118 protein-coding genes, 2 pseudogenes and 1 riboswitch (2 of these 121 cut by a window edge) are annotated in these 115,343 nt (G+C 44.9%); of the genes and pseudogenes, 89 read left to right on the forward strand and 31 right to left on the reverse strand.

Features of this window, described 5'->3' with window-relative positions; all coding sequences use genetic code 11:
* From prfA to upp, 13 genes are all read left to right on the forward strand, one after another.
* A protein-coding gene (gene prfA, locus N6H06_RS01355; RefSeq protein WP_263705455.1) for a peptide chain release factor 1 crosses the window boundary here: on the forward strand, window positions 1–819 show its 3' portion. Its footprint begins 252 nt before the window's first position; the window shows 819 of its 1,071 coding nt (coding positions 253–1,071); its start codon lies off the left edge, out of view; it ends in the stop codon at window positions 817–819.
* Window positions 819–1,685, forward strand: coding sequence for a peptide chain release factor N(5)-glutamine methyltransferase (prmC, locus tag N6H06_RS01360; protein WP_062745008.1), 867 nt, complete (start codon window positions 819–821; stop codon window positions 1,683–1,685). Before prfA ends, prmC begins: the two co-directional genes overlap by 1 nt.
* Window positions 1,686–1,769: 84 nt before the next feature.
* Window positions 1,770–2,399, forward strand: coding sequence for a stage II sporulation protein R (gene spoIIR / locus N6H06_RS01365; RefSeq protein WP_062745009.1), 630 nt, complete (start codon window positions 1,770–1,772; stop codon window positions 2,397–2,399).
* Window positions 2,400–2,453: 54 nt separating this feature from the next.
* The gene (locus N6H06_RS01370) at window positions 2,454–2,903 is read left to right on the forward strand and encodes a hypothetical protein (protein ID WP_062745011.1); all 450 of its coding nucleotides are present in this window, start codon (window positions 2,454–2,456) and stop codon (window positions 2,901–2,903) included.
* Window positions 2,904–3,123: 220 nt separating this feature from the next.
* Window positions 3,124–4,152: an L-threonylcarbamoyladenylate synthase gene (locus N6H06_RS01375; protein ID WP_404830321.1), complete on the forward strand. Its 1,029-nt coding sequence runs from the start codon at window positions 3,124–3,126 to the stop codon at window positions 4,150–4,152.
* A 96-nt stretch (window positions 4,153–4,248) separates the two neighbouring features.
* On the forward strand, window positions 4,249–5,058 hold the full coding sequence (locus N6H06_RS01380; protein WP_062745013.1) for a ribonuclease E inhibitor RraB: 810 nt from the start codon (window positions 4,249–4,251) through the stop codon (window positions 5,056–5,058).
* A 132-nt stretch (window positions 5,059–5,190) separates the two neighbouring features.
* Window positions 5,191–5,733 carry a manganese efflux pump MntP gene (locus tag N6H06_RS01385; protein ID WP_062745015.1) on the forward strand — a complete coding sequence of 181 codons (543 nt, stop codon included), beginning with the start codon at window positions 5,191–5,193 and terminating at the stop codon, window positions 5,731–5,733.
* Between the two features lie 114 nt (window positions 5,734–5,847).
* Complete coding sequence (locus N6H06_RS01390; RefSeq protein ID WP_062745017.1) at window positions 5,848–6,279, forward strand: low molecular weight protein arginine phosphatase; 432 nt, start codon at window positions 5,848–5,850, stop codon at window positions 6,277–6,279.
* Between the two features lie 11 nt (window positions 6,280–6,290).
* Window positions 6,291–7,604, forward strand: coding sequence for a methyl-accepting chemotaxis protein (locus N6H06_RS01395; RefSeq protein ID WP_263705456.1), 1,314 nt, complete (start codon window positions 6,291–6,293; stop codon window positions 7,602–7,604).
* A 52-nt stretch (window positions 7,605–7,656) separates the two neighbouring features.
* Window positions 7,657–8,106 (forward strand): ribose 5-phosphate isomerase B, encoded by a 450-nt coding sequence (rpiB, locus tag N6H06_RS01400; RefSeq protein WP_263705457.1) that lies wholly within the window; start codon window positions 7,657–7,659, stop codon window positions 8,104–8,106.
* Window positions 8,103–8,648: a TIGR01440 family protein gene (locus N6H06_RS01405; protein WP_263705458.1), complete on the forward strand. Its 546-nt coding sequence runs from the start codon at window positions 8,103–8,105 to the stop codon at window positions 8,646–8,648. Before rpiB ends, N6H06_RS01405 begins: the two co-directional genes overlap by 4 nt.
* Before the next feature lie 229 nt (window positions 8,649–8,877).
* Window positions 8,878–10,131, forward strand: a complete 1,254-nt coding sequence (glyA, locus tag N6H06_RS01410) for a serine hydroxymethyltransferase (RefSeq protein WP_263705459.1) — start codon at window positions 8,878–8,880, stop codon at window positions 10,129–10,131.
* 273 nt (window positions 10,132–10,404) lie between these two features.
* Window positions 10,405–11,034, forward strand: a complete 630-nt coding sequence (upp, locus tag N6H06_RS01415; RefSeq protein WP_062745026.1) for a uracil phosphoribosyltransferase — start codon at window positions 10,405–10,407, stop codon at window positions 11,032–11,034.
* 21 nt (window positions 11,035–11,055) lie between these two features.
* Here upp and N6H06_RS01420 read toward each other — a convergent pair whose 3' ends face one another.
* Window positions 11,056–11,529, reverse strand: a complete 474-nt coding sequence (locus N6H06_RS01420) for a GNAT family N-acetyltransferase (RefSeq protein ID WP_062745028.1) — start codon at window positions 11,527–11,529, stop codon at window positions 11,056–11,058.
* A gap of 189 nt (window positions 11,530–11,718) precedes the next feature.
* Between N6H06_RS01420 and N6H06_RS01425 the strand changes: the two genes are divergently transcribed.
* From N6H06_RS01425 to N6H06_RS01555, 27 genes are all read left to right on the forward strand, one after another.
* Window positions 11,719–13,998, forward strand: coding sequence for a S8 family serine peptidase (locus tag N6H06_RS01425; protein WP_318527486.1), 2,280 nt, complete (start codon window positions 11,719–11,721; stop codon window positions 13,996–13,998).
* 355 nt (window positions 13,999–14,353) lie between these two features.
* Complete coding sequence (locus tag N6H06_RS01430) at window positions 14,354–14,578, forward strand: AtpZ/AtpI family protein (protein ID WP_062745032.1); 225 nt, start codon at window positions 14,354–14,356, stop codon at window positions 14,576–14,578.
* Window positions 14,578–14,976: an ATP synthase subunit I gene (locus N6H06_RS01435; protein ID WP_062745034.1), complete on the forward strand. Its 399-nt coding sequence runs from the start codon at window positions 14,578–14,580 to the stop codon at window positions 14,974–14,976. The genes N6H06_RS01430 and N6H06_RS01435 overlap by 1 nt, the downstream gene beginning before the upstream one ends.
* Before the next feature lie 6 nt (window positions 14,977–14,982).
* A complete protein-coding gene (gene atpB / locus N6H06_RS01440) occupies window positions 14,983–15,699 on the forward strand; it encodes a F0F1 ATP synthase subunit A (RefSeq protein ID WP_082808164.1) in 717 nt (238 codons plus the stop codon).
* A gap of 72 nt (window positions 15,700–15,771) precedes the next feature.
* Window positions 15,772–15,987 carry a F0F1 ATP synthase subunit C gene (gene atpE / locus N6H06_RS01445; RefSeq protein ID WP_011248690.1) on the forward strand — a complete coding sequence of 72 codons (216 nt, stop codon included), beginning with the start codon at window positions 15,772–15,774 and terminating at the stop codon, window positions 15,985–15,987.
* 106 nt (window positions 15,988–16,093) lie between these two features.
* The gene (gene atpF / locus N6H06_RS01450; protein ID WP_011248689.1) at window positions 16,094–16,579 is read left to right on the forward strand and encodes a F0F1 ATP synthase subunit B; all 486 of its coding nucleotides are present in this window, start codon (window positions 16,094–16,096) and stop codon (window positions 16,577–16,579) included.
* Window positions 16,576–17,121 (forward strand): F0F1 ATP synthase subunit delta, encoded by a 546-nt coding sequence (locus N6H06_RS01455; RefSeq protein ID WP_062745035.1) that lies wholly within the window; start codon window positions 16,576–16,578, stop codon window positions 17,119–17,121. Before atpF ends, N6H06_RS01455 begins: the two co-directional genes overlap by 4 nt.
* Window positions 17,122–17,155: 34 nt before the next feature.
* Complete coding sequence (gene atpA / locus N6H06_RS01460) at window positions 17,156–18,670, forward strand: F0F1 ATP synthase subunit alpha (RefSeq protein WP_062745037.1); 1,515 nt, start codon at window positions 17,156–17,158, stop codon at window positions 18,668–18,670.
* Window positions 18,671–18,703: 33 nt separating this feature from the next.
* Entirely contained in the window at window positions 18,704–19,570 is an 867-nt protein-coding gene (gene atpG / locus N6H06_RS01465) for an ATP synthase F1 subunit gamma (RefSeq protein WP_062745038.1), read from the forward strand.
* 31 nt (window positions 19,571–19,601) lie between these two features.
* Complete coding sequence (gene atpD, locus N6H06_RS01470) at window positions 19,602–21,014, forward strand: F0F1 ATP synthase subunit beta (protein WP_062745040.1); 1,413 nt, start codon at window positions 19,602–19,604, stop codon at window positions 21,012–21,014.
* A gap of 68 nt (window positions 21,015–21,082) precedes the next feature.
* Window positions 21,083–21,484: a F0F1 ATP synthase subunit epsilon gene (locus tag N6H06_RS01475; protein WP_062745042.1), complete on the forward strand. Its 402-nt coding sequence runs from the start codon at window positions 21,083–21,085 to the stop codon at window positions 21,482–21,484.
* Window positions 21,485–21,807: 323 nt separating this feature from the next.
* Window positions 21,808–22,041, forward strand: coding sequence for a DUF1146 family protein (locus N6H06_RS01480; RefSeq protein WP_062745044.1), 234 nt, complete (start codon window positions 21,808–21,810; stop codon window positions 22,039–22,041).
* Between the two features lie 90 nt (window positions 22,042–22,131).
* Window positions 22,132–22,890, forward strand: coding sequence for a YwmB family TATA-box binding protein (locus N6H06_RS01485; RefSeq protein WP_263705460.1), 759 nt, complete (start codon window positions 22,132–22,134; stop codon window positions 22,888–22,890).
* Window positions 22,891–22,931: 41 nt separating this feature from the next.
* Window positions 22,932–24,230, forward strand: coding sequence for a UDP-N-acetylglucosamine 1-carboxyvinyltransferase (gene murA, locus N6H06_RS01490; protein ID WP_011248681.1), 1,299 nt, complete (start codon window positions 22,932–22,934; stop codon window positions 24,228–24,230).
* A gap of 166 nt (window positions 24,231–24,396) precedes the next feature.
* Window positions 24,397–25,437: a stage II sporulation protein D gene (spoIID, locus tag N6H06_RS01495; protein WP_062745047.1), complete on the forward strand. Its 1,041-nt coding sequence runs from the start codon at window positions 24,397–24,399 to the stop codon at window positions 25,435–25,437.
* A 178-nt stretch (window positions 25,438–25,615) separates the two neighbouring features.
* A complete protein-coding gene (locus tag N6H06_RS01500; protein WP_062745048.1) occupies window positions 25,616–26,476 on the forward strand; it encodes a M23 family metallopeptidase in 861 nt (286 codons plus the stop codon).
* Between the two features lie 289 nt (window positions 26,477–26,765).
* A riboswitch (guanidine-I (ykkC/yxkD leader) is annotated at window positions 26,766–26,862 on the forward strand.
* 52 nt (window positions 26,863–26,914) lie between these two features.
* A complete protein-coding gene (locus N6H06_RS01505; protein WP_062745049.1) occupies window positions 26,915–27,262 on the forward strand; it encodes a DMT family transporter in 348 nt (115 codons plus the stop codon).
* Window position 27,263: 1 nt separating this feature from the next.
* Entirely contained in the window at window positions 27,264–27,578 is a 315-nt protein-coding gene (locus N6H06_RS01510) for a DMT family transporter (RefSeq protein ID WP_212954569.1), read from the forward strand.
* 205 nt (window positions 27,579–27,783) lie between these two features.
* On the forward strand, window positions 27,784–28,071 hold the full coding sequence (gene spoIIID, locus N6H06_RS01515; protein WP_011248676.1) for a sporulation transcriptional regulator SpoIIID: 288 nt from the start codon (window positions 27,784–27,786) through the stop codon (window positions 28,069–28,071).
* A 168-nt stretch (window positions 28,072–28,239) separates the two neighbouring features.
* Window positions 28,240–29,244, forward strand: coding sequence for a rod shape-determining protein (gene mreB, locus N6H06_RS01520; protein ID WP_062745051.1), 1,005 nt, complete (start codon window positions 28,240–28,242; stop codon window positions 29,242–29,244).
* 12 nt (window positions 29,245–29,256) lie between these two features.
* The gene (locus N6H06_RS01525; RefSeq protein WP_062745052.1) at window positions 29,257–30,054 is read left to right on the forward strand and encodes a flagellar hook-basal body protein; all 798 of its coding nucleotides are present in this window, start codon (window positions 29,257–29,259) and stop codon (window positions 30,052–30,054) included.
* A gap of 13 nt (window positions 30,055–30,067) precedes the next feature.
* Window positions 30,068–30,856 (forward strand): flagellar hook-basal body protein, encoded by a 789-nt coding sequence (locus N6H06_RS01530; RefSeq protein WP_062745054.1) that lies wholly within the window; start codon window positions 30,068–30,070, stop codon window positions 30,854–30,856.
* 21 nt (window positions 30,857–30,877) lie between these two features.
* A complete protein-coding gene (locus N6H06_RS01535) occupies window positions 30,878–31,240 on the forward strand; it encodes a DNA-directed RNA polymerase subunit beta (RefSeq protein ID WP_062745056.1) in 363 nt (120 codons plus the stop codon).
* Window positions 31,241–31,315: 75 nt separating this feature from the next.
* The gene (locus N6H06_RS01540; protein WP_082808241.1) at window positions 31,316–32,830 is read left to right on the forward strand and encodes a spore germination protein; all 1,515 of its coding nucleotides are present in this window, start codon (window positions 31,316–31,318) and stop codon (window positions 32,828–32,830) included.
* A gap of 15 nt (window positions 32,831–32,845) precedes the next feature.
* On the forward strand, window positions 32,846–33,946 hold the full coding sequence (locus N6H06_RS01545) for a GerAB/ArcD/ProY family transporter (protein ID WP_062745058.1): 1,101 nt from the start codon (window positions 32,846–32,848) through the stop codon (window positions 33,944–33,946).
* Window positions 33,939–35,015 (forward strand): Ger(x)C family spore germination protein, encoded by a 1,077-nt coding sequence (locus N6H06_RS01550; RefSeq protein WP_212954567.1) that lies wholly within the window; start codon window positions 33,939–33,941, stop codon window positions 35,013–35,015. Before N6H06_RS01545 ends, N6H06_RS01550 begins: the two co-directional genes overlap by 8 nt.
* Window positions 35,016–35,125: 110 nt before the next feature.
* Window positions 35,126–35,749, forward strand: a complete 624-nt coding sequence (locus tag N6H06_RS01555; protein ID WP_263705461.1) for an FMN-dependent NADH-azoreductase — start codon at window positions 35,126–35,128, stop codon at window positions 35,747–35,749.
* 71 nt (window positions 35,750–35,820) lie between these two features.
* On the opposite strand, the gene N6H06_RS01560 is transcribed toward N6H06_RS01555, so the two are convergent.
* Window positions 35,821–36,579, reverse strand: coding sequence for an alpha/beta hydrolase (locus N6H06_RS01560; protein ID WP_263705462.1), 759 nt, complete (start codon window positions 36,577–36,579; stop codon window positions 35,821–35,823).
* Window positions 36,580–36,703: 124 nt separating this feature from the next.
* On the opposite strand from N6H06_RS01560, the gene fabZ reads away from it, so the two are divergent.
* From fabZ to N6H06_RS01575, 3 genes are all read left to right on the forward strand, one after another.
* Window positions 36,704–37,132 carry a 3-hydroxyacyl-ACP dehydratase FabZ gene (fabZ, locus tag N6H06_RS01565; RefSeq protein WP_062745067.1) on the forward strand — a complete coding sequence of 143 codons (429 nt, stop codon included), beginning with the start codon at window positions 36,704–36,706 and terminating at the stop codon, window positions 37,130–37,132.
* 174 nt (window positions 37,133–37,306) lie between these two features.
* A complete protein-coding gene (locus tag N6H06_RS01570) occupies window positions 37,307–39,973 on the forward strand; it encodes a YhgE/Pip domain-containing protein (RefSeq protein WP_263705463.1) in 2,667 nt (888 codons plus the stop codon).
* Between the two features lie 110 nt (window positions 39,974–40,083).
* A complete protein-coding gene (locus tag N6H06_RS01575) occupies window positions 40,084–40,635 on the forward strand; it encodes a GNAT family N-acetyltransferase (RefSeq protein ID WP_263705464.1) in 552 nt (183 codons plus the stop codon).
* Between the two features lie 130 nt (window positions 40,636–40,765).
* Here N6H06_RS01575 and N6H06_RS01580 read toward each other — a convergent pair whose 3' ends face one another.
* Both N6H06_RS01580 and N6H06_RS01585 read right to left on the reverse strand, forming a co-directional pair.
* The gene (locus tag N6H06_RS01580) at window positions 40,766–41,257 is read right to left on the reverse strand and encodes a DinB family protein (RefSeq protein WP_062745072.1); all 492 of its coding nucleotides are present in this window, start codon (window positions 41,255–41,257) and stop codon (window positions 40,766–40,768) included.
* 79 nt (window positions 41,258–41,336) lie between these two features.
* Window positions 41,337–42,149, reverse strand: coding sequence for an arylamine N-acetyltransferase (locus N6H06_RS01585; protein ID WP_263705465.1), 813 nt, complete (start codon window positions 42,147–42,149; stop codon window positions 41,337–41,339).
* A 326-nt stretch (window positions 42,150–42,475) separates the two neighbouring features.
* On the opposite strand from N6H06_RS01585, the gene N6H06_RS01590 reads away from it, so the two are divergent.
* Together N6H06_RS01590 and N6H06_RS01595 are read left to right on the forward strand one after the other, a co-directional pair.
* Window positions 42,476–43,726, forward strand: a complete 1,251-nt coding sequence (locus tag N6H06_RS01590) for a C40 family peptidase (RefSeq protein ID WP_062745075.1) — start codon at window positions 42,476–42,478, stop codon at window positions 43,724–43,726.
* Window positions 43,727–43,873: 147 nt separating this feature from the next.
* Window positions 43,874–45,118 (forward strand): DNA polymerase IV, encoded by a 1,245-nt coding sequence (locus tag N6H06_RS01595; protein ID WP_062745077.1) that lies wholly within the window; start codon window positions 43,874–43,876, stop codon window positions 45,116–45,118.
* Between the two features lie 56 nt (window positions 45,119–45,174).
* Here the strand turns inward: N6H06_RS01595 and N6H06_RS01600 are convergent, their stop codons facing one another.
* The 4 genes from N6H06_RS01600 to galE form a co-directional block, all read right to left on the reverse strand.
* Window positions 45,175–46,401 (reverse strand): hypothetical protein, encoded by a 1,227-nt coding sequence (locus N6H06_RS01600; RefSeq protein ID WP_263705466.1) that lies wholly within the window; start codon window positions 46,399–46,401, stop codon window positions 45,175–45,177.
* Window positions 46,402–46,472: 71 nt separating this feature from the next.
* Window positions 46,473–46,745: a GNAT family N-acetyltransferase gene (locus N6H06_RS01605; protein ID WP_062745080.1), complete on the reverse strand. Its 273-nt coding sequence runs from the start codon at window positions 46,743–46,745 to the stop codon at window positions 46,473–46,475.
* A gap of 22 nt (window positions 46,746–46,767) precedes the next feature.
* Window positions 46,768–47,685, reverse strand: a complete 918-nt coding sequence (locus tag N6H06_RS01610; protein WP_263705467.1) for an LCP family glycopolymer transferase — start codon at window positions 47,683–47,685, stop codon at window positions 46,768–46,770.
* A gap of 330 nt (window positions 47,686–48,015) precedes the next feature.
* Window positions 48,016–49,032, reverse strand: coding sequence for a UDP-glucose 4-epimerase GalE (galE, locus tag N6H06_RS01615; RefSeq protein WP_062745085.1), 1,017 nt, complete (start codon window positions 49,030–49,032; stop codon window positions 48,016–48,018).
* A 145-nt stretch (window positions 49,033–49,177) separates the two neighbouring features.
* Here galE and N6H06_RS01620 point away from each other — a divergent pair, with 145 nt between their 5' ends.
* The 7 genes from N6H06_RS01620 (at window position 49,178) to N6H06_RS01650 (ending at window position 56,978) form a co-directional block, all read left to right on the forward strand.
* A complete protein-coding gene (locus N6H06_RS01620; protein WP_263705468.1) occupies window positions 49,178–50,437 on the forward strand; it encodes an FtsW/RodA/SpoVE family cell cycle protein in 1,260 nt (419 codons plus the stop codon).
* Between the two features lie 351 nt (window positions 50,438–50,788).
* Complete coding sequence (locus N6H06_RS01625; protein ID WP_062745088.1) at window positions 50,789–51,091, forward strand: PTS sugar transporter subunit IIB; 303 nt, start codon at window positions 50,789–50,791, stop codon at window positions 51,089–51,091.
* A gap of 14 nt (window positions 51,092–51,105) precedes the next feature.
* The gene (locus tag N6H06_RS01630) at window positions 51,106–52,353 is read left to right on the forward strand and encodes a PTS sugar transporter subunit IIC (RefSeq protein WP_263705469.1); all 1,248 of its coding nucleotides are present in this window, start codon (window positions 51,106–51,108) and stop codon (window positions 52,351–52,353) included.
* Window positions 52,334–52,675, forward strand: a complete 342-nt coding sequence (locus tag N6H06_RS01635; RefSeq protein ID WP_263705470.1) for a PTS lactose/cellobiose transporter subunit IIA — start codon at window positions 52,334–52,336, stop codon at window positions 52,673–52,675. Before N6H06_RS01630 ends, N6H06_RS01635 begins: the two co-directional genes overlap by 20 nt.
* 11 nt (window positions 52,676–52,686) lie before the next feature.
* Complete coding sequence (locus N6H06_RS01640) at window positions 52,687–54,108, forward strand: glycoside hydrolase family 1 protein (RefSeq protein WP_263705471.1); 1,422 nt, start codon at window positions 52,687–52,689, stop codon at window positions 54,106–54,108.
* A 70-nt stretch (window positions 54,109–54,178) separates the two neighbouring features.
* Window positions 54,179–56,098 (forward strand): BglG family transcription antiterminator, encoded by a 1,920-nt coding sequence (locus tag N6H06_RS01645; RefSeq protein WP_212954561.1) that lies wholly within the window; start codon window positions 54,179–54,181, stop codon window positions 56,096–56,098.
* A gap of 409 nt (window positions 56,099–56,507) precedes the next feature.
* Entirely contained in the window at window positions 56,508–56,978 is a 471-nt protein-coding gene (locus N6H06_RS01650) for a nucleoside deaminase (protein ID WP_062745095.1), read from the forward strand.
* Window positions 56,979–57,183: 205 nt separating this feature from the next.
* Here N6H06_RS01650 and N6H06_RS23130 read toward each other — a convergent pair.
* From N6H06_RS23130 to N6H06_RS01660, 3 genes and pseudogenes are all read right to left on the reverse strand, one after another.
* Window positions 57,184–57,393 (reverse strand): annotated as a pseudogene (locus N6H06_RS23130) (DUF4937 domain-containing protein); the annotation flags it as partial.
* A 417-nt stretch (window positions 57,394–57,810) separates the two neighbouring features.
* Window positions 57,811–58,299 (reverse strand): tetratricopeptide repeat protein, encoded by a 489-nt coding sequence (locus N6H06_RS01655; RefSeq protein ID WP_212954559.1) that lies wholly within the window; start codon window positions 58,297–58,299, stop codon window positions 57,811–57,813.
* 30 nt (window positions 58,300–58,329) lie between these two features.
* Window positions 58,330–59,253 carry an LCP family glycopolymer transferase gene (locus tag N6H06_RS01660; RefSeq protein ID WP_263705472.1) on the reverse strand — a complete coding sequence of 308 codons (924 nt, stop codon included), beginning with the start codon at window positions 59,251–59,253 and terminating at the stop codon, window positions 58,330–58,332.
* Window positions 59,254–59,550: 297 nt separating this feature from the next.
* Here N6H06_RS01660 and N6H06_RS01665 point away from each other — a divergent pair, with 297 nt between their 5' ends.
* The 3 genes from N6H06_RS01665 to N6H06_RS01675 all read left to right on the forward strand — a co-directional run bounded on the left by N6H06_RS01665 (window position 59,551) and on the right by N6H06_RS01675 (window position 61,804).
* A complete protein-coding gene (locus tag N6H06_RS01665) occupies window positions 59,551–60,252 on the forward strand; it encodes a YveK family protein (RefSeq protein ID WP_062745101.1) in 702 nt (233 codons plus the stop codon).
* A 21-nt stretch (window positions 60,253–60,273) separates the two neighbouring features.
* On the forward strand, window positions 60,274–60,969 hold the full coding sequence (locus N6H06_RS01670) for a CpsD/CapB family tyrosine-protein kinase (RefSeq protein ID WP_062745102.1): 696 nt from the start codon (window positions 60,274–60,276) through the stop codon (window positions 60,967–60,969).
* Window positions 60,970–61,033: 64 nt separating this feature from the next.
* Window positions 61,034–61,804, forward strand: coding sequence for a tyrosine-protein phosphatase (locus tag N6H06_RS01675; protein ID WP_062745104.1), 771 nt, complete (start codon window positions 61,034–61,036; stop codon window positions 61,802–61,804).
* Window positions 61,805–62,115: 311 nt separating this feature from the next.
* On the opposite strand, the gene N6H06_RS01680 is transcribed toward N6H06_RS01675, so the two are convergent.
* From N6H06_RS01680 to N6H06_RS01700, 5 genes are all read right to left on the reverse strand, one after another.
* Window positions 62,116–62,565, reverse strand: coding sequence for a hypothetical protein (locus N6H06_RS01680; protein WP_062745105.1), 450 nt, complete (start codon window positions 62,563–62,565; stop codon window positions 62,116–62,118).
* Window positions 62,566–63,360 (reverse strand): DUF3100 domain-containing protein, encoded by a 795-nt coding sequence (locus N6H06_RS01685; protein ID WP_062745107.1) that lies wholly within the window; start codon window positions 63,358–63,360, stop codon window positions 62,566–62,568.
* A gap of 100 nt (window positions 63,361–63,460) precedes the next feature.
* Window positions 63,461–64,312: an NAD(P)-dependent oxidoreductase gene (locus N6H06_RS01690; RefSeq protein ID WP_263705473.1), complete on the reverse strand. Its 852-nt coding sequence runs from the start codon at window positions 64,310–64,312 to the stop codon at window positions 63,461–63,463.
* 9 nt (window positions 64,313–64,321) lie between these two features.
* Complete coding sequence (locus tag N6H06_RS01695) at window positions 64,322–65,770, reverse strand: aldehyde dehydrogenase family protein (RefSeq protein ID WP_263705474.1); 1,449 nt, start codon at window positions 65,768–65,770, stop codon at window positions 64,322–64,324.
* Window positions 65,771–65,844: 74 nt separating this feature from the next.
* Complete coding sequence (locus N6H06_RS01700; RefSeq protein ID WP_263705475.1) at window positions 65,845–67,368, reverse strand: helix-turn-helix domain-containing protein; 1,524 nt, start codon at window positions 67,366–67,368, stop codon at window positions 65,845–65,847.
* Between the two features lie 237 nt (window positions 67,369–67,605).
* Here N6H06_RS01700 and N6H06_RS01705 point away from each other — a divergent pair.
* From N6H06_RS01705 to N6H06_RS01730, 6 genes and pseudogenes are all read left to right on the forward strand, one after another.
* Window positions 67,606–68,360 (forward strand): annotated as a pseudogene (locus tag N6H06_RS01705) (response regulator aspartate phosphatase).
* Window positions 68,361–68,553: 193 nt separating this feature from the next.
* On the forward strand, window positions 68,554–68,718 hold the full coding sequence (locus N6H06_RS01710) for a hypothetical protein (protein ID WP_263705476.1): 165 nt from the start codon (window positions 68,554–68,556) through the stop codon (window positions 68,716–68,718).
* Complete coding sequence (locus tag N6H06_RS01715; RefSeq protein WP_263705477.1) at window positions 68,715–68,840, forward strand: hypothetical protein; 126 nt, start codon at window positions 68,715–68,717, stop codon at window positions 68,838–68,840. The genes N6H06_RS01710 and N6H06_RS01715 overlap by 4 nt, the downstream gene beginning before the upstream one ends.
* 215 nt (window positions 68,841–69,055) lie before the next feature.
* A complete protein-coding gene (locus tag N6H06_RS01720) occupies window positions 69,056–69,484 on the forward strand; it encodes an Rrf2 family transcriptional regulator (RefSeq protein ID WP_263705478.1) in 429 nt (142 codons plus the stop codon).
* 62 nt (window positions 69,485–69,546) lie between these two features.
* Complete coding sequence (locus tag N6H06_RS01725) at window positions 69,547–70,188, forward strand: NAD(P)-dependent oxidoreductase (RefSeq protein WP_212954554.1); 642 nt, start codon at window positions 69,547–69,549, stop codon at window positions 70,186–70,188.
* Window positions 70,189–70,244: 56 nt separating this feature from the next.
* The gene (locus N6H06_RS01730) at window positions 70,245–70,661 is read left to right on the forward strand and encodes a gamma-glutamylcyclotransferase family protein (protein ID WP_062745134.1); all 417 of its coding nucleotides are present in this window, start codon (window positions 70,245–70,247) and stop codon (window positions 70,659–70,661) included.
* Window positions 70,662–70,801: 140 nt separating this feature from the next.
* On the opposite strand, the gene N6H06_RS01735 is transcribed toward N6H06_RS01730, so the two are convergent.
* The 7 genes from N6H06_RS01735 to N6H06_RS01765 form a co-directional block, all read right to left on the reverse strand.
* The gene (locus tag N6H06_RS01735; RefSeq protein WP_263705865.1) at window positions 70,802–72,142 is read right to left on the reverse strand and encodes an aminotransferase; all 1,341 of its coding nucleotides are present in this window, start codon (window positions 72,140–72,142) and stop codon (window positions 70,802–70,804) included.
* A gap of 8 nt (window positions 72,143–72,150) precedes the next feature.
* Window positions 72,151–73,395 carry a Zn-dependent hydrolase gene (locus N6H06_RS01740; protein WP_263705479.1) on the reverse strand — a complete coding sequence of 415 codons (1,245 nt, stop codon included), beginning with the start codon at window positions 73,393–73,395 and terminating at the stop codon, window positions 72,151–72,153.
* Window positions 73,382–73,630: a hypothetical protein gene (locus N6H06_RS01745; protein WP_062745138.1), complete on the reverse strand. Its 249-nt coding sequence runs from the start codon at window positions 73,628–73,630 to the stop codon at window positions 73,382–73,384. The genes N6H06_RS01740 and N6H06_RS01745 overlap by 14 nt, the downstream gene beginning before the upstream one ends.
* Before the next feature lie 67 nt (window positions 73,631–73,697).
* The gene (gene hydA / locus N6H06_RS01750) at window positions 73,698–75,113 is read right to left on the reverse strand and encodes a dihydropyrimidinase (protein WP_263705480.1); all 1,416 of its coding nucleotides are present in this window, start codon (window positions 75,111–75,113) and stop codon (window positions 73,698–73,700) included.
* Window positions 75,114–75,150: 37 nt separating this feature from the next.
* Window positions 75,151–76,410, reverse strand: coding sequence for an NAD-dependent dihydropyrimidine dehydrogenase subunit PreA (preA, locus tag N6H06_RS01755; protein ID WP_212954550.1), 1,260 nt, complete (start codon window positions 76,408–76,410; stop codon window positions 75,151–75,153).
* An 11-nt stretch (window positions 76,411–76,421) separates the two neighbouring features.
* On the reverse strand, window positions 76,422–77,768 hold the full coding sequence (locus tag N6H06_RS01760) for an NAD(P)-dependent oxidoreductase (protein ID WP_212954549.1): 1,347 nt from the start codon (window positions 77,766–77,768) through the stop codon (window positions 76,422–76,424).
* Window positions 77,769–78,243: 475 nt separating this feature from the next.
* A complete protein-coding gene (locus N6H06_RS01765; RefSeq protein ID WP_062745143.1) occupies window positions 78,244–79,044 on the reverse strand; it encodes a DeoR/GlpR family DNA-binding transcription regulator in 801 nt (266 codons plus the stop codon).
* Between the two features lie 159 nt (window positions 79,045–79,203).
* On the opposite strand from N6H06_RS01765, the gene N6H06_RS01770 reads away from it, so the two are divergent.
* The 11 genes from N6H06_RS01770 to N6H06_RS01820 all read left to right on the forward strand — a co-directional run bounded on the left by N6H06_RS01770 (window position 79,204) and on the right by N6H06_RS01820 (window position 88,072).
* The gene (locus N6H06_RS01770; RefSeq protein WP_062745144.1) at window positions 79,204–80,073 is read left to right on the forward strand and encodes a ketose-bisphosphate aldolase; all 870 of its coding nucleotides are present in this window, start codon (window positions 79,204–79,206) and stop codon (window positions 80,071–80,073) included.
* Between the two features lie 30 nt (window positions 80,074–80,103).
* Complete coding sequence (locus N6H06_RS01775) at window positions 80,104–80,544, forward strand: PTS sugar transporter subunit IIA (protein ID WP_062745146.1); 441 nt, start codon at window positions 80,104–80,106, stop codon at window positions 80,542–80,544.
* A gap of 26 nt (window positions 80,545–80,570) precedes the next feature.
* On the forward strand, window positions 80,571–80,894 hold the full coding sequence (locus tag N6H06_RS01780) for a PTS fructose transporter subunit IIB (RefSeq protein ID WP_062746544.1): 324 nt from the start codon (window positions 80,571–80,573) through the stop codon (window positions 80,892–80,894).
* The gene (locus N6H06_RS01785) at window positions 80,894–82,003 is read left to right on the forward strand and encodes a PTS fructose transporter subunit IIC (protein ID WP_062745147.1); all 1,110 of its coding nucleotides are present in this window, start codon (window positions 80,894–80,896) and stop codon (window positions 82,001–82,003) included. The genes N6H06_RS01780 and N6H06_RS01785 overlap by 1 nt, the downstream gene beginning before the upstream one ends.
* 15 nt (window positions 82,004–82,018) lie before the next feature.
* Window positions 82,019–82,564 carry a D-lyxose/D-mannose family sugar isomerase gene (locus tag N6H06_RS01790; RefSeq protein WP_062745149.1) on the forward strand — a complete coding sequence of 182 codons (546 nt, stop codon included), beginning with the start codon at window positions 82,019–82,021 and terminating at the stop codon, window positions 82,562–82,564.
* A 69-nt stretch (window positions 82,565–82,633) separates the two neighbouring features.
* Window positions 82,634–83,641, forward strand: a complete 1,008-nt coding sequence (locus N6H06_RS01795) for a dihydroxyacetone kinase subunit DhaK (RefSeq protein ID WP_263705481.1) — start codon at window positions 82,634–82,636, stop codon at window positions 83,639–83,641.
* Window positions 83,641–84,282, forward strand: a complete 642-nt coding sequence (gene dhaL, locus N6H06_RS01800; RefSeq protein WP_263705482.1) for a dihydroxyacetone kinase subunit DhaL — start codon at window positions 83,641–83,643, stop codon at window positions 84,280–84,282. The genes N6H06_RS01795 and dhaL overlap by 1 nt, the downstream gene beginning before the upstream one ends.
* The gene (locus N6H06_RS01805) at window positions 84,279–84,734 is read left to right on the forward strand and encodes an RpiB/LacA/LacB family sugar-phosphate isomerase (RefSeq protein WP_062745153.1); all 456 of its coding nucleotides are present in this window, start codon (window positions 84,279–84,281) and stop codon (window positions 84,732–84,734) included. Before dhaL ends, N6H06_RS01805 begins: the two co-directional genes overlap by 4 nt.
* Before the next feature lies 1 nt (window position 84,735).
* Window positions 84,736–85,512, forward strand: a complete 777-nt coding sequence (gene tpiA, locus N6H06_RS01810) for a triose-phosphate isomerase (RefSeq protein WP_263705483.1) — start codon at window positions 84,736–84,738, stop codon at window positions 85,510–85,512.
* A gap of 321 nt (window positions 85,513–85,833) precedes the next feature.
* A complete protein-coding gene (locus tag N6H06_RS01815; protein ID WP_212954546.1) occupies window positions 85,834–86,346 on the forward strand; it encodes a hypothetical protein in 513 nt (170 codons plus the stop codon).
* An 880-nt stretch (window positions 86,347–87,226) separates the two neighbouring features.
* The gene (locus N6H06_RS01820) at window positions 87,227–88,072 is read left to right on the forward strand and encodes an AraC family transcriptional regulator (RefSeq protein WP_062745159.1); all 846 of its coding nucleotides are present in this window, start codon (window positions 87,227–87,229) and stop codon (window positions 88,070–88,072) included.
* Between the two features lie 287 nt (window positions 88,073–88,359).
* On the opposite strand, the gene N6H06_RS23135 is transcribed toward N6H06_RS01820, so the two are convergent.
* Both N6H06_RS23135 and uvrA read right to left on the reverse strand, forming a co-directional pair.
* Window positions 88,360–88,446: a putative holin-like toxin gene (locus N6H06_RS23135; RefSeq protein WP_220557514.1), complete on the reverse strand. Its 87-nt coding sequence runs from the start codon at window positions 88,444–88,446 to the stop codon at window positions 88,360–88,362.
* A gap of 262 nt (window positions 88,447–88,708) precedes the next feature.
* Window positions 88,709–91,156 carry an excinuclease ABC subunit UvrA gene (gene uvrA / locus N6H06_RS01825; RefSeq protein WP_062745160.1) on the reverse strand — a complete coding sequence of 816 codons (2,448 nt, stop codon included), beginning with the start codon at window positions 91,154–91,156 and terminating at the stop codon, window positions 88,709–88,711.
* 214 nt (window positions 91,157–91,370) lie between these two features.
* Between uvrA and N6H06_RS01830 the strand changes: the two genes are divergently transcribed.
* Window positions 91,371–92,102, forward strand: coding sequence for a MerR family transcriptional regulator (locus N6H06_RS01830; RefSeq protein ID WP_062745161.1), 732 nt, complete (start codon window positions 91,371–91,373; stop codon window positions 92,100–92,102).
* 180 nt (window positions 92,103–92,282) lie between these two features.
* On the opposite strand, the gene N6H06_RS01835 is transcribed toward N6H06_RS01830, so the two are convergent.
* From N6H06_RS01835 to N6H06_RS01845, 3 genes are read right to left on the reverse strand one after another with little or no spacing between them, the layout of a single operon-like run.
* A complete protein-coding gene (locus tag N6H06_RS01835) occupies window positions 92,283–93,149 on the reverse strand; it encodes a carbohydrate ABC transporter permease (protein ID WP_062745172.1) in 867 nt (288 codons plus the stop codon).
* A 17-nt stretch (window positions 93,150–93,166) separates the two neighbouring features.
* Window positions 93,167–94,105, reverse strand: coding sequence for a carbohydrate ABC transporter permease (locus tag N6H06_RS01840; protein WP_263705484.1), 939 nt, complete (start codon window positions 94,103–94,105; stop codon window positions 93,167–93,169).
* Between the two features lie 12 nt (window positions 94,106–94,117).
* Entirely contained in the window at window positions 94,118–95,446 is a 1,329-nt protein-coding gene (locus N6H06_RS01845) for an ABC transporter substrate-binding protein (protein WP_263705485.1), read from the reverse strand.
* Between the two features lie 271 nt (window positions 95,447–95,717).
* Between N6H06_RS01845 and pxpB the strand changes: the two genes are divergently transcribed.
* The 6 genes from pxpB to N6H06_RS01875 all read left to right on the forward strand — a co-directional run bounded on the left by pxpB (window position 95,718) and on the right by N6H06_RS01875 (window position 101,570).
* A complete protein-coding gene (gene pxpB, locus N6H06_RS01850) occupies window positions 95,718–96,443 on the forward strand; it encodes a 5-oxoprolinase subunit PxpB (RefSeq protein ID WP_062745175.1) in 726 nt (241 codons plus the stop codon).
* Window positions 96,440–97,465, forward strand: coding sequence for a 5-oxoprolinase subunit C family protein (locus N6H06_RS01855; protein ID WP_263705486.1), 1,026 nt, complete (start codon window positions 96,440–96,442; stop codon window positions 97,463–97,465). Before pxpB ends, N6H06_RS01855 begins: the two co-directional genes overlap by 4 nt.
* A 125-nt stretch (window positions 97,466–97,590) precedes the next feature.
* Window positions 97,591–98,802, forward strand: a complete 1,212-nt coding sequence (locus N6H06_RS01860; protein ID WP_263705487.1) for an NRAMP family divalent metal transporter — start codon at window positions 97,591–97,593, stop codon at window positions 98,800–98,802.
* 13 nt (window positions 98,803–98,815) lie between these two features.
* Entirely contained in the window at window positions 98,816–99,577 is a 762-nt protein-coding gene (locus N6H06_RS01865) for a LamB/YcsF family protein (protein ID WP_212954541.1), read from the forward strand.
* Window positions 99,578–100,146: 569 nt separating this feature from the next.
* Window positions 100,147–100,407 carry a hypothetical protein gene (locus tag N6H06_RS01870; RefSeq protein WP_263705488.1) on the forward strand — a complete coding sequence of 87 codons (261 nt, stop codon included), beginning with the start codon at window positions 100,147–100,149 and terminating at the stop codon, window positions 100,405–100,407.
* Between the two features lie 44 nt (window positions 100,408–100,451).
* Window positions 100,452–101,570, forward strand: a complete 1,119-nt coding sequence (locus N6H06_RS01875) for an NAD(P)/FAD-dependent oxidoreductase (protein WP_062745184.1) — start codon at window positions 100,452–100,454, stop codon at window positions 101,568–101,570.
* On the opposite strand, the gene N6H06_RS01880 is transcribed toward N6H06_RS01875, so the two are convergent.
* On the reverse strand, window positions 101,567–101,935 hold the full coding sequence (locus tag N6H06_RS01880; protein ID WP_062745185.1) for a MerR family transcriptional regulator: 369 nt from the start codon (window positions 101,933–101,935) through the stop codon (window positions 101,567–101,569). The two genes, N6H06_RS01875 and N6H06_RS01880, sit on opposite strands and share 4 nt — an antisense overlap.
* 107 nt (window positions 101,936–102,042) lie before the next feature.
* Here N6H06_RS01880 and N6H06_RS01885 point away from each other — a divergent pair, with 107 nt between their 5' ends.
* Entirely contained in the window at window positions 102,043–102,681 is a 639-nt protein-coding gene (locus N6H06_RS01885; RefSeq protein ID WP_212954540.1) for a nitroreductase family protein, read from the forward strand.
* An 86-nt stretch (window positions 102,682–102,767) separates the two neighbouring features.
* Here the strand turns inward: N6H06_RS01885 and N6H06_RS01890 are convergent, their stop codons facing one another.
* On the reverse strand, window positions 102,768–103,595 hold the full coding sequence (locus N6H06_RS01890; protein WP_263705489.1) for a MurR/RpiR family transcriptional regulator: 828 nt from the start codon (window positions 103,593–103,595) through the stop codon (window positions 102,768–102,770).
* A gap of 168 nt (window positions 103,596–103,763) precedes the next feature.
* On the opposite strand from N6H06_RS01890, the gene N6H06_RS01895 reads away from it, so the two are divergent.
* The 9 genes from N6H06_RS01895 to N6H06_RS01935 all read left to right on the forward strand — a co-directional run bounded on the left by N6H06_RS01895 (window position 103,764) and on the right by N6H06_RS01935 (window position 114,912).
* Window positions 103,764–104,537 (forward strand): PHP domain-containing protein, encoded by a 774-nt coding sequence (locus N6H06_RS01895; RefSeq protein ID WP_062745190.1) that lies wholly within the window; start codon window positions 103,764–103,766, stop codon window positions 104,535–104,537.
* A gap of 13 nt (window positions 104,538–104,550) precedes the next feature.
* The gene (locus tag N6H06_RS01900; protein ID WP_062745193.1) at window positions 104,551–105,729 is read left to right on the forward strand and encodes an ABC transporter substrate-binding protein; all 1,179 of its coding nucleotides are present in this window, start codon (window positions 104,551–104,553) and stop codon (window positions 105,727–105,729) included.
* 16 nt (window positions 105,730–105,745) lie between these two features.
* Entirely contained in the window at window positions 105,746–107,548 is a 1,803-nt protein-coding gene (locus N6H06_RS01905) for an ABC transporter permease (RefSeq protein ID WP_062745195.1), read from the forward strand.
* 3 nt (window positions 107,549–107,551) lie between these two features.
* Window positions 107,552–108,694, forward strand: a complete 1,143-nt coding sequence (locus N6H06_RS01910; protein WP_263705490.1) for an ABC transporter ATP-binding protein — start codon at window positions 107,552–107,554, stop codon at window positions 108,692–108,694.
* Window positions 108,687–109,469: an HAD family hydrolase gene (locus N6H06_RS01915; protein ID WP_263705491.1), complete on the forward strand. Its 783-nt coding sequence runs from the start codon at window positions 108,687–108,689 to the stop codon at window positions 109,467–109,469. Before N6H06_RS01910 ends, N6H06_RS01915 begins: the two co-directional genes overlap by 8 nt.
* Before the next feature lie 356 nt (window positions 109,470–109,825).
* Window positions 109,826–110,833, forward strand: coding sequence for a LacI family DNA-binding transcriptional regulator (locus N6H06_RS01920; protein WP_062745200.1), 1,008 nt, complete (start codon window positions 109,826–109,828; stop codon window positions 110,831–110,833).
* Window positions 110,834–110,951: 118 nt separating this feature from the next.
* A complete protein-coding gene (locus N6H06_RS01925) occupies window positions 110,952–112,448 on the forward strand; it encodes a glycoside hydrolase family 32 protein (protein WP_263705492.1) in 1,497 nt (498 codons plus the stop codon).
* Window position 112,449: 1 nt separating this feature from the next.
* Window positions 112,450–113,853, forward strand: coding sequence for a sucrose-specific PTS transporter subunit IIBC (locus N6H06_RS01930; protein ID WP_404830322.1), 1,404 nt, complete (start codon window positions 112,450–112,452; stop codon window positions 113,851–113,853).
* Between the two features lie 126 nt (window positions 113,854–113,979).
* Window positions 113,980–114,912: an ArsR/SmtB family transcription factor gene (locus N6H06_RS01935; protein ID WP_318527489.1), complete on the forward strand. Its 933-nt coding sequence runs from the start codon at window positions 113,980–113,982 to the stop codon at window positions 114,910–114,912.
* A gap of 173 nt (window positions 114,913–115,085) precedes the next feature.
* On the opposite strand, the gene N6H06_RS01940 is transcribed toward N6H06_RS01935, so the two are convergent.
* Window positions 115,086–115,343, reverse strand: partial view of a 3-ketoacyl-ACP reductase gene (locus N6H06_RS01940; RefSeq protein ID WP_263705493.1) — the 3' end only. The gene runs 459 nt beyond the window's last position; 258 of the gene's 717 nt are visible here — the last part of the coding sequence; the start codon falls outside the window, past its right edge; it ends in the stop codon at window positions 115,086–115,088.

A 115,343-nucleotide genomic window follows, 5' to 3' on the forward strand; every position in this document is an offset into this window, starting at 1 on the left:
AGCGAGCGAAAGGCCGAATTGGAAGAACGCCTGAAGATTTTATTGTTGCCAAAAGACCCGAATGATGACAAAAACGTAATCGTCGAAATTCGCGGGGCTGCTGGCGGCGATGAGGCACAGCTTTTTGCGGCTGACCTTTACAAAATGTACCACCGCTATGCAGAAATGCAAGGCTGGAAAACGGAAGTCATTGAAGCCCACGCGACTGAGCTAGGCGGCTACAAAGAAATTATCTTTATGGTCAATGGCAGCGGCGCTTATTCAAAGCTTAAATACGAAAATGGCGCCCATCGCGTACAACGGGTGCCGCAAACGGAATCAGGCGGCCGCATCCATACATCGACGGCAACAGTGGCCGTGCTGCCAGAGGCAGAAGAAGTGGAAATTGACATTCACGAAAAAGATATTCGCGTTGATACATTTGCATCGAGCGGTCCAGGAGGGCAAAGTGTCAACACGACAATGTCTGCCGTTCGGTTAACCCATTTGCCGACAAATACAGTTGTTTCATGCCAAGATGAAAAATCGCAAATTAAAAACAAAGAAAAAGCGATGAAAGTCCTCCGCGCCCGTATTTTTGACAAAGTTCAGCAAGAAGCACAAGCAGAATACGCTGAGTCCCGCAAACTTGCCGTCGGTACAGGCGACCGCTCAGAGCGGATCCGTACGTATAATTTTCCTCAAAGCCGCGTAACGGACCACCGCATCGGTTTAACGCTGCAGAAACTTGAGCAAGTTTTGCAAGGCAAGCTTGATGAAATCATAGATGCTCTTGTAGTTGCCGAGCAATCAGAAGCAATGAAAAAGGCAGAGGAATAATGGCGATTACGATTCACGAAGCTCTTCGCTGGGCTTCGTCTTTTTTGCAGGAAAACGGAGTTGAACCTACAGCAGGGGAATGGCTGTTGCGGCACCATGGGAAAATGGAACGGGCCAAACTATTGGCAAGTTTAAGAGACCCCCTTCCAGAACCAGTTTGGCAAGCATTTAAACAAGATGTGGCCGTCATTGCTTCAGGGGTTCCTGTCCAGCACGTAATCGGCTACGAACAATTTTATGGGCGGACGTTTCTCGTGAATGGCGACGTCCTTATTCCCCGTCCAGAAACAGAAGAGCTTGTCGCGCTCGTGCTTAATAAATTAAAGCCTGGTCCCAAAGCCATCCTTGATGTCGGCACGGGCAGTGGGGCGATTGCGCTTACGTTGAAGCTAGAGCGACCCGATTGCCATGTAACCGCGACTGATATTTCCGAGAAAGCGTTAGATGTTGCCCGGGAAAATGCCCAGCGATTCGGTGCCGAGATAACGTTTGCCAAAGGCGATTTACTAGCGCCAGTAGCAGGAGCGGTGTTTGATGTCATTGTGTCCAATCCGCCCTACATTCCTTATCGTGATCGGGACAGCCTTGCGGTCCATGTGCGTGAGTTCGAACCGGAAATGGCACTGTTTGCTGAAGAAGATGGGCTAATGTTTTATCGGCGGCTGGCGGAAGAAGTGCCCGCTTGCATCCATCCGCGCTCATTGGTCGCAGTCGAAATTGGCGCTGGCCAAGGCGAAGCAGTTCAAGCGTTGTTTGCTGCCGCGTTTCCCTTTGCTGACATAAACATTGTCTATGACATAAACGGGAAAGACCGGATTGTGTTTGTTTCTGGCAATCTGGGACGGCAAGGCCACAATGTCGATTAGCGATCTTCTGTTTTTGTCGAATGATTTTTTGTTTAAAACGGCCTTTTCCTGACCAACATTGGTAAGGAAAGGGCGGTGCAATCAATGAAACCAAGAGCTATTATGTATCTATTAATCTCTTTATTTGTAGGTTTAATGAGTTGGGAAGCACAGAATGCACAGGCGGAAGGCGCCTACCATGGACAAGTTTCAGCGGATGATGCTATCCGCTTACGGATATTAGCCAATAGCGACTCGATTGCCGATCAAGCACTAAAACGGGAAATTCGTGACGAAGTAAATGCCGCTATTGGGGAATGGATCGGGGAAATGGCAACGATGGAGGAAGCTGCTGCTGAAATTGCTTTACGTGTTCCTGAGCTTGAAGCGATCGTAGCAGATCAGCTAGCAGCAAAAGGCGTCGACCAAGACTATTCCGTTGCGTTTGATAAAGAGGTTGCCTTTCCAACGAAGTTGTACGGAAACATGGTATACCCTGCCGGATTGTACCACGCTGTCCTTATTACGTTAGGGGAAGGCCAAGGTGAAAATTGGTGGTGTGTGCTGTTTCCGCCATTATGCTTTTTAGACATGGACAACGGCGAAGCGACCAATACAGCGGCAGAAGATAACAATAGCGACCAAGACAACGGCACCGAGGAAGCTGACGAAGTGGAAACATCGTTTTTCTTTGTAGAATGGTTTGAATCGATCTGGGATCGGTTATTTGCCTAATAGGCATATTTGTACAAGCCCTCTCATAGGATGAAGTAAAAGGAGGGGGCGGAGATGGCTTTTACCGTTCGAAAAATGGAAGAAACAGACCTGCTAGCTGTTCAGGCATTATTTGCCCGGATGCAAACAAAACAACCAGTCACGTTAGAAGACCCATTAATTGTCGTAGAAAATGACGCAGGCGAATTGATTGCAACAGTGGGCCTGGAAAAAGCCAACATCTACGGTTTGCTCCGGACAATGGTCATGGACAGCGCAAAAATGAGTTCAAGTGCGTTGGTTGAATTTATCCAAATGGCGCTAGCCTATGCGCAAACAGAAGGAGTAGAAACCGTGTTTGCTGCCAGTCAAGGCAACGCCACATTATTTGAACTGCTCGGCTTTAAGCGTCAAGAAACCGATGCCATCCCAAATGAAATAAAGGAAATTGAGCACTATCAAACGGTAGTGGAACAGGATGGCGTTTCCATTTGGGCTTATTTTTGTTCGCCTTTTTCTTCCTAACTGTGGATTTGTGGATAATGATTGTGAATAGTTGAGTCAAAGAAAACAAAAATAGCGATCTATTAACTTATGAACAGGTTATCCACAGGTGTGGGTAACCTGTTTTCAACGGCTGGCATTCTGTTTTGATAAATGAGACTTTAAGTGATAACCATTGACATAAAAGGATTTTTTCGATTTGATTAATGTGGATGGAAAAGCGAGAGGAAGGCGAACACGAGTGAATTATAAACAGACGAAACAATGGATTGTGGATAAGGAATATGACTCTGCCGAACAAACCGAGATGATTCAAGAAGCAGCTCTGTGGATAAAACAAAATAAGCTGATTGCTTTCCCAACTGAAACGGTCTATGGGCTTGGCGCCAATGCCCTCTCATACGAGGCGGTCGCACAAATATTCGCAGCAAAAGGGCGCCCTAGCGATAATCCACTGATTGTCCATATTGGCGACAACAGCCAGTTGGACAAGCTGGTAAAATCGATTCCGGCAAACGCCAGCAAACTCATGGCAGCTTTTTGGCCAGGAGCGTTAACATTGATTTTAGAGGCCAAAGAAGCCATTGCTGAAAATGTAACAGCCGGACTATCAACTGTCGGTGTTCGCATGCCTTCCCATCCCGTAGCTTTAAAGTTGTTACAGGAATGTGGGCTGCCCGTTGCAGCTCCGAGCGCAAATGTGTCTGGGCGTCCTTCACCGACAACGGCGGCCCATGTGATCGCCGATTTAGACGGCAAAATCGACGGAATCGTCGATGGTGGAGCAACGGGCATTGGCCTTGAGTCAACTGTGCTGGATGTATCGAAACCGACACCCATGCTTTACCGACCAGGCGGGGTTTCTGTTGAAGAAATTGAAGCGGTTATTGGTAAGATCGACATTGATCCGGCCTTGGGGACGACGCACAGTGCTCCAAAATCGCCGGGGATGAAATATACCCATTATGCACCAAATGCAGAAGTAACACTTGTTGACAGTGATGACACACTCCATCATTTAGTGGCAGAAGCAAGAAAAGAAGGGCGAAAAGTCGCTGTGTTCGCAACGACAGGAACGACCGATTATAAAGCGGATATTGTTCGCCGAGGTGAGTCGCTTGAGCATGTCGCCCATATTTTGTATGGCGTTCTTCGCGACTTTGACCAGCAAGGAGCAGAAGTCATTTATGTGAAAACTGTTCCTACTGAGGGAGTCGGCCGTGCCATTATGAACAGGCTCGAAAAAGCAGCAGGCGGCAAAAGGGTGTAGCGTTTATGTGTTGAAATGCCTTTGTCGGCGAAATAGACTGTTGGCTGACCACCGCTTATGGTATGATCAGGAAAAGCGTGAGTACGGAGGGGAAAGATGGCAAGGTTTGAGGCAAAGATGAACTACTCTACGTTTGTAGAGAAAGAAACAGACGTAATATACGGGACGATACAAGTAAAGCTTGCCCGTGAGGAATGGGACGTTCCTTATTATATTGTATCGGATGACGTATTTGCCCATGAACGAAGAGAGTTTGACGGGCGAGGCGAATTACAAGAGATTCTAGATATGATTTCGTTTTTTTATAACGAGACAGATGCAGAGCTCGAGAGCGTCGTGATTTTGAAGCCGTTTCCTGAAGCGGTTGCATCCATGGAGGCATTTTCAGATTGGCTTGAAGAGTGGCAGCGCTATTTCCACTTAAGCGGCTTGAAAGATGTAGGCTATATTCATGATGTGGCTCGTCCCGATGCTGACGTGATCGCTCAGATCTTGGAAGACCATGGCTTTGAAAAAGAACTTCTGTCTGATGACGAAAGCAGAGCCTTTTATTTTTACTCGACAGCATTGCCTGTCCCTGTTGACTTCCCTAATGACGAGGAAGGCATCGTTTTACAACAGTTAAAAAATGCTGGCTGCGATTTGGAGAAGCCACGGGAAGTGGAATTCATGCTTTTAATTGAAAACAAACGAATGGCGAAGAAAGCAGCGAGGCTAGTGAGCCAACACGGATTTGAAATAAGCCTCCATGAAGAAGAACAAGGCTACGCCCTTTCCTGCACATTAGAAATGGTGCTTACATACAAAGCCGTTAAAGCGAAATTAAAGGAACTCGAAGACTTGACAACGGAGTTCGGCGCTATTTTGGATGGCTGGAGCGCCATGACCGATGAAACAGAAGAATAGATGAAAGCCTGTCGCTTATGGCGGCAGGCTTTTTTCCTGCTCCTTTTTGGACAACCGCTTTCGGCTTGTCTAAATTTTCGCGGACGTGCATATGTTCAAATAGCATGTTTTTTGCGAAAGAGGGGATAAACAATGCACGAGTTTGTGACGATATGTATAATGGCGGCAGCTTTAGGGATGGATGCCTTTTCAGTGGCGCTCGGAATGGGCATGTTGAAGTTGTCAGGTAAGCAAATTTTTCGAATCGGCCTGACAATAGGTTTATTTCATGTGGCCATGCCCCTTGCTGGAATGACTGTCGGACAATGGCTTTCAGGCCATTTTGATGTCATTGCGACTTATATTGGTGGAGGCTTGCTATTGGTGATTGGCGTACAAATGGCGCTAAACGCCTTTTCTGATCATGAAGCTGACGGAATGAAGCCCACTGGTTGGGGGTTGCTCCTATTTGCTGTCGGCGTCAGCCTTGACAGCTTTTCAGCCGGACTGTCATTCGGCATTCTTGGCACAGAAATGTATTTGACAGTCGGAATGATCGGGGCGATGAGCATGGTGATGTCATGGATTGGCTTGATCATTGGCTCTCATTTTCAAAAGTTTTTAGGTGTATATGGCGAGCTGCTAGGCGGCCTTGTGTTGATTGGCTTTGGCTTAAAGATTATGCTTCCCCTCTGATGCCAAGCGAACGGGCCATCTCGATGTTTCCATAGCATAATGGTTGGGCTCGTTTAACCCTCCAAAGCAGATATGGTAGACTAAAACAAACGACTTTGGGAGGAAAAACGACGAATGAAAAAACGTGTATTGTTTGTATGCACTGGGAATACATGCCGCTCGCCGCTTGCGGAAGCGTTTTTAAGAAAAGAAGGGAATGGCGCCTACGAAGTACGCTCTGCTGGCCTTTTTGCTCATGCAGGAAGCGGGCTTTCGAGCGGCTCTCAATATGTGCTTGAAAAAGAAGGCTTGTTGTACAAGCATGAAGCCAAGCAAGTGACAGCAGAATTGATTGATTGGGCGGATATCGTGTTGGTGATGTCACAAAGCCATAAAGCGCAGATCGAAAGCATGTACGAACAGGTAGAGGTTCAGACGCTGAAAGAGGCTGCTGGCGAAACAGGCGACATTTCCGATCCATTTGGTGGCTCTACGGAAACGTATGACATAACTGCCGCAGAAATTAAAGCGGCCGTATTAAAATTTATTGAAAAAAACGAAGCATAGAGGGTGACGATGTGGAAGGGAACGGTGTCGGCAGAACATATAAATTCAGCATTCGCAAAAAGTTAGTAGTAGGGGTCAGCGCAGTAGCCGTTGTGACATTTGCCTGCAGCGCGTTTATTTTATATTTCCTTGCTGATTATCTCGCCCAGGCGATGTCCATTGACCCCCGGTTGGTGATACCGTTAACTTTATTTGTCGGTGTCATTTGGAGCGCGATTTTTGGCTATTTGCTTGCCCCCTTGATTACAAAACCTTTAAGCGAATTGGAACGAGCTGTCACACAAGCAGCTGCTGGTTCTGTCAATACATCAGTAAAACTTTCCAGATCAGATGACGAACTACGGGCTTTAGGGATTGCCTGCAATGATATGCTTGCCAGCTTAAGGCAAATGACTTCGGACATTGAGACGAACTTTGTCGAAACCGATAAGCGTGTCAAACAACTTGCTGATGCTACTGAACGATCTTCGAGCCAAGGTGAACAAATTGGTTTGACAATGGCAGAGATCGCTAGTGGCGCTGAAGCCTCTGCAAAGGCGATTCAGGAAACAGCAGCCTCCTTGGAAGATACGACGCGTATGGCGACGGAAATGAAAGCAAAAGCAGACTCCTCTAAAGGTCAGGCAGAAGATATGGTCGCGACTCTCGAAGAAAGCCGTCAACGGACAAATGCGCTCGTGAACGGAGTGGGCGAGCTATCAAAAAAGCAAGAGGCGTCTTTGCATTCTGTTCGCCGTTTGGAACAGCAAGCGGCAGAAGTGGAAACAATCGCTAGTTTCGTTGGCTCGATCGCGAAACAAACGAATTTGCTTGCTTTAAATGCGTCGATAGAGGCATCAAGAGCGGGCGAACATGGCAAAGGCTTTGCCGTAGTGGCTAACGAAGTGCGAAACCTGGCAGATGAGTGCGCCCGTGCTGTCGCTTCTATAGGGGAATTAATTGCTGCCATCCAAGAAGAAATGCAGCAGACTGTGGCCGATATTGAAGCGCAAGCAGCGGTTGCCCAGAAGCAGAGGGAGGAAAGCGAACAGACCACTACAGCAATTGCCAAAATGGAAGCGTCTGTGAAACGTGTGGCAGCATTGGTTGGCGAAGTGTCGGCATTGTCAGACAAGCAGCAACAATCGATTAAGGAAAGCTCATTAAAAACACAGGAAGTGGCAGCAATTGCAGAAGAAACATCTGCCGGAGCAGAGGAAGTCGCTGCGATGACAGAGGAACAAAGCCAAGCTTTAGAGGATGCGGCAAGGCTATCCTTTGACTTAGCGAATCAAGCCAAGCAATTGAAGACAACGATTGAAAAGTTTACAATAGAATCAACCTAGTAAAAGCGTCGATAGGGGACGCTTTTTTTTAAACGAAAAGGAGTGTCCAATAATGAAGATTGCGATTGCTTCAGACCACGGCGGAACCAGGCTCCGCGCAGAAATTACAGCGATGTTAGAGGAAATGGGGCTTTCCTATAAAGACTTTGGCTGCGATTGTGAAGGCTCTGTCGACTACCCTGATTATGCCCTTCCTGTCGCAGAAAAAGTGGCGCAAGGAGAGTTTGACCGGGGCATTTTAATTTGCGGGACAGGCATCGGCATGTCGATTGCTGCCAATAAAGTAAAAGGGATCCGCTGTGCCCTTGTTCATGACACGTTTAGCGCCAAAGCGACAAGGCAGCATAACGATACAAATATGATTGCATTAGGAGAGCGAGTTATAGGCCCCGGACTTGCCGTCGAAATTGTGCGAACATGGCTGGGGGAAGCGTTTGAAGGCGGACGCCACCAGACGAGAATTGGCAAAATTGCTGCTTATGAAGAGAAGGCAGGCTTATGACGGCACTAAAAACGCGCTTGATCGACTTGCTTAGCGAATTTATGAATGAAGCGCCTAATTTGGCGGGGAAACTTTTTGTAGTTGGCGCATCGACAAGTGAAGTGGGAGGCGGACGGATCGGAAAACAAGGTTCAGAAGAGATTGCCGCCGAACTACATGACGCTTTCGTTCACTTTAGTAAGGAAACAGGGGTCCATCTGCTTTTTCAATGCTGTGAACATTTAAACCGTGCTTTAGTGGTAGAGCGTGCCATTGCTGATGCCTTTCGGTTCACAGAAGTAGCGGCTGTACCTGTACCTCGGGCTGGCGGTGCTATGGCTGCGTACGCCTATAAGCATATGCAAAACCCTGTTCTAGTTGAACAAGCTGACTGCGACGCTGGGATTGACATTGGCGATACGTTTATCGGCATGCATTTAAAGCCGGTCGCTGTACCTGTGCGCGTTTCAGCAAATTCATTAGGCAGCGCCCACGTGACGTTTGCCTATTCTAGGCCGAAATTGATTGGCGGGGAACGGGCGCGCTATTCCCTTAATGATTAGCGCTATCACGGTTGCGGCGATCCGCTATAATGGAGCGTTGCTGCCAGTGTAAACAATGGAACGTAGATGGCAACGTCCTTTTAAATGAAAATGGATAACGGTTGAAACTGAATAAAAGAAAAAAATCGGTTATTATCTTACGGAAAAACCTATTCTTTTAGTGATATATACGATAAAATGAAAAGCAATTAGACCAAAAAACGAATGTTGTTGAGAGGGGCAGGGTATGATGGAACATTTAAAAACGCAAGATCCAGCCGTATTTGAAGCGATTCGCCAAGAACTTGGCCGGCAACGAGACAAAATTGAATTGATTGCTTCAGAGAACTTTGTCAGCGAAGCGGTTATGGAAGCACAAGGGTCGGTCTTGACGAATAAATATGCAGAAGGCTATCCTGGTCGCCGTTATTATGGTGGCTGCGAGTATGTCGATATTGCTGAAGACGTCGCGCGCGACAGAGCGAAAAAACTTTTTGGCGCCGCATATGTTAATGTTCAGCCGCATTCTGGCGCACAAGCAAACATGGGCGTTTATTTTACTATTCTTGAACATGGAGACACGGTGCTTGGCATGAACTTGTCCCATGGCGGCCATTTAACGCACGGCAGCCCAGTCAATTTTAGTGGCATCCAATACCGTTTTGTGGAATACGGCGTCCGTGAAGATGACCAGCGCATCGATTATGAAGCTGTTAGAGAAGCAGCCAAGACGCATCAGCCTAAATTAATTGTAGCCGGAGCGAGTGCTTACCCCCGTGAAATCGACTTTAAAAAATTCCGGGAAATTGCTGATGAAGTTGGCGCTTATCTTATGGTAGACATGGCCCATATTGCCGGTCTTGTAGCTGCAGGCTTGCATCAAAACCCTGTGCCACATGCCCATTTTGTCACAACAACGACTCATAAAACGTTGCGTGGCCCACGGGGCGGCATGATTTTGTGCAATGAGGAAACGGCGGAGGAATTTGGGAAAAAGCTCGATAAATCGATCTTTCCAGGCATTCAAGGCGGCCCGCTTATGCACGTGATCGCTGCAAAAGCGGTTGCCTTCGGAGAAGCATTGACAGATGAATTTAAAACGTATGCTAAGCACATCATTGCCAATGCAAAGCGCCTTGGCGAAAAGTTACAAGCCGAAGGCGTGGACATCGTTTCCGGTGGTACGGATAACCATTTGCTGTTACTTGATTTGCGTTCCTTGCAATTGACTGGCAAAGTCGCTGAAAAAGCGTTGGACGCTATTGGCATTACAACCAATAAAAATGCGATTCCATTTGATCCTGAAAAGCCATTTGTAACGAGTGGCATTCGAATTGGCACTGCAGCCGTTACATCTCGTGGCTTAGGGGAAAACGAAATGGATGAAATTGGCGAACTCATTGCGATGACGCTCAAAAACATCGATAATGAAGAAGCGCTAAACAGCGTCCGTTCACGTGTTGCCGCATTGACAAAAACATTCCCGATGTACCCAAATTTGTAAATTGAAGCAGCCTTCTTGTACAAGAAGGCTGCAGACCGTAGACAAACGCGCGCATACGTCGTCGTTTGTCTCGGTCATATCCTCATGAACCCCCGTTCTATTCGCATCTTCCCTCGCCTGCACTCCTAGTCTGTCAAACGTTTTCTATCAGTCTGTTGATTTTGTTGGCAAATCGTGTGTTTTTGAAGTTTCACTTGAAGGAGAAAGGGGTCTTCATGTAAAATCAATCAGAGTGTGTCGAAAAATGGCGATATAGGAAAAGGAGTGTAAGAGATGGGAAAAGTGCATGTTTTGGATCACCCGCTGATTCAGCATAAGCTATCTTATATTCGTGATAAGCATACAGGTACAAAAGAATTCCGCGAGCTCGTTGATGAAGTTGCGGCCTTAATGGCGTTTGAAGTGACTCGTGATCTGCCTTTGGAGGCTGCAGAAATCGAAACACCTGTCGGTCCAGCTAAAGTACAAAAGCTGGCAGGGAAAAAATTAGGTTTGGTTCCGATTTTGCGCGCAGGTATTGGCATGTCAGAAGGGATTTTGCGTATGATTCCTGCTGCTCGTGTTGGCCATGTCGGCTTGTATCGTGATCCTGAAACGCTAAAGCCCCATGAGTACTACGTGAAGCTACCGAATGATGTTGAAGAGCGGGAATTGCTTGTCATCGATCCAATGTTGGCAACAGGTGGCTCTGTCGTCGAAGCAATCAATAGTTTGAAAAAGCGCGGTGCAAAAAGCATGCGTCTCATTTGCCTTGTAGCTGCTCCTGAAGGTGTCGCTTACGTACAAAAGGAACATCCTGATGTCGACATTTACTTAGCTGCCCTTGATGAAAAACTAAATGAAAAAGGCTACATTGTGCCAGGACTTGGCGATGCTGGCGATCGGTTGTTTGGAACAAAATAACGAACGAGTAGTCGCTCACATTCATGCATGGCGGGAATGTGGGCGCTCCTTTGTAGAAAAGTCGATTTCATAGCAAGGAAAGCCTTGTCCCTCTTGGTGGACAGGTTGATAGCCGAGCCTTTCATAAAAGGCGGACGCGCTGAAAGAAGCATGCCATTGCAGCCAAGTAGCATGGCGTATGTGCGACCATCGAAGAACGCCTTTAAATAGTTGCCGTCCTGCGCCTTTTGACCTGTGTTCAGGAAGGACATACAATTCATGAAGGCGGCATAGCTTCGTACCGGTACGTAAATGCACGCCAAAATCTTGTGCCCACACGTAGCCGATTAACTCGTCTTTTTCTTCGGCGACGGCAATATAATGGTGTGAATCGTTGGAGTATCGCTTAAACCGGTGCTCTAAATTATGTTTGTCGTCAGGGCTTCCTTGTTCCATCATTAGTTTGCATAAGGATGGTCCATCGTGTTGGACCGATTCGCGAATGAGCATGTTCATTTGCGCTCCCTCCAAATTCAATTATCCACATAACCCTCAGAATTACCCACAGCAATCATTAGTTATCAACAGAAAAACATGATTTTATCCACAGTTATAAACATTCTATGCACAAAAATCGCTTTCCTGCATAGTGCGCCGTTTCTGTACACATACTACACGTTACGACACGCAGTAGGGGAGATCATAATGAAACGAGTGCAAGCTTGCATACTGCTGGTTTTATTAGGTTGTTCAGGACTTATTCCGCACATGGCGGCTGCCGAGACTTATCCTGTTACGCCAAGGGCGACGGAAACAGTGTCCGACGAGCAGCAAAGCGGCAGGCGAGTCGTCATTGTATCGGCGAAAGGGAATGTTGACAACGCAGTAGAACAAGTAAAGGATGCGGTTCCTTCAGCCAAAATTAGGCATGTCTTTAAAATTGTTTACGGAGGATTTTCGCTAGATTTATTAGAAGAAGACATCAATGTTTTAAAAAAATTAGACGGTATTGCCCGTGTTGATGATATTGCTATTTACCAGCCAAGCCTTGAAGGCAGTATTTCATTTGTAGGCGCAGGGAAAAGCGAAAAGCGCCACGTGGGGCCAGGAGGGGAAGCATTGACTGGCAAAGGCGTCAAAGTCGGCGTTATTGATACAGGAGTGGATTATGAACATCCTGATTTGCGCGCCAATGTGAAAGGTGGTTACGATGTTATCGATGAGGATGAAGACCCAATGGAAACAAAAGCGGACCAAGGAGAGCCGACTTTCCATGGAACGCACGTTGCTGGCGTCATTGCTGCCAATGGCCGCATAAAAGGAGTTGCCCCTGAAGCAGAAATTTATGCTTACCGCGCTCTTGGACCAGGCGGGCAAGGGACGACTGAGCAAGTTTTGGAAGCGATTGAAAAAGCGGTTGCCGATGGGGTGGACGTTTTAAATTTATCACTTGGAAATACGGTGAATGGACCTGATTGGCCAACTAGCCTTGCTTTGGATCGTGCAGTTGACAAAGGCGTAGTCGCTGTGACTTCAAGTGGCAACAGCGGACCGAATATGTGGACTGTCGGTTCACCTGGGACTTCGGCGAAAGCGATCTCTGTTGGCGCATCTCTTCCGCCAGTGGAAATTCCTTATATGACATTGACAAATGAAAAGGAGCACCGGCTTGAATTGACGCCACTCGTTGGCGCAAGACCGTGGAAGCTTAAGCGCGACATTCCTATTGTCGAAGCGGGACACGGGCTAGTATCTGATTATAAGGGCATTGATGCAAAAGGAAAGCTCGTCTTAGTGAAAAGGGGTCGCTCTACTTTTGCTGAAAAAATGGAGACTGCACGAAAGGCGGGCGCAACTGGGATTTTAATTTACAATAATTTAAAAGGAAATTTTGCAGGGGGCGTTATACAGCCAGTTGATTTAATCGGGGCAAGCCTAAGCAAAGAAGACGGCGAATGGCTGCTTGAACAACTTGCCCATTCAAAAAAAGAATTGTCCGTGCGTACTGGCTATGAACAAAAGCAAGACTTGCTGGCGTCGTTTAGTTCGAGAGGGCCAGTTACTGAAACATGGGAAGTGAAACCAGATCTAGTTGCTCCAGGAGTGGCAATCCAGAGTACCGTGCCAAAAGGTTATTTAGGTTTAAACGGAACGAGCATGGCAAGTCCCCATGTGACAGGCGCGGCGGCCCTTTTGATCCAACAACATCCAGACTGGAACCCTGAACAAGTAAAAGCGGCTTTAATGAACACAACGAAGCGCTTAGTCGATGAGCAGGGAAGGGAGTACATGCCCCACGAACAAGGTGCAGGAAGGCTTCAAGTAGACAAGGCGCTTGAAACGAAAACGCTTGTATACCCAAGTTCGCTTACATTCGGCACTTGGGAAAAAAAAGCCCCACGCACAAAAAGAGAGCTGACGATCACGATTGAAAACATGGAAAGCAAAGCGAGAGTGTACCATATTGCTCCGCCACTAGGAGAGTTGGATGGAATTGAATGGGAAACCCCTTTTTCGGTAACCGTTGGGCCCACTGAAAAGAAGCAAGTGACTCTTGCTGCTGACATTGATCCGGCGCTTTTGCAAGAAGGGCTCCATGCCGGCACGGTCGAAATTACAGGCGGGAGCGACACGATCAGCCTCCCATATGTGTTGTTTATGGAAGAACCGAATTACCCACGGGTGATGGCATTTCAATTTGCCCATGGCGATGCTAAAAACAGTTATTACTACGAGTACTATTTGCCAGGAGGGGCAGAGGAATCAGGGATCGCCTTGTTTGATCCTGACACGTTTGAATTTGTAGATATCCTTGTCTCCCATGAAAATTCTGAGCGTGGAATGGTGAGTGGCGAACTATCTGATTTGGATGTAGCTCCAGGCCGATACAGAGCGTTAGTGTTTGCGAAAAGTGAAGGTGTAAAAGACACAATCGAGGCTTTCATTGACGTCGGGGAGCCGCCCCTTTTCCCGATAGAAGGCTAATACACGAAAAAACCGCGATTACTGGCGGTTTTTCGTGTATTTGGACATATGTAGAGCGTTTTGTCAATTGGTCATCGCCCTTCCTTCAGACGAATTCTAGGGGGATCGGATTTTTTATATGTCGGCTAGGGCAAAAAAATGCCTCTGTTCATATGGATAGCGCTTTATTTGGGAAATCTCAAACAATACTATGACAGTTGTGTGAACAAATAGAGGCTCTTTCATAACTCTTGTGATTTCCTTGTAAAATTCGTTGACACCGGGGGGTGGCTATTGTACGATTATAAGGGTCCTCATGATAAGGGTTACATGTGCGTTATGAATGGGTTTGCAATATGCGATGGAGGTCGTATCATTGTCTAAACCAAACCGGAATCCGATGCGTGCGTTTGCGCTTGTGTCCATCATCACTTCCTACGTTGTTGGTGGTGTTGTTGGCGGGTTATTTCTTGGACTTTGGCTCGACAAATTGTTTGGGTTAGAACCCCTTTTTTTGATTATTTGCTTGTTAGCTGGCCTAGGGACTGGTACATATGGCATTTATAAAGCGGTTCAGCCATTTTTAGGAGACGATCAATAGTGCCGGAACCGAAGAACCTTTTAAAACAGCAAATGTGGCATTATTCGTGTATAGTTGGATTTATCAGTCTCATTTTCGTTATAGGTTCTATCTTTACACCACTCCAAACGATTTTCCTCGGCCTTTTACTAGGCGTCTCTGTCAGCTATTTGAATTTGTGGATCACTTACCACAACGCAAGCGTCATAGGAACGAGCGTCGCTCCGTCGAAACGACCCTTTATGGTTTTCGCGGGATTGGGATTTGTGTTTCGACTCATCTTTGCGTTCATAGCGATTTGGCTGGCTCTTCAATTTCCTGAAAACATCCATATTGTTGCGGTTGTGGTTGGGCTAGGGCTGCTATACGGTGTGATGATGGTCGACATGTTCATAAAAGCTCTCATACGAAAGAGGTGAAATAGTTTGCCGGAACATCATCAATATCAATTTGAATTCATGGGTTTGCTCTTTAATGGGACAACCATGATAACGACGACGATTGCAATGGCCATTGTTGTCATTATTACAGTCATTGGCTGTCGCAAATTGGCCATGCGTCCGACTGGGCTGCAAAATTTTATCGAGTGGGTAGTGGACTTTTGTCGTGGAATCATTAAGGCGAACATGGATTGGAAAGTGGGCGGCCGCTTTATTGTCCTCGCGTATGCGCTGCTTTTCTATGTGTTTGTTGCTAATATGATGGGCATTCCATTTGAATTAGTAACCAAAGAAGGCCATAACGTTATTTGGAAATCGCCGACGTCTGATCCGGTTCTAACACTGACAATGGCTGTCTTTATTGTCGTTTTGACCCATATTTATGGAATCATGGTGACAGGGCCGTCTACTTACGGGAAAAGTTGGTTTGCGCCAAAATGGTTTTTGTTTCCATTTAAAGTAATTGAGGAAGGGTCAAATGCATTAACTCTTGGCATGCGACTTTTTGGGAATATTTATGCGAAAGAAATTCTCATGCTTCTTCTTGTTTCGTTAGGAACGACAGCGGTTTACTGGGGGATCTTCGCTTTTGTGCCGCTCATTGTTTGGCAAGCATTCAGTATTTTTATTGGTTCATTGCAAGCGTACATTTTTGCGATGTTGGCAATGGTGTATATGTCCCACAAAGTGGAACAACATTAATATTTCGTGATTCTCGCTCAATTTCAGAGCTTAGTTACTATAAAATTTAAACCTTAAGGGAGGATTTATCTAATGACAGAATTAGCGATTGGGATTGCAGCAGGTCTTGCAGCAATCGGGGGAGCAATTGGCGTAGCCATTATCGTTAAGGCAGTAATTGAAGGAACTGCACGTCAACCAGAACAACGCGGCACGCTACAAACGCTCATGTTTATTGGTGCGCCACTTGCAGAGGCCGTTCCGATTATTGCGATCGTTATTGCGTTCTTACTATTCTTTATGGGATAACGCAAACATTTTATAGTTTGACTAGAGGGGCGACAGTGTTCTACAAAACAGAACCTCTCGCCTTTATTTATGCAAGGACGATTACTTCTGCAAAAGGGGTGTAAACATGGTCATCGAATGGGGCACAGCCCTCTACCAACTATTGGCATTCGCTGTGTTGCTTTTAATTCTTTCTAAATTTGCCCTCAAGCCGCTTCTTGGCGTTATGCAAAAACGGCAAGATATGATTAATGAGCAAATTGATTCAGCGGAACAAAATCGCAAGGAAGCTGAAAAACTGCTTGCAGAACAGCGGGAAGAAATGCAAAAGGCGCGAGTCGAAGCGCGTGAACTGATTGAAAATGCAAAAAAAGCAGGCGAACAGCAAGGGCAGGAAATGGTCCGCGCCGCCAAAGAAGAAGCACAGCGCATTCATCAGCAAGCGTTGGCGGAAATCCAAAACGAAAAAGACCAGGCTGTAGCCGCTCTTCGCGAACAGGTTGCGTCTCTCTCTGTCTTAATTGCACAGAAAGTTATTGAAAAAGAACTTGACGCAAGCGAGCAAGACCAGCTTGTCCAAGAGTATCTTAAACAAGCGAGCGAAGAGCTATGAGCAACAAGGCAGTAGCAAATCGTTACGCTGTTGCTCTTTTTGAGTTAGCGGAAGAAAAAGGGCAAACGGATGTGTTTGAACGGGAGCTTGAGCTGGTGCAAGAAGTGTTCGAAACAACACCTCAATTAGAAACGGTGTTAGCCCAACCAGGGCTCGCTGCTGATAAAAAGCAAGCGCTCCTCCGGGATGCGTTTCAGGCTCACCTAAGCCCAGCAGTGATGAATACGATCAACTTGCTAATGGAACGGGGCCGTTATACGGAAATTGTTGGTCTCGCTGGTGAATACAAACAGTTAAACGATGACAAAAAAGGAATTGCTGAAGCAACTGTTTTCTCGGTTAAGGCGCTTTCGGACAGTGAAAAGAATCAAATTGCTGCCGTGTTTGCCCCAAAAGCTGGAAAACGGGAGCTGCGGATTGTCAATGTCGTCGATTCTGCTTTAATAGGCGGATTAAAAGTTCGTGTAGGCGACCGTGTCTTTGACGGTAGCATCCAAGGGCAGCTGAGACGCCTCGAAAAGCAATTGGTAGCAGGACAATAAGAACGTTAGAAACTGTCAGTTAGGGGTGAAACGAATGGCAAGCATTAAAGCGACAGAAATTAGCTCGCTCATTAAGCAACAGATCGACCAATTTGAAACAACTGTCAATGTGCAGGACGTAGGGACTGTTATTCGCGTCGGGGATGGAATTGCCTTCGCTCACGGGCTCGACAATGTCATGGCCGGCGAGCTACTTGAGTTCTCGACTGGGGTAATGGGGATGGCCCAAAACCTGGAGGAAGACAGCGTTGGGATTATTATTTTAGGTCCGTATACCGACATTCGTGAAGGGGACGAAGTCAAACGGACTGGCCGGATTATGGAAGTACCAGTAGGAAGCGAGCTTCTTGGCCGCGTCGTCAACCCGCTTGGCCAGCCTATAGACGGCCTAGGACCAGTTCATACGAGCAAAACGCGTCCAATTGAAAGTCCAGCGCCAGGCGTCATGGCACGGAAATCGGTCCATGAACCATTGCAAACAGGGATTAAGTCGATTGACTCCATGATTCCAATTGGCCGTGGACAGCGGGAATTGATTATCGGTGACCGCCAAACAGGTAAAACAGCAATCGCCATCGATACGATCATCAACCAAAAAGACCAAGACATGATTTGTGTGTATGTAGCGATTGGCCAAAAAGAATCAACCGTTTCAGGTGTAGTTGAAACGCTTCGTCAACGGGGCGCCCTTGATTATACAATTGTCGTCTCTGCAAGTGCGTCTGACCCTGCGCCATTGCTTTTCTTGGCTCCGTATACAGGCGTATCCATGGCAGAAGAATTTATGTATAACGGCAAACATGTGCTTGTCATTTATGATGACTTGTCAAAACAAGCAGCTGCTTACCGGGAAATGTCATTGCTCCTTCGCCGCCCGCCAGGTCGTGAAGCTTTCCCAGGGGATGTTTTCTACTTGCACTCCCGCTTGTTAGAGCGTGCTGCGAAATTGAATGATGACTTAGGAGGCGGCTCGATTACGGCGCTTCCATTCATTGAAACACAAGCCGGTGATGTTTCTGCTTATATTCCAACAAACGTTATTTCGATTACAGATGGACAAGTATTCTTACAGTCCGACTTGTTCCACTCAGGGGTTCGCCCAGCAGTAAACCCAGGAATTTCTGTATCTCGTGTTGGTGGTTCAGCACAAATCAAAGCGATGAAAAAAGTAGCGGGAACGCTGCGTCTTGACTTGGCTGCATACCGGGAACTCGAGGCGTTTGCCCAATTCGGTTCTGACTTGGATGCGGCAACACAAGCGCGCTTGAACCGTGGTGAGCGCACAGTCGAATTGCTGAAGCAAGATTTGCACCAGCCGCTTCCGGTCGAAAAGCAAGTAGCGATTATTTACGCGCTGACGAAGGGCTATTTGGATGATGTGCCTGTGGCTGATTGCCGCCGGTTTGAGTCTGAACTATTCACATATCTTGAAAGCAACAACAATGAATTGCTTGAGCATATCCGCACAACGGGCAATTTGCCTGAAGAAAGCGATTTGAAAGCAGCAATCGAAGCGTTTAAGAAAGGTTTTGTCGCTTCTAACGAATAGACGATTAGTTTTGCCCAGAAAGGCGGTGAACAAATGGCTTCTTTGCGCGACATTAAAAACCGGATAAACTCCACAAAGAAAACGAGGCAAATTACAAAGGCGATGCAAATGGTTTCAGCGGCAAAGCTGAACCGCGCCCAAGAAAAAGCGCAATCGTATGAAGTGTATGCCAAAAAAATGCGCGAAGTCGTTGGCAATATTGCTCAGGCAGGCAGTGATACAAGCCATCCGATGCTTGAAGAGAGGCCTGTGAAAAAGACAGGTTATATTTTGATGACATCGGATACCGGCCTTGCAGGCGGCTATAATTCCAGCTTGCTGCGCGATATGATGAAAACCATCCATGAACGCCACGCTTCCGAAGACGAGTATGCGATTATCGTTCTTGGCCGCATCGGCCGCGACTTGCTCCGTACCCGGAAACAGCCGATTATTCAAGAGATGATTGAGGTCCCTGACCAACCTACTTTTAATGACGTAAGCGGGTTGGCCAAGTCTTCAGTTGAAATGTTTGCCGACGGTGTATTGGATGAATTGTATATTTGGTATAACCATTTTGTGTCACCGATGACGCAACGGGTTACTGAACAAAAACTGCTGCCTCTAGCTTCTGTAAATGAAGGCGACGAGAAAAGCAGCACGAGTTTATACGAATTTGAGCCGTCGGAACAACAAATTTTGGAGGCCGTTCTTCCACGTTATGCAGAAAGCTTAATTTATGGCGCTCTTCTTGACGCAAAAGCAAGTGAATTCGGCGCGAGAATGACAGCTATGAGCGCAGCTACTGATAATGCTTCTGCATTGATTGATGAATTGACGCTTTCCTACAACAGAGCGCGTCAAGCAGCAATCACACAAGAAATTACCGAAATCGTTGGCGGTGCAGCCGCACTCGAATAAAACAAATGCTTATTAGTAGGAGGGAAAACGAATGTCAACAGGCCGTATCATTCAAATTACAGGGCCCGTCGTAGACGTGAAATTCCCAAGTGGGCAGCTACCCGAAATCAATAACGCATTAACAGTCAACCAGCAAGGCGCAGCCGATGGCGCCGTTGATGTGAAAGTGACGTTAGAAGTAGCGCTTCACCTTGGGAACGATACAGTCCGCACGGTAGCAATGGGTTCAACTGACGGGCTTATGCGCGGAACAGAAGTCCTCGATACAGGCGGTCCTATCTCCGTTCCTGTTGGAGAAGAAACGCTCGGCCGCGTTTTTAATGTATTAGGTGAAGAGATTGATTTACAGGAGCCTGTGGCTGAGGGGACTCGCCGCGATCCAATCCACCGCGAGGCGCCAAGCTTTGAAGAATTGACAACGACAACTGAAATCCTTGAAACAGGCATTAAAGTCGTTGACTTGCTTGCACCATATACAAAGGGCGGAAAAGTTGGCCTATTTGGCGGCGCAGGTGTAGGGAAAACGGTCTTAATCCAAGAACTGATCAACAACGTTGCCCTTGAGCATGGCGGTATCTCTGTATTTGCCGGCGTAGGGGAACGGACGCGTGAAGGAAATGACCTTTATCATGAAATGAAAGACGCCGGCGTTATCAACAAAACGGCGATGGTTTTCGGCCAAATGAACGAGCCGCCTGGTGCCCGTATGCGTGTTGCTTTGACTGGCTTGACAATGGCCGAGTATTTTCGCGATGAACAAGGCGCAGATGTATTGTTATTCATTGACAACATCTTCCGGTTTACGCAAGCTGGTTCCGAAGTATCGGCTTTGCTTGGGCGGATGCCTTCAGCGGTAGGTTATCAGCCGACGCTTGCTACTGAAATGGGACAGCTGCAAGAGCGTATTACATCGACGAAGAAAGGTTCGGTTACATCGATTCAGGCGATTTACGTGCCTGCCGATGACTATACCGACCCAGCTCCGGCGACGACATTTGCCCACTTGGATGCAACGACAAACCTTGAACGTAAATTGACAGAACAAGGGATCTATCCAGCAGTGGACCCTCTTGCCTCAACATCACGTGCCCTTTCGCCTGAGATTGTCGGTGAAGAGCATTACAATGTTGCACGAGGCGTGCAACAAACATTGCAAAAATATCGGGAACTACAGGATATTATTGCGATCTTAGGGATGGAAGAACTGTCTGAAGAAGATAAACTGATTGTGGCCCGTGCTCGCCGGATCCAGTTCTTCCTATCGCAGAATTTCCACGTCGCTGAGCAGTTTACAGGACAGCCAGGCTCTTATGTGCCGGTTAAAGAAACAATCCAAGGCTTTAAAGACATTCTTGCAGGCAAGTACGATGACCTTCCGGAAGACGCATTCCGTCTCGTTGGCCGTATAGAAGAAGTCGTTGAAAAAGCCAAGCAAATGGCGTAAATCAATGCACAAGGAAACAGCTGTATTTGTTTCCTTGTCGCCTGATTGCCGACAGAGGAGGGGTACACGTGGCAACGATACAAGTCAGTGTCATCACGCCTGACGGGGCTGTCTATGAAGGAGATGCCGAATTGGTTGTCGTTAAGACAGCGGAAGGCGAACTTGGCATCAAAGCAAAACATATTCCGCTTGTCAGTCCGCTTGCTGTAGGCCCTGCTCGGTTCATAAAAGAAGGGAAAGAAGAACAGGTCGCTGTTTCAAGCGGATTTGTAGAAGTCAGGCCAGACCATGTCTCTATTCTGGCCGAAGCGGCCGAACGTCCCGAGCAAATTGACACCGAACGTGCCCAAAAGGCAAAAAAACGTGCCGAGCAGCGGTTAGCAAGTGAGCATGTTGACAGAAAGCGGGCGGAAGCAGCCCTTCAACGTGCGATCACAAGAATGGATGTCGCCAAACATAAAGGCGCATAAGCTGGCGAAATTGTAATCCAACGTAAAAATGTCAAAAATCCCGTAAAATCTTTTAAAGGTTGGCGGGATTTTTGACATTTTTTTAGTGAAAAACCGGTTAAAAAAGAAGGCAGAAGTGGTATGAAAACATTAATGGGGCCTCGTTCAATAATTGCGTCATTTTGTGACAAAACGTTCAAAAAATAAACTTTGTAAAATCGGTAAATCGGGACGTTAAACGCTGGCTTTTTTAGAACAAATCCGTTATGATGATTAATGGATTGCAATCGTTTGGCTTGACAAGTGCTTAACTGCAATCAATAGCAAGAAATGGGGTCATTTTTTTGACGGACGGATTAGGTTTGGGAGCATTCATACATATTGTCGTGAATCTTCTTTGTCTTGTAATCGCTTGGTGGGCTCTTGAGTCGTTTCGCTTCGATCTGTTCGTTAAAAATCCAAAAAGCAAACAAGCTGCGTTGCTTCGAGTCATGTGTGCGATTGCTCTTGGTACTTTAGTCGCTCGCTTTCTCATTGATTACTTTCAAGCAACACAACTTTTGCCCTATTTATTTTAGTGAAAAGAACCCTCATCTTTCATGTATGCATTTTCTCCAAAAGGTAAAAATGGTACTAATAAGACCATGGCGTTAAGGGAGAGAACGTACATGCAAAAGATGATCAAAGCGGGTTTTTTGGCAGTTGTGATTGGGATTTGTGGTGCAATGGTTTTTGCGCCCCCACATGAAAAAAACAAGGATCAATTGCTTTTTGCGAAAGCAGAAGCGATGCTCGAATTAGCGAAACAAGAACAATTGCATGTCATTAGTTGGCAAGTTCGAGCAAAAGGAAATGAAGAAGTCCTTCATTCTAAAGGCGAGTATGAGCAAAAGGTCGATGCCTTTGCAGCCGAGCATCCAACTTTTGAACGGCAACCTTTGGAATCAAACCGGGACAGTTGGAGTGAAGTGTTCATTCAGGATATGGGGAATGGCCTGCAAGAAGTCGTTAAGTGGCTTGCTGTAAAGGACCAAGGCCAAATTATCCTGGTGAAGTCGTACGAGCTTATAGCGAGTGCGGAAGAATCCGTTTTCGATCAAGCCTTATTAAAGGAACGCCTTAACCGTTTGGAAATGGAGTCAGCTTTGCTTTTTTACCAATTGACAGCTGAAACAACCACATTAAATGACGATTCGTTGTTCGCAACTGGCAAACGTTACACTGAGCAGCTTGGGGCAACAATCCAAGAAGTGCTGAAAGAAGAAACGTTTGTGTCTTTGTCTGCGTACAATAATGAATGGGACACTGGAATTGCTTTAGTAAACGGAAACAACATGAATGTTCAAGTTGCCTTGAGACAAAACCCAGACTTGGGCAAGCAGACAAGGGTAACTTTAGGAACGCCTATAATTACGACTGAATATTGATAATATAGAAGAGAAAAAATACTGACGCGGAGGGGAATACGTTGGAAAAAATCATTGTCCGTGGCGGCAACAAGCTGCACGGCTCCGTGAAGGTGGAAGGCGCTAAAAATGCCGTTCTGCCTGTCATCGCAGCATCGATATTAGCTGAGCGTGGTGCAAGCATCATTGAAGAAGTGCCATCACTTACAGATGTATATACAATGAAGGAAGTACTAGCGAATTTGAATGTGGGAGTCGAATATGAAAACGGCCGCTTTGCCGTTCGTGCAGACCGCCCACTAAAAACCGAAGCTCCGTTTGAATATGTGCGCAAAATGCGTGCCTCTTTCTTAGTGATGGGCCCGCTTTTGGCACGTGTAGGCCGTGCGAGAATCGCATTGCCAGGCGGTTGTGCCATCGGTTCACGTCCTATCGAACAGCATCTTAAAGGGTTTGAAGCGATGGGAGCAACGGTTGAAATCGGGAATGGCTTTATTGAAGCACGCATTGATGGAAAACTCCAAGGAACAAAGATTTATTTGGATTTCCCAAGCGTGGGGGCAACAGAGAACATCATGATGGCTGCTGTTTTGGCAGAGGGAACAACCATCATTGAAAATGTCGCAGAAGAGCCAGAAATTGTCGATTTGGCCAATTACCTTAATGCCATGGGCGCAAAGGTGCGTGGCGCAGGGACTGGCGTTATTCGCATTGACGGCGTAGACGCTCTCCAAGGGGCAGTCCACTCCGTTATACCTGATCGGATTGAAGCAGGCACCTTTATGGTTGCGGCGGCGATTACAGGAGGCAATGTGTTTGTCGAGGGAGCAATTGCTGAGCATATGCGGCCGCTTGTTGCCAAAATGCGTGAAATGGGCGTCGATATTATTGAAGAAGAAGCGGGTCTTCGGGTAATCGGTCCTGAACAGCTCAAGGCTGTTGATATTAAAACGATGCCACATCCAGGTTTTCCAACAGACATGCAAGCGCAAATGATGGCGTTGCTTCTTCGGGCAGAGGGCACGAGTGTCGTTACGGAAACTGTTTTTGAGAACCGGTTTATGCATGTAGAAGAATTCCGTCGCATGAACGGAAACATTAAAATTGAAGGTCGCTCGGCGATTGTTTCTGGGCCAACAAGTCTACAAGGTGCAGAAGTCGGAGCAACGGATTTAAGGGCTGGTGCAGCTCTTGTGCTTGCGGGACTAGTCGCTGACGGTTATACACGCGTAACGGAATTAAAGCATTTGGATCGTGGGTACGTCAATTTAACAGAGAAATTGAAAGCACTAGGCGCAGACATTGAGCGTGTTGAAGAACATCAAGAAAATGAGTCCTTGGAAGCTGCTGAACTTATCTAATCTATTTCCGGGGAAATGGTCGAATACCGTCAAAAAAGATTGTTTGTCATTATGGAGTATGTCACATTTGCTGACATACTGTGTATGGCCGACAATCTTTTTTGCATTCATTTCTGGGGCAGACGTTCATAGACTATAGTGTTGGAACAAATAATGGAGGTCTGCCATGAAACGGATAATCCTATTTGCAGCAATGCTGATCGTCATTGTGCTAATCGTTCCCACTGTAATGGTTGCACTTGTAAAAGACGGTGAAGATTTAACCGAGTCAGCTTTTGGACTAGCCCCGATTGAAAAAAAACAAGAAGCAGGACAAACAGAAGTACGCTCTGAGCAAGTTGCAGCAAAAGACACAAATGGACCTGACATTGCCGTTTATCGCTCTAACGCTGAATCGGTGGAACAAATGGCTTTGGAGGATTACGTGATCGGTGTGGTAGCGTCTGAAATGCCAGCTGACTATGAAGTGGAGGCTCTTAAGGCACAGGCGTTAGCCGCCAGGACATTTGCTGTCGCGAAAATGAAAAATAGCGACAAAGATGAGGATGTTCCACAAGGGGCACTGGTAACGGATACAGTTGCCCATCAAGTCTATCAAAGCAAAGATGAATTAAAAGAGAAATGGGAAGGTGAGTTCGACTCAAACTGGGAGAAAATCGAAACAGCAGTACGGGCCACGAGTGGGGAAATTATCACGTATGATGGTAAACCGATTACAGCCTCCTTTTTTTCCACAAGCAACGGCTTTACCGAAAATGCCGAAGATTATTGGGAACAAGAGGTGCCTTACTTAAAAAGTGTACCTAGTCCATGGGATAAGCAATCTCCTCGTTTTGCTAATGAAACAGTCATTCCTATAGGTGAATTTGAAGCTGCTTTAGGGATCACCCTTAAAAATGACGGTTCGATTGGCACGATTGCAACGAGAACAGCAGGCGGGCGAGTGGAGACTGTAACGTTTGAAAATAAAACACTGTCAGGCCGAGAAGTCCGGGAAGCACTCGAACTTGATTCATCTGACTTTTCATGGCATGTAAGCAATGGCCATGTCGTCATTCAAACGAAAGGCTGGGGACATGGTGTGGGAATGAGCCAATATGGGGCAAACGGGATGGCGCAAGAAGGAAAAACGTACAAAGACATTATCCAATATTTCTACAAAGATGTCGAAATTGAAAGCATGGACGAACTTGTCCCTACTAGCTAATACATGCAAGCCGATTGCAACACCATTCATAGAGTAGAAGCCAGCAGCCTTGTAAACAAGGGCTGCTGGCTTTTTAGGCAGCGGCGGTACGGCGCGAATATCTCTGGAAAAAATTTTTCCTCTGCCATGTATATATTTCTAGCAAAATGCTCAGAATGGTTGGCAGAGGTGATGAGAAATGAAAGAAGAAAAAAATTCTTCTAAAAAAGTCGATATCCAAAGTTTTATGCGCAAACGTTGGGTTATGCCTGCTGCTTATTTGGTTGTTGGCGCCGGTCTCTTAAGTGCTGTTTTCTTTTTGCAAAATGGGGAGGATAGCGCAGATCCGGAAGAAATGCCCGTGCAAGAGCAGGAGAATCAGCAAGATGAGCCAACTGTTCCTGTTAATGTCGGCGATGAGACACTGCACATGCCTGTGGCGAACGAATCTGAATTTGAACAAGTAGGGTTCTTCTACGATCCAGAAGCCGATGCACAAGAGCAAGAACAAGCGCTTGTATTTTATGACAATGTTTACCGTCAAAATAAAGGGATTGATTTAGCAAGCAAAGACCAAGAAACGTTCCCTGTTCAGGCGGCAATGAGTGGCTCGGTCACGAAAGCGATGAAGGACTCTGTCCTCGGTTATGTAGTTGAAATCGATCACGGCAACGGCATCACCACTCACTACTCTAGTTTAGAAGGCATTGAAGCCGAACAAGGCGCAGAAATTAGCCAAGGCGATGTAATCGGTAATGCTGGAAGCAATGTGTATGATGAGGAAGCAGGTGTGCATGTTCACTTTGAAATCCGTAAAGACGGAGTGGCCATGAACCCTTACGATGCGTTTAACAAATCACTTGAAGACATCAATGATGCGTTTCCTTTAGGCGAAAAGGATAAGAAAGGCGAAGAGAACGAAAAGCCTGATGAAAATGACAAAGCCAAGGAAAACGAAAATGATAAAGCCAAGGATAATGAAAAAGACGGCGATTCTAAGAAAGATAAAGATGAGAACGACAAGCCGGCTGAAAATAAGCCAAATGAAATCGAAGAATAAACCTTAGAGCGCCTAAAAGGTGCTCTGAGGTTGTCGACAACGTCGACAAAATCGTCCAGACTGATAGAAAACGCTTGTCAGCCGAGGCGCGGAACCGAGTGAAGATACGAATAGAACGTGGGTTCATAAGTAGATGAATGAGGTGAGCAACGAAGGATGCAAGCGTTTGTCTACAGTCTGTGAGCGCCTAAAAGGTGCTCTTTTTGTTTACTGCTTTCATGCTCCTTGATATGCAGGACTTTGTTCTTGAGAGGAAAGCCACTTCGTGCTAGACTAAAGGAAAATGATCGCACAATGCGCCTAGGGTTCCGCTTCATTTGCAAGGGCTGGTCCGAGAGGTGCACACGGCGTCTGCCGTGACACGGAGGGATAAAAGCCCGGGAGACATTCTATGAATAGCTCCTGGGCTTTTTGTGTGCGCAAGAATGGGAGGATAAAATGAGTAAACACTGGATATTCATTGTTGTGGCCGCCTGTTTTGAGATCGGCTGGGTCATCGGGCTAAAACATGCCTCAACGATTATGGAATGGAGTTTAACCGTAGTGGCGATATTTGCAAGCTTTGTCCTGCTAATTGCTGCTACAGCAAGGCTGCCTGTTGCGACCGCCTACGCCGTTTTTGTCGGGCTAGGTACGGCAGGAACCGTTATCGCCGAAACACTCCTGTTTGGAGAGCCATTCGAGTTAGTAAAGGCACTATTAATCGGTTTGCTATTAACTGGCGTCATCGGTTTAAAACTGGTAACGCCAGGGGAGAAACCTAAATCGGAAAAAGGAGTAAGTTGAGATGGCTTGGGTGTATGTGATTGTGGCTGGCTTGTTTGAGATGTTTGGTTTGGCGATGATGAACCGTTTTAAACTTGAAAAAAAGCTGTTGCCATTGGTGTTGCTTGTTATTGGTTTTTCAGCGAGTTTCGTCCTTTTGTCACTCGCAATGGAAACATTGCCTATGGGCACAGTTTATGCTGTGTGGACGGGAATAGGGGCTTTCGGGGGAGCGGCAATCGGCATGTTTGTTTATGGCGAGCCGAAAACCGCTCCAAGGATTTTTTTTATCTTCCTAATATTGGGTTCGGTTGTTGCTTTAAAAGCAGTTAGTTAATCGAACGATCAGGTAGCCTTATTATGGGGCAAACATTTTTAAGGTGCTTTCTCTTCGTACACTTCATAAAGCGTGATCGTGGAATGAAAGGAAGCAGGCCAAAGAGTCAAGAAATGAAGCTTGACCTATGAAAAGATGGTATAACGGGGACGCCTCCCTAATACACTTTACCAATCACCCATACAGAATTAGGGAGGCGAGTCGTGTGCACGATTACATCAAAGAGCGAACTATCAAGATTGGCAAGTACATTGTTGAGACGAAAAAAACGGTGCGAACCATCGCAAAGGAATTTGGCGTCTCAAAAAGTACTGTACACAAGGATCTCACCGAACGTTTGCCGGAAATCAATCCAGAGCTTGCAAATGACGTAAAGGAGATACTTGAGTACCACAAGTCCATTCGCCACTTGCGGGGCGGTGAAGCGACAAAAGTCAAGTACAAGAAGACAATTGAAGTGGGGGACCAGCCAATTGTAAAATCACGACAATAAAATTTCGACAAATTCTTCTTTTCTCCTGTGTTTATGGTACTATTTATACTAGGCATATGTGCGCGTTTCAATTAACCTATACGTTTGTTCGATACATACTTAAATCATCTAGGCGCACAACTATTCGTTATGTTTACATGTTAAGGAGAATAAGGAGGAAATCGATGTATGTTTGGCCGTGATATTGGAATTGACTTAGGGACAGCGAATGTGCTTATTTATGTGAAAGGCAGTGGCATTGTATTAGATGAGCCTTCTGTCGTTGCTCTTGATACGACAACAAACCGCGTCCTTGCTGTTGGAGAAGAAGCGTTTCGCATGGTTGGACGGACACCAGGAAACATTGTAGCCATTCGGCCGATGAAGGATGGCGTCATTGCAAACTTTGAGATGACAGAGTCAATGTTAAGGCACTTTATGGATAAAATTCAAGTAAAGGGCTTTCTTTCAAAGCCGCGCATTTTAATTTGTTGCCCTACGAATATTACGTCTGTTGAGCAAAAAGCGATTCGCCAGGCAGCGGAAAAGAGCGGCGGAAAGAATGTCTATTTGGAAGAGGAACCAAAAGTGGCGGCCATAGGAGCTGGGATGGATATTTTTCAACCGAGCGGCAATATGGTCGTCGATATAGGTGGCGGCACAACGGATGTAGCAGTGCTTTCGATGGGTGATGTTGTCACCGCCTCTTCCATTAAGGTGGCAGGGGATCGTTTTGATTCTGACATTTTATCGTACATAAAAAAAGAGTACAAACTGTTAATTGGAGAACGAACATCCGAAGAAATAAAAAAGCAAGTAGCTACTGTTTTTCCTGGTGCACGTTCGGAGGAAATGGACATCAGAGGTCGCGATATGATAAGTGGCTTGCCGCGTAACATTACGATTTCGACGAAAGAAATTGAAAAGGCACTAGTAGAGTCTGTTGAATACATTGTCCAGGCAGCTAAGCAAGTATTAGAAAAAACACCTCCAGAGCTGTCTGCCGATATAATTGATAAGGGCGTGATGTTGACAGGGGGCGGAGCGCTGTTGCATGGAATGGATACGCTGCTTGCAGAAGAATTAAAGATCCCTGTACTCATTGCAGAAGAGCCAATGCATTGTGTGGCCAGGGGAACAGGCATCATTTTAGAAAACTTGGACAAGATGTCCAGTAAAAAAGTACAGTTGTAAAGGAGGAACGGGATGTTAAAAGGGCTTTATACAGCAACGAGTGGAATGCTTGCTGCCCAATACCACCAAGACATGCTAGCCAATAATTTAGCCAATGCCCAAACGCCTGGCTATAAAGCAGAGCAATCGGTTTCCAGAGCTTTTCCAACGTTTTTAATGGAAGCGCAAAGCGTTTCTAAGGCTGGCACTGTGCAAAAACAAGGGCTTGGCAGTTTATCAACAGCCGTTTATTTGCAAGAGCAACAAACAAATGCCCGGCAAGGCGATATTCAAGAAACAGGCAATACGACCGATTTAGCGCTTCTCCAAACCGGACTTGAGGAGAATAACGCTGTCTTTTTTGCCGTGATGACGGAAAATGGCGTACGTTATACACGCAATGGCGACTTGCAAGTGGATAGCCAAGGGCGGCTAGCAACTGCAGGGGGGCATTTGCTCCAAAGTACAGAAGGCGGGCCGATCCAGGTCGACTCAGAAGCATTCTCAGTCGATGAAAGCGGCGCTGTTGTCGTAGATGGTGAAAACCGGGGTACAATTGAGATCGTACTAGCTGACAACACCAATGAGTTAGAGCGTGAAGGCGATGGCCTGTATATGCTGGAAAATGGAGAGTTGCCAAGCGCCCACGGCAATCCGGCAATTGATTTTTCTGTTCGTCAGGCAGCGATTGAACGGAGCAACGTCGACACAGCGGCATCAATGAACGCTATGCTTAGCGCTTACCGGTTATTTGAAGCAAACCAAAAAGTGGTGCAGGCATATGACCAAAGTATGGACAAAGCAGTTAATGAGGTAGGACGTTTAACATAGGGGAGGACGATCAATGAGTATTGGGCATACAGCTGCAGCTACGCTTTCACAGCTGCAAGCGAAGATTGACACGATTTCCAACAATATGGCCAATGCGGAAACAACCGGCTTTAAGCGGCGGTCTGCTTCGTTTGCGGATGTCTTGACTTCAGAGTACTTGAACCAACCAAATGAAAATAGGCAGACGCCCCACGGCTTGCGAGTCGGCACAGGCGCAAAGTTAGCACAAACGCAAATTCAACTAGAACAAGGTACTTTACGTGAAACAGGACGTGCGCTCGATTTTGCCTTGACCGAAGCAGATCTCTTCTATAACATTGAGACCGTATCAGGCACGAGGCTCACGCGTGATGGCACGTTTTACTTTTCTCCACAGGCAGTGGGCAACGGGTTGGAACTCGTAACGAACGATGGCAACCGTGTGCTTGACAGCAATGGAGAGGCGATTGTCATGCCAGGGGATACGGTTGCCTTGGAATGGAGGGACGGCAATTTGTTTGCCCAACTCGGTAACGGAGGAGAGCAGCAAGTTGGTTCTTTTGCGCTGACACGAGTGCTGCGACCGCAAACGCTTGAATCTGCCGGAAACAATGTGTATGTGCTTCCGGAGCTTCCAGGCGTTTCAGAAGAAGTGGAGGCCACAGACGGGCATATGAAACAAAACATGCTCGAACAAGCCAATGTCGATTTAGGCGTAGAAATGGCTGAATTGATGGAGACGCAGCGCCTATTACAATTTCAAGCGAGGGCTTACTCGTTTGCAGATGATATGGCCGGTTTAGCGAATAACATTCGCCGTTAATGGAGTGAGGAGGTGGCGTGCTTGGCTCAAGACGGACAAACTAAAAAAGCAGATGAGCCTTTGCAACCAGGCGAGGAACCATCCGATGTTGAAACAGAGCAGGCAGTTGGACGCCTTGATGTGTCGCCGAATGCCACCCCTGATAAAACCGACGACCCGACGGAAGAGCGAGAAGATAGGCATGCCGCTGATCTCTACAAACATGAACGGATTCGCTTGTTCCCTATTTGGCTGCGCCTGATTGTCGTGATCGTGCTGGCAGGCGCATGCTTGCTTTGTGGGCTTGTCATCGGTTATGGCGTGATAGGCGAAGGGGAGAATATGTGGGATGCCCTCGATCCCGATCTTTGGTATCGCATCATCGCTAATATTCAAGGAGACTGAGAAAAACGCAGTCTCCTTTTTTGTATGAATGCAATCTTCTTTCGCATACTAACAGAAAAAGAAGGGGGTGTCCGTTTGCCGTTTTTTTTACATAAGAAAAAGAAACAGCCGACATTTCCCGTGCTTACTACTCTTGCGGAAGTCCTGCAAGCGGCAAAGCAATCAAGCGATTTTGTGGAACAAGTGGAAGCAAGCAAGGACGGGGAGCCTATTCATGTCTACTATTATCAATCTTTAATAGACATGGAGCGCATTGCCTCGAATGTGCTACATCCCCTTAAACAAGTCGCCAGCATTTCCAACAAAGCATTAAAAGAAGCGTTATATAGCGCTGATATGGAACAGCTTGAGGACGCAATGGAAATAGAAAAGCGGCTATTAAAAGGGAGCGTGCTCATTACTTTTAAGGAAAATGGAGCACGGCAAAACTGGTTAGTTGATTTGTCCTACATGAAAGGCCGGGAAATGAATGTCCCGGAAATTGAATTCAGTGTGTTTGGCTCTAAGGAGTCGTTTATTGAAACAGTGGAAACGAATCTAGCGTTGCTGCGCAAAAGAATCCCTTCGTCCGATTTGCACATGGTTAAACTCGTCGTTGGGAGCGAAACGAAAACGGACGTGTACGTCATCTACTGTGCCTCGATTGCCAATGAAGAAAATGTCCAAACGGTGAAGCAACGAATCAAAGGCTTGCAAATTGATCAAGTTCCCGATTCATCGACGATTTTACAAGTGATTCAAGACAATAACTATTCGGTTTTCCCACAGCTTGTCGATACAGAACGACCTGATCGGACGGCGGGGGCATTGCTTGAAGGAAAAGTAGCTGTGCTGGCAGATGGAGCACCTCAAGCGCTGCTTGCCCCGGTGACAGCGCTGGAATTTATTGTCGCATTTGAAGATTATTTATTATCTTGGCATACAGCCTCCATGCTGCGGATTATCCGGATAGGCGCTGTTCTGTTTTCTATTTTTGCGACCCCGTTGTATGTGGCGGTCTTATCCTACCATCCGGAAATGATTCCCCAGGATTTGTTTGCAACACTAGTCGTCTCACGTACAGCGGTGCCGTTTCCACCCATTATAGAAGCGTTGTTTTTAGAAGTTACGATTGAACTTCTTCGGGAAGCGGGAGCAAGACTGCCAACAAAAATTGGCCAGACAATCGGAATTGTCGGCGGCATTGTTATTGGAACGGCAGCGGTAGAAGCCGGGTTAACGAGCAATGTCTTATTGATTATTGTTGCTCTCGCCGCCCTTGCTTCTTTTACTATTCCCGTTTACCGCATGGGCACGACCATTCGGATTGTCCGCTTTCCGTTTATATTAGCTGCTCAAATATGGGGATTGATCGGCATTGCCATTATGTTGATCTTCACTCTATGCCACCTCCTTTCGCTGACCTCTTTAGGAAGGCCTTATATGGAGCCGATCTATCCATTTTCCTTCAAAGACATGAAAGACTCTGTCATCCGTTTACCGATTTCGCAACAAACAATGCGTCCTCGGTTTTTGCAGGCAAAGCAGCCAAAGCGTTTTTTGCCGAAACACAACCGACAGCAAAAGCCTGATATTGATGACGGCTATTAAAGGAGGAAAACGATTGTGGCTAATGAACTGCCAAACAGCGTAAAAGTCCCTCCCTACATGGCGTTTTTCCTTGTACATGGTATGCAGGTCGGTGTAGGCATCCTCGGATTTTCACGCTATATTGCTGACGTGGCTGGTTATCAAGCGTGGATTGCCGTCCTGCTTGCTGGGGCTGTGAACCAGCTTATTATTTGGATGGTTTTTCGGATAATCAGCAAAGCGGAGAGCGGGGATCTCTATGGCATGGTCAAGCAAGCGCTTGGAAAGTGGGTCGGCGGGCTCGTGGTGTTTCTGTTTGTCTTCTATTTCGCGCTGCTGGCGGTTGTCGTATTGCGAACGTATATCGAAGTCATCCAAGTATGGATATACCCAGAATTGATGACTTGGTCAATGGCACTGATCATTTTATTGGTCGAGTATTATGCGATTGTAAAAGGGTTTCGGGTAGTGGCAGGTTTGAATTTTTTATTTGTCCTTATACCGACCCTTTTATGGCCAACGGTGCTGCCTGTACTTGAATTTGCAGAGTGGTACCATTTGACCCCTTTGTTTGACACGACGTGGAAGAAACAAATAGAGGCAGCGTTCCTGTTGACGTTAAGTTTTTCAGGTGCAGAATTGCTGCTTGTTTATGCGCCTTTTTTAAAGAAAGGCAAAGGACTGCAACTTTCGGCCCATTTAGGTTCAGCATGTACAACGCTCGTCTACTTGCTCGTTGTGCTTGTCACCTTTCTTTATTATAGTCACGAACAATTGACGCTGACGATTTGGCCGACGCTAAGTGCATGGAAAGTCGTGTCTCTCGTCTTTATTGAACGGATCGAGTATTTGTGCATCGCGATATGGCTGACTGTCATCTTTCCAAACATCGCCCTTGCGATTTGGGCGAGCAGCAGGTTATTGAAACAACAGCTCGGTGTTCGGCATCGCACGACGGCAAAAGCGGTTGTTTTTCTTGTGTTTATCGCCACCATTCAATTCGATACACGCAGAGCGATCAACGAGTTGAACGATGGAATGAATTCTGTCGGTCCGCTTTTTATTTTCGGTATTCTTCCGCTTTTATGGGCTGTCAGCTTGTTTTTGAAAAAGAAAGGGGACGCTTCCCATGTATAAGGTCTTGAAAGTATCTATGCTGGCGGTTCTCCTTTTCGTGCCCCTTTTCTCCGTAGTAACGACAAGGATTATCGATGAGCTACAATTGATTTCGGTCATTGGTTTTGATAAAGGGGAAGAGGGCGCTATAAAAGGGACTGTTAGCTTGACCTCATATTCGGTTGAAGAAGAAACGAAAAATACGGCGCTGTCAGCGGAATCTGATTCGACGCGAGCGCTACGGCTCAAATTTAACAGCATGTCTTCCCGTCCACTCCATGGGGGGAAAATATCATCGATTTTGCTAGAAGACCAGTTAGCGGAAGATGGCATTTTTGATGTGCTTGATACGTATTACCGCGATCCGACTGTATCGACGAAAGCGTATTTGAGTGTGACCAATGGGACAACGCAGGGGCTCCTAAACGTGCAATTCCCATTACAAGCTGAAATTGGTGCCTATTTAAAAGACATGCTTGACCATAACATGACCCAAGGCAACTTGCCACAATCGAATATGCACTTGTTTATGAGGGCTTATTTTGAAAAAGGCCATGACCCGTTTTTGCCGTACCTTTCCTATAGCGAGCGAAATTTGCAAGTAGACGGAATGGCTCTTTTTAAACAGGACCGTTTGATTGATACACTGAACCTAGAGGAATCGTTTTTGCTCAAGCTGTTAACCGATGGCTACGATAGGGGCGGTGTGCTTGAAGTTCGAGTTGATGAAGGCGAGCATGTCGCCGTTTTGCGTGAGCTTCGCTCGGATGCTGATGTGTATGTGGATTTAAATACACGGACACTATTCATTGACGTCGGATTGCGGACACGACTTAGTGAATACTCAGGCGGCCTTTTGCAAGAAGAGAAGTTGCAACAGATTACCTTAGAAGCAAATGCTTCCTTGCAGGAAAGAATGAAGCGGCTTTTGCAAAACTTGCAAGAAAAAGAAATAGACCCAATTGGTTTTGGCGCTAGACAGATCGGAAAGAATGGGCTAAACGAAGAAGAGTGGTACCAGCTATATAAAAAGCTAGCTGTCGATGTTCGAGTGAGTACACACATTGTGGAATCAGGCGTCAGCCAATAGCGGTTTCAAAAAGGAGACTGACTATCAAAAAAGTGCCTACTGGACGATTGAAATGGAGGGTGTACAATAGTACATGCGACAATTATTCGTAACTAGGAGGAACTTGTAACATGGCAACAGTGTTAATGATAAATGCAAGCGACCGTCTTGAGCAAGGCGTGAGCGTGAAAATGTATAATCAATTTTTGAATTCGTATAAGGAAGCCAATCCTAATGATACAGTCGAAGAGCTCAACTTGTTCGCTGAAAAACTTCCTTATTACGGGAATACAGCGATTACCGGCCAATATAAAAAAGCCCAAGGCATGGAATTGACTGGCGAGGAAAAAGAAATCGTGGAGACGATTGAACGCTACCAAGAACAGTTCCTAAATGCTGATAAAGTCGTCTTTGCCTTTCCATTGTGGAACTTCACGGTGCCTGCACCACTTATTACGTATTTGTCCTATCTAGCGCAAGCAGGCAAGACGTTCCGCTATACGGAAACAGGTCCAGTTGGACTCGTTGGTTCTAAAGAAGTCGCTTTGTTAAATGCCCGTGGCGGCGTTTATTCGAATAAAGCGATGGCTGCTTCAGAAATGGCGGCAAACCTCGTTCGGACAACGATGGCATTCTGGGGCATCACTCAACCAGTAGAAGTCATTATTGAAGGCCATAACGCCGTCCCTGACCAAGCCGATGCGATTATTTCTGAAGGCTTGGAAAACGTTAAAAAAGCGGCCGTTGCCTTTTAATAAGAAAACATGTGCCAGTTGCCAGTCAGGCAACTGGCGCTTTTTCATTCATGCCCTGTATGCGTGCCCCTTTATTTCAATAAACCGTCTTTTCGCAACGACAAAAGCCAGTTGTCGATGCACCGGTCCCAATAGTCCCATGTATGGCCCCCTGGCCCTTCAGAATAGACGAAAGACGCGCCTACTTGCCGGGCCTCTTCTAGAAAAGAGGTATTCATTTCATACAAAAAATCCTCCGTTCCACAATACTGGTACAGTTGCGGAAGCGCGACATTTTCGGCAATGCTTGTTTTCAGCAAAGCAATTAGATCGCCTCCTGATTGACTGACAGCAAGGGATTCGCCAAACACAGCTTTCATATGTGCCAGTCTCTCAGGGATAGGCGCTTCCAATAGACTTTTTAAATCAAGGGCACCTGAAAAGCTAGCTGCGGCCTGAAAGCGCCCAGTATGGTGAAGCGCCCATTTGAATGCACCAAAACCGCCCATTGATAAACCAGCAACAAACTGGTCTTCCCGTTTGTCCGAGAGTGGGAAAAGCCGGGCAAGCCGCTCAGGTAATTCGTCGGTTAAAAAGGTGAAATAAGGGCTGCCGAAAATCATATCCGTGTAATAGCTCAAATCGACATTAGGCATGACAACGGCTATTTGCTCTCGAATCGCATAACGTTCAATGCTCGTTTGCCGTAGCCAGGCAGAATGGTCGTCGCTCCACCCATGGAGCAGGAATAATGTTTTGAAGGGCGGTGACGCTTCATCGGGCAAAATGATCGCCAAGCTTGTTTGTTTTCCTAATGTTTGGGAATGGAACTGCATCGTTATGAGAGCCAATGGTTAAACGCCTCCTTCGTTTAAATTATAGCCTATTTGAAACCGTTTTCATAGAGGGGTGCTGCCTATAGCCAGGCAATATGGTAAGATAAAGCGGGAAAGATTCGAAAGAGGAGGCGATCCAATGTTGACGGTTGAAGAAATTAAAACACTTATTCCCCACCGCTATCCGTTTTTGCTTGTTGATAAAGTGATTGAGCTTGAAGCGGGAAAACGAGCGGTCGGCATTAAAAATGTTACGATCAATGAAGAGTTTTTTAATGGCCACTTTCCTGATTATGCTGTGATGCCTGGTGTCCTTATTGTTGAAGCACTGGCACAAGTGAGCGGAGTTGCGATTGCAAAAGCGCAGGAAGGTACGAACAAAGTCGGCTTGTTTGCCGCCATCGACGGCTGTAAATTTAAACGTCCTGTCCGCCCTGGGGACCAACTACGGTTAGAAACTGAGGTTACGCGTGTAAAGGGCCCGATTGCCAAGGCGACTGGGACGGCGTACGTCGATGGAGAAGTGGCTGCACAAGCAGAAATGACGTTTGCCTTTAAAGACGTCTAGAAATTTTACATCTTTTTTGTTGTTCTTTCAGATCCTATTCAAGAGAACAAACTCTTGCTGTACAAGGGTTTGTTCTCTTTTATGCTCTTCGTGGATAAATATTGTCTATTTTGAGTCGCTCATGTATGATTAGGAAATACTAATGTTGATGATGGAAGGAGTAGGATGGTTTCAATGAAGCAAATTAGCCAAATAGTAAAACAGGATTTGCGCAATTTAAAGCGCGTGCCGCTTGTTGCGCTTCTGCTTGTTGGCTTGGCATTCTTGCCGTCATTATATGCTTGGTTCAATGTCGCTGCTTCTTGGGACCCTTATAGCAACACGGGACAAATCAAAGTGGCCGTTGTGAACGAGGATGCCGGCGCCGAAGTCAACGGAGAACAGTTTAAAGTCGGAGACGAGCTTGTTGAAAATCTCAAAAAGAACGACAAAATGGGATGGACGTTTGTCGATCGAGCCACGGCTGAAGAAGGAGTCAAAAAGGGCGATTATTACGCAAGTGTGTATATAAGCAAAGACTTTTCCGAAAAGCTGACGAGCGTCCTTGACGGGGAGCCAGCCGCTCCCGAAGTTCGCTATACTGTCAATGAAAAACTGAATGCGATTGCTCCAAAGATGACGTCAGCAGGCGCTTCGGCGATTGTCGAGGAAATTTCCGAGCAATTTTTAGGAGAAGCATCAACTGCTTTGTTTACGGAACTGAACGATATTGGCGTGGAACTTGAAAATGAATTGCCGACGATTCGTAAAATCGAAAGCAATATTTTCAAGCTAGAAGAACGGTTTCCAGAAATCAATGAGCTAGGGGAAAAGGTGCTTGAACTTCAAAACGACTGGCCTGTGATCAAGGAAAAAGTCGAGAGCGTCATCGGGATGGATGAGCATTTTTCAGACATAAACGAAGCAGCTGGGTACGTATTGGAGATTGAAGAACGATTGCCGGAAATCCATACGCTTAGCGAGCGACTGGCCCAGTTGGAAGAACGGATTCCTGAAATAGAGGCGGCAGCGGATAAACTTGTAGAAATCGGCAGCCACTTTGGCGAAGTGGAAGCGCAAATAGTGGAAGCGCTCGAAATCGTTCAGACAGCTCAGGAAGCGATTGGGCGCGCCCAGGAGGCGCTGCCACACGCTGCTGAAATGGCTGATCATGCACAAGGTTATTTAGAAGGCGCCAAAGAGGTCCTGAATGAAGTAGAAGGGGCGATCGATCCTCTTGTTGATGTGATCAACCGGCAAGCAAGCTTTGTAGAGCAAGGCGCAAATGCAGTGGAGACAGCTCTGTCAGACGATTCATCTGGCGCGCTTGTGGAGCAGCTTCGTTCAGCCAATGAGGTGCTTGCCGCAAATGGGCAAGCATTAACGCAAGCAATCGACTTTCTCAGTGAATTAAATGAACCATTGCCTGGAAAAGAGCTAAGTCCGGCGATTGATTCCCTTTCCGAAGCACGAGACAAAACGAACAGTTTACAGGAGAGCGTTCAGTCTGCTATCGCTACATTGGAAGCAGGAGGAGAGCTTGATTCGCAGACGGTAGAGTCTTTAAAGGAACAAGCGCAAGCGACGGCTCAATCCGCCCAACATGTCCAACAATACATGGAAAATGGCGGGGCAGATGTCATTAAAGGGGCCGTTAGCCAATTAGGCCAGGCTGCTGAGGATGCAGGCGACGATTTGGCCGCTGCTGAAGAACGCCTCCCTGATCTAGAGGAGATGTTAAATCAAGCTTCAGCGATTAGCGTAACAGGCGAAGAACAACTCAACAATTTGCTGGAAGAGTTGCCTGCTATTGAAGAGCGTGTCAATGAGGCCATTAACTTAGTTGAAAATGGACTGCCAGAAGTGATTGCGACCATTAAGGGCATCAACGCGTTTATGAGCAACGATTTTCCAGCAATTGAGGAACGAATTCATGAGGCCGCCGATTTTATCCGTGACGATTTGCCGTCACTGGAAGAGGAATTCTCTGAGATGGCAGAAAAAGTTGAGGAAGCTCTTCCTGAATTTGAGGAAGCGTTAAATCATATCGCTACATTTGTCGATGGGGAATTGCCAGGGCTAGAGGAGACAGTTGGCGAGGCAGCTGACCGTATTCGCGAGTTTGAAGAAAATACCGATCTCGAAGAAATGATTGGATTGCTGAAAAACGATATTGAAAAAGAGAGTGCGTTTTTCGCAGAACCAGTCAAACTAATTGAGGATCAATTGTACGCCGTTCCAAACTACGGGTCAGCCAATGCGCCATTCTATACAGCCCTATCTCTGTGGGTAGGCGCGTTGCTGCTAGCGAACTTGCTAAAAACCGATGTTCATCCAGTCGATATGAGGGAAGAATACAAGGCACACCACATTTATCTAGGCCGCCTCGTGCTGTTCTTGCTAGTCGGTTTCTTCCAAGCGCTTATTGTCAGCATTGGCGATCTCCTTGTACTCGGAGTCTATGCAGCCCACCCCGTTTGGTTCGTCGTGTTTTCCGTATTGGTTGGTTCCGTTTTTATGACGATTGTTTACACGCTAGTGTCGGTTTTTGGTAATATCGGTAAAGCGTTGGCCATTATTTTTATGGTGCTGCAATTATCAGGTGCTGGAGGAACGTTCCCAATCCAAGTCGCACCGCCATTTTTCCAAGCGATCCACCCCTTTTTGCCGTTTACGTATGCAATTAATTTGCTAAGGGAGGCAGTTGGGGGAATCGTCGCTGAAGCAGTCTGGATCAATATTGGCGTGCTTGTCCTCTTTCTTGTACTCGCTCTGCTGTTCGGCTTGTTGCTGAAGAAGCCACTTGCCGAGCGAATGCAAAAAACAACGGAAAAATCCCGGTCGAGCCGGATGATTGATTGACTGAGCAAGGGAAGGTGGGAAACCCCTTCCTTTGCTTTTTTTAAACGGGGTAGTTTCCTTTATCAACGATTTCTAGATATAATAGAAAAGCACAAAAGGGGAGAGGACAAATGAGGATAACTGGCACTACCGTTTACTTAAGGCCTGTGCAAAAAAACGATATGAGTAGCTTTTTTAATGCTGTCCAAGATGAAGAAATACGATATATGACTGGCACAACAAATACATTTACAATGGAGCAATTGTATGAACACTATGAGCGAATGACCAATGATGAGCACCGCTTTGATTTTGCGATTTGTTTGCTCAATAGTGATGAGGTGCTTGGTGATTTATCGATTTTAGAAATCGACGAGACCAACCAAAAAGCCGGGTTTAGAATTGCCTTGCATCATCAACATGTTTTAAATAAAGGGTACGGAACAGAAGCAATCAAATTAGCACTTCGATTTGCCTTTGAGCAACTTAAACTAAATCGGCTACAATTGGAAGTGTTCTCTCATAACATAAGAGGCATAAAAGCATATGAAAAAATAGGCTTTAAAATAGAAGGCGTATTGAGACAGTCCCTTTATCTTAATAATCAATACTCAGACGAGATCATTATGGCAATGATACGGACGGATTACAATGAGCTTAAAAATACAATGAACTCGTTGTAGCAAATCGTTCGTTGTGCGGGAAAAAGCCTGTTAATTTGGTTAAATGTAGACTGACCGGAAACGCTTGTCAACCAGGACAACAATGAAAGATACGAACGCTTGTCAAAAGTGCGAAGGCCATCATTTGTCTTTAGAGATACTTGAAAAAAACATAATCGGTTGGCACGCCGGCTAGCCCTAGTTGCCGCAGTATTGCCGTTATGTTGCCGCGATGGTAAGTACCGTGGTTGATGACATGGAAAACGAGGTCTTCTAATGGACAAACCATCTTGCCGAACCGTGGGTGCTCAATTTTAATCGTCCGGCTTAGGTCGTTGGCAGCGAAAAAGTGTCTAAAGTTTTGTGCTACTTCTTGGTAAGCTTCCTGATAGAAGGCCAAAGAGGCACCATCCATTTGCTTGCTCTTTTCGGTTCTTATGTCGACGATATCGTTAAAGTCTTTTTCCTGCATGGCGTTAAGCCATGTAATGTCTGCTATGTAAACATGGGTAAGCACTTCCGCTATTGAAGAAAACACGCTCGTTACTTGACGCGTTAACAGTCCTACTTCCTGGGCGCTCAAATGGGCAAAAACTTGGTTGTTGGCCCACACATGGTAATCATATAATTGGCTCGCGTTCATACGTCCAGCTCCTTCGGTTAATTGACGCTACATACTAATTCGTTACGGGACTTTAAAAACCTTCTCACCGCTTGTAGTTTTAGGCTTGTTTAGCAAATGGGTCGATTCCGATTTTAGTGAGTGCAGCGATTGCTTGCCGAACAGGCAAATTTGGCAAGTTAAACTCATTGGCCAGCACGTCTTCAATCGCTTCAACGGAAGAAAGGGTCGTAGTTGTCCGTTCGCCATTGCTTTTACTAATCGTAAAGCGGTTATTAACAAGCGAGACGCTTCTTTGTTGGTCGAGCTGGTACAATTGGCAACGCAACAGTCCCATGAATGTCGCTGTTGGCTGATAAGAAGCAGAAACGAGCCCTTGGAAATCAGCGATTTGGTCGTTTTTCTCCTGTTGAAAAGACCACGTTTTTCCAGTTTGTGCTCCATTCAGGTAGCGTTTGTAATCGAATAACCCATCTTCTCTCGCGGTAATTGCAACAACATCATTGCCAAATTTGCGCTCTGTTTTTCGCAAGTGAAGAGGCACTGCTTCAAAGAATGGTGCCGCCGCGCCACAATCGACGTAATAACGAGTATCGTCGAGCAATACGGTGATGCCCATGTGCTCGCCGCCAAGCATAATCAGTTGGCTGTTAAAACCGAGTTGGTTTAATAAAAGATGGACGTTTCCGTTCATTGAATAACAAGTTCCCCCAGCATCGAGTGTGCGCCGCGCTTGGAGAAACTCATTTACAGTCGGCAATCCTTCCATCCCGTTTTGCCAACGGACCAATTTGCTCATGTTCTCAAACGGGAATGTTTGCAAGTGGGCTGTACAAATCGCATTGAGAAAAGAGAGTGAAGGGGGTTGCCGTTCTAGTCCCAATAGCTGCAAATAGACTTTTGACTCGACCATTTTTAAATTACCTCCTCTTTTTATTTCACCATACCAGGAAATGCCTTTAGCGTCTTCAGCTTTTTGGTGCATTCGCCTCTCCATCTTTTGACTGAGAAATCCTATTAAGGATTTTCCCAACCTGTGCGAAACCCCGCCCAGTCTTGATTTTTACAAAAAAGGATAGAAGGGGAGGCACTTTTGTAATATTACATTTCAATTACATCGGTAGTGCAGCCACCATATTTCGTTTAAAATTTACATTCCATAGCCGATATAATTCACGAAGGCAACATGCTGTCGAAAAAGGAAAATGGATTGAAATCACTTTAGAAGGAGGCATTTTCTTGGCACAATCTACTTTCAATAAAGTGCTGTTCTCTTCTGCCGTTGTGGCGGGTATTGCCGTAGTGGCCCCACAAGATGCAGATGCAGCGCTCGGCGACCGTACACTCCGTCAGGGCATGTCTCATCCCGATGTGACTGAACTGCAAAATGCTCTAAAAGAAAAAGGGTTTTTTACATACGGCACTGCTACAGGCTATTTTGGTACGCATACAAGAGATGCGGTGATTGCTTACCAAAAAGCGAATAACCTTCTTGTTGACGGTATTGCTGGTCCACAGACGCTAGGTTCTTTGAAAGGCGCGGCTGTATCGGCACCGAATAACAATGGGAATAAAACGGCTGATACGCAGCCATCCAGCAAGACAAGCCTTCTGCGCGTAGGCAGCCGCGGCGGCAGTGTGACAGCGCTACAAGAAGATCTGCGCAAGCTCGGCTTCTTCAACCAATCTCCTACGGGCTACTATGGCACGGTAACCCGTGATGCGGTGCGTGCTTTTCAACAGGCGAACAACTTGCAAGTTGATGGCATTGCTGGACCGGCCACACAAGCAGCGCTTAAAAACGGCGGTAATCGTGCTTCAGGAAATGACACCTCTTCAGAAAACAAGCCTGCGTCAACGGGCGTGCTTCGTCTCGGCGATCGCAGCAGCCAAGTGACCGATTTGCAAAATCAGCTGCGCTCTCTCGGCTACTTTAATCAGAATGCAACAGGCTATTATGGTGAGGTGACCCGTTCGGCTGTGCGTGAATTCCAAAAAAACAATGGTCTGACCGCTGATGGGATTGCTGGGCCGCAAACATTTGCGAAACTTAGCAACAACCCTGCCCCTGTGAACAAAAACCAAACAGTAAACAACAATCAACCTTCTCAGACGAACCAAAACGCAAGCGGGCTTGTCTCAGGCTTGATCTCTAGCGCGCAGTCGGCCATTGGCGTCCCATATGCTTGGGGAGGCACTTCTATGTCTGGGTTTGACTGTAGTGGGTTTATCCAATACATTTTCCGGCAAAATGGCGTTAGCGTTCCCCGGACTGCTGCGGAACAATGGAATAAGGGCACATCTGTTAGCTCACCGAGTGTAGGCGATGTTGTCTTTTTTGAAACCTATAAAGCTGGCCCTTCTCATAATGGCGTTTATATAGGTGACAATAAATTCATTCATGCTGGCTCTTCACGGGGAGTTGAAGTCGCTGACATGAACAATAGTTACTGGAAACCAAGATACTTAGGTGCTAAGCGCCTTCATTAAGAATCAGGCTTTTGCCTGGTTCTTTTTTTGCTCAGATAATAGAAGAGTAATGGCAAAAAATACCGAACGTCTATTCGTTTTTTCTCTTGAATAGGGAACGCATATTCGCATATACTAGAATCAGAAACAAAGGGGAGGGCAACAAACATGAAGCGGGCAAATGTCATTTTTCTTGTTGATATGGAATCGTTTTATGCGTCGATCGAACATGCGGCCAATCCCCAGTACGATGGGCGCCCCCTTGTCGTTTCTGGTGACGTGAATCGGAGAAGCGGCGTCATTTTGGCGGCATGCCCATTAGCAAAGGCTAAGGGAGTGCGAAATGCTGAGCGCCTATTTGAGGCGCAGCAAAAATGCCCAGACTTAGTTGTTGTGAAACCACATATGCAGCGCTACGTTGATATTTCCCTACAAATTTCAAAAATTCTTGGCACGTTTACCGATTTGGTTGAGCCCTATTCGATTGATGAACAGTTTATGGATGTGACTGGGAGCCAAAAGTTGTTTGGTCCCCCTTATGAGATAGCAGAAAAAGTGAAGCAAGCCATTATGGACCGCTTTGGCGTAAAGGCAAGAGTTGGGATCGGTGAAAACAAAGTATTGGCAAAACTAGCATGCGACAATTTTGCTAAAAAAAGCAGTGAAGGGATTTATTGGCTTAGAAAAGACAGCCTTGATCTTGATTTATGGTGCTTGCCGATTGAAAAACTGTTTGGCGTTGGTCGAAAAATGAGCGTCCACCTTCGTAATATGGGGATTCGAACGATTGGCCAACTGGCGCAAACGGATGGCGCACGGATAAAAAAACGTTTTGGCGTCCATGGCCAAGTCTTGTGGATGTCAGCCAATGGCGAAGATTACTCACCTGTAACGAGGGCCGCCCACGCCCGTCGTAAAGGATATGGAAATGGCATGACGCTGCCTCGGGACTATGTGAAAAAGGAGGACATTTGTGTCGTGTTGCTTGAGTTATGCGAGGAAGTATGCGCGCGTTTGAGGCAGGATGGCTGGATGGGGAGTACGGTTTCCCTAAGTGTCAATGGTGCCGATTTTGTTGAAAAACGTGGGTTTCACCGGCAGTATACGATTCCTTTTGAAACCAACATTACAATGGAAGTATACGAAGCGGCGTGCGCGTTGCTTGAACGGTTTTGGGACGGCTATCCAATCCGCCGTTTAAGCGTAGGCGTGAGCAACTTGCAAAGTGACCAGAATTGGCAGCTTAGCTTATTTGACGACAATGCGAGTAGGGATCGTCTGTCAACGATTGGTTATGTGATGGACGGCATCCGCCAAAAGTATGGGAAGCTCGCGATCCAGCGTGCTTCTTCGTTGCAAAAAGCGTCACAGCTTCGAGACAGAAGCCAAAAAATTGGTGGCCATTATAAATGAGCTATTCAAAAAAGCTCCCCGTGCTAGGAAGCGGTCAGGAAGCTTGATATTTTCACTCATTTCACTGGTTGCTTTTCTGTGGCCGTTGCAAGGCAGGCAAGAAGTTGTTCCAAGATAAGGGAATCAATCGCTTGTTCGCTTGTGTGGACCGATAAATCAAGGATACGACCGTCTGCCAGTTCTTTAATGAGCGTGATACTGCTAAATTCATCCTCACTGTTCGCGTCGGCGAAGGCGTAATCGTACCAATCTAAGGCATCGGTTAGCGGCCACTTTATTTCTGTGCGTGCGGAACGGAGCGCGTTGATGTGCATATCGGCAGGTACGTCTGGATGGGCGAGGCCGATAATAATGGAAATCGGCACGAACATTTGGTTTTGTTCATTCCAAAAACTATAAGATTGCTCACCTAAACGACGCATTTGGTAGCCTTCAGGCAATTGGATCTCAAGTGTGTCAAACAGCACAAATGTATGAGCAAGAAAGGAATGGTCTTCACCATCATAGAAGAAAGGCACTTCCGTAACTGGGCTTTCTTCAGGCGTGTTTGCTTCGGCGCTAGGCTTGCCACTTAATTTTTGAGCTAAAGGAACCGTAGCCAAGTCCTCATCAATGGAACTCTCGCCTTTGTCGCTTTCATGATTAGCAGAAACGAGAATCGCGTGGAACAAGCTAACCGCTTCTTCATAAGTTTCGCCGTCTTGTTTGCTTAAATCGGCAGGCAAAGACAGCGCAGCTACATACATATGATCTCGTTTTTCGTCAAAGCGGACAAGACGATGAACGATGCCATGGCTGTCATCAACGGTCAAATAATAATCAAAACCAAGCTCAGGAAACCAATGTGTATCAATTTCCACAGGCTCGCTTTCGTTGGAACGAAGAGCAAGTGTTGTGTAATCATGGCGCAACGTCCAATCTTTATCGGAAGGGAGCGGCTCCGTGCTGACGGAAACTTGAAAAGAAGGATCTTGATCCGACACAAATGTTAACATATTGGCTGTTTCAACGACTTCAAAGCCATCTGGTACTAAATAGGTTTTATCAAACGGAGCTGTTGCTGCCCGAGCGGAAAGGATGTCGGTTTTATCTCCGTTGACAACTGTCAACGCTTGCCCCTCTGGTTGTTGGTCCTCAGAGACACCATTGCCTTGGGAAGTATCGTCCTTATTCGGAGCGGGGCTCGCTTCAGGGGCTTGGCAGCCAGAAAGCAATATAGCAGCAAAGAGGCTGAAACCGCTTAATGTTCGCAATGATTGGCGAAGAAAAGGGTGTATCCTCATTGACTGTTCCTCCATCATCATTTGTTGACTGTTCCATATTCTAACATGAATGAAATACTAGAACGAGAAAATCATTTAATCGCCAACTCTTGGTATTCTGGATGTTTATCAAACTCGGCTTTCGCAAACGGGCAAATGGGATCGATTTTTTTGCCTTGTTTTTTCATATCGGCTACGAAAGAGGCGACGAGTTTTGCGCCAATACCTGATCCTCGACTATCAGGATCAACAAAGGTATGGTCAATGACCATATGGTTGTCTTCTTCAAAAAAGGTTAATTCGCCTACTGTTTTTCCCGCTTCTGTCTTAAACGAGTAACGTTTAGGTTGTTTGTGAATATTCATGTTTTCTCCTTGGTTTTGGCGTTTAATCGATCGCTAAATGAGTGCGCAACTCATGGCCAATGCGTTCTACTTCTTCCTGTGGCATGACGGCGAACCAAAGGCCGTTCACTGTCTCCTCACGGTAAACGATATCTAGCTGCTTAATCGACTGTGCGGCAGGGCGGTAAGCAGAAACATAATGGAGCATTTCTGTAAGTGTCAAATCCGTTTCGATGGCATCGCTAAGGGATTGTAGGAGCGCAGGGATGTTCGCCAAGTTACCAACTTGCAAACCTTTATCAATAGCGCTTTCCATGACATCGCGTTGGCGGCTTGTCCGGCCTGCATCCCCGGCAGGGTCCTCTTTACGCATCCGTACATAAGCAAGGGCTTTTTCGCCATTCAGTGAGAGTGTTCCTTTTGGAAAATCGTACCCATCGATCGAGAAGCTTTTTTCATTAACCACAGAAACACCGCCAAGGATATTGATCACATCAACAAAGCCGTCCATATCAACCGCCATGTAATGATCGATAGGAATATGAAGCAGCTCCTCAACCGTTTGCACCATTAAATCGGGCCCTCCATAAGCGTGAGCATGGTTCAGCTTATCGGCCATACTGTGGCCAGCAATCTGTACCTTCGTATCCCGGGGGATGCTAACAAGCTTCACCGATTGTGCTTTGGCATTGACCGTTGCTACCATTAATGCATCCGAACGGCCATAGCCTGATCCAGCTGTTTTATCAACGCCGGCAATCAGAAAGGCGAGTGGTTCGCCTGGCTCTGCGGTTGACTGCCGCTTTTCAGAAATGCCCCCGTTGTCTATTCTGCTATGAAGAGGGGTATGCATGTTATCGTTGGCATTTAAGACAGCTTCATACATGGAATAGCCAAAGCCAACAAACAAAAGCAAGCCGACCGCCAAACAAGCAATGACTCCCTTTGTGTACGATTTCATCAAAAAACGATCCTTTCCAAACGTCTTTCTTTTCCATACCCGCTTTCAGAAAAAGCAAGCTGCAAAAAACAAAGTTGCTGTGCATCCTTAGTCTCAACGGAAGCAACGGCGTGTATACGGGCAATTGAAAACACGTATGAAAAGCATGGCTTTTTGTGTGGGGCATTTACGTTTAGCAAGAGGCTGCTATGCATGTCGGTCAATATCGATAATAGCTTGCTCTGTTTCATTATTCAAGCTATTTTCTGTTGGGCCGATTTGGTTCAATCTGCAAATGGAGCCTTTCCTGCGAAAGGCTCCATTTGCATTCAACATCTATTCGACTTTCATTTACTTGCTTTCAAGCCGTGCTTTGCGATGGACTTGCCAACGCCAAGAGTCTTCACACATTTCTACAAGCGTCCGCTTTGCTTCCCACTGAAGTTCGGTTCTTGCTTTCGTTGGGTCGGCATAGCTGACAGGAGCATCACCTGGACGACGTGGACCGATTTTTTTCGGAATCGTGATGCCAGTCGCTTTTTCAAAGGCGTCAACCACTTCAAGAACGCTGTAGCCAGTGCCTGTCCCCAAGTTATATGCCTGCACACCTGTGTATGTTTCGATTTTTTTGAGGGCTTGCAAGTGACCCAAAGCAAGATCAACAACATGGATATAGTCGCGGATGCATGTACCGTCTTTTGTCGGGTAATCATCGCCAAAAACAGAAAGTTCTTCACGCACGCCGGCGGCTACCTGTGTAATATAAGGCATCAAATTATTTGGGATCCCGCTTGGCTCTTCGCCAATAAGGCCGCTTTTATGGGCGCCGATTGGGTTAAAATAGCGTAGTAGCGAAATGCGCCAATTGCTATTAGAAGTCGCTAAATCACGGAGCATGTCCTCAATAATGATTTTTGTATTGCCGTAAGGGTTGACTGCTTTTAACGGCGCGTTTTCTTCAATTGGAACTTGTTCAGGCAATCCGTACACGGTTGCTGATGAACTGAAAACGAGTTTGTATACACCATATTTTTCCATCGTTTTGCATAAATGAATCGTGCTGCCTATGTTCGTTTCATAATAATGAAGCGGTTTTTCGACCGATTCGCCGACAGCTTTTAAACCGGCAAAATGGATGACCGCTTCAATGTGGTTTTCAGCGAAAACCGTTTCTAAACGAGAGGAATCAAGCAAATTAATGTCATACGTCTTCACTTTTTTGTTGGTGATTTCTTCAATGCGGTTAACAGTATCAGGGTCACTGTTGGAAAAATTATCAACAATGATAATGTCATAGCCTTCTGTTAAGAGTTCAACGCAAGTGTGGCTGCCAATGTAGCCGGCACCGCCTGTAACGAGAATGGACATAGTATTCCCTCCACGGTATACAAAGTAAGTGTTGTTCACTCTAGTATACCAGAAATGCAAGAAACAAAATATAGAAGAAAGAACGAACAATCCTTATGAAAAACCTGGTAAAATAAAAGAAAAATCCCGGGGGCTGAATCGATCAATGGAGCAAGAAAAATCGTGGCGTGATAGGATTGACTATACGCTCTTGTTTTTCGTGTTTGTGTTAGGCTGTATGAGTATCATGGCCATTTACGCAGGCACAACCACCCAGTTTTTCAGTGCTGAAGACTATGAAAAGTACCGCCATGTGTTTGCCCTTTCGCAAGCAAAATGGTTTTTGATCGGATTCGTGTTAATGGTTGTTGTAATGCTTGTTGACTATGAATACTTAAAACGCTTGACGATCCCTATTTTTGCCTTTGGCATGATCTTGTTGTTATGGGTGCAATTTTTTGGCGTTGAAAATAAAGGCGCCACGCGTTGGATTGGCATTAATGGCACGCCGATTTACCAGCCTTCAGAAGTGATGAAAATCATTCTTGTCCTCACGCTTGCCCATTTAATCGTGGTGCTGAATCAACGTTATTCCGAAAAAGGACTCAAAGCCGATTTAAAAAAGCTTGGCTGGCTTGCTGCTTTTGGGATCCCGCCTTTCTATCTTGTCTTAAAGCAACCGGACTTAGGAAGCGCACTTGTCCTTGCTGTCATCATTGCCACTGCCATTCTTATGGCCAATGTTTCCTATAAAGTACTAGCCAGTTTGGCTGCACTTGCAGGAGCAGGAATCGCTTTTCTTTATTATTTGCTTTTAAACCATATTGAACTGATTACAAAATATGTGTTAGAAGAACATCAGCTTGTACGGATCCTCGGGTGGCTATACCCAGAGGAGTATGCATCAGGTTATGCGATGCAAACATTAAATGCGATACGAGGCATTGGTTCTGGCCAATTGACGGGAAGCGGCTTCTTAAATAGTGTCCAAGCTGCTAATGCTTCTACGCCTGAACTCCATACCGATTTTATTTTTGCCGTGATTGGTGAAGAATTTGGTTTTCTCGGTTCGACGGTTGTCATTTGCGTCTATTTTTTACTTATTTATCGCCTGATTATGCTCGCTCACTCATGTGATGACTTATACGGAACGTCGATCATTGCTGGTATTGCCGGCATGTTGACATTTCAAATTTTCCAAAATATCGCCATGACCATTGGGCTAATGCCTGTCACTGGCATTGCATTGCCTTTCCTTAGCTATGGAGGCAGTGCGCTCATGACGAATATGCTTGCCATCGGCATTGTTCTCAATATTGGCATGAGGCAAAAAACGTATATGTTCAAGTCAAACAATGAAGTCGTCGACTCAGACAAAGGGACGCTTTTCTCCATTAAAGGAAAGCGATTTAAGCTGCCTCTCTAGGTTCGCCCATCTTCCCCGTGTTTGTAAGGGGAAGCCTTGTGCAGTAGCTATAGACTAGCGAATAATAGTTAAAATGAAAAGTAGCATCTAAGGCAATGAACCGAGTTGATGAAGGGGCTTGTGTTCACAACTGATGCTTCGAAGTGCCATAAGGAAATAGGTGAGCCACTTAGTGTGGCTCTTTATTATTTGTATCTTAGAATCGTGTTCGTATTAAGGGTTGAGATGAAGGTCAGGTCAGTAGCTTCTAAATTGAAAATAAAAATTTGCACCACCGCTAAAAAAATATTTATTTGTTTACCGATCTGTAAGCACCTATAATTTAGTTAAAATTTACTAGGAGGAATGATTATGAAAAAAATACTATTAGCTTGTGGTGCAGGAGCTTCAAGTGGTTTCATAGCACAACAAATGAGGAAAGCCGCAAAAAAACAAAAAATAGATGTAAAAGTTAGTGCAGTAAGCGATACTGAAATTTTAGAAAATATCGAAGGGGTGAGTGTTTTATTTCTTGGACCACACTTAGCCCACAAATTAAGTGAAATTAAAGATAGCTTAGGTGACAATTCAATAGAAGTTTTGTTAATAGATAAAAATCACTACGCCTCTTTAGATGGGGCTGGCGTACTAGCTAAAGCGATGAATTACTTATAAGGAGTAATGTAAACATGAAGAAATTATTAGATTGGATGAGTGAAACTGTTGCACCCGCAATGGAAAGAGTAACAAAAAACGTTTGGATTTCAGCTTTACAGTCATCAATCATGAAGACTCTACCAATGATATTGGTCGGGTCTCTTATTACACTTTACAACGTTATTAAAGCCTATTTTCCAGACATTCCCGATTTGTCACCAATTAGAAGTTATACATTTGGTCTAATTGCCTTGTTTATCGTGTTTCTAATTCCATATACTGTTTTAGATCTAAAGAAGAAACCTAAAAATAAATATGTTGCCGGTTTTACAGGTATTTCATTATATATGATTTGTGTTAACCCTACAGTTACAGAAGCAGGGCATGTATATGATTTTGCAAGTTTTGGTGCCGGGGGGATGTTTGTTGCAATCATTGCCGGTTTAACAACTGCAGTAGTAATGAGTTTTTTCTCAAATTTCAGTTTCTTTGGTGAGGATTCAGTCGTCCCTGATTTCGTCAAACAATGGTTTGATTCTATGTTACCTGTTGCAATTGTAGTCACTTTAGGTTGGCTATTAGTTATTCATCTAGAATTTGATTTATTTAATTTAATAGTTAGCTTTTTTTCACCACTAAATAATATTGCCCAATCGCTTCCAGGTATGGTTTTACTCTTTTTAATTCCAACTATTTTCTATTCGATGGGAATAAGTGCATGGGTTTTCCAACCTATTCTGAATCCTATCATGTTGATGGCCATTACAGCTAATATAGATTCCGTTGCGCGAGGGGAAGCAGCCGTATTACCTAATACATTAGAAACTATGTATGCTTTCCTAAGTTTAGGTGGTCGAGGAGCAACACTACCTTTAGCTATTATGATGTTATTTGCTATGTCAAAACGATTAAAAGCATTTAGTAAAGCAAGTATAGTGCCAAGCTTTCTAAACATTAATGAACCTATTGTCTTTGCGATAATTGCTTGGAACCCTATTATGATGGTGCCAATGTGGATTATTGGATTAGTCCTGCCACTTGTCACTTATATTAGTCTAACCTCAGGATTTGTAGCAATCCCTGCGGAAGTATTTAATATGTGGTATATACCAGCTGGAGTGAGTGCTTGGTTAATTACTAAATCATTTACTGCTGTATTATTAGTAGCTATTAACTTAGCAATCGCAACAATTATTTGGTACCCTTTCTTTAAAATTTATGACAGACAAGAAGCAAAAAAAGAATTGGAGGAAAACTCGGATGTCGGACACTCAATCTAAAGAAGAAAAATTGGAATACATTAACAAAGCAGCTATGAAGATAATTTTACATGCTGGTGATGCTAGAGCTATGATAATGGATTCCTTGGAATTAATCGCTATAAAACAATATGACAAGGCTGAAAGAAAAATGGATACCGCTTATGAAGAAATTAAATTAGCACACAAGGCACAAACAAAAATCATACAGGAAGAAGTAGCTGGGGAAGATATCCCTCATACTTTACTATTTGCTCACGCGCAAGATACATTAATGACCATTTATACAGAGTATAATCTTACAAAAAAGTTTATCGTGATCTTTCAGAACTTAAAAAAATAGGAAGTGATAGTATGTTTAAAAAGCAAGATGAATTTCCAAGAGACTTTTTTTGGGGAGGAGGCATTGCATCTAATCAAGCTGACGGACTCTTCGGTAAATTTGATAAGGGAATTTCAATTGCTGATTGCCATCCCTATTTCTATAAAGAAAACCGTAACGACAGGAAAGAAGACTCAACCATCCCCAATAATATAGATTCATTAAAAATTAATAAAAACTTTTATTATCCAAAACAAACTGCTGTTAGATTTAGTGAATTTTATAAAGAAGATTTGAAGATGTTAAAAGAGCTAGGCTTGAACAGTTTTAGAACTTCCTTTGATTGGTCATTAATCTTTCCGAATGGCGACGATCTCCAATGTAATGAAGCAGGATTAGAGTACTATGATAAACTAATTGATGAAATAATACTGAATGGCATGGAACCAATTATGACTATTTCACATTATGAGATGCCCATCAATTTAGTTAAGAAGTATGGGGGATGGTCAAATCGAAAATTGATTGAATTTTTCAGGAGATTTTGTGAGGTTTTATTTGATCGATATCATAAAAAGGTGAGATATTGGATCACATTTAATCAAATTAACTTGTTAACTTTTAATTCTCTAGGCATTTTATCTAATAATCTTCAAGACATCTATCAAGCTGTACATCATCAGTTAGTTGCTACTGCTATTGCAAAACAAATTAGTACTAAATATAAAGGATTGCAAGTAGGACTTATGCTAAGCGATAAAATTGCCCATCCTGCTACTTGCAAGCCTGAAGATGTTTTGTTTAATCTAAGAAAAAACCAGATGCAATTTTTCTTTTCAGATGTAACTCTTAGAGGAGAATATCCTGGATATAGTATAAGATTTTTCTCTGATCATAATATTGACTTAAATATAGACAGTTATGATTTAGAGTTAATAAAAAACTATACAATGGACTTCTTATCCTTTAGTTATTACTATACAAAGATTAATGATTCGACTAAAGATAAATTAACATCTCCTGAAAAATCAGTAAATCCGTATTTAGAACAGTCTGAATGGGGATGGGAAATTGATCCATTAGGCTTAAGGACAGCATTAAATACTTATAACGATAGATACCCTAAAACCCCATTATTTATTACAGAAAATGGGTTTGGTGCTCGGGACGTAGTTTCTAGCAATAAAGAGATAAATGATTCATATCGGATTGAATATATAAAGGATCACTTAAAACAAATAAAAGAATCTATAAAAGATGGAGTAAATATAATCGGTTATTGCTTATGGACTCCCTTTGATATTGTCAGCTGCTCTTCTGCTGAAATGTCAAAACGGTATGGTTGTATCTATGTTGACCTAGATGACAATGGCAATGGTTCATTAGAAAGAATAAAAAAACAGAGTTTTTATTGGTTACAAGAAACCATCAAAACAAATGGTATAAATTTGTAAATAGAGCTTGATCGCAGGTGTGTACCAATGAGCGGAATTGTTTATTCTTTGATGATCTTAGGGTGATAATATGAAGGAAGTACAGCGTAAATTAATTTTAATATTAGCTTCAGAAGATCGAGAAACTACATCGCAAAATTTGGCAGATAAGTTACACATATCTAAGCGTAGTGTAAAAGATAATATCCGCGTAATCAATAAAAAATTTCCTGGTTTCATCATATCTTCCAATGTGGGCTACTTGATTGATAAGAGTAGGGTAGATAATATTTTATATCAATCAAGAAACTTAATACCAGAGACTCCTGACGGTAGATTTCACTATATTATCAAAAAGGTTTTATTATCGGATATAGCTAATAAAAGTGGCAATATTGATATCTATGATTTAAGTGAGGAACTAAATGTAAGCGAGGCAACAATCTATAAAGATCTAGCTAAAATAAGAAGACATTTGACTCACTATGAGTTAGGATTAGAAACAAAGAATGAAAAAATTGTTTTATCTGGTAGTCAACGTATGAAACAAAAAGCAATCAACAACCTATATTTTTCTGAAGTTAAAGACAAAGGAATTACCTTTGAGTCCGTGCAATTAGCTTATCCAAATTACAATGTTAATGTGATTGCAAATGTAATAACCAGATTAACTAAAAAGTATCACTATTTCATGAATCATTATTCTGTTGTAAACATTGTAATGTATATAATCATCGGAATGGAGCGTATAAAAAACGACTTTTACAGTAATATTGAAGCTGAAATAGAACCTGATATAGATTTTAGTAGTATAAGAGAAATAACCTTAGTGTCTGAAATCTCCAAGGAGTTAGAGTCCCTTTTTAACATTACATACAATTCATTTGAGTTAAAAGAACTCCGGTTACTAATACTTAGTAATATTATGTCCTCGGATTACCACAAGCTTAATGAAGAAATGTTTCAGAGCCTAATAGGCGAAGAGACACTGCATTTAGTTGAATTAATGTTAAAAGATCTAAGAGAATACTTTTATTTTGATGAGTATGACAATAGTTTTTTTAGACAGTTTTCGCTTCACATAAATAATATGTTATTACGATTGAAAGCAAACTATGTCAATAAAAATCCCATGACAGAGCATATTAAATATACTACTCCGTTTTTATTTGATTGTGCTGTTCAAATGTCTAATACGATCCTTAATCATACTGGTTATAATATCAGTGATGATGAAATTGCATATATAGTATTACATCTTGGAGCAATTATTGATTATCATGAGAAGCTGAAGAATAAATTTAATGCAGCAGTTATTTTTCCGGATTATTACAATTTCGCTAGTAAGTTTGTTGAAAGAATTGAAGAGTTTAATCCGGATATAACTGTATCTAATCTTTTTACTTCAGTTGATCAATTTTTAGAAATGGATAATAAACCTTTCGACCTTGTTATATCAACGCTCTCCTTTAAGACAGAGGAAAAATTAATTGTTATTAACCCATTATTAACGAGTTTTGATATAAGTATATTGAAAAGGGAAATCAGTAATTTAAAAGGAGTTAGAGAGCACACGCGATTAAAAAAGTTATTATCTAGCATTACAGAAGATAAGTTCTTTATGATTAATCCTCCTGTCAAACATTCAAGTGAGCTGATAGCTTTAGTAGCAGATACCTTTGAGGAAAATGATATTGTTACGAAAAAATTTAAACAGGAGGTAATTAATAGAGAAAATTTATCTTCTACGGCTTGGGGGAAAATCGCAGTGCCACATTCATTAGAAATGAATGCTTTAAAGACAAAGATGTTTATATCCATTTTTGATAAGCCGATTCCTTGGGGAGAAACGAACGTGAACTTGGTTTTATTATTCGCGATAAACGAAGAAACTAAGGGTGTATTTAGAGAGGTTTTCGATAAATTAATTGTTTTACTTACTGAAGAAAAAAAATTGTCAACTGTATTAAGCAGTAGAAGTTTACAAGAATTCATTGAGAGAATTTTATAGATCGAACTATGTCTGGTTTTGAAGCTTATAACCGTTACTGCGTTACTTTGAGACGTTTTATTGTAGATCGTTCCTTTATTATGCTTGATGGAGCCTTATAGGCACATATATAGTTATCCTATTATTGCCAATCGCATGCCCCTCGCCTTGAACTAAGAAATAACAGAGCAATTTACTTTTGGTTTCTTAGCGTCTTTAACATTATTGCTTGTGTGTGCTGGCTGTGTTCTACTATCTTCCTGACCGTCCTTAGCTGCCATTCCTTCTTTCAGTACAGTTGCCCGTTCAGGAGAAAATCTCCCTACTCCGTTGCTGCTAACAAGCATATTGCGCTAAGATAAATGTATTTGAAGGGACAGTAACTGGATTAAGTTGAAATGCATGAAGCACAAAGAGAGGAGAGGCAATGATGGATCATTCGATGTATTTAGCCAAAGCGATTAACCTAGCGGCTGAAAGTATTCAATGCGGGGGTGGCCCTTTTGCGGCGATCATCGTGGATGAAAATGGGGCCATTATTGGCCAAGGCACTAACTCCGTGACGAACACCAACGACCCGACAGCACACGCAGAAGTGGTTGCGATTCGTGATGCGTGCAACACGCTTAACGACTTTCAGCTTGAAGGATGTACGCTTTACACAAGCTGTGAGCCGTGCCCGATGTGTTTGGGCGCAATTTACTGGGCCCGGCCAAAGGCGGTCTATTTTGCGGCAACACAAGAGGATGCAGCAGCAGTCGGATTTGATGATGCATTTATTTACAAAGAGATTGAAAAACCTTACAAGGAGCGGACAATTCCGTTTTATGCGTATGAGATAACCGAAAAAAAGCGCCCGTTCCAAATGTGGGAGGCGCTTGCGACAAAAACCGAGTATTAGGCCGCCAACGGTAACTATTGGTCAGACAAAACGCTTGTCAACCGAGGCAAACGACGAAGTATGCGAGCGTTTGCCTCGGTCATATGCTTTAAAACTGGCGTTTTTGAACGGAAACATATTGCTTTATTTCCGCTTCCTTCATTTCTCCCTATTAGGTGCGAGGTATAAAACGAATAATTCACCACTAATCTTTTACGTTAACTATTTAATAAAGCAACCAAGATTTTTCTACTACAACTTGATCACCATAAATCGTCGATACATCAGCATTTACGTCACTTTCTTTAATCAATCTATGGAAAGTGTTTTGCAAGTCATTCGTATGAGCCTTTTTATCAGTCCACCCTCCAATTTGATCTACAAAGCCTTCCAATGTATTTAAATAATCCCATTTAGCTTGACCATCAGAAAAACATCTTTCTTTTTTACTTTACAAGTGATCTGTTTAATAAACACACTACGCTCCTCCTCCAATGTATACAATTGATTATAGAAGTGAACTCTACTCCAACAATACTGCCCGTTCCTTTAAGCCTTTTTACAATCTCTTATCTATAATAAGAACGTATACATGATGGATGCTAATGACCAAGTTCCCTGAAAAGAATAGGTAGGAAGCATGCTTCAGCCGTAATCACGTTGAAGGTTTGTTTTACCGGTTTAATCTATTGGTTCTTTAGAACTATACAAAAAGGATGAACTTGCGGGCGTAAAGACCTATGAGACAACAACAGACAATTCTTTCCTTCGTTGCGTTAATGGAGAGCGGGGATGGAGGGGAATGCGGAAAAAAAGGCGCTCAAATGTAATCTCATTTGAGCGCCTCTGGCCATTACTGATCCCAGACGGTATCAAGTTTATCTGCGTAAAAACGAATCGCTTTTTCATAGCTCTTTAAGGCAGTGTCATTTGTCGTATTAGCAATGGTATGCAAGAGCCGTTCCATTGCTTCTTTGTGCTTGCTGTTGTTGTATAATGCCATTGCTAAAAAAACTGGCAATGTGTTGCTATGCGGAAAGAGCGAGCAGCCTTTACTCAACGTTTTTTCCGCCTTGTCATACTCGCCAAGCACACGGTATGTGCTGCCGAGGCCTAAAAGGGCGCCTTCTAAATCATCGCCTGTTAACCCTAAGGCAATCGCCTGTTCATAATGAGGAACAGCTTGGCGCTCTTTCCCTAGCCGATCAAGGCTAGAGGCATAGTAGTAGTGGGAGAGGGGGTCATTGGGCTGCTCAGCAAGCAAAGCGGCAAATGTTTCTTGCGACGCTTCTAACTTCCCTGCTGCTTGTAAAGAGAATGCTTTTTTTGCCAGTGGATGCATCCCATCCCTCCTTGTATAAAGGAATTTAGCTTATTCGAGTCCCAAGTGTGATAGCATTTCACTTCGCACGCGGGCTTTTTCTTCATCGCTGACAATCGCATACCAAATGCCGTCAATCGTTTCCCCTGTATAGGAAACTTCGATTTGTTCGGTTGAACCGAGAGCAGGGCGGTATTCAGACTGGTAGTCCCACATGGCATCTAATGATAAGTCTGTCCGGACAGTGGTGCCGAGCACATCTAGAATCTCGCCGACTTTTGTAATCGAGCCGAGAGAGGCGGATTCTTGCATGAGTGCGTCAATAATGTCTCGTTGTCTGTTGGCTCGTCCGGCATCGCCGCGAGGATCGTCATAACGCATGCGTGTGTACTTAAGCGCCTCTTCTCCGTTTAACTCAATCGTTCCTTCAGGGAAATGAGAACCATCCATTCCAAACTCAAAATCATTGTAAACCGTGACGCCGCCAAAAGCATCAATTAAACGTTCAAATCCAGCCATATTAATACTAGCGTAATGGTCAATTGGTATGCCATACGCTTCTTCAATTGAATCAATCAGCATTTGTGCGCCGCCATATGCATGAGCGTGGTTGATTTTTTCCACCGTGCCGCGACCAACAATTTCTGCTCGGGTATCACGAGGAATGCTAACCATTTTCGTTGTACCTTCTGCTGGGTTTAACGTCAGTACCATGATGGAGTCGGCTCGGCCAACAACTTCGTCTTCGCGGCCTTCTGTCAAATCCACTCCAGCAAGAAGAATCGACATTGGTTCTCCGACTTGAAGGCCAGCGGGGCGAAGGGGTGAAGCGCCTTCGCGGTTTGGAAGAGGGTCATACATTTCATTGGCTGTATGGCGGATGTCGTTGTACAAATAGACACCGTAAGCAATCACGCTCAGAAACAGGAGCCCGAAAATAAGGGCGATGACTTTTAAAACAGTTTTCTTTTTCATAATAAGGATAACGCCTTTCTAATTGAAGATATGGAAATAGGCAACTACTTTCTTAATAGGATAATTAATTTACTATCATTCCACAACCCTATCTTTTTGTATTTTTAAGTGAAAAATAAAATTGATAGAATTGAACTTTTAGTCGTGGGCCTTAAGACCTGTTTATTGGCGGAAAAGTAGGAAAACGAGGGACTAAAGTTTCTTGGAGATAAGCTAGATTTCAGGGTAATTTCTTTGCAAATTATGATATAATTCGTAAAGAGTCAGGGAAGTGACGTCTAGGAGGTATATAAACAAATGGAAGAAACCATAAGTTTGAAAGAAATCTTTCAAACATTGAAACAAAGATGGCGGCTCCTTGTGGCCATTCCGCTCTTTGCTATGCTCGTGAGCGCGATTGTCAGCTCGTTTGTGCTGACGCCCATGTATGAACGTTCTACGCAGCTTCTCGTGAACCAGGCTGTTCCAGAAGGGCAACTAAACCAGCAAGTCGTCCGCAACAATCTCGAACTGATCGATACATATAGCGAGATTATTAAAAGTCCAAGAATTTTAAATGAAGTCATTGAGACTGAAGGACTTGACATGACTTACGGCGATTTAGAAGCGGCCGTTTCCGTTGGTAGCCAAAGCAACTCACAAGTGGTGACGATTACGGTCGAGTCAGAAAGCCCGGCTGATGCCACACTTTTGACGAATAGCATTGCGACTGTTTTTCAAGAGCAAATTCCCGATATTATGAGCATCGACAATGTTAGCATTCTTTCGGAAGCAGAAATTGGCGAAGACCCAACGCCAGTCAGCCCAAAACCGTTGTTAAATATGGCGATTGCTTTTGTTGTCGGCCTTATGGCTGCGGTCGGTTTGGCCTTTTTGCTTGAATACTTGGATACGACAATAAAAACGGAAAAAGACATCGAAAACATCATTGATTTGCCTGTTCTTGGCGCTGTCTCTAATATGGAAAGCGTCGATGCGGCTGCAAAAAAGACGTCTTAGATTTTAGGAAGCAGGTGACTTATGGCACGTCTAACACGCACGAAGAAAAAGCCAGTCCAGAAAAAACGGCAACTAATTGCCGATGTAAATCGACGTTCACCCATTACTGAACAATACCGCACGATCCGGACGAACATTGAATATTCGGCAGTTGACACGGAAATTAAATCGCTGCTTGTCACATCTGCTGGCCCCGGGGAGGGGAAATCAACAACGGCATCCAACTTAGCTGTTGTCATCGCCCAAAATGGGCAAACGGTCTTGCTTATTGACGCAGATATGAGAAAGCCGACGGCTCATTATACATTTGGGCTCATGAACAACCGTGGGTTGACGAATGTACTGACACGCCAACAAAAGCAGGACGATGTGATTCAGGAAACAAACGTCGAGAATGTTTCCCTGTTGACTTGCGGCCCGATCCCGCCTAACCCGGCTGAATTGTTAAACTCCAAAATGATGGAGCTTGTTTTACAAGAAGCAAGAGATAAATATGATATGGTTATTTTGGACACGCCTCCTGTAATGGCTGTTGCCGATGCGCAAATCCTCGCCAACAAAGTCGATGGCACCATTATTGTCACGTCAAGCGGCAAGACAGACAGGGAGCAGTTGCAAAAAACGAAAGAAAACCTCGTCAAGGCGAATGCTCATTTGCTTGGCGTCGTGTTAAACAATAAACCAGTTGACGATACAACCTATTATTATTACAAATAACGAAAAAGTTGCGATTGCTTTTGCCAGTTGAGCCAGCTTAGCTTCATGAAAGGAGGGGAAGCGAATGATTGATATCCATTGCCATATTCTCCCCGGTCTAGACGATGGGGCGCAAACACGTGAAGACAGCTTGACGATGGCCCGCGAAGCCGTAAAAGAAGGGATTTCTAAAATCATTGCCACCCCCCATCACCAACACCCGTCTTTTCAAAATGATGGTTCTTCCGTCCGCAAAGCAGTGACTGCCCTAAACAGTGATTTACAGGCAGCAGGCATAGATCTTATGATTCGACCAGGGCAGGAACTCCGCCTCTATGGCGAGATGACCCAGGGGCTGGCCAGCGGGACTGGCCTTGCACTGGCCGACAGCAAATATGTACTGATTGAATTCCCGAGTTCAGAAGTGCCTGCTTATTCAGCGAGGCTGCTTTATGAAATAGGCAGTGAAGGGTATATTCCCGTTATTGCCCATCCAGAACGGAATAAAGTATTCAAGGAAGATCCAGATAAACTCTATGAACTTGTTAAAAATGGCGCTCTTACCCAGCTTACTTCTTCCAGTGTGACAGGCTACTTTGGTAAAGACATCGCTACCTTTAGCATGGAGCTTGTCGAAGCCAACCTCGTTCACGTGCTAGCTTCAGATGCCCACAATTTAGTGAACCGCACATTCCGGATGCAGGAAGCGTTCCACGTATTGGAGGAACAATACGGCCAAGACCTTGTTTACAGCTATCAAGAAAATGCCCGCCTTATTGCTGAAGACAAGCATGTGTACCTTGAGCCGCCAGAACGGGTCGTAAAAAAACGAAAAAAATGGCTAGGTTTGTTTTAATTTAGAAAGTTGCTTGTAAGAGTGGGAAACATTTAGTCCAGACGGATAGGAAGCGCTTGTCAGACGAGAAGTGAAGCCGAAGGAAGATGCGAACTGCAATTTGCCCATGAAACGATCGTTTCAAAGCATCTGAGCGCGGTAAACGGCGACATATGCAAGCATTTATCTACAATCTGAAGCTGCCTGTAGTGGCGGCTTTTTTTATGGATAAAAAAAGCCGCCGGATTGTCCGACGGCAGGTGGGGGATACGTGTTATTTAGTATATCCACTAAATAAGAGGCTATACATGGTAATCGTTATTTTCACCATTTTATATGATTCCTTGATAACGCAAAATGATTTCAGCGATAATCGCTGAGCCGATTAGTGTGCCAAAAAGAACGAGTAAACAAACGACCATTGCTTTCCAACCGATCGCGGCAAAGTCAGCCCATGAACGGCCTATGGCAATCCCAGCATAAGCGAGTATCGGTGTGGCAATGGAAAGAAGTTGGATGTGGGATGTAAACTCAATGACGAGTGGGCCCCACGGCGTCTCTGGTAAAGACAATACGATGCCAATGACAATGATATAAACGACGCTAGGAATAGGGAAAGGCAGCGATTTTCCAAGAACTTGCCCAACACAGGCAATCACGATTAAAAGAAGCATGCCTAAGGCAGCCTCGCCAGAGAATGCTTGGTAGCCAAGCCAATTGCCAATAAAAGCAACAAGACCAACAATAAAGAAGAGAATAATCGATTCTTGGATGGACTTCATTTATGGTCTGTCTCCTTTCAAACGCCTAAACAGCGCATACAACTTTTCTGTTAACGGCAAGGCAATGAAGACGCTCACAAATAAACCGGTACCATAGGTGAGTAGGTTGCTTGCGCCAGCGAAAGCAATAATTTGTGTCTCATATTCTGGATAAGCAGCAATGAGTGACCCGCTTGCTGCTGCCATCATACTGCCGCTACCAACGCCAGAAGCCATCGCCAATGATAAAGGATGGAGTGGAGTGAAAGTAGCTAAAAAACCAGAGACAAGTCCATAAAAAAGAGCGCCAAAAACAGTGCCAAAAACGTAAATTGTTGTAACACCCTTGCCTTCTGGAGAGTCAAAGCCGAATTTGTCATAAATAATCCCTAAATTGGGCTCTCGTCCGATGGAATGGGTCATGCCAATGCTTTCCCGCTTCATTCCAAGCAGTAAAACGGCAACGGGCAACGCTATAAAGAGGGTGCCAAAATTGCCGATTTCTTGTAATAGCAAGGCGGGGCCAGCAGCAATAACATTTTTTAAGTCGGGCCCTATAGTGACGCCGATTTTGGCGATCAGCAGCGCTACACTAAGGGTAATGATCGGCTCTGCATGTTTGGACTGTGTTTCTTTAACGAGTGGCGTGAAATACAAGGCCAATCCGAATACAAGGGCAAACAGCATCGGCAAGAGCATGATCATTCCTGCTCCTAAGCGAATTTCGATCACGCCAATCATTTCTGCAATGACAACAATGCCTAAAACGAGTAAGTGAAGCCTCCAGTCGGTGAGGAAAGGTTTTCGTTTATTCATAGTTCCCGCCTTTCTTATGAACATGGCAAATCGATAGCCAAGATAGGGGTTTCTTAGCAGAACGATTTACAGGTAATGTACGAGAGATTCGGCTAGCCAATTAGTAAACAGCAGTGGCGTCTTTATCGCCTTTGCCTTGATGGAGCGCTGAGCGGTATAGCTGGTTGACTGTGCCAGCAGCATGCTGGGGCTTTAGCGAATCTTGCGACAACGCCATGTAGAGTTCAAGGTCTTTAGCCATATGCTTCAAGTAGAACAGCACATTGTCATATGAGCCGGAAATTAAATTTTCGCCAAAAACGTCAAGAACGCGATTATGACCAGAACTTTGTTGGATGATTTCGGCAAGAAGCCGTCTAGACACGCCATGATCGCTAGCAACAGCCATTGTTTCGCTCAGTAGCGTCGTAATGCCAGCAACAAGCATGTTGTTGCACAGCTTGACTGTTTGCCCAGCTCCAGAATCGCCTACATACAGAATGGTGTCGCCAAGTATGTCAAGTATCGGTTTTATCTTAAAGTAAGCTTGTTTGTCGCCGCCGACCATGATCGTCAGTGTTCCTGTATCGGCTCCAGCAGGACCGCCGCTGACAGGGCAGTCTAGGTAATGAATGCCTTTAGCAGCAGCGGCTTTCTCCATTGCTATGGTCGTTTGCACATCTGTCGTGCTAAGGTCTAGTAAAAAGCTATCCGGCCGTAAATGACAAAGCAACCCTTGTTTGCCTGCAACTGTGTCAGCAACAATTTTTGGCGAAGGAAGAGATAGCAAGACATACTTTGCCTTTTTCGCTACAGCATCGCCATTTTGGACAAAGCATGCTCCTTGTTTTTCCAACGGTTCTCGCCATTTGGACATGTTGTCATAAATATAAACGGTATAGCCGGCGCTCAAAAGGGATGTGGCCATCCCTTTTCCCATTGCGCCACAGCCAATAAGGCCAACTGTTCTCATCGTTACCTCCTAAGGTTTGAGATAGACTGCTTTTGTGTCAATCCAAAAGTCAAGGGCAGTGCTTCCTTGTTCCCGCGGCCCAATGCTTGAGTTTTTCTTGCCACCGAAAGGCAATTGGTTTTCGTAATGGTTGGAAGGGATGTTAATATGAGTCACCCCTGTTTCGACTCGGCGGACAAATTCATGGGCTTTTTGCAAATTGGTTGTATAAATTGCCGAAGAGAGGCCAAAATCTGTCTGATTGGCGACGGCGATCGCTTCTTCAAAAGAATTGACTTCCATTATCGCTACTACCGGAGCGAACACCTCTTCTTGGGCAATGGTCATTTCTGGCGTAACGCCGCTTAGCACGGTCGGCGCGACGAAATAACCTTTGTCCTTCCCTTCGCCGTAAAGACGCTTGCCGCCGCACTCTAACTTCGCCCCTTCTTTGATCGCAACCTCAACATAATGGATGTACTTATGAAGCTGTCTTTCATTGGCAACAGGTCCGTTTTCTACATTTTCATCAAACCCATCGCCTACGCGAATGGCATTTGCTTTTTCAACGAGTTTGGAGGTAACCGTTTTGGCGATGTTTTTAGGCACGATCACGCGAGAGGTTCCTGTGCAGCTTTGCCCGTTGTTCAGCAGGCCGCTAATGACGACTCCCGAAACGGCGTTATCCAAGTCGGCATCCTCTAAAATAACGGTCGCGTTTTTTCCGCCCATCTCCGCTTGCATTTTTCCACCTCGGTTTGTAACAGATCGGCCTAATAGCAAACCAACATCGGAAGAACCAGTGAACGAAATTGCCTTTAATGTTGGGTTTTCGCCTAATTCCTGTCCCACTTTGTCGCCGTCGCCAGTGACAAGATTCAAAACTCCTTTTGGTGTTCCTGCCTGGATAAACAACTCAACGAGCCTCGTGGCAATTTGGACGGTATCGTTATGAGGCTTGTAAACGACTGTATTTCCTGCAATTAAAGCAGGGGCAATTTTATAAATCCCGATACCTAAAGGAAAATTAAAAGGGGTAATGACGCCAACAGGTCCAAGCGGCTCTTTAATCGTATAAGCAACTGTCTCGGGATTGTTTGCAGGTACAGTCTCTCCTGCCAGCCTATTTGCAGCACCGCTAAAATGCTTGAGTGCTTGAATAGCTGCGTCTACTTCTTTTCGAGCGGCGGCAATCGTTTTTCCAACTTCCTTTGTGATGATTGCTGCCAGTGTGTCTTTTTCTGCTGCTAGTAAAGGCATTAATTGGTAAAGAACGTCTGCCCGTTCAATCGCACTTTTGTTTTTCCAATTTGGAAAAGCGGCAGCGGCGCTTTTAATGGCGAGCCGAGCATCTTCTGCTGTAGATGCTTGGTAGGCGCCGAGGATTTCATCGTAATTGGCAGGGTTGCGGCCATAAAAGACATTTCCTGAAATAGACGCTTTCCATTCGCCCCCAATGTAGTTTAAGTATGTTTGCACGGTATCACCTCAACTTCTTTTGTTTGCTTACCTATGATTATAATATTCTGACGAAACAAGCGGGATATGGAGGTCTACATGTTTTTGCCCGTTTCTGTGTGGCCGTCTACATACAACTCATAAGCAATCATGAGTTGTAGCCACTGTCTTTCATTTTGAAAGGAAATGCCTAGTACTTGCTCGATTCGTTTCACTCGTTGATAGAGCGTGTTGACGTGGATGTGCAGTTGCTTAGCCGTTTGTTGCCGGGCGCTTCTTCCATTTTCAATTAATGCAGCAAGAGTGGCCATGTAATCAGGTTCTAGGTCGAGCAGTGGCTGTAAATAGTCAATCACAAAATCGCGCTTCGTCTGTTCGTCTAAAGAAGGCCATAGCCTGCGACAGCCAAGGTCTTGATAACGAACTAGTGGGGCGTCGCCTTTCATTTCGACAGCAAGCACCGCTTCCCGGTAAGAAGAAGCGACGTCAGTAATCATCCTTGGGCGGCTTAGGCCAACCACAAGATGATAGTGGCGCTGTAAATAAGTCGCAAGATGATCGATATAGGCACAAGAAGGGGCAAGGACGACATAACGCTCTTCGTAAACAGAAAAATGCCCATTTGGGAAGTAAGCTTGGACAGTTGTTTCAATTTGGCGAGTAAGTGCAATGTTGTCGCAAACGCTGCCTGCAAGTACGAAACAATAAATAGGGGCGTGGGACAAGTATTCTACAGAACCATAGTCTCCATTCAATAGGTTTTGGAACGCGCGATTGCGCCTGTGAAGCCCTTGTTCGTAATCGTCATGCTGTTTTTCTAGCTCGCTAGCAAGGATTAACGCAGCAAACTGAAGGGTATTCCGTTCGATCGCTGATAAAGTCAGCAATGGCCGCCGGGGGCGGAGATAACCGAGGCGTCTTCGATTGCGTACGATCGGAATCGCTTCGTCTTCCTTCACGCTCGCTTCGATGGTGCAAGGTGTGTGTAAAAGCTGTTCCAACTGGGCAAGGACTTGCTTTGCACCACCTTTACACAACGACTGTACGAGTGTTTCTTTTGCATCGCTACAGGCGAGTGCCTGATGGAGGCGGACGTTATCAATCGCCATTGCTGCCTGGTGGGCAAGCCCGAGAGCAATGGCAACGTCATTTTTACGAAAAGGGATGCTGCTTGAATAGCGATTTAATGTAAATGTGCCTAGACAACGGCCATTGGACAGAAACGGCACATTAATGGAGCTTGTTACGTCTAGTTTGTATGTGCCCTCGCGAAACCACTTCCAGTTTTCTGGTGAGATGTTGGCCATTTTCTGCTTAATATCATGTTTGCCGAGGCAAAGGTACGGTTTTTTGCTGAGAAACACTTTTCCCGTCAACGATTCACCGGGTTTAAAAGCGAGCCGCCGCAAACTTTGTACAGAGACGCCTATGCCTGCGCCAAGCCGAAGCACCTTTTGGTTCTCGTCGTATAAATAGACGATCGCCATATCCACATGAGGGAAAAAGACATCAACTGTATCTAGCAATAGACGCAGGATGCTCTGTTCATCGCTTGCTTCGGCTACTAACTGATTAAATTGAACCAACCCCGCTATATCGTCTGCTTGTCCAACTTTCATTTTCAGGGCCTCCATCCATGAAAAAATAGATAATTTCAATTTTACTTGATTCGTTCTTCTTTTTGTAGAGTGGGCGTGTATCTGCCTATCGTGACGCTAATCGTTGTTTATTGTTAGGCCTGTAGGCTATCCAGTTTTTTTCGCTATGTTCGGAAAACAGCCAACATGATATACATCTTTAAAACGGTTGGATATAATCAGGGTAAGTTACCAATTACTTCCGAAAGGTCGGTGCTCATGGCTTCTTCTATTTCACCTGAAAAATTGGGTGCAAAAATTGTCGAATGGTACAGCTGTATCGTCTCTCGTGAGGTTGAACAAGCAGAAGAATAAAACAGGAAATTGGCCAATTGGTCAATCAGCTTGAAAGATCCGACGAAAAAGTGTTGTCCTATTACTCGCTTGTTTTGTTTCGCCATCAGCTACTAACCGAAGATGTGCAACAAAAAAGGGTTGAACCAACGAGCCTCCAGGCTGTCAATGTAGAGGATACGATTTATGATGGCTTGTTAGCGTTTCTATATTATTTTATGAGTGGGCAATATGAGTTTTATGAAGGGCGGTATCAATCAGCGCTTCGCTTATATAAGATCGCTGAACAGAAAATTGACCACGTCCACGATCAATCGGAGGAAGCCGAATTTTATTTCCGTTTAGGAGAAAGTTATTTTCGCATTGACCAATATACATTTGCTGTCTCTTATCTTGAGCAGGCAATTGATTTGTTTGAGGAACAACAATTTTATTTGGAGCGGATTTTAAATTGTAGGTTGCTTTTAGCAGCTATAAAAACAGAACTGAATCTGTTTGATGAGGCTGAAAAAGAGTACCAATCTGCACTTGCTGACGCAACGCCTTATCCAACGACGCACGCTCTTCTGTTAAGGGCATTAGGGCTTAATCGTGTCCGCCAAAAAAAGTTACATGAAGCGGAAATGTATTTTGTGGAGGCACTGGAATTGGTCAGTTCAAAAAAAGTGTCGAAGGATTGAAAACAATAGCAGACTTAGCCAATGTGCGTTTACGCCAGAATCCCAATAATGAACAAGCCGTTACGTTATTGCAAGAAGCAAAAGCAGGAGCGGCAGCCATTCATCTCGAAGAATATATGGTACGCTGTGCCATCACGGAAGCATTGTACATAAACGAAGGGGGGACGAGCAACTTACAAGAGAGCTGCAACTTTTGCTTGAGAAAGAGCTCTACTTTGAGTATTCCGAACTAGCAGAAGAGATTGCCGAATACTATAAACAACAATCGTTATTTGAAAAGGCCTTTTATTACATGAAGGAAGCGCTTCATTACCGTACGAATATGAAAATTTTAGGGTCAGGAGCTGAACAACGATGAAACGAATGATCGCCATGGTCGTAATCGTCTGCTTTATTTTTGTACCGTTTATTGAGAATGGAGCCAAAGCCGAAACGGCTGTCCCAGTGGAAACACAAGGTAAGCCAGGCACGGCGACATAATGAAAAAATTTCTTTCTAAAAAACACTAATGCCTAAGCGTTAGTGTTTTTTTGTATTTTGCATTTGTTAGGCAAAGAATGTTTTTTGCTAAAGTATCTGTTGCTTTTGCGAGTGTTTTTCGATACGTAAACGATTTCCAGTTGATTCAGTAAAGGGTAGATGCTTGATTTCTTCTAGTGTTGTAACTATAATGGTTACAAAGAGGTGATTCGCTAATGAAAATAAGCTCTCGATTTTCGGTAGCGGTCCACATCGGCGCCCTCCTTGCAACTGAGCGGACAGCCGTTTTGACATCTGAGTGGATGGCAGCAAGTGTCCATACAAACCCTGTTGTTATACGCCGCATTTCTGCTCAATTAAAAAAAGCAGGGATTATTGAAGGGCGTAGTGGCACGGGCGGAGCCAGGCTGGCAAAAGATCCAGACGAGCTCACATTGCTCGATTTTTACCAAGCCGTCCAAGTTGTTGCTGACAATGAGCTGTTTCATATTCATAGTCAGCCCAATCCTAATTGCTACGTCGGCGCCAATATTCAAGGGGTGCTCGAAGTAATGTTAGGCAAAGCACAGCGCGCAATGGAAGAAGTGTTAGCTAGCATGACGCTTGCAGATGTGCTTGCTAGTTTTCCAGAGAAAATCCAATAGGATTTTTTCTGTCTTAAATGTACCTATTTCGATTACAAAAATAAAAAGGAGAGATTGATTGTATGAAAACAGCCGTTATAGGAGCCACAGGGAAAGCAGGTCAATTAATTGCACAGGAATTAAAAAAACGGGGTCATCATGTAACAGCGATTGTCCGCAATAAAAGCAACCTCACTGCTAATGTGGATGATGTTATGGAAAAGGATGTCAACGATTTGACCGCAACAGATGTGATGCCGTTTCAGTCTGTTGTCAATGCAATTGGCTTCCCGTCTGAACACTCAGATCAACACGTAACAGTTGGTCGTCATCTGATCGCTATTTTTAACGAGGTGAAAACGGTTCGGCTGCTCGTTGTCGGTGGTGCTGGCAGTCTTTACGTTGATAAAAACCATAGCCGGATGCTGAAAGATATGCCTTCATTTCCAGATATGTTTAAGCCGATAGCTGAAGCGCAAAGCAAAAACCTTGCTGACCTTCGGGATGTCAAAGCGTTTGATTGGACGTTTATTAGCCCGGCAGCAGATTTTCGGGCAGATGGAGGCAGAACAGGCTCTTATACAAAAGCTGGCGAAGAACTAACAACGAATAAAGAGGGCAACAGTTACATTAGCTATGCTGACTTTGCCATTGCCGTCGCCGATGAAGTGGAGCAAGCTTCCGTATTAAAAGGCCGTTTTTCCGTTGTAGGTGAAGAACTATAATAACCAGATTTTTTGAAGAGACCGTATAACAAGCTGTCAGAATAGGGTGTGGTGTGATGCAAGGAAAAAACAAAAATCTCCTATTCGTTTATGGGACATTGCGAAAAGGCGGCGCAAACGCCCATTACTTGCAGCACAGCGAGTTAGTGGAGGGTATGTGTTGGATCATAGGGGAAATGCACAATACACCATTTGGCTATCCGATTGTCCGTTTTCGCGGCCAGGAGAAAATCATAGGCGAGCTTTATGCTGTCACCAGCGAAGAACTTGTCTGTATTGACAAATTAGAAGGCTACGATCCCGAAGGCAAAAGTGAAAATGAGTACGAGCGTGTCGAATGCACTGTCTATACAGATGAAAGCGAGACAAATGCTTACACGTATATTGCTGGAAATGGTTTCGCCTCTATCAATGAACCGATCATTGGCGGGGATTGGCTCGTCTTTTTAGCAAGAAAGAAAAGGGGGCGTTGACGGTTGGAATGTATTTTCCTGCTGTAAAGGGGGCTAACTGGAAGACAGCAGCGTATAAATGTTGGAAAGTACTAAGCCAGTGTATACGGGAAGGCGGATGGGAAAATAGGCGAGCAAACGCGCTCGCCACAGAGTGATCCTTATGCAAACGTACCCAGAACGTTGGAGACTGTATCAACGAGAAAAGTTAAATCATCTTCACTAGAGGTGAGTGGTGGGGCGATAATGAGAACATTGCCCCCTCCTGGGATGGTGTCGCTGTTTTTGCCGATGATCAGCCCTTGTTTTTGGCAGGTAGTTACAATCGCTTTCATGGTTTCGTCACCGGCTGGTTCCTTTGTTTGTTTATCTTGAACAAGTTCTATGCCGTAAAGGAAGCCAATGCCACGGACTTCGCCGACAATCGAAAGTTGTTCAAGCTGTTTCAATTTGCCAAGAACGGTGCGGCCTAACGCTTCGACTCGATTGACAATCTGTTCACGCTCAATAATATCAATCGCTTTTAACGCGACCGCGCAAGACGCGGGGTGTCCGCCGTAGGTGGAGATGTGGCGAAAATGGCTAGTTTCGCCTTTTCCATCGAATGCTTGGTATACGTTTTCGGCAACGCAAGTAGCGCCTAATGGGAGGTAACCGCTCGTAAGTCCTTTCGCCAGTGTGAGGATGTCAGGTTTGAAATCGTCATCGCCATGCATAAAGCCGAATAGCTTGCCGGTCCTCCCGAAACCAGAGACGACTTCATCTAAAATGAGCAAGACTTGATAGCGGTCGCAAATGTCGCGGACACGTTTGTAATAGTTGTTTGATTGTGGGTAAATGACGCCGCCGCCGGAAATGATGGGCTCCATTATAAAAGCGGCTACTGTTTCAGGGCCTTCCCATAAAATCGTTTGTTCGAGAAAGTCAGCTGCTAGCTGGTCGTCTTTGGCACTAGAGCCAAAGCTTGATCGATAGGCGTAAGGCGGTGGAATATGCAAGAAGCCAGGCAAGGCAGCGTCGTACTTTATTTTGCGGTTTGCTTGGGCTGTGGCTGCGAGGGCGCCAAGGGAATTGCCATGATAGCCCCGGTAACGGGAAATGATTTTTTGTTTTTCTGGGAAGCCGGTTTGCTTATGGTATTGGCGCGCGATTTTAAAGGCCGTTTCGTTTGCGTCAGAACCGCCGTTGGCAAAAAAGGTACGAAAACCGCCACCGAGCAAAGCGGCTAATTTTTCAGCCAATGCGATCGCTGGCTGATGACCTAGGGAAAGGGGAAAATAGGCGAGTTTGTTCATTTGCTCGGTAGCTGCCTCAATGATTTCCGTTTGCCCGTGGCCAAGATTTAGGCACCATAACCCAGAGACACCATCCATGTAGCGGTTGCCGTTTGTATCCGTAAACCACGACCCTTCACCAGTATCGGCGATAAGGGGCGCTGCCCCTGAACGTTGCATGGCGTGCCAAACATATTGCTCGTCTTTTTTGGCCAATGTCGGTTCCATTCCAGTGCTCACTGTTTAATCGCCTCCTCGCTCATTGTTCGTTTCAATGCTGTTTCCAATAGGACATTGACGCCCTTTTCGCAGTCCTCCCAAGAAGTCCATTCTTCCTCCGCGTGACTGATTCCTCCCTGGCTTGGTACGAAAATCATCGCTGTCGGGACAAGGGAAGAAATAAATTGAGCATCGTGGCCAGCACCGCTCACCATGCGTTTATAAGGATAACCGAGCGTTTTTGCCGATTCTTCTATTTGGGCGACAAGGCTGTTGTCAAACCAAACCGTCTCTCGGCTCCATCGTTTTGTTGCCTGACAAGGAAGGGTGCACGCTGCGGCGACTTCATGAATCACAGTCTCTACTGCAGCCAGCACGGCTTCGTCTTGGTGCCTAGCTTCAAGAGTGAAGACAGCACGGCCAGGAATGACTGTATGGATGTTCGGGAACACATTAAAGCGGCCGATCGTATAAACGAGCGTGTCGTCTAACTGTGCCAGCTTTTCATGGAAAGCCGTCATGCAGGCGTTGGCTGCGGTTAGTGCATCGTGACGCATCCCTTGCGGCGTGGTTCCGGCGTGGTTGGACTTGCCGCAAATGTCGATTTCGTAACAAACCATGCCAACAACGCACTCAACGGCGCCGATGGTTTGCTTTTCTGCTTCTAAAACCGGCCCTTGTTCGATATGCAGTTCTAAAAAAGCGCTTGCGTTCGTCAGCCGATTGTGGGCGGAGCCAGCAAAACCACTCGCCGACAGAGCCTCTCCGAAAGAAACACCATCTTGGTCCGTTGATTGCATCATTGCGTCTTTGCTAAATTTTCCAGCCAAAACTCCTGATGCCATCATCGAAGGCTCGAAACGGGCTCCTTCCTCGTTTGTGAAATTGATCAGCCCTAGAGGCAGGTTTAATTCAAGCTTATGTTCTACTATTGTGCGCAGCACTTCTAAGGCGCCTGCAACACCGAGGACACCATCGAAACGCCCTCCTTTTTTAACCGTGTCAAGGTGGGAACCAAGGTAGACGGGCGGGGCATCGTGCTGTTTTCCTGGGATTATACTGTACATGTTCCCGAGATCGTCCGTTGTTACTTCAAGCCCGAGCGATTCACATTGCTGGCGCAGATAAGCCCGCGCTTGCTTGTCTTCTTCAGACAGGGCAAGGCGCGTCACGCCATTGTTGGCCGTTGCCCCGAATGCTGCGAACGCCTGGAGCGTTTGTTTAAGCCGTTCGCGATTGATTGCTAACTTATTGGTGTTCATGGGCATTGCCTCCTTGGCTAGTAACAGTTGGCCAGACTTGCCCTTTACAAAAAAGGGTTGAAGCATACTTGCGTGCATTAGCGTTTGCTGCTAAAAAGGTTTTGGTTGTCCCCGCTTTAGTGAACAATACCGTTGAGCCGTTTAAATGATCGGAAATGGATATGATTTTATAGCCGTCACCGATGAGCGCATCAATTGCTCCTTTTTCTTGTTGAAAGTGGGTGTGTTCAGCCATCAAACCTCTCCTTTCTAACGTTTCATGTTGGTGCCTTTGCGGAATAACGGGTAGGGTGTACACGCTATCAGCGCTGGCCTACTAAATCATTCGTCCATAACTCCCCATAACGCGCCCGTTTTAGAAACGACCCTTCCCCTGGAGTGCCGACATACGTTTGATCGCGGATAATGACTTTTCCTCGCGACAACACCGTCCGTGGCGTCCCCTTTACCTGCATTCCTTCAAAGGCGCTGTAATCAACAGCGAGGTGGTGTGTACGAGCTGATAGCACACGCTCTTCCTGGGGGTCAAACAAGACGATGTCTGCATCGGCACCGACAGCAATGCAGCCTTTTTTCGGATACAGCCCGAACAGTTTGGCAGCTCGCGTCGAGACGAGGTCGACAAACTCGTTGAGGCCAATGCGCCCTTTGGCTACGCCTTCTGAATACAGAAGTGAAAAGCGATCTTCAATAATAGGCCCACCATTTGGGATTTTCGTGAAGTCGTTCACGCCCAAGTCTTTTTGGCCAGTGAAGTCAAACGAACACTGGTCGCTGCCAATGGTTTGCAACGTCCCCGTTTTTAGCGCCTTCCAGAGGGCGTCTTGGTGCTGTTTTTCCCGCAGCGGCGGCGACCATACATATTTGGCTCCTTCAAATCCAGGCTTTCGCAACATGCTTTCATCAAGCACTAAATATTGCGGGCATGTTTCGCCCCAAATGTCTGCCCCTTGCTTACGCGCTTCGGCAATTTGTTGGACGGCCTCTTGGCAAGTCACATGGACAACATACAGCTGCGACTGTGCAAGGGAAGCGAGCTGGCAAGCACGCCCGGTCGCTTCTCCTTCCGCTTCGACGGGGCGAGTAAGAGCGTGGTATATCGGCGCCGTTTTTCCTTCTTTCAACGCTTGCTTTGTTAAATAATCAATGACATCGCCATTCTCGGCATGGACCATGACTAAAGCGCCTAGTTCTTTCGCTTTTGTGAGTGTCTCAAAAAGAGTGGCATCATCGGCTTGGAACACATGCTTATAAGCCATAAACACTTTAAAGGAAGAGATGCCTTCTGTTGTGACGATCGCTGGCAATTCATTGAGCACAGCTTCATTGATTTCGCCGATCATTAAATGGAAGCCGTAGTCAATGGCTGCTTTTCCTGCCGCTTTTTTATGCCATGTTTCTATTGCGGATTGCAGCGGCTTTTCTTTCTCAGTCAAGCAGAAATCAATGATCGTCGTTGTCCCGCCATAGGCAGCCGCAATTGTTCCTGTTTCAAAGTCGTCTTTTGTAACGGTGCCCCCAAATGGCATGTCCAGGTGTGTGTGGGGGTCAATGCCACCAGGAAAGACAAAACAGCCGCTTGCATCGATTGTTTCGTCTACCCCTTGAACAGCCAATTGTTGGCCAATTTGCGCAATCGTTTCATCTTCGATTAACAAGTCAGCTTTATACGTATCAGAAGCGGTTACAATCGTCCCGTTTTGAATCAGTCGTTTCATTGGTTTCCTCCTTTTTCTAGCTGTGTTTAAGCTCGATTTAGTCATTGGCAATAGCAGCCTGCCGTTCATTCCAAGACATTGGTGGCAGCCCGTTCGGTTTTGACACCATTGCAATCGCTCCCTCTACTGGGCAAACAATCGAGCACAAGTTGCAGCCAACGCATTCGTCTTCGTCGACTTTCAAGTAAGGAGCACCGTTCTCGTCTGCATAGCGGCCAATGCATTGGTGGGCCGTATCTTCACAGGAGATGTGGCATTTGTTGCAGTTGATGCATACATCCGGGTTGATTCGAGCAACGACTTGATGGTTTAAATTGAGGTTGCCCCATTCAGAATAGCGATGAACCGATTGGCCAACTAAATCTTGCACAGAAGCAAGCCCTTTTTCATCTAAATAGGCTGATAGCCCATCAAGCAAATCTTCGACAATGCGAAAGCCGTGGTGCATGGCAGCGGTACACACTTGCACGTTTGAAGCGCCCATCAGCAAAAATTGCACTGCATCTTGCCAAGTAGCAATGCCGCCAATTCCTGAAATGGGTATATCGACATTCGGATGGCGCGCACAATCGCCAAGCATATGCAAGGCAATTGGCTTAACAGCTGGGCCACAGTAGCCGCCATGAGTGCCTAGGCCATCGACATTCGGTATCGTTTGCCAAGTGTCAATGTCGACGCCGGCAAGGCTGTTGATTGTGTTAATTAAACTAATGGCATCAGCGCCACCTTGAGCAGCGGCCTCGGCAGTGGCGGTAATGTCAGTAATATTTGGTGTCAGTTTGACGATAACAGGTGTCGTTGCTACCTCTTTTACCCAAGCTGTTTGCTGTTCAACGAGCGCTGGCACTTGGCCAGAGGCCGAACCCATACCTCGTTCCGCCATGCCATGGGGACAGCCAAAATTTAGTTCAAGGCCATCAACGCCTACTGCTTCAACGCGTTTGACAATCTCATGCCACTTTTCCTGTTTAGGCTCCACCATTAATGAGGCGACAATGGTATGGTTGGGGAAGCGTTTTTTTGTATCGGCGATTTCTTGCAAATTAATATCCAGCGGGCGGTCTGATATTAATTCAATGTTATTAAAACCTGCCACGCGCTTGCCATTGAAGTGGAGGGCAGCGAAACGGGAGGTTGAGTTGATAATCGGTTCACCAAGCGTCTTCCAGACGGCCCCGCCCCAACCAGCCTCAAATGCTCGCTGAACTTGATAGCCAGAGTTGGTCGGCGGAGCGCTGGCAAGCCAAAATGGGTTAGGTGATGTGATGCCAGCTAAATTGCTAATGAGGTCAGCCATCGAATTCCTCCTTATGCACTCGTTTCAGCCCGGTGGCTGCGTCGATTTTTATCAATCGCGTACGCGACTTGCTTTCCTTGTTCGGCAGCCGCGACAACCATTGCTTCGCCTTGCCCATGGCCGAATATTGCATCGCCACAGGCAAAAACCCCTTTTACAGATGTTTCATAGTTGTGGTCAATTGAAATAACACCGTTGTGTGTAGCAATGCCAACATCGTCGAGCCAACGATGGCGCGCTTGCCCAATCGCTTTGATGATAAAGTCGGTTTTAATGACAAATGTCGCTCCTGTAGGAATCGGTGTTCTTCGTCCACTTGCATCTGCTTCAGCCAAAGCCATTTCGGCGCATTTTAAAGCAGCTACGCGCCCCTTTTCATCACCAAGGACAGCAATAGGGGAGACAAGCCAGCGAAATTCAACGCCGTCTTGTTTGGCAAACTCATATTCAAATTGATAAGCAGTCATTTCTGCTTCTGTGCGGCGATAAAGAACTTTGACGTTTTCCGCCCCTAAACGGACGGCGCATGTTGCTCCATCAATCGCTGTGTTGCCGGCGCCGATAACAACGCCTCGCTTTCCCTTGAATTGTTGGGGCAATGTTGTGGACTTCGTTGCTTTTACAAGGTCAATTGCGTCATAAACACCATGAAGTTCTTCGCCGGGAATGCCAAGAGGTGGCACGTGTGCCATGCCAACCGCTAAAACGACGGCATCAAATGATTGCTGTAGCTCTGGCAGAGAAAGGTCGACTCCAATACGCGTGTTCGTCTGAATCGATACGCCAAGAGACTTGACCTGTTCCACTTCCCATAAAGAGATGCGCTTTGGCAGGCGGAACGAGACGATGCCGTACGTATCAAGGCCGCCGGCTTCGCTTTCTGCTTCATAAACAGTCACCGCATAGCCAAGCAAAGCAAGCTCCCGCGCGGCTGATAATCCTGCTGGCCCTCCGCCGACAACCGCTACTTTCTGTCCGTTTCGTTTGCCCGCTGTAAACAGTGTTTTCTCATTTTTGATCGCCCAGTCGGTCGCATAACGCTGCAATTTTCCGATCATAATTGGTTTCGATGTCTGATTCAAAACACACGCGCCTTCACATAGTTCTTCCGTCGGGCAAACCCTGGCGCAACTAGCCCCAATTGGGTTAGCCTCCATAATCGTCCGAGCGGAGCCAGTCAAATTATTTGTTGTGATTTTTTGAATGAATGAGGGGATGTCAATTCCTGTAGGACATGCAGAAATGCATGGTGCATCATAGCAATAAAGGCACCTCGTTGCTTCGTCTGTCGCTTCTTGGGTAGATAATGGCGGTTCGACTTCTTGGAAATTCAATGGGATGGATTCCGATCGTTCCATATAATAGCCTCCCTTTTTTGACAGTACCAGTTAGGCCCAAGCTGGTATTTACATAAACTATATGATAGAAATAATTGAAAATCACTGTTATCGTTAGATTTTCTATCCAATTCTGAATTAAATGGATAAAGTCGTTTCTTTCAAATGGAGAACAGCAGCGAGCAGCCAAATGGTTTAGGCACGTGGTTAATAGAAGCAACGGGTGATCCCTTTTTGCAAAGAGGTCAGAACAAGTTGACTACGTTTGATTGGTATTCCATCAAGTAGACAGTGGAAATTAAAACAATTAAGCGGCCTAGCTCTATACTCCATAGAACGAAGGCCGCTTAATCGTTTTATATCTACGACAATTATAAAAGTGATGTACTCACTTATCGCAAGAGAAAGTTTCGCAAATGTCTAATATATAACCATACTTCTTACTTTTCAGTGTTCCCCAAAAAGATGGATCCATCATAAAGATCACAAATACGACTTAGCGCTTGATGCTATGTCCATAGGTCCGCAAAGGAATCAATGGGCTATATTTGTTTTGAATAGCTTTATCTAAGCCAGAATCAGAAATAAGAATATCGGCACAATCTAGTGAGCCAAAGGTTGAACTCGAGTCTTGATTAAACTTTGTATGATCGATGAGAGCGATTTTTAACTTGGCTCGTTTCAAATTTTCTTTTTTCGTTTTAACTTCTTCAATATTAAACTCTGAAAAACCACTTTCAATTGATAAACCAGATGCGGAAAAGAAGTATTTATCAATGTTAAATCGGTCTAAAATGGGATCTTGAAATTCATCATGGATTGTATTCGAATCTGTCCGTACAATGCCCCCAAAAATAATGACGGTTAAATTTGGATTTTGCTTTAAAATCATCGCGGTAGATAGCCCATTTGTTAGAATAGTATTTTTGTTTTTATAGGATGGGTCAGCTAATAATGAAGCAAATTCAAAGCAGGTTGAACTTGAGTCTAATAAGAGTGTGTCTCTTTCATTTACGAAAGATAGCGCTACTTGAGCGATTTCTTCTTTTTCTTTTTTATTAATGGAAGCACGAATATTATACATTACGATTTTTTCTTTACTTTCTTCTTTTTTTCTTTTGTAAATAACCCCACCATGTGTTCGTTCAAAATCATCCGAGTCTGCCGTGATTCTATCCAGATCACTTCGAATTGTTGGAGCTGAGACATTAAATGTCTTTGCTAATTCTTTAACATAAACAGTTCCTTTTCGGTATATCTCCTTCTTTATTTTTTCTTCTCTTTCTTTAGCAAACATGACAACGCCACCTCTAACTACATTTTAAATTTATTATAGCCGAAAATAAAAAAAAATAAACCAAAAAAGATGTTGACTTGGTTTTGTTTCAGGACTATAATCACCTTAAAAAGAAAGTAAAAGAAATAAAAAGAAAATAAAACGAAAGAGGTAGTGTCTATGTTAATCACAGGTAAAGAAATGTTGGATGTAGCAAAGGCAAATCATTTTGCTGTTCCTGCATTCAATGCAGGAAGTGGTCAATTATTGACTGCGGTGATGGAAGCATGCGAAGAGGCAAAGGCACCGTTTATGATGGCGATCCACCCAGCTGAATTAGCTTTTTTACGTGATAGTTTTGTTAGTCAGGTTTTATATGAAGCTCAACATTCCAAGGTTCCAGTCGCTATTCATTTAGATCATGGCGCATCCATTGCACAAGTTGTTCATGCCATTCAATTAGGATTTACTTCAGTAATGATTGACAGTTCGCACCTACCATTCGAAGAAAATATTGCAGCTACTAAGAAAGTGGTTGAGATTGCTCATTCCATTGGTGTCTCAGTTGAAGCAGAATTAGGAACGATTGGGGATACGGGTAACACAGTGGAAGGGGGTGTGAGTGAAATCATCTACACGGATCCAAAAAAAGCAAAGGAATTTGTTGAGCGAACAAACATTGATTCATTGGCGATCGCTATTGGTACAGCTCATGGCATCTATCCAAAGGATGCTGAGCCTAAGCTCCGTCTAGACATTTTAGAGGAAATTAACAAGTTAATCGATATTCCGTTAGTATTACATGGTGGATCAAGTAATCCTGATCAGGAAATTGCTAAGTCGATCGACCTCGGTATCGCTAAAATTAATATATCTTCTGACATTAAAATTTCATTTACAAATAAATTGAGAGAAATATTGAACAATGGCGATTCGGAAATTCGCGAGCCCAATGTCATTTTTCCTGACTGTATTGCAGCAGCTAAACAGACATCTCTTGAAAAAATTAAGCTATTTAAAACGGATAATAAAATCCATTTGTATAAATGAAATGAAAACTTAAACTTACGAGGTGAACAGATGGATATTCTCAATGAAGAAATTATGGCAGTTAATTTACCAGGTACTACCAAAGAAGAGGCCATAAACACCTTAGCGAATTTGTTGAAGAAGAAAAACTATATTAACGATGTTCCGTCATTTGTAAAAGATATTTATCATCGGGAATCGCTAGGTCAAACGGGTATTGGCAATTTTATTGCCATTCCCCACGGACTTAGTGAAAGCGCTTTAAAAAATGGAGTCGCTATTGGTAAGTTTTCGAATGAAATTGCTTGGGAGACATTAGATGGAAAAGGGGTGAGAATTGTTTGTCTCTTTTGCGTACAAGCTGGAGATGGGCGTGAAAATGAGCATTTGAAAATGTTAGCCAAGTTAGCAGGAAAACTAGGCAATGATGAGGTCGTAAACAACATATTGAAAGCGAATACAGTACATGAATTAAAGCAAGCATTCGCTTAAATGGAAATGAGAGGAGATTGTTCATGTTGAACATTGTTGGGATTGCAGCGTGTACGGCAGGAATTGCACATACGTATATTGCTCGTGAAAAACTAGTTTCAGCAGCTAGGAAAGCGGGTCATCGCATCCATATAGAAACACAAGGAACCATTGGTGTACAAGATGAGATCCCGCAGGAGTTGATTGATCAAGCGGATGTGGCGATTATTGCAGCTGATGTGAAAGTGGGTGGCAAAGATAGATTTAAGCATATACGAATAATTGAAGTTCCTACAGAAGTGGTGATTAAATCTCCTAATAAGTTTATTAAAATGGTTGAAGAGGTCATGCAAAAGGGAGCTGATGCATAATGGCAGAGCAAACTTCAGGTAAATTATTTACTAATCTGAAGCAACATGCACTAACAGCCATTTCGTACTTAATTCCAGTTGTTGTTAGTGGTGGTTTTCTGTTAGCAATCGGTAGTCTTTTTGGTGGAGTAACAATTGAGAATATCCAGGATTCTTTTGGGTTTTTTGACACGATGTACACGATGGGTGGACTTATTCTAGGAATGCTACCCGTCGTCATTGCTACTGGGATTGCCTTCTCCATTGCAGATAAACCCGGTATTGCCCCAGGTTTTCTAGTGGGATTAGTGGCAATTAACATGAATTCTGGTTTTATCGGAGGATTTGTCGGTGGTTTTATTGCTGGTTATATTGCAAAATTTCTAAAGGACAAAATGAAGGTTCCCCAATGGGCAGAAGGGCTTAAACCGATGCTGTTGATTCCATTTGTGGCGTCATTAGCGGTAGGAATCATTATGTATTATGTCTTAGGAACACCTATTTCCATTTTGACCGATGCCTTGAATAATTACCTTTTGGGCTTAGATACAAGCCAAAAACTATTATTCGGCTTGGTTATCGGTATTTTATCTAGTGTGGATTATGGCGGGCCAATTAATAAAGTCGTCTTCGCTTTCTTGCTGTCACTTCAATCAGAGGGCATTAATGAACCAATGGCCGTGTTGATGCTAGCATCTATGGTTACCCCATTTGGAATGACAATAGCGTATTATATGCAAAAAGTCTTTGGCAAAAATATTTATGTACGAATGGAAGTAGAAACCCTTAAGACCGCATTTCCTATGGGGGTTTGTATGATTACTGAAGGCTGTTATCCGATTATTTTCAATGACTTATGGCGCTGTATTCTCTCAACAGGTATTGGGGGAGCCATTGGAGGTGCGATGAGTATGTATTTAGCTGCAGCATCCCCGGTTCCGCATGGTGGCTTATTTGCAATGGTCACAATGACCAATCCGTTAGCTTGGTTCGCTTCTTTGTTAGTAGGCTCATTGGCTACCGCCATTGTTTTGTACGTACTGAAAAAGCCAGTATCATTAGACGATGTAAAAGAGCTGACAGAAGAGGATGAGCGAGAAATTGATATCAAAGAGCTGAAAATTACCTAACTGGAGGAAGCGAGAATGACGATCGTATCGAATGCGTATAAAGAGCGTGTAAAAGAAATCTTTCAAAAATCACAAATTGTTTTAACGGAGCAGGAGCTAGCAAGTATTGATTATGCTGAATTTGGATTAGACAATATTGAAGAAGAAGGATTAAATTTAATTTTATATGTAAACAACGATCGTTACTGTGCGAAGGAGATGGCGCTATTGCCAAACCAGGCTTGCCCAGAGCATTGGCATCCTGATTTGGAAAATCGAGAAGGGAAGCAAGAGACCTTCCGATGTCGTTGGGGAGAGGTATACCTGTATGTTGAATCAGACAAAGAGCTTGTACCAGAGGAAATAAGTGTTTCGATTCCTGAAAAGAATAAGCCATATTATACCGCAAGTAAAGAAATTCATTTAAAGGCTGGTGAGCAATATACGATTGCTCCGCGCACAAAGCATTGGTTTAAAGCGGGAAAAGAAGGCGCTGTAATCAGCGAGTTTTCTTCACCAAGCTTTGATGAATTTGATTTGTTCACAAATCCAAATGTAAAGAGAGACATTAGAGATAGATAATTTCTGAATTGGATGAAAACGCCTTAGTGAAGGCGTTTTCGAAACTTTATAAGACAAGGAGGGGACTCAGTGAAGAAAATTTTAAATCAACGAGAAACGATCATTTCTGATATGTTAAACGGCTTTATCAAAGCAGAAAGAGATCATATTGCTGTATCGAAAGAACATGATCGAGTATTGTATCGAAAAGAAAAGCAAGAAGGGAAAGTTGGCATTGTCATTGGTGGCGGGAGTGGTCACGAACCATTGTTTTTTGGACTTTTAGGGAAAAACTTAGCCGATGCTGTGGCTGTAGGGAATGTGTTTGCCGCACCCACACCACAAACCGTTTTGGCAGCGATCCATGAAGCGAATCAAGGGTCAGGGGTCATCTGCCTGTTTGGAAACTATGCAGGTGACGTCTTGAATTTTGATTTGGCTAAGGAAATGGCAGATTCTGAAGGGATTGCTGTAGTGAATGTGGCGATTAGTGATGATATAGCTTCTGCTCCAATGGAATATCGGGCGGACCGTAGGGGAATAGCTGGCGATTTATTTGTAATAAAGGAAGTAGCTGCAGCAGCTGCTAAAGGTTCTTCATTAGAGCTGTGTCACCGAATTGCCGAAGAATGCAATCAGCGAACATATTCAATTGGGGTAGGGATTAAACCAGGTACAAATCCAGTCAATGGAAAGCCAAGTTTTACATTGAACGATGATGAAATTGAATTTGGGTTAGGGATTCATGGTGAACCTGGAATAGAAAAAATGCCTATTTTTTCGGCTGAAAAGCTCGTTAAAAGAATGTATTCGGTTTTTGATGAAGAGATTACGGGTTATTCGGAAAAAGAAGTAATCGTCTGTGTAAATGGTTTAGGTTCAACGACTTTAATGGAGCTGTATATTATCACAAATGAGTTCATTGATCTTTTGGAAGGCAATGAATTTCTAGTGTTAGATACGGTTGTGGGTAACTTTTGTACGACTCAGGAAATGGCTGGCTTTTCACTCACTGTTCAAATATTGACAGAAGAAATAAAAGAACTCTATCAAATGGAAGCGATGAGTCCCCATTACTTTCATAAGGAGAGCTATTAATGTGCAATCAGTTAACAATGGAGCAAGTCAAAGATATGCTGCTTCGTATTGCAGACGTATTGATTCAAAAAGAAGACGAGCTAGGAGAGATTGATCGACAGATAGGTGATGGCGATCATGGAGCCGGAATGGCTACTGGTGCCCGAGCGATTCAAAAAGAACTAGAAGAGCTGCAAATCACAAGTGTGAACCAAGTTTTTCAGAAATCAGGCACGGCGATGAGGGAATCTATGGGTGGTGCTTCTGGTGTGCTGTTTAGTAGCTTATTTTTAGCCTTAGGAAAAATAGGGCCTGAAGCTTCTGAAATAGACGTGGCAAGCTTTTCCGAAGGAGTCCGTCAAGCTGTTAATGATATAAAAATAAGAGGCAGAGCCAGTCTCGGAGACAAAACAATGCTTGATGCGTTAGAGCCTGCAAGCGCGGCCTTGACAGAATATAAAAACGCGACTTTTGTAGAAGCTTTGGCGGCTGCCAAAAGTGCAGCACAACAGGGAGCGGAAAAGACCAAAGGTTATGTTGCTAAATTTGGGCGAGCTAAGTTTTTAGGAGAGCGCTCGCTTGGTTATCAAGACGCAGGCGCAACCTCTATCGCTATTATGATGGATGAAATGTATCAATTTGTAAGGGAGGAATTCAAATGAAAATAGGATTTGGGGCAGATCATAATGCTTTTCATTTTAAAGAAGAATTATTAGCCTACGTCAAAGAGTTAGGCTATGAAGTCGTTGATTTTGGTGCATATAGTGAAGAAGATATTGATTATCCTAATATCGCCTTTCAGGTATCAAAAGCCATTAAAGATAAAAAAATTGATCGAGGAATTTTGTGCTGTGGTACAGGAATTGGGATGGCGATTGCTGCGAATAAAGTTTCAGGAATTCGTGCAGCTCAAATTTTTGAGTCGTATGGCGCGCAGAGAGCTCAATTAAGCAACAATGCACAGATTATTACCTTTGGTGCATTTGTGCAAGGCATTGCCTCCGCAAAAGAACTTGCCAAAGAGTATTTAGCCAACGGCTTTCAATCAGGGACAGGTTCAGAACGGAAGATCAATCAGATCTGTCAATATGAGCAACAAACTCACGGTGAGTAATATGGATAGAAAACCGGTCGTTGGGATCAGTTTAAAAATCTATATGAATACGGTAGCAAAGACACGAGCGTATGTACAGCAATTGAAAGCGCTTTGCCAAGACATATCGAAGTTAGAGGTTTTTATCTTTCCAAGTTTAGGCACGATACCTTGCGTTGCAGAGTTATTAGAGAATACTAATATCGGTTATGGAGCACAGAATATTGCCCCTGTCGCCAATGGCGCGTTTACAGGAGAGTATTCGATTGAATCGTTATTGGAATGTGGTGGCACTTTGGTGGAATTGGGTCATGCAGAGCGGCGAGCAAACTTTAATGAAACAGATGAAATGATTAACCAGAAGGTACGCTTGGTGCTTGAACACGGGATGACACCAGTTTTGTGTATTGGAGAATTAATCGAGCAAAAAGAAAGAGCCAGAGATCATTTACGACAACAATTAGTATCCAACTTAGCGGCAATTGATTCAGCAAAGCTTGAAGAGGTCATTATTGCTTATGAACCAATTTGGTCGATAGGTCAGGCAGAAGCAGCAGCTCCAGAATATGTTCATGAGATTCATAAAATGATTCGGCAATTGCTTGATGAATTGTATGGACAAAAGGTTTCAGAGAAAGTTCGCATCATCTATGGTGGTTCCGTAAGCAAAGAAAATGCGGGTGCTATTATAGCCGATGAGAATGTCGATGGTGTATTTGTTGGTCGATTTGGACATGACCCAGACAATTTCAAGGAAATTATTGAAGTCGTAGCAAGAAATAAACGAGCGAGTAAATAGTAGTAATTTTATAACATTCTAAAATAAACCAAGACATCTGTTCATTCATCACGACGATGAGTGAACGGATGTCTATTTTTGTATGTGGAATTTATAGCCCCTTGACATTCAATAAACTAGCAACTTTTAGCTATTGGCAACTTAATTAGTTTGGTACGCTTGACTAGTCAAGGCTCTGCGTATTTGATTGGATTGTAAATTTCTGCGAAAAGTTGTTTCTTTCAAATTGAAAAGATGGAAACAGCATCGGAGCAGCGAATCCGTTTAGGCACGTGTATAATAGAAGGAACGGATGATAACTTTTACAAAGAGGTCTTGTCGATGAACTCATTCTTAAAACGTGTGCGGCTTGCAGTTCAACTTCCGCAAAAACAGGCGGTGTTCCAACTGAACAAAGAACGGATCGGCGTCCCGTTTTTATATGTTGGTTTGCTGCTCGCCTTTGTCTGTATCCCATTGTCGATTGAGACATTTTTACAGTCAGAAGGCATTATTGCCGATTTGGCGTTGCCTATGTTTCTTGTCTATTTTGTGTTTGTTTATTTTCCGTTATTTGCCCTTTCCGTGTACAGCCTTTTAGCGGTTGTGACAGCATTGGCTTGGGCGATCGCGCTAGCGGCTAAGCGGAAATTAACGTTTTTAATGCTTTATAAAATTGCTTGCTTTGCGGCAACGTTGCCGATCCTTGGTTACGGTGCTTGCTTGCTCGTAAATGAAACATGGGCTGAAATTTGGGTAGGAGTGAGCATCGTGTTTATACTGGTGCTTTTGGTCCGGCTCCTTTTCCATTATCCACAGGCGAATAAAAGCAAGCTACTTAAACAAACGAAATAAAAGCTCACACAACGTTGGCTGTGTGAGCGATAAAAAACGTAACTTAAGTGAGGTGAAGAGTGATCGAACGTAAGCCAATTATTCTCGTACTCATTGGATTCGTAGGGGTTGTCCTGTTTACGGTAGGTATTTTCTTTAGTTCTAACAGTGTGGGGCCCATTATAGGGATAACAGGAGCAATTTCTCTTTCGTATAGTGCGTACAAACTAACTTCAGGATTAATGAATAATAAAGCATAAAAAGGACTCTTTGTTCCCTGGAAAATGACAGCAAAGGACGGATTTATAGAATGATAGCCTTCCCAGAAGGGAGAAGGAATAGGCTAGCTTCCCATACAAACAATTAAAGGAGCCTGGGTCAACCTATAATGTAAAAGAGAATGGTTGAAAGGGTGGAAACAGTATACTGATCATAAGAAATGAGTAAAGTAAAAAGACAGAAGGTATACCAGCACCTTCAGTCAACTAATCGCTCGGTTCCCTCCAAGGGGGATCGGCCGATGGTTACGAATCATCCACCTGAGCCGTTAACTCAAGGGTGGATGATTTTTTGTGGTTGTGAAATGACAGCAATGCAACGATCAGTAGCTTGAACGTCAACATAAGGGAAATTCCTCTCTATTGGTCATAGACTCTTTTAGATACTGTCAGTTAACATGTTGCATTGAAAGGGGATAACTTTACTATCCAAATTTCTATCTTTAACGGCAATCGATGTCTGAAGCCCTGTAGCGAACAAAAGCAAGTTACATAAACAAGTGAAATAGAAAGCCGACAACGTTTGCTGTGTTTTATAGACACATCCTACAAATGAGAACAGGTTTTATCGGATCATTGAATGATCATCTTGTTATCCTTAAAAGCGAAAGGAGGTTTTTCAAATGGATTTGCTTGAAAAGATGAATGCAGTAGTAAGCTATGTCGAAAACCATCTAGATGAGGAGATCAATTATGGAGAGGTTGCAAAGATCGCTTGCTTTTCTGAACATCATTTCAAACGAATGTTTTCGTTCATAGCAGGAATATCTTTGTCGGAATATGTTCGTAGAAGACGTTTGACCTTAGCTGCTTTTGATTTAAAAAATAGTGACATGAGGGTGATTGATGTAGCCATCAAGTATGGGTACAAATCGCCAGATTCATTTTCAAGGGCATTTCAAATGCTACACGAAGTAACTCCTAATACAGTCAAAAATTCTGACGTCTTATTAAAAGCCTATCCTCGAATGACCTTCCAAATTGCTATTAAGGGAGATGTTGAAATGAATTACAGATTTGTTGAGAAAGAAGCTTTTACCGTTGTAGGAAAAAAAGAAACGGTAGCGTCTAGTGGGAGCGAATTCAATCCAAAATTGTGGGAGCACCTCGAAGAGATCGAAGAAAAAATTAGGCCATTCGATAATACCTCGTTTTCGGGAATATTACATGTTTCACTGACAAATGAGAATGGCGACGTCGATTACTATGTTGCTACAGCTACTACCAAGCCCTGTCCCAAAGAACTTGAGCAGTTGGAGATATCTCCACACACATGGGCGGTATTTCAAGTCTCAGGAGAAATGCCAGGCGCATTATTAAAGACATGGGAACGCGTGTATACCGAGTGGTTCCCTACCTCGGGTTATGAATTAACTAAAGCTCCTGAATTTGTTAAAGGAAACGATACAAAGACAGAAATTTGGGTTCCTGTTAGGAAAAAGCAGGAGGAAGAGTCGGTCTTTGTTTAGCTTATTTAGCAATTGCGATTGTGTAAGATCACAGTGATAAAAGCCCCATTGACATCTGTTGAAACACGAAGCCGTTTTAATCAAACTTTTTTCAAAGCTCCACCGGTTGGGTTTGCAACAGGGTTTTCTTTTCCTCAAAAAAAGGGTATACTGATCATAAGAAATGAGTAAAGTAAAAAGACTGAAGGTGTTCCAGCACCTTCAGTCAACTAATAGCTCGGTTCCCTGCAAGGGGGATCGGCCGATGGTTACGAATAATCCACCTGAGCCGTTAACTCAAGGGTGGATTATTTTTTGTGGTTGTGAAATGACAGCAATGCAACGATCAGTAGCCCGAACGTCAACATAAGGGAAATTCCTTCAAATACTGTCATACAGCAACACCCCCTTTCGTGGGAGTGTGCCGACCACCCTTGAGTAAACCGTTATGCTATTATTCTCAAATTATAGCACGTTTTACCATTAGTCTCTATTGTTTGTAGCCTCTTTTAGATACTGTCAGTTAAACATGTTGCATGGAAAGGGTGGTACCTTTACTATCCAAGTTTCTATCTTTAACAGCAATCGATGCCTGAACCCCCAAAACGAACAAAAAAAGAAGCTCACAACACTTGCTGTGTGAGCTTCTTTTTAATCTTACAGATAAGGAGCCAAAAAGGCGCCAGTAAATGAGCCTTTTTCGGCCACGATGTCTTGTGGCTTTCCCATTGCAACGACTTTCCCGCCAGCCTCTCCTCCGCCAGGCCCCATATCAATCACCCAGTCGGATGCGGCAATCAATTCTGTTGTATGTTCGACCACGACGACGGTATTGCCTGCGTCAACAAGCTTTCCAAGTAAAACGAACAAGGTTTCAATATCAGAAGGATGCAAGCCCGTTGTCGGCTCGTCGAGCAAGTAAAGGGTATGGCCTGTTGTCTGTTTGGCCAGTTCCTTTGCTAGTTTCAACCGCTGTGCTTCACCGCCGGAAAGCGTTGTGACTGGCTGGCCCCATTGCAAGTAGCCGAGGCCGACTTCACAAAGGAGCTGGAGTAGCGATGTTAATTTTTTCTGGCCGTCAAATAGCGCTAAACTCTCTTCGATCCGTAAGTTTAGCATGTCAGCAATGGTATAGCCGCTAAATGTTACGGCAAGTACGTCCTCTTTAAAGCGTTTGCCGTGGCAAACGGGGCATTCCACTTGCACGTGGGAAAGGAAATGCATGTCAACGGCGACTTGGCCAAGTCCTTCACAACGGTCACAGCGTCCGCCTGGTGTATTAAATGAAAAACTTTTTGCCCTTAATCCACGCTCTTTTGCTGCCGGCAATGCGGCAAATCGTTTTCGAAGAGGGGCGAACAAGTCCATGTATGTTGCTACGTTCGAACGCTGCATTCGGGAAAGGGGCGCTTGGTCTACGCGAATGATCGCGTCAACCTGTTCAAGCCCGCTAATGTGTTGGCAGCCTTCAAAATGGGACGGAGTCGCCTCGGCAAGAACATCGAAAACAAGCGATGATTTGCCTGACCCTGAAACGCCTGTGACGGCGGTTAATGTTTGCAATGGAAAAGAGGCGGTGACGTCTTTTAAGTTGTGCTTGTTGGCTTTGTGAATGGTGATTGTTTTTCCATTTCCAGGCCGAGGCCGCTTTGCCCCTTGCAGGTGGCGCTCGTGTTTTAAATAGGTTCCTGTAATGGAAGCAGGTTGATTCATTAGCTGGAACAACGTTCCTTGGCCGACGATTTCTCCGCCAAACCGCCCTGCGGCCGGGCCCACGTCAATGACGTGATCCGCTTCAGCAATGACACGTGGATCATGTTCAATAACGAGTACGGTATTGCCTAAGTTGCAGAGCTGCTTCATAATGTCGACCAGACCATCAGTGTCTTTAGGGTGGAGTCCGGCTGTAGGCTCGTCCAGCAAATACAAGACGCCTGTGAGACCCGAGCCTAGGATTGAGGCAAGGCGAAGCCGTTGAGCTTCTCCGCCTGAAAGTGTAACTGAATTGCGGTCGAGAGACAAATAGCCAAGGCCGACACGGATCACTCGCTCAACTTTGACAGACAAGTCATGGAGAACGGTATGAAGTAACGAGTCATCAGCTTGTTTGTAAAAACGTTGCACGTCGCCAATCCATTGGTGTAGATCATGAATGGAGCTTTTGCAAATGCTAGGCAATGTTCGGCTGCAGACGGTGACGTCCCTTATTTCCTTTTTTAAGCGCTCACCTTTGCAGCTTGGGCACTCTTGTAGGATAAAGTAGGCAGCCTCGCCAGATTGCCCGTTCTTTTCTTGGTAGCGGCGCCACATGCCAGTCAGAACACCCTCGAATTTGCCTTTGCTTACGGTTTTAGGCGGTTTTGTATGTGGGAAATGGCGTGCAAACGCGTCGCTTTCTACGCCGTAGAAAAGCAAATCGATTTCAGCTTCGCTATATGCGTTGAGCGCTTTATTTCCGCGGATGTCGAGGCCATAATAGCGCCCTGCTGCTTCAAGGATAGCTGTGTAATATTGCCGGACACTATCGTACCAAAAGGTGACTGCGCCTTCTTCAAGGCTTTTGTCCATCTGGAAGACGGCATCTTTGTTGATGTCTGTCACCGTGCCGAGGCCGCTGCATGAAGGGCAGGCGCCGCTTGGTGTATTAAATGAAAACGCTGCTTTTGTTAACGGTTCATGGACACGGGCACAGGCAGGGCAATGGATTGCCTCTTGCTCGTCGACAGGCGGAGGGATCAGTGTTTGACAGTTTAGGCACCGTCTTTCGCCTTTCTTTTGGAAGATGAGACGTAAATACGTATACATGTCCGTCACCGTGCCAACTGTTGAACGAGGATTACGGTTGGTGCGGTGCTGGTTAACGGCGATGGACGGGGACAGGCCATCGATTGAATCAACATCTGGTTTTTCAAGCGACTCTCCTGATTCTCCGTTTGATTCCATATATTGGCGTTGGCATTCTCGTTGCAACAAATCAAGTGCCAGTGTCGACTTGCCTGATCCAGAGGGGCCAGTGACAACGACAAACTGATGCTTTGGAATATCAAGTGACACGTTCTTTAAGTTATTTTCCCGTGCGCCGCGAATGCGGATCATATCCTTCATGCAAAAACCTCCTTAAATGGTTGTGCTCTTTTAGAGGGAGCAAGTTTTATTCTATAACAGTCATGCAAGTGATAATGTTTGAACAAAGTTTCTCCTATGCGAAGCGATTTGCTGTAAAAAACATTAGGGTAGCACTTTAAGGATTTGTAAGAAGGTTTGCGGGAACGCTGGCCAATTGGTATAGTAAAAACACGAATTTGCAAGGAGGGCATCAATGACGCATTACCGGCCAATTGATATTGCGCGTGAACTGAACATTAGCACGAGTGCACTCCGCCATTATGAGTCTTGGGGAATCATTCCACCGCCAGAACGGGCGGCCAATCAGTACCGCCTTTATACGAATGAACATCTCGCTTATTTCCGTTGTCTTCGCGCTATGATTCCTGGTTTTGGTTTTCCGTTGACAGCAAAAGTGCTCCGCGCCGTCCAGGACGGAGACGTGGACAAGGCTTTTTGGCTTGTTAGCGGAGAACAGGCACAGCTTTACAACGAAAAAACGGTTGCTGAACAAACGCTTGTCTTGCTCCGTAATCCAGATTTATCGCCAATCGAAGGGAAGAAGTTAAAAAGCCATATGACGATAGGCGAGGCTGCGACACTGACAGAAGTCCCTCCTTCGGCTATCCGCCATTGGGAAAAAGAAGGGCTGATCCATCCAGACCGTCATCCCGAAAATGGCTATCGATTGTTCACTCCCATGCATATCCGGCAAATTTTATTGATTCGTACGATGCGCCGGACTGTCTATTTTCTTGAGAACATAAAAGAAGTGGTTCACGCCCTTGAACATCACAGCATGGAAGAAGCACAGAAAATGACAGAACAGGCATTGTCTACACTCCACAAACGCAACCGAGACCAATTTTGGGGCATTCAAAAACTAATGGCGCTCTGCCATGAAGTCGGACTCATTAAAGAAGAGTGGAAAAATTTTTATTTTTAGTGTGCGTCGGAAGCCTGGTGTTAAAGGGCTTCGCGACTGGCGAATCGAGGAATATAGATGTTGGAAAAGGAGAAGGCTTGTCGCCTAATGGAATGGTGTTCTATTAATATCGAATTGCTTAAAAAAGCAGGGGAGAGCGATTGGCCGAAAACGTATAAAGCCAGCTCTCTCCCTGAGTCATTACCCTTTTGTCCCTGAAATCACGACACCTTGGATAAAGTATTTTTGCGCCAAGAAGAACAAGACGAGCGGCGGTATGACGGCCATCACTGAGGCGGCCATCAAGAGCTGCCACGGTGTTGCTGCATAAGCAGCGGTGAAATTGGCGAGCCCTAATGAAAGCGGATACAAATCTTGTGTGTTCAAATAAATGAGTGGTCCGATCAAGTCATTCCAGCGAAACATAAATTCAAGAATAGCAGCAGTGGCCATTGCCGGAAACGACAGCGGCAAAATGATGCGGAAAAAAATCGTAAAATAGCCGCCGCCGTCGATAGTGACAGCCTCATCTAGTTCTTTTGGCAACCCCATATAAAACTGGCGCAACAAAAAGATCAAAAAGGCGCTGCCAGCTAGCATGGGAACAGTTAATGGCAAGTAAGAGTCGACCCAGCCAATTTTATTGAACAGCAAGTACTGTGGGATCATCGTCACTTGTGGCGGCAGCATCATCGTGCTCAGCACGATCGCAAATAAAAATGTTTTTCCTCTTGCGCGGAAGCGGGCAAAGCCAAAGGCAATGAAGGCAGAGAAGAACACAGTGCCGCAAACGGTGACGATTGTGTACCACGTTGTATTCCATAAATAGGTGCCAAAAGGGTGGTTTTGAAACACCTCGATGTAATTGCTCCAATTCCAGTTATTCGGCAGCAATGACAATGGCTCTGAAACAATTTGTTCTAGCGATTTCAGCGACGTAAACACCATCCATAATACGGGGAACAAAAAGAAAGCAAGGCCAAGGGCTAGTGCAGCGTAAGTGAAGACTTTACCGGCGGTGGATAGCTCCCCAGGCGCATAATTGGTTTTGCGAAAGATTCCTTTCATCAGAAAGCCTCCTTTCCTTACTTGTCATATTCATAGTGGACCGATTTTCTTGACACATAGAGGGACAAGAACGTCAACGCGAAAATGATTAAAAACAAAATCCATGCTTGTGCAGACGCGTAGCCGATGCGATTTTGGAAAAAGGCGGTTTCAAACAGATAGTAGACGTAAAAGTAAGACATCCAGTCGGGGCCGCCATCAGTGATGACGTAAGCTTGAGTGAAAATTTGAAAGGAAGAAATGAGCGCGATGATGCCGTTAAAAAGAATCACAGGCGATATGAGCGGCACAGTGATATTGCGGAACCGCCGCCATGCTCCGGCACCATCAATGGCCGCCGCTTCGTACAATTCTTTTGGCAGCTGTTGAAGGCTCGCTAGAAAAATAATCATGGTACTGCCGACTGCTGTCAGCTGCATGAGTACGAAGGAAGGAATGACGGTATAAGGGTCGGTAAACCAGCCAGGCCCTTGAATGCCGAATAGTTCATAGAGAATGGAATTGACAATGCCAAATTGGGGGTTTAAAATCCACATCCATAAAAAAGCGACGGAGACGCCAGAAATAATCGAAGGGGCATAAAAAAATGTGCGGAAAAATGCTTGCCCCTTTATTTTCATGTTTAGAAGCATCGCCAGTCCCAGTCCGACAATCATTGTAAATGGAATGGCGAGCGCTGCATAAGCGAATGTCACAAATAGCGATCGATAAAAGAGTGGGTCGGAAAAAAGGTTAATAAAGTTTTGCAAGCCGACAAAAGTGGCTGTGTCCATGATGGCATAATCGGTAAAACTAAAGTACAGCGATGCAAGAATGGGTCCGCCAATAAAAAGAAAAAAGCCGACGAGCCAAGGGGAAATAAACAGCCAAAAATACTTTTCTTCACGCCGTGCCCCAATCGATACAGTTTTGTTTGCTGACTTTGACAACGCTCTTGGATAGGTTGGTTGTGCCACGATCATCCCTCCTTAATAAGTTAGCGCCTTTAAGTTGTTCTGAAGCTCTTCAAGTCCTTCCTCTACGCCTTTGCGCCGGTCGTAAATAGCATTAACGGTCATGTTTTGGTGCTTCATGATAGGCGCAAAATTAGAAATTAAGTGGTTGTCTGTCGGGCGCCCATATTTGAGTGCGCCTTCATCTGCTTTGCGCAAATCATCCACTGAAATGCCTGTTCGCTCGGAAATCAGTTCATACCAAAGTTCTTTCAACTCGCTATGAGCGGGGCTTTCTAACGTCATTTCGACCATCCATTTGGCAGCTTTGTCTGGGTCCATTAAAAATTTGAGGAATTCCCATGCTTCCTCTGGATGCTTGCTGCCTTCGCCAATCGACCACGGATCGACGTAAAGGGGAATTTGCCGGTCTTCGTTCGTATAAGGATAAGCTGCAAGCCCCCAGTTTAAGTCAGTATTGGCGTATTGGCGTGTCCCCCAACCGCCTTTCATGACCATGCCGACGCGCCCGCTTAAAAATGGGTCACTTAGTTGCGCAAGCGCGGCCACCTCGCTTTGCGGCGGCATCACTTCGTGTGCGTTAATCAAATCGTACCGTGCTTGGATGGCTTCGTAATTGCGCGGGTTGGTTGTCACAGTCGGCTCGACTAGTTCTCCTGTTTCATAGGTTTCCTGAGCGAATAAGTCGCCGCCAAACATCCATGCATCCCGGTTAGGGGAATTGTCATTCAAAATCCCATAAACGCGCTGGGTCGGCGGCAGATCGTTGTTCGTAATCGCTTTTGCTGCTTCAATCATTGCGTCCCAGTCCCAGCTTTTATCTTCCCAATCGGTCGGCGGCGGTTCGATGCCAGCCGCATCAAACAAGTCCCGATTGTAGTAAAGAAAAGAGCCCATCGATAAGATCGGTAGCCCAAAAGTCCCTTCCTCTGTGCGGTAAATATCCAACAATGTTTCGTCAATGCCTTCTACCACTTCTGGATCTTGCTCGATATAAGGCGTTAAATCTTTTAAAGCACCTAGCTTATGGTAACCACCAAAGCCAGAATCAGCCCAGTTTGGCGACCAAACGTCTGGAACATTGCCGCCGGCAATCATTGTTTGCAGCTTTTGGTCAATTTCCCCTTGGGGAATCGTCTGCAGGCGGACTTTAATTCCAGGATGCTCTTTTTCAAACTCTTCAATGACTCGGTGCTCCCATTCAATTAAGTTTGGGTCGCTACGGACAAGCCATGTTAGTTCGACTTCGTTTGTTGTCACTGCCTCTTCATTCGCACAGCTTCCAGTGGCCAACAACGGCAGCAGCAGCGGCACAATAAGCAGCGGTTTAACCGATCTTTTCATGAAAGTCCCTCCTTAGTAAATTGTAAACGCTTACATTACTGTGTAAATGGTTCGCTTTCCTTTTGCTAAATCCTTCCTTGTTGCTACACAATCCTTAAACGGATGACTTCATTATTTATATGCGTCGAGGTTGTCTGTTGATGTTAAATAAACAAGTTCAGACATCGTTTCGTTTGGCTGAATCGCTTTTTTGCTACGGGAATGAATGATATACTATTTTGAAACATCTGCGAATGCGAGGCTGCCGCCACAAATGAGGGAGTGAGAGCAAATGCGTGGACAACACCTGCAATTTTATCCTTTAAGCGAAGAAGCGTTGACGGTATCGTTCGCCGCTGGCATTCGTGATACAACAAATGCGCGGATTAGGCAGTTGATGAACGATTTGGACAAGCGTCGTTTTCCTGGCTATATTGAAGCAGTCCCAAGTTATACGGGAGTAACGGTATTTTTTGACCCTGCTCTTGTTGCTGGCGCAGCAATGAAGGGGAGCAGTATTTGTGAAAAAGTGGAATGTTTGCTAAGGGAACGGATTGATGCTTTAGGGGAAAGGGAACAAGCTTCAACTGGAAAAACGATTGCCATCCCAGTATGCTATGGCGGCGACTATGGGCCAGATTTAGCGGCGGTTGCCGCCTATAATCATTTGAGCGTAGAGGATGTCATCAACAGGCATTGTGCTGGCGACTACCTCGTTTATATGATCGGATTTGCCCCTGGTTTTCCGTTTCTCGGCGGGATGGACCCGTCCATTTCCGCGCCAAGACGAAAACAGCCCCGAGCGGTGATTCCTGCTGGCGCGGTCGGAATTGCCGGTGGCCAGACTGGTGTCTACCCATTGGAAACGCCTGGCGGATGGCAGCTTATTGGCAGAACACCGCTTGTATTATTCGACACTGAGCGCAAGCAACCAAGCTTGCTTGCCCCAGGAGATCGCGTCCGGTTTGAGGCGATTTCAGCGGAAACATATGAACACATGAAAGAGGCGGGACGATGAGCATTTCGATTTTAAAAGGGGGACTGTTGACGACGGTTCAAGATCTTGGCCGCAAAGGTTATCTCCATCAAGGGGTGGTTGAAGGCGGGGCAATGGACAAGCTAGCTCTCCGCAGTGCCAATCTTGCAGTTGGAAATGAAGAAGGCGCGGCTTGCTTGGAAATGACACTTCTCGGCCCTACGATGCTATTTAAACAAGCGAGTCTCATTTGTGTAGCGGGAAAAGGAATGACCCCCTACATGGAAGGGGAACCATACCCGTTGGGAGCGGCTATTTCTGTCTCTGCTGGCCAAGAGCTTACTTTTAAAACGGCCAGGCAAGGAGCAAGGGCTTATTTAGCGATCGCCGGTGGAATTGATGTACCTGCTGTTCTAGGAAGCCGGAGTACCTATTTACGCGCCAAGCTCGGTGGATTCGAAGGAAGGAAATTGGAAAAAGGCGATCTCCTCCCGGTTGGAAAGGTTGCCGAGCACCTTGCCCCTTTACTAAAGAAAGCAGATAAGCAAGGTTGTCCCCTTGTTTCGAATTGGCATGTGAATGGTTCATTGAGCGATTCTGCCTCTTTGAGCGAGACCGTTGTCCGGGCAATTCCTGGCAGCCATTTTTCAATGTTTACAAAAGAGAGCCAAACGAATGTGTTCGACATGTCCTTCACGATCCAAAACAACTCCGACCGAATGGGCTATCGCCTTCAGGGAGAAGCGCCGCTCATACGTGAAACGAAGGAGGAGTTGTTGTCAGAAGCTGTCACGTTTGGGACCGTGCAAGTGCCACCTGATGGCGAGCCGATTGTATTAATGGCTGACCGGCAGTCAACAGGCGGTTATCCTCGCATGTTGCAAGTTGCTGCAGTAGATTTGCATAAGCTTGCGCAAATGCGGCCGGGGGATACATTTTCATTTAAGAAAATTTCTTTGGAAGAAGCGCAATATTTATATTTACAGCAGGAAATGGCGATGCAACAACGAAAGGTAGGCATTGCGCTAAAACGGGCAGAATGGCTTGCACAACGAAACCAGTGAATGAAAAAACCAACGACGGCAAAACAGCGGCAGTGCCTCCTTTAGAAAGAGTGAGAAGCGTTGTAGGTTGGATCACTTTCATTTGGCAAGTCATCACCAATTTAAATGAAAGGCCCGGTGTTTAAATGGAAAAACAACTATCTGAAAAGGAGCGCAGCCGGTTTTTGCGCGGCGCTATTTTCTTAATGGCTACTTCGGCGATCGGGCCCGCTTTTTTAACGCAGACCGCAAGCTTCACGGAAACATACCTTGCTAGTTTTGCATTTGCGATTTTATTATCGTTTCTTATTGACATCGGTGTGCAAATGAATATTTGGCGCGTGATTTCCGTTTCAGGCAAGCGTGGACAAGAAATAGCGAACAAATTGTTGCCTGGGCTTGGTTATGTCATTGCCGGTTTAATTTTGTTCGGTGGTTTTGCCTTTAATATTGCCAACATTGGTGGTGCCGCCTTAGGGCTAAATGTCCTTTTTAACATGCCTTTAAATGTAGGCGGCCTCATTGCCGCGGCATTAACAATCGGGCTATTTTTAGTTAAGCGCTTTGGTCCGATTATGGACCGTATCATGCAAATATGTGGTGTAGTGATGCTTGCCATGGTTGGTTTTGTTATGGTGCGGACAAGCCCTCCTTATCAAGAGGCGCTTATAAAGGCATTTGTACCCGATGACGCTTTGGCGCTGCTATTGCCAATTGTGACGATTGTTGGTGGAACGGTCGGAGGTTATATTTCTTTTGCTGGCGGGCACCGCCTTATCGATGCCGGAATCACCGGAAAAGAAAACGTCCACTTTGTCGGAAGGGCAGCATCGCTTGGAATTGTCACTACCATCATGATGCGCACATTTTTGTTTCTCGCAGTGCTAGGCGTTGTGTCTGCAGGGTTTAGCCTCGATGCAAGCAATCCAGCGGCAACAGCGTTTTTGGTCATTCTAGGCGACATGGGCTATTATATGTTCGGGCTTGTTCTGTTTGTTGCTGCCATTAGTTCTGTCATTGGCTGTGCGTACACAAGCATTTCATTTTTACGTTCATTCCATCCACTTTTCTCTAAATATAATAGCGTGTTTATTGCCGGATTTATTGCAATCTCGGCAAGCATTTTTTTAATAATCGGCGAGCCGGTAACGCTGTTGATCGTAGCTGGCGCCTTAAATGGACTGATTTTGCCAATCGTATTGACGACGATCTTAATTGCCTCGCGCAAAAAAGAAATTGTCGGCGACTATCATCATCCAACGCCATTATTGGTTTTTGGCGCGGTTACTGTACTCGTTACATTGGTTGCAGGGTACATCGCATTAGAAGGCATCGCTACGTTATGGACTAGCTCATAAGGAGGAGACATTGATGAATGCCATTGATCTAAATAGCGACGTAGGCGAAAGTTACGGCGCCTACACGATAGGGAACGACGAAGAAATCATGCCTTACATTTCATCAGCCAACATTGCTTGCGGATTTCACGCAGGCGATGCCCATGTGATGAGGGAAACGGTTGCACGTGCATTGGAACATGGTGTCGCGATTGGCGCACACCCGGGCCTTCCTGACATTGGCGGTTTTGGGCGTAGAAAAATCGACATTTCCCCACAAGAAGGGTATGAACTGGTCGTGTACCAGATTGGCGCTTTATGGGCGATTGCGAAAGCGCAAGGAGGCAAGCTCCATCATGTCAAACCACATGGCGCCTTATACAATATGGCTGCAGCTGACCAGGCACTAGCTGAGGCAATCGCCAACGCCGTTTACGATGTTGACCCAGATTTGGTCTTTTATGGCCTTGCGGGAAGCGCCCTTATTGCTGCTGGGGAAAAAACCGGGCTGAAAACAGCTAGCGAAGTATTTGCTGATCGTACGTACCAAGCAGATGGCAGCCTAACATCAAGACGTGACCCTAACGCTCTAATAACCGATCCAAAAGAAGCGTCTGCACAAGTGCTACGGATGATACAGGAAGGGAAAGTCCGGACACAGCAAGGCACCGATGTAGAGATTGACGCACAAACCGTTTGCATTCACGGCGATGGCGCCCATGCGGTCGCATTTGCCGAGCAGCTTAAAGGAGAGCTTAAACGCCATGGCATTGCCGTCAAAGCAGGAAACAGCTAACGGCGCGAACAGAGTAACATGAAGAGAAAGGCATGCCACCGGAAAGGCTGCTTTAAAAACGAGCTACAAGGAGTTGGAAGAGAAACATTTCTCCAACTCCACAGTCAGTCAATGAAAATTTCACAGCGCCTGCAACAACTCCTATCAGTGATTCTTCACCTCAAACCTAACACCAAGCGCAAAGCCTCCACTTACATCGACCATTAAATTCTCCCCAGAGCCGACTACTTCAAGGACAGCTTCAATCCGTTTAAATTCATCCATTGTGCCGTCGCCATATGGATCTGCTAGCAGATGATAAACAGGGACATTTTCGAATTTAGCTACCCCGTCTCGCCGTATCTAGTGTGACCATGTCCGCCGTTCGTTCATCATGCTCCCTTAGCTTTGCGTTTTTCATTCGGACGGCATCGATTTTCTCAGGGGATAAATGGGTGCCGTCGTAAGCATTGTCCGTTTTTTCAACGATCTTTCTGAATAAAGGTTAAGAAAATACGCTTGTGTTTACCGAGAATGTTCGAGTATACTTAACAACAAAGCGTAATGATTACGATTTGCGGAGGTGGAAGATGGTGAAACCATTATCCTATAGAAGCCAAGTGAAGAGCTTTCTAGATAAGCATATACAGGAACAAAGGCGTTACAGATTTGTCGTTGATGATTGCTTACATTTGATCGATAGTACCTTTATCATCAATGAAATCATCGATGCCTCCGATGATGAAATCGATATTCTTCATGAGGTATTTGAGCAGCTGGAACCTAACGAAGAATCTATCCATGATTATCTGGAATACATGGCTCAGCTTTATGTCAAAACAAATCGTTAAGTTGCATTTTGCGAATGAAGGTAAAAAGCACTTTGGAGGGAATTATGGTTCAACATAAACGAATCATTATTGTAGGCGCTGGACCGTCAGGAATTGGCCTAGGGATTTTATTAGAAAAATTAGGTTTTGACTCGTATGTCATTTTGGAGGCTGATGTCATCGGTTCATCTTTTCTCCATTGGCCAACCGAGATGAAACTCATTACGCCTTCTTTTACAGGCCAGGGGTTTGGTGCGCTCGATTTAAATGCGATTACCCCTGGAACGTCTCCTGCTTATTCGTTTCGAAAAGAGCATCTGACAGGCGAAGAGTACAGTGATTATTTGAACTTACTGGCCGATCATTTTCACTTAAAGGTGGAAGAAGAACAGGCTGTTTCGAATGTGACGAAAGCCAATGGCATATTTACGTTGCAAACTTCACAAGGCACATGGACGTGTGATGCGTTAATTTGGGCAACGGGTGAATTCCATTTCCCGAACACAGACGGCATAAAAGGGGCCGAATACGGGCTAAGGAATGGTTCTATTGATTCTTATAAGCAATTAGAAAGAGGAAATCGTATTGTGATTGGCGGTGGCGAAAGTGGTATGGATGCCGCCTATCATTTATCACAGTATGGCAGCCAGGTAACGGTTTTGTTAGCAGGACGTTTAAAGGACTTTGCTGCCGATCCGAGCAGGACCATTTCTCCTTATACATTTGAGCGGATACAGCAAGCAGTAGGCCAAGGGAGCGTTAAATTTGTAGAGAATGTAAAAGTCACAAAGATCGAACAGCAAGGTGCCCAATATGAGGTTTATCTGCAAGATGGGCAAGTTATCTCCACATCGCTGCAACCAATCCTTGCGACGGGCTTTCATTCAGGCGCCAAGCAAATGGAAGCGTTCTTTGAATGGAAAGAAAATGGGAAGCCCCAATTAAGTGAGGAAGCAGATGAATCAACACTTGTTAACAATCTGTTTGTAGCGGGGCCAAGCGTCGAACACGACTCCGCTGTTTTTTGCTTTATTTATAAATTTAGAGCAAGATTTGCTGTGATAATCAAACATTTGCTAACCAAGTGGGGAGAGCAAATAGACGACGATGTGATGTCCGAGTACAGAGACAATCAAATGCTGCTTGAAGATTTATCTTGTTGTGAGGTTGATTGTGAGTGCTAATCCAACTTACCAAACCCTTTTTCACATGAGATATCTGAGGCGAGAATGTCGTAAAGATATTGCTTAGACTGCTCTAATTTCCTTTGTGCTTTTTCGATTTCATCAATTTTCGCTTTGAGTATCCGAGTATGCTCTTCCTTTGTAAATCCGTTCCGCTCAATCATCGACCTCACTTCACCAATGGAAAAGCCAACTGCTAAGAGTGTTTTGACGACTTGAAGGTGGTGGATGATCGTTTCATCATACTGGCGATAATTATTTTCGTCCCTGGTCATATAATGTTCCGGAACGATGCCCATTTTTTCGTAGTAACGGATGGTCGAGATGGGCAGGTCTAACGTTTTGGCGACTTCACTAATTTTCATGTTCAATCCCCCCGCTTTTTTCTTGCTATGAAGTATACTTTATAGTTTAGGATTTTTGTAGTGAAGTGCTTAAGCTTCACTAAATCCAGAAAAAGTGGGGGATATCCATGTCATCTACGTTAACAAACAACGACTTTATGCAGATTATCAAGGGGCGCCGTTCGATTCGGACGTATGACTCGACTTATAAAATACCAAAAGAGGAGCTCCTACGTATTATTGAGGATGCTGCGTCCGCTCCATCTTCTGCAAACTTGCAGCCTTGGCGTGTGGTTGTGGTGGAGAGTGATGAAGGCAAAGAAAAGCTCCGTCCGCTTGTTAAATTTAATACAAAACAAAATGATACTTCATCGGCAATGTTATTAGTGTTTGCAGACTTTAAGTCCTATGAAAATGCTGAGTACATTTTTAATAAGGCGGTTGATGAAGGGAAGATGCCGCCAGAAGTTCGAGACCAGCAATTGGCCGCAATTCAGTCCCATTACCCAACATTACCGAAAGAGCAGATCAACGATGTCATTAAAGTAGATAGTGGCTTGTTTGCCATGCAACTCATGCTCGTAGCAAGAGCATATGGATATGACACAAACCCGATTGGTGGCTTTGAGGCCGATCAATTAGCAGAGGCCTTTGCGTTAGATCCAGAACGATACACGCCTGTACTCATTCTTTCAATTGGAAAGGCGGCGGAACAAGGCTATGACTCTGTTCGTTTAAGTCCAGAACAGATCACTTTTTGGAGGTAGAGAAGAGTAAACCAGTCATAGGAAAGGTAAACCACTGATCGAAAGAAGCACTGTTCTTAAGAACACAGTGCTTCTTTTTTCATTTTTTATTGCTTCGGCAATTTACTGGCGTATTGCTTCCGTAGATCCTGTAGTTCTTTAAGCTTCGAAATAGCTGAATCGCCCTTTCCCCGGCATACCTCGAGTATTAGTGCTTCCACAATAGCCAATGTAGACACAAGTGAGTGAAACTCATTGTTTTCACCTCTCTCTGAATAAAGAATCGCTGCTGCTTTTTCTCTCATAGGAGAAATGAGGCGGTCTGTAATTAAGACAATTGGAATTTTCCGTTTTTGTGCGATATCAAAAATTACCTGAAGCTCAGGAGAAAAATCCATAAAGCCAAACACCACGATGACATCAGATGGGTGAATGTGAATCAAATCTTCAAAGATTTCATGCCCGCTAGGAGCAAGAGTATGTACGTTGCAATCAAAGCGCCTTAGGCGAAAAGCGATCAAGTCTACCATGAATTGAGCCGCTCCATTGCCGTATACATGAATGGTGTCTGCCTCGATCAGCAAAGACGAACTTGATCGGAAGTCCGTATCTGACAATCGTGTCAACGTCTTTTCTAGGTTGTGAATATGGGCTTCCATCATCGGAAGAAATGGATGTTGCCCAAATTTGTGCATCGTGTTTTCCGTTTTTGCGGCAGGTGTTGAAAGGTACTGCTCGCGGAGACTTCTTTTAAACGATTTGAAATTTTTATAGCCGACCGCTTCCCAGAAGCGGGAGACCGAAGCGCTGCTGACTAAGCACGCGTCTGCGATATCCTTCTCTGTTAAAAAAGCGACGTTCTCAATATTTTTGCTGATATAGTTTGCAATTCGTTGTTGGTTTTTCGTTAGCTCATGCGTCTCAAATGGTTGCATTCCGTTAAAACCTCCTTTTCTAACAAGCCAATAAGGAAAGTATACAATGACAAAATGTATAAAAAAATACACTTTTGAATGATGATTCTTTTTTTACAATGAATTTATATTTCCTTAATACTACAAGTGCATGCTAAGAATGTAGACGTTACATTCAGGAGGCTATTTATGAGGATCGACTTTCATACACACGGAAAATGGACAAAACAGTCAGACTTCTCTTTGCTGTATTTTGAAGAAATGATTGAAAATGCGAGAGAGGCAGGGCTTGATGCAACAGCACTGACAGAGCATTTTAACACACATCACTTTTTTGATCTGTTTCATGTTCTGGATGAGCATTACCCGTACGTAGGGGATTACTATGATGTGCACGGATTTAAAGTGTTTACGGGCATGGAGGTCGATGTAAGGGAAGGCGGCCATATCCTTTTTATTGGCCCGCGTGCATCCATTCAAGACATACGGTTACAGCTAGAGGCGAATACTGAAAAAGAACACTTTATCCCGTTCTCTGACTTAATGGAACTTGGAAAAAGCCACCCATTGTTGGGAATTGGGGCTCATCCTTTAAGGGAAAAAACCCCTCTTACTCATATTGACCCAGAACTTCTTAAACAACTAGATGCATTTGATTTAAATGGACGGGACCTTTTCCGCCAAGGATTGGAACAAACGCAATTGGAGGTGGCAGCGTTTGCCAAAAAAATAGGGAAGCCGGTCGTCTGTGGCAGTGACACCCATCTACCGATTCAGTACGGGGCGGTCTACAATGATTTCGATCACGATTGTCAGACGGCTATCGAGTTAAAGGCGGCTATTGAAGCAAACGCCTACCGCATCGGAATATCGCCTGTGTTAAAAACAAGAGTCGGGGCAGCAGAAACAATGAAGAATGTATGGAAGAAACATAAAAAACAAGACTCAGTTAAGAGTGTCTAAAGGAGAACCGCACATGAAAAAACAACTTTATAAACGGCCGGCTTTTGGACTCGTCTTTTCATCTTTACTTGTCATCTCTGCTTGCGGGAACAGTGAATCGAGCACTGCGACTGCCGAGGATAATACTTGGCTTGAGCAAGCTAACCTTGGAGCAAACGAAACGCCTGAAGAGCTATATGAAGCGGCAAAAGAGGAAGGGAAAGTCGTTGTTTATTCCCAATCGAGTCGAATTAAGGACGTAAAGGCAAGCTTTGAGAAAGAATATCCTGGTATTCAAGTAGAGGCATTTGATTTAGGGACAATTGAAATCGTGGAAAAAGTAACTCGCGAGCAAGAGGCCGGGTTAAATACAGCCGATGTGGTGTTTGTGAAAGATGGAGGGGGCATTGTTTCTGGGGAGCTTGTCAACGAAGGGATGTTGCATAAGTATGCGCCAGATGATTTAGTTGAAAACTTAGATGCGCCATTTTTAGATGAACCGGGTCTGCCTTTTTATTTTTCGACTCGAGCAATATTTGTGAATACGGAAGTCTATGATGAATCACCTATTACCAATTGGTGGGACCTTACGGACGAGAAATGGAAGAGCAGAATTGTCATGGACGATCCATTGCTTTCCTCCGACACATTGGATTTGTTAACGACAATCGTTCAAAATGCTGACGATATGGAAGCGGCTTATAAAGACAAATATGGAAAGGACATTGAGCTCAACGGCACAGATCATGCAGGCTATGAATTTATTAAACAACTATTAGCGAATGACCCGGTATTTGTCAGCTCTGGCGATGAAGTAGTGGAAGCAGTTGGTACACCAGGACAGGAGAATCCTCCTGTTGGAATTACGACATCTAGTAAATCACGCCATATTGAAGAGCAGGGCTACAAGGCAGAATTCCTGTATGATGTTGAGCCTAAAATGTCAGTCGCTGGTACTTCCTATTTATATATGGCCAATCAGGCTGAACATACAGCAGCCGCAAAATTACTGATTCGTTGGATGGCAGGAGAGGCGGATGGACAAGGAGAGGGGTTCCGCCCCTATAATGTGCCAGGCTCATGGTCAACGAGAACCGATGTATCTGTAGAAGGGCAGCGCTCAAGTGATGAACTTGACCTCTGGCCGTATGATGGGGAATACCTATATGAGCACTCGAATGAAGTCCGGAATTTTATCTTAGAAAATCAATAAAAAGGTAGGGATTGTGGTGAAGAGGATTTCCAAGTTTCATTCGCGCAACCCAATTGTAAATCGACTCATGCTCATGTTGGCAAACCCGATTTATCTTATGTCTGCCATTGCTCTTCTATTTTTAACTTACATGGTTGCCTTCCCGATCGGGCAAATTCTCCTAGAAAGCTTGCAGGGGGATGCCCGCTCAGGAGGAACAGACGCGTTTACGGTCCAAAATTGGGTGAATGTTTTTTCAGGGAGTATTAGTCAATCGCTCTTTTATAAACCTTTAATGCATTCTATATCGATTGGCATAAGTGTGTCCTTGCTTTCGTTTCTGCTAGGTGGAGGGCTTGCCTGGTTAGTGATGCGCACTGACTTTCGCTATAAAAAGACGGTAACGATGTTGGCGATTTTGCCTTACATGCTGCCTTCATGGGTGATGGCATTTGCGTGGATGTCCGTTTTTAAAAACGATCGGATCGGCGGGGGGCAGGGATTGTTTTATTCCCTGTTCCAAATAAGTCCCCCTGATTGGTTGGCGTATGGTTTTGTCCCTATTGTGTTAACGATGACTTTGAATTATTTTACATTTTTCTTTTTATTGCTGTCAGTCGCCCTAGGGGCAGTCAATGCCAGTTTGGAAGAATCCGCTCGTATTCTAGGCGCAAGCAATGGGAGAACGATTCGCAAAATTACGTTGCCGCTGATCATCCCGGCGATTTCTTCCGCGTTTATTTTGACATTCTCTAAATCACTAGGATCGTTTAGTGTGCCCGCCTTTTTAGGACTGCCAACCAAATATTACACAATTGCTACGATGCTTCATTCAAGCATCCAAAACCGGATGGTAGCAGAAGCGTATGTCTTATGCATTGTCTTGCTGATGGTATGTGCGCTGTTGATCTTTTTTAATCAAAAGGCCGTTGGCAAAAGAAAAAGTTTTGCTACGATTACGGGAAAGGACGCGCGCAAACATCTATACACGCTCAATAAATGGCGGCGCCCTCTTACGTGGCTCGTGCTTGGTGGAATGGGGGCCGTGTCGGCTGTCCCTCTCATCGTTTTGACATTGCAAACATTTATGATGACAAACAGCCAATTTTCATTCGACCAATTTACCCTTCATTTTTGGATCGGGGAATCGAACCCAGCGATTGCTTCAGGTGAAGTAGGCGTACTAAAAAATGATGCGTTATTTTCTGCAATAGGAAACTCGTTAAAAATCGCGTTTATTGCAGCAAGCATGGCAGCCTTGATGGGCTTAGTATTTGGTTACCTTATTTCTAAAAGAAGAAATCGGTTAGATGGGCGTTTAATTGAACAACTAAGCTATTTGCCTTATCTCATTCCTGGCATTGCCTTCTCAGCTATTTATTTATCGATGTTTGCTACTCCAAGCTGGCTTATGCCTGGATTGTACGGAACGTTAACATTAATCATCTTAATATGTATAGTGAATGAACTCCCGATTGCGACTCGTTCCGGTACAAGTACGATGCACCAAATCGGAGGGGAGCTCGAAGAAGCAGCGTACGTACAAGGAGCTTCTTGGTTTAGACGATTTTCTAAAATCTTGCTTCCATTAAGTAAAAAAACATTATTCTCCGTCTTTTTGTTGCTCTTTATTAGTGTGATTAAAGAATTAGACTTAATTATTCTATTAATGACTCCTGAGAATAATACGCTGCCTACGCTCATGTTTAAGTATGCAGAATCAGGTTTTCAGCAATATGCCAACGCGTTAATGCTGATCATTGTCGTGATTATTTTAATCACCTACTATATTGCCAGCAAATTCGGGAAGGTTGATTTTACGAAAGGAATCGGAGGGTAAGAAATGACGTTCATTAAAATGCAGGGAATTAACAAATTCTTTGATAAGCAGCATGTGTTAAAGGATATAAACCTTGAGATTGAAGAAGGGGATTTTATGACGTTTCTTGGACCATCTGGCTGCGGAAAGACGACCACGCTGCGATTGCTTGCCGGACTTGAGACGCAAGAAGAGGGAGTGATTGCCATAGGGGATAAACGGGTGGCTGACGGCAAAGCTCATTATTTTGCCCCACCTGCTGAACGTCAATTGAATCTCGTTTTCCAGAACTATGCGTTGTGGCCCCACATGACTGTGTTTGAGAACGTTTCGTTTGGCCTTGAAGGGCGCAAAATGACTAAAAAAGAGATTGAACGAAAAGTCGAAACCTCCCTTGAAAAGTTGCAGATCCTAGCTTATAAGGACCGTTACCCCTCTGAGCTATCGGGGGGACAGCAACAGCGTGTCGCGATTGCGAGGGCAATCGTGACAGAGCCAAAAATCTTACTGCTGGATGAACCTTTATCGAACTTGGATGCCAAACTACGAGTAGAGATGCGAGCAGAGCTAAAACGATTGCACCATGAATTAAAAACAACGATGATCTATGTCACCCATGACCAAATTGAAGCGATGACCATGTCGACAAAAATTGCTGTATTTTCTGAAGGGCGGATTTTACAAGTCGATAAGCCGATTCAACTCTATCAATATCCTAACCACCTAACAGTCGCTCAATTTATCGGCAATCCGGCCAATAACTTTTTAGATGCATCATGTACCGAAAATGGCCCAACGACCATACAAATACAATCTGATCTTGGAAGCTTTGTGGTGAATAAGCAATCGATATCTGAGTGGGGTGAGGATGTCGTTTTAACAGTTCGGCCAGAGGATCTTCGAATAACGAAAACGCCTCAAAAAGGGGCCGTGAGGGGTGTAGTCAAAACCGTTTTACCAGCAGGAGCGGAGACCATTGTCCATATTCAATGTGGGGATACACTTCTGTTAGCAAAGGAAATAGGGGTCGGATCCTATCTTCCAGACAGTACAGTATATGTTACAGCCAATACAGAAGGTCTTAACATTTACGACCGCGTTTCTGGTGTACGTCTGAACAACGTACCAACACAAAGCCAGCAAACGGATTTACATGTCTATGTATAAGCAGCTACTCGTCTCCGATTTGGATGGTACATTGCTTGATGAAAAGCAGCAGATTAGTTCAGAAAATAAGGCTGCTATTCAAGCATTTCAAGCGTGCGGAGGGCAATTCACGATTGCCACAGGGCGAATGCTCTCTGCCGCTCTGCCTTACATGGAAGAGCTCAATATCCAAATCCCTGTCATCCTTGGCAATGGAACGCAGATTTATTGCCCGAAGGAACGGAGATTGCTTCGCTCTTATATATTAAAAAACAGAGAATCGGAGATTGAAAGGCTATGGAGGCTTCAATCAGTACGAGTAGCTGTGCTTGCCTACATTGATGATTGCATCCTTATTCCGAGGCGAAATACACTCATTTCAAACTATGAAAGCAAGGAAAATGTACAATGTGAAGTGAGTATGGCCCCTCCACCCAAGCTTAATAAGTTGCTCGTCATCGGGTCTGCGATAACAGAAGCGATTCAAGCTGTAGGAGCGCTACTCACTGAATGTGTCCAATCAGATACTACCTATTTAGAACTTCTTCCTCCTGGTGTATCAAAAGGACAAGCTTTGCGGGATTTAAAACAGCTGGCTGCGTTAGCTGACTACCGTGTAACTGCGATCGGGGACCAGTTAAATGATTGTTCCCTTTTAACAAACGCTGATTTTGGAATAGCTGTAGAAAACGCCCATCCAGTCCTAAAAAAAATAGCAGTTTCAATGACAAAACATCACTGTGATCATGCTCTCGCTGCCGTGATTAATGAGAGCCTGCTTGTTCAAACGCAGTAAATAAGTGCTGCTGTTAAAGGGTTTGCCAATAAATGTTTACTAAGGGAAATAGGAATGGTCATCGCTTGCTAGGGGAGCTATTCGAAGGTGATCCAGATGCCACATAAGGGGGGAACCGCACTCAAGCGGTTCTCCTGATTTTATGTTTCAAGGGGCTTGGAGGACAAACTTTTATCGATCGAAGCAAAAATAGACAAAGACATAGGTTGTATGACTGATAGTGTCGTTTTGCTCTTATCTGCCTGCATGTTATATTTAAGAAGAGATAGTTGAGGAAAGGGAGAGCATTTTGTGTATAGCCAAATCGAAGCAATAACAGGAGGGCGGACAAGAAACAGGCCAGCTGGAGGGAGCGAATGAACATTACAATTGCAGACATCGCCAAAATCGCAGGGGTAGCCAAAAGTACGGTATCCCGCTATTTAAATGGTGGTTCGGTCAGCGATACGACAAGGCTTAAAATCGAACAAGTAATCAAGGAAACGGGATACATTCCAAACTCTTTCGCACAAAGCTTAAAAGCAAAGAAGACGAGCATCATCGGTGCGATCGTCCCGCGGCTCGATTCTTTCTCAGTGGCACAGACTGTTACTGGCATGGAAGAAGAGCTTAGAGAAAATGGCTACCAGATGCTCATCATTAACACGAACCAAGATTTGTCCCGTGAAATTGAGGCCTTATATGACTTAGCAAGGCAAAAAATATCAGGAATCGTCCTATTGGCTACTCAAATTACCGATGTCCATTTGGCGGCAATTAAGGAGATCGGGATTCCTGTCATTTTCCACGGCCAGCAGCATCCGAACGTCCACAGTATTATTTACAATGATTATGCAGCAGGGTACGAGATCGGTCGCTACATTTTGTCTAAAGGGCATAATCGTATCGCCTACTTAGGTGTAACGGAACAGGACGTAGCGGTAGGCGTTGAGCGGAAGTGCGGCTTTCAAAAAGCGCTGAAGGAGCAAAGCGGCGCCACAGCTGAGTTTTATGAGAGCGGCTTTAAGGTGTCGGCAGCAGTAGAAGCGGCTTCACTTATTTTGGATGGTTCCAGGCAGCTTCCAACCGCGATTGTGTGCGCAACGGACAGCATTGCACTCGGCGTCATGAAGGCAGCGCAGATGAGAGAATGGCGAATTCCAGAAGATCTCTCGGTTACGGGTGTCGGTGGGTATGATGTGACGGAAGTGATACATCCAGGGCTCACGACGGTGAAATATCGATATGCGGCAGGCGGGCGTTTGGCCGCGCGGCACATTATAAAACTTGTTCACGATGAGCGTGTTGACCTCCTCACAGTCCTGCAATGTGAATTGATAGAGCGTGAAAGCGTTGACAACAAGAGGGAACATCGATTATATTAATTATGGAACCGGTTCCGAAGAAGGGTGAAATAGGCTTTGGAACTGTGTTCATTATTTTTTCATCTCATTGGAACCGGTTCCGAAACATCGAGAGAACAGATCAGCAAGGAGAAGAAGGATGGACAGAGAACAGAAATACCGCCGCCTAGAACAGGCTTCTCCTGAAGAAATCGCTGCTTTGCAAAAGCAGGTGCAGGAAAGCGAGTGGAGGCAAACGTATCACATTCAGCCTGTTACCGGCTTGCTAAACGACCCTAACGGTTTTGCTTATTTTGCAGGAGAGTATCACCTTTTTTATCAGTGGTTTCCCCTTGGAACGTACCATGGGCTCAAGTACTGGTACCATACGGCTTCAAAAGACCTTGTCTATTGGCGCAATGTTGGGAGTGCGATCGCGCCTGGCGGATCTTTTGATTCCCATGGCGTCTACTCAGGAAGCGGAATCGCCAAAGACTCACAATTGCATTTGATGTATACGGGCAATGCAAGGGACGAAGACTGGAACAGGCAAACGTTCCAGTGCATGGCTGTAATGGACGCAAATGGAGCCGTCTCAAAATGGGAGAAGCCTGTCATTGAACAAGTTCCAGAAGGATATACAGCCCATTTTCGCGATCCGAAAGTATGGAAGGACGAAGATATGTATCGCTGCGTCATCGGCACTCAGCGAAATGACTTGACTGGCACGGCCGTCTTGTATGAGTCGCCTGATTTGTTGGAATGGCGGTTCGTTGGCGAGATAAACACCGACTTGAATGATTTCGGCTATATGTGGGAATGCCCAGATTATTTCGAGTTGGACGGGCAAGGTGTTTTCTTGTTTTGTCCCCAAGGCTTAGCGCCTCAAGGAGATCGCTTTTTGAACCTGTATCAGTCGGGCTACATCATTGGCAAGCCTTTGAACCGAGAAACGCTTGTTTTTAAACATGGCTGCTTTCGTGAGCTGGATAGAGGGTTTGATTTTTATGCGCCACAAACGATGAAAGATAGGCAAGGGCGAAGGATTATGGTCGCTTGGATGGGGCAGCCGGAGATCGGCTATCCGACAGATTCCCATGGTTGGGCACATTGCCTAACTTTGCCGAGAACATTGGAGTTACGCGACGGCAAACTGCTGCAAAAGCCAGTAGCAGAACTACAGAAGTTGAGACAAAAGCGAAGCGACGTACAGGATACGTTAACAAATGAGACAAAAACATATGATGGCATTGCTGGCGCCGCTTTTGAGATGATTTGTACATTTGATCCAATCGATGCCGAAACCGTCGGAATCGAAATCCGCACCAGTGAAAAAGAGCGTACTGTTATTACTTACGATACGGTTCAGCAGAAGGTGACGATGGATCGTTCAATGGCAGGGGAAATGATCAACAGTAGCTACGGAGCGGCTCGGTCCTGCAGGCTAGTGGCAGAACAGATTCAATTTCACTTGTTTGTCGACACCTCTTCAGTCGAATTGTTTATCAATGATGGCGAAGAAGTGTTTACAAGCCGGATTTTTCCTCAGCCCAACAGCAAGGGGATCCGATTTTTCGTAAACAAAGGCAATGCCCACTTAACCGTCACCAAGTGGGATTTGAGTCATGCGGTAAACGGTATAGAAGGGAATGAATGATATGGCAGCAGATAATCGGGAAATCGCCAAGCAGGTGATTGAAGCCGTCGGCGGCAGAGACAATATTGCTTCCTTTGCCCATTGTGCGACACGGCTTCGACTTATGGTCCATGATCAACAGAAGATCGACGAGAAGAAAGTAGAAAAGATCGCCAAAGTAAAAGGCGCCTTTTTCAACTCTGGCCAGTACCAGATCATTTTTGGAACCGGTACTGTCAACCAAGTCTTTGATGCGATTGAGAGCCTAGGCGTAGAAAGCACAAGCAAAGACCAACTGAAATCAGAAGCAAAAAAGACAGGCAATGTATTTCAACGAGCGATCCGCACTTTTGGCGATGTATTTGTGCCGATCATTCCAGTATTGGTAGCGACGGGACTGTTCATGGGCTTACGCGGCTTGCTCACCCAGGAAACGGTGCTAGCTTGGTTTGGCATGACGCCAGATGATATTTCGACCAATTTCCTGATGTTTACGGAAGTATTAACAGACACGGCGTTTGCATTTTTACCTGCTTTGGTTGCCTGGTCGGCCTTTAGAGTGTTTGGAGGCAATCCGGTGCTAGGCATTGTCCTTGGATTAATGCTCGTAAACCCGGCGCTGCCCAATGCCTACAGTGTTGCCAACGGCTCCGAGGAAGCGCTTGTTATGTTTGGATTCATACCTGTGGTCGGCTATCAAGGTTCGGTTTTGCCAGCATTCTTCATCGGACTTATTGGGGCAAAGTTTGAACGCTTTTTGAGAAAGCGGATTCCGGAAGCCATTGACTTGATCGTGACGCCGTTTTTGACGTTACTGGTCATGATTACGCTCGGTCTGTTTGCCATTGGCCCGATTTTTCATTCGTTTGAAGAAGTCGTCCTAAATGCGACAACTTATTTGCTGGATCTTCCGTTCGGAATCGCTGGGCTGCTAATCGGTTTCTTCAATCAAATTATTGTTGTTACAGGGGTTCACCATATTTTCAACTTTTTAGAAATCCAACTTCTCGAGCAAACGGGAAGCAATCCATTCAACGCGATCGTCACATCCGCAATAGCGGCACAAGGCGCAGCCTGTCTTGCCGTCGGCTTGAAAACGAAAAACACCAAATTAAAGGCGCTCTCCTTGCCTTCTTCGTTCTCGGCCTTTCTCGGCATAACAGAGCCAGCTATATTCGGCGTAAACTTGCGGTATGTAAAGCCGTTCGTCGCGGGCTTAATCGGCGGAGGCATCGGGGGCTTCATGGCTTCGACTTTCCAGCTAAGTGCAACTGGAATGGCGATTACAGTCATTCCAGGGACGCTATTATATTTGAACAGCCAGCTTCCACTCTATATTTTATGCAACGTAACAGCAGGAGTCGTTGCCTTCGTGCTCACTTGGCTGTTTGGCTTTAACGATAAGATGCTCAGCGACAGGAAATAAACGGTTGGGCTAGCTTAACAAAACGGGTTGCGGATGCAATCCGTTTTGCTCTTGTTGGCTAGGGGCGAAAAAAGGCTATGGAAAAGGAGACTGTAACCGTATATGCTAAAATGAAAGAAACAGGAGGTGTCGTTTTTGCTAGAGTTGTCCATTCATGAACCAGTGAAATTGCGCAAAGTGTGCCATGCGTTGTCGACGGATGTCCGCGTTCGCATGATTGAACTACTAAGCAAGGAAACATATAGCGTGCATGAGTTAGCCACCCTCATCGGCATCCCTATTTCTACAGCGGCCTCCAACGTGAACGTGCTACAAGAAGCAGGGCTCATTTTAACCGAACTGCGCCCAGCTAGCCGCGGTGCCATGAAAGTGTGTACACGCAACTTTGATGACATCCATATCGCCTTAAATGATGGTGGGCAAAGAACTGAAAAGCATACATACGAAATAAATATGCCGATTGGGCACTATGTTGACTTTTCCGTAACACCGACATGCGGCATGGCAAACAGCGATGGCGTCGTTTTAAATGAAGACGACCCCGTCCAATTCTACCATCCAGATCGTTCAACCGCACAAATCATTTGGACGAGGACTGGCTATTTTGAGTATAAATTTCCGTTTGCCCTAAAACCAAAGCAGAAAATAGCCAGCTTGCTTTTTTCCTGTGAGTTGTGTTCAGAGGCGCCTAACTATGATCATGACTGGCCGTCTGACATTACCGTTTGGATTAATGGCGTTGATATTGGCACGTGGACAAGCCCAGGCGACTTTGGCGACCGTCCAGGCAAGCAGAACCCGCCAACTTGGTTTAACAATACGAGAACACAATATGGCGCCCTTAAAACATGGACGGTGACGAAAAAACAAGCGCTGCTCGACCACTTGCCTGTTAATCCAGTTACGATTGCCGATTTGCAACTAGAGGAAAGTCCTTGCATTACTGTGCGTATCGGCATTAAGGAAAACGCGCTCCACAAAGGGGGTATCAATTTATTTGGGAAAAAGTTTGGCGATCATCCCCAAGACTTGAAATTAATCATTGAATTTGACGAGTAGAAAGCCGCTAGAAATTGGGACAAAACCAGCCAAGAAATGAAATGAAAAGAAGTACGCTCATCGGATGAGCGTACTTCTTTTATCTAGTTGTGTTTAGCTAAAAAAGAACGGACCCGCGAAAGGAACGTCGGGTAGTTTACTGAGGATATGATCTAGTCTTATTGTTAATTCTCTTAAGGATTATTAGACCAAAGTCCTGCATGCTTTAGAACGACACGGGGGTGAAGCTTGAGCTGAGCTACCATGAAGTCTGCTAAATCCTCTGACTGCATGACTTTATCGGGATTGCCATCCGTTAGGTTCAACTCCTTCGCCATATCTGTCGCTACTGTACTCGGTGTGAGAGTGGTAACACGAATATTTTTTTTACGAACTTCCATCATTAATGATTCACTAAGTCCAATCACTGCTGCTTTAGAAGCTGTATAGGC

This window comes from Shouchella tritolerans, assembly GCF_025770735.1.
GTDB lineage: Bacteria > Bacillota > Bacilli > Bacillales > Bacillaceae_D > Shouchella > Shouchella tritolerans.

Coding starts and splice junctions, on each gene's coding strand:
- prmC (WP_062745008.1), top strand. CDS start 819: ATGGCGATTACGATTCACGAAGCTCTTCGCTGGGCTTCGTCTTTTTTG.
- spoIIR (WP_062745009.1), top strand. CDS start 1,770: ATGAAACCAAGAGCTATTATGTATCTATTAATCTCTTTATTTGTAGGT.
- N6H06_RS01370 (WP_062745011.1), top strand. CDS start 2,454: ATGGCTTTTACCGTTCGAAAAATGGAAGAAACAGACCTGCTAGCTGTT.
- N6H06_RS01380 (WP_062745013.1), top strand. CDS start 4,249: ATGGCAAGGTTTGAGGCAAAGATGAACTACTCTACGTTTGTAGAGAAA.
- N6H06_RS01385 (WP_062745015.1), top strand. CDS start 5,191: ATGCACGAGTTTGTGACGATATGTATAATGGCGGCAGCTTTAGGGATG.
- N6H06_RS01390 (WP_062745017.1), top strand. CDS start 5,848: ATGAAAAAACGTGTATTGTTTGTATGCACTGGGAATACATGCCGCTCG.
- rpiB (WP_263705457.1), top strand. CDS start 7,657: ATGAAGATTGCGATTGCTTCAGACCACGGCGGAACCAGGCTCCGCGCA.
- N6H06_RS01405 (WP_263705458.1), top strand. CDS start 8,103: ATGACGGCACTAAAAACGCGCTTGATCGACTTGCTTAGCGAATTTATG.
- glyA (WP_263705459.1), top strand. CDS start 8,878: ATGGAACATTTAAAAACGCAAGATCCAGCCGTATTTGAAGCGATTCGC.
- upp (WP_062745026.1), top strand. CDS start 10,405: ATGGGAAAAGTGCATGTTTTGGATCACCCGCTGATTCAGCATAAGCTA.
- N6H06_RS01420 (WP_062745028.1), bottom strand. CDS start 11,529: ATGAACATGCTCATTCGCGAATCGGTCCAACACGATGGACCATCCTTA.
- N6H06_RS01425 (WP_318527486.1), top strand. CDS start 11,719: ATGAAACGAGTGCAAGCTTGCATACTGCTGGTTTTATTAGGTTGTTCA.
- atpE (WP_011248690.1), top strand. CDS start 15,772: ATGACAGAATTAGCGATTGGGATTGCAGCAGGTCTTGCAGCAATCGGG.
- atpF (WP_011248689.1), top strand. CDS start 16,094: ATGGTCATCGAATGGGGCACAGCCCTCTACCAACTATTGGCATTCGCT.
- N6H06_RS01455 (WP_062745035.1), top strand. CDS start 16,576: ATGAGCAACAAGGCAGTAGCAAATCGTTACGCTGTTGCTCTTTTTGAG.
- atpA (WP_062745037.1), top strand. CDS start 17,156: ATGGCAAGCATTAAAGCGACAGAAATTAGCTCGCTCATTAAGCAACAG.
- atpG (WP_062745038.1), top strand. CDS start 18,704: ATGGCTTCTTTGCGCGACATTAAAAACCGGATAAACTCCACAAAGAAA.
- atpD (WP_062745040.1), top strand. CDS start 19,602: ATGTCAACAGGCCGTATCATTCAAATTACAGGGCCCGTCGTAGACGTG.
- N6H06_RS01485 (WP_263705460.1), top strand. CDS start 22,132: ATGCAAAAGATGATCAAAGCGGGTTTTTTGGCAGTTGTGATTGGGATT.
- spoIID (WP_062745047.1), top strand. CDS start 24,397: ATGAAACGGATAATCCTATTTGCAGCAATGCTGATCGTCATTGTGCTA.
- N6H06_RS01500 (WP_062745048.1), top strand. CDS start 25,616: ATGAAAGAAGAAAAAAATTCTTCTAAAAAAGTCGATATCCAAAGTTTT.
- N6H06_RS01505 (WP_062745049.1), top strand. CDS start 26,915: ATGAGTAAACACTGGATATTCATTGTTGTGGCCGCCTGTTTTGAGATC.
- N6H06_RS01510 (WP_212954569.1), top strand. CDS start 27,264: ATGGCTTGGGTGTATGTGATTGTGGCTGGCTTGTTTGAGATGTTTGGT.
- mreB (WP_062745051.1), top strand. CDS start 28,240: ATGTTTGGCCGTGATATTGGAATTGACTTAGGGACAGCGAATGTGCTT.
- N6H06_RS01525 (WP_062745052.1), top strand. CDS start 29,257: ATGTTAAAAGGGCTTTATACAGCAACGAGTGGAATGCTTGCTGCCCAA.
- N6H06_RS01530 (WP_062745054.1), top strand. CDS start 30,068: ATGAGTATTGGGCATACAGCTGCAGCTACGCTTTCACAGCTGCAAGCG.
- N6H06_RS01550 (WP_212954567.1), top strand. CDS start 33,939: ATGTATAAGGTCTTGAAAGTATCTATGCTGGCGGTTCTCCTTTTCGTG.
- N6H06_RS01555 (WP_263705461.1), top strand. CDS start 35,126: ATGGCAACAGTGTTAATGATAAATGCAAGCGACCGTCTTGAGCAAGGC.
- fabZ (WP_062745067.1), top strand. CDS start 36,704: ATGTTGACGGTTGAAGAAATTAAAACACTTATTCCCCACCGCTATCCG.
- N6H06_RS01570 (WP_263705463.1), top strand. CDS start 37,307: ATGAAGCAAATTAGCCAAATAGTAAAACAGGATTTGCGCAATTTAAAG.
- N6H06_RS01575 (WP_263705464.1), top strand. CDS start 40,084: ATGAGGATAACTGGCACTACCGTTTACTTAAGGCCTGTGCAAAAAAAC.
- N6H06_RS01580 (WP_062745072.1), bottom strand. CDS start 41,257: ATGAACGCGAGCCAATTATATGATTACCATGTGTGGGCCAACAACCAA.
- N6H06_RS01585 (WP_263705465.1), bottom strand. CDS start 42,149: ATGGTCGAGTCAAAAGTCTATTTGCAGCTATTGGGACTAGAACGGCAA.
- N6H06_RS01595 (WP_062745077.1), top strand. CDS start 43,874: ATGAAGCGGGCAAATGTCATTTTTCTTGTTGATATGGAATCGTTTTAT.
- N6H06_RS01600 (WP_263705466.1), bottom strand. CDS start 46,401: ATGAGGATACACCCTTTTCTTCGCCAATCATTGCGAACATTAAGCGGT.
- N6H06_RS01605 (WP_062745080.1), bottom strand. CDS start 46,745: ATGAATATTCACAAACAACCTAAACGTTACTCGTTTAAGACAGAAGCG.
- N6H06_RS01610 (WP_263705467.1), bottom strand. CDS start 47,685: ATGAAATCGTACACAAAGGGAGTCATTGCTTGTTTGGCGGTCGGCTTG.
- galE (WP_062745085.1), bottom strand. CDS start 49,032: ATGTCCATTCTCGTTACAGGCGGTGCCGGCTACATTGGCAGCCACACT.
- N6H06_RS01620 (WP_263705468.1), top strand. CDS start 49,178: ATGGAGCAAGAAAAATCGTGGCGTGATAGGATTGACTATACGCTCTTG.
- N6H06_RS01625 (WP_062745088.1), top strand. CDS start 50,789: ATGAAAAAAATACTATTAGCTTGTGGTGCAGGAGCTTCAAGTGGTTTC.
- N6H06_RS01630 (WP_263705469.1), top strand. CDS start 51,106: ATGAAGAAATTATTAGATTGGATGAGTGAAACTGTTGCACCCGCAATG.
- N6H06_RS01635 (WP_263705470.1), top strand. CDS start 52,334: ATGTCGGACACTCAATCTAAAGAAGAAAAATTGGAATACATTAACAAA.
- N6H06_RS01640 (WP_263705471.1), top strand. CDS start 52,687: ATGTTTAAAAAGCAAGATGAATTTCCAAGAGACTTTTTTTGGGGAGGA.
- N6H06_RS01645 (WP_212954561.1), top strand. CDS start 54,179: ATGAAGGAAGTACAGCGTAAATTAATTTTAATATTAGCTTCAGAAGAT.
- N6H06_RS01650 (WP_062745095.1), top strand. CDS start 56,508: ATGGATCATTCGATGTATTTAGCCAAAGCGATTAACCTAGCGGCTGAA.
- N6H06_RS01655 (WP_212954559.1), bottom strand. CDS start 58,299: ATGCATCCACTGGCAAAAAAAGCATTCTCTTTACAAGCAGCAGGGAAG.
- N6H06_RS01660 (WP_263705472.1), bottom strand. CDS start 59,253: ATGAAAAAGAAAACTGTTTTAAAAGTCATCGCCCTTATTTTCGGGCTC.
- N6H06_RS01665 (WP_062745101.1), top strand. CDS start 59,551: ATGGAAGAAACCATAAGTTTGAAAGAAATCTTTCAAACATTGAAACAA.
- N6H06_RS01670 (WP_062745102.1), top strand. CDS start 60,274: ATGGCACGTCTAACACGCACGAAGAAAAAGCCAGTCCAGAAAAAACGG.
- N6H06_RS01675 (WP_062745104.1), top strand. CDS start 61,034: ATGATTGATATCCATTGCCATATTCTCCCCGGTCTAGACGATGGGGCG.
- N6H06_RS01680 (WP_062745105.1), bottom strand. CDS start 62,565: ATGAAGTCCATCCAAGAATCGATTATTCTCTTCTTTATTGTTGGTCTT.
- N6H06_RS01685 (WP_062745107.1), bottom strand. CDS start 63,360: ATGAATAAACGAAAACCTTTCCTCACCGACTGGAGGCTTCACTTACTC.
- N6H06_RS01690 (WP_263705473.1), bottom strand. CDS start 64,312: ATGAGAACAGTTGGCCTTATTGGCTGTGGCGCAATGGGAAAAGGGATG.
- N6H06_RS01700 (WP_263705475.1), bottom strand. CDS start 67,368: ATGAAAGTTGGACAAGCAGACGATATAGCGGGGTTGGTTCAATTTAAT.
- N6H06_RS01715 (WP_263705477.1), top strand. CDS start 68,715: ATGAAACGAATGATCGCCATGGTCGTAATCGTCTGCTTTATTTTTGTA.
- N6H06_RS01720 (WP_263705478.1), top strand. CDS start 69,056: ATGAAAATAAGCTCTCGATTTTCGGTAGCGGTCCACATCGGCGCCCTC.
- N6H06_RS01725 (WP_212954554.1), top strand. CDS start 69,547: ATGAAAACAGCCGTTATAGGAGCCACAGGGAAAGCAGGTCAATTAATT.
- N6H06_RS01730 (WP_062745134.1), top strand. CDS start 70,245: ATGCAAGGAAAAAACAAAAATCTCCTATTCGTTTATGGGACATTGCGA.
- N6H06_RS01735 (WP_263705865.1), bottom strand. CDS start 72,142: ATGGAACCGACATTGGCCAAAAAAGACGAGCAATATGTTTGGCACGCC.
- N6H06_RS01740 (WP_263705479.1), bottom strand. CDS start 73,395: ATGAACACCAATAAGTTAGCAATCAATCGCGAACGGCTTAAACAAACG.
- N6H06_RS01745 (WP_062745138.1), bottom strand. CDS start 73,630: ATGGCTGAACACACCCACTTTCAACAAGAAAAAGGAGCAATTGATGCG.
- hydA (WP_263705480.1), bottom strand. CDS start 75,113: ATGAAACGACTGATTCAAAACGGGACGATTGTAACCGCTTCTGATACG.
- preA (WP_212954550.1), bottom strand. CDS start 76,410: ATGGCTGACCTCATTAGCAATTTAGCTGGCATCACATCACCTAACCCA.
- N6H06_RS01760 (WP_212954549.1), bottom strand. CDS start 77,768: ATGGAACGATCGGAATCCATCCCATTGAATTTCCAAGAAGTCGAACCG.
- N6H06_RS01765 (WP_062745143.1), bottom strand. CDS start 79,044: ATGTTTGCTAAAGAAAGAGAAGAAAAAATAAAGAAGGAGATATACCGA.
- N6H06_RS01770 (WP_062745144.1), top strand. CDS start 79,204: ATGTTAATCACAGGTAAAGAAATGTTGGATGTAGCAAAGGCAAATCAT.
- N6H06_RS01775 (WP_062745146.1), top strand. CDS start 80,104: ATGGATATTCTCAATGAAGAAATTATGGCAGTTAATTTACCAGGTACT.
- N6H06_RS01785 (WP_062745147.1), top strand. CDS start 80,894: ATGGCAGAGCAAACTTCAGGTAAATTATTTACTAATCTGAAGCAACAT.
- N6H06_RS01790 (WP_062745149.1), top strand. CDS start 82,019: ATGACGATCGTATCGAATGCGTATAAAGAGCGTGTAAAAGAAATCTTT.
- dhaL (WP_263705482.1), top strand. CDS start 83,641: ATGTGCAATCAGTTAACAATGGAGCAAGTCAAAGATATGCTGCTTCGT.
- N6H06_RS01805 (WP_062745153.1), top strand. CDS start 84,279: ATGAAAATAGGATTTGGGGCAGATCATAATGCTTTTCATTTTAAAGAA.
- tpiA (WP_263705483.1), top strand. CDS start 84,736: ATGGATAGAAAACCGGTCGTTGGGATCAGTTTAAAAATCTATATGAAT.
- N6H06_RS01815 (WP_212954546.1), top strand. CDS start 85,834: ATGAACTCATTCTTAAAACGTGTGCGGCTTGCAGTTCAACTTCCGCAA.
- N6H06_RS01820 (WP_062745159.1), top strand. CDS start 87,227: ATGGATTTGCTTGAAAAGATGAATGCAGTAGTAAGCTATGTCGAAAAC.
- N6H06_RS23135 (WP_220557514.1), bottom strand. CDS start 88,446: ATGACAGTATTTGAAGGAATTTCCCTTATGTTGACGTTCGGGCTACTG.
- uvrA (WP_062745160.1), bottom strand. CDS start 91,156: ATGAAGGATATGATCCGCATTCGCGGCGCACGGGAAAATAACTTAAAG.
- N6H06_RS01830 (WP_062745161.1), top strand. CDS start 91,371: ATGACGCATTACCGGCCAATTGATATTGCGCGTGAACTGAACATTAGC.
- N6H06_RS01835 (WP_062745172.1), bottom strand. CDS start 93,149: ATGAAAGGAATCTTTCGCAAAACCAATTATGCGCCTGGGGAGCTATCC.
- N6H06_RS01845 (WP_263705485.1), bottom strand. CDS start 95,446: ATGAAAAGATCGGTTAAACCGCTGCTTATTGTGCCGCTGCTGCTGCCG.
- pxpB (WP_062745175.1), top strand. CDS start 95,718: ATGCGTGGACAACACCTGCAATTTTATCCTTTAAGCGAAGAAGCGTTG.
- N6H06_RS01855 (WP_263705486.1), top strand. CDS start 96,440: ATGAGCATTTCGATTTTAAAAGGGGGACTGTTGACGACGGTTCAAGAT.
- N6H06_RS01860 (WP_263705487.1), top strand. CDS start 97,591: ATGGAAAAACAACTATCTGAAAAGGAGCGCAGCCGGTTTTTGCGCGGC.
- N6H06_RS01865 (WP_212954541.1), top strand. CDS start 98,816: ATGAATGCCATTGATCTAAATAGCGACGTAGGCGAAAGTTACGGCGCC.
- N6H06_RS01870 (WP_263705488.1), top strand. CDS start 100,147: ATGGTGAAACCATTATCCTATAGAAGCCAAGTGAAGAGCTTTCTAGAT.
- N6H06_RS01875 (WP_062745184.1), top strand. CDS start 100,452: ATGGTTCAACATAAACGAATCATTATTGTAGGCGCTGGACCGTCAGGA.
- N6H06_RS01880 (WP_062745185.1), bottom strand. CDS start 101,935: ATGAAAATTAGTGAAGTCGCCAAAACGTTAGACCTGCCCATCTCGACC.
- N6H06_RS01885 (WP_212954540.1), top strand. CDS start 102,043: ATGTCATCTACGTTAACAAACAACGACTTTATGCAGATTATCAAGGGG.
- N6H06_RS01890 (WP_263705489.1), bottom strand. CDS start 103,595: ATGCAACCATTTGAGACGCATGAGCTAACGAAAAACCAACAACGAATT.
- N6H06_RS01895 (WP_062745190.1), top strand. CDS start 103,764: ATGAGGATCGACTTTCATACACACGGAAAATGGACAAAACAGTCAGAC.
- N6H06_RS01900 (WP_062745193.1), top strand. CDS start 104,551: ATGAAAAAACAACTTTATAAACGGCCGGCTTTTGGACTCGTCTTTTCA.
- N6H06_RS01910 (WP_263705490.1), top strand. CDS start 107,552: ATGACGTTCATTAAAATGCAGGGAATTAACAAATTCTTTGATAAGCAG.
- N6H06_RS01915 (WP_263705491.1), top strand. CDS start 108,687: ATGTATAAGCAGCTACTCGTCTCCGATTTGGATGGTACATTGCTTGAT.
- N6H06_RS01920 (WP_062745200.1), top strand. CDS start 109,826: ATGAACATTACAATTGCAGACATCGCCAAAATCGCAGGGGTAGCCAAA.
- N6H06_RS01925 (WP_263705492.1), top strand. CDS start 110,952: ATGGACAGAGAACAGAAATACCGCCGCCTAGAACAGGCTTCTCCTGAA.
- N6H06_RS01930 (WP_404830322.1), top strand. CDS start 112,450: ATGGCAGCAGATAATCGGGAAATCGCCAAGCAGGTGATTGAAGCCGTC.